The sequence below is a fragment of the Bacillus sp. EAC genome, from assembly GCF_002156875.1.
GTDB lineage: Bacteria > Bacillota > Bacilli > Bacillales > Bacillaceae_G > Gottfriedia.
Genome location: NZ_NCSY01000008.1, coordinates 1 through 85,000 on the forward strand (window position 1 = coordinate 1; position 85,000 = coordinate 85,000).

Consider the following 85,000-nt stretch of genomic DNA (forward strand, 5'->3'; position numbering starts at 1 on the left):
AATAGGAGCCGGAGCTAGACAGGAAGAAAAGCGGAATGAATTGGTTCAGCTCTGAGAGGAAAATCTCTATTAACCTGAAGGGGTGGTGATTTTCCACTCCAAAGGTTAATAGAATTTTACCGAAGCGCTAATTCATAAAGCTGGACAGGAAGAAAAGCGGAATGAATTGGTTCAGCTCTGAGAGGAAAATCTCTATTAACCTGAAGGGGTGGTGATTTTCCACTCCAAAGGTTAATAGAATTTTACCGAAGCGCTAATTCATAAAGCTGGACAGGAAGAAAAGCGGAAATCCACAATAAAACTATACATTTAAGATAGATTCAAAACATGCCGATCTCAAATTATTTGAGTCGGTTTTTTATTTTCTAATAAAAAAGTAATGATTTTTTTATCTAATTTTAATAGTATTTGTCGACATTTTGTGTATAAAGCCCTCTATAATTATTTTAATTTTTAGAATATTATTGAAATGTATCTTTAAATTTTAAGGGGGTTTTTTTTAGTGAACAAATTCATTTTGTCTAGTTTCACCTCGGTAGTCGTGGCTGGTGCGCTATTCTCTGGATTGCCGCTTAATCAAGCAAGCACTTCTGGTTTAAGCCGTGTACATAATGAGATTGCTAAAGCTACTAGTTCACATAGTACTTTAGACTTATCACTAGTAAACGATGAAAAATTACTAGATTCATTGGTTAAACGTGGTGTAATTCCTGCAAAAGCTACTCAATCAGAAAAACAAGCTGCTTTACAAAGTTATTTAGAGTTAAAAGGGAAACCAGATACAATTACAGAAAAAGATCCACTTGCTACGAAAGTAAAAAAAGCTGAATCTACAAAGCACAGTGAATTTAAGAAGTTTAATAATGGATTATTGCACGGAAATGGTAAGAAAAATGGTCACTTAAAAGGCACTCCTGATCCAGTTCAAGAATCTCCTTCACCTGGTGTTAAGAAACAAGGAAAACTCTTAACAATCATGGTAGAGTATTCTGATTTTGCTCATAATAATCTTACAAAAAATGATACAGATAATTATTATCCTGATTATAATACAGCTCATTATGAAGAGATGATTTTTGGTAAAAATGGTGTGAAAGGTCCAAACGGGGAAACCTTTCTTTCTCAAAAGCAATACTATGAACAACAGTCAGGTGGAACTTATACAATTGATGGTAAGGCATATGGCTGGTTAAAAGTACCAGGTACAGCAGCTTATTATGGAACAGATTCTGCAACTGGACATGATAATGTAACACCAGGTGGATCAAAACAGTTAGTAGTTGATACTTATAATGCTGCATTAGCTGCTGGAATTCCTTTACAAGATTATGATTTAGAGGATCCGCATGATTTAGATGGAGATGGAAACTTCTGGGAGCCAGATGGTTTAGTTGATCATCTTCAAATTATTCACTCAGGTATGGGACAAGATGCTGGCGGTGGAACACTTGGAGATAATGCAATTTGGTCACATCGTTCTGCTAAATTCTTTGATCCAGATGGACTTGGAAAAGGTAAACCTGGATTCTATGACTACACAATGATGGCAGAAGACGGTGCAACTGGTGTATTCGCTCATGAATACGGTCATGATTTAGGTTTACCAGATGAGTACGATACAATTTATTCTGGTGCTGGTGAAGCAGTTGAGTATTGGTCTATCATGTCAGCTGGATCTTGGGCTGGTAAAATCCCTGGAACAGAACCAACTGGATTCTCTCCATGGGCAAAATCTTATTTCCAAACAACTTTAGGTGGAAATTGGACAAATCCAACAGTTCTAAATTGGGAAGATGTATCAACTAAAGGAACTCAGTTCTTGTTAGATCAAGCAAACTCTCCAAATGGTCAAAACAACCAAGCTATCCAAGTAAATTTACCGAAAAAGGTAACATCTATTAATAAACCTGCTGCTGGCACTTATGAATATTGGGGTGGACAAGCAGACGAAATGGATAATAGCATGGTAACAAATGTAGATCTAACAGGAAAAGCTTCAGCAGCATTAACTTTTGATGCTTGGTATGACATGGAAGAACAATGGGATTTTGCGTTTGTACAAGTTTCAACTGACAATGGAGCAACTTGGAAATCATTAAGTAACACCCATACAAGAAGTGATGTAGTTGCTGAGGGATATCCAACAATCTTAGATTCAATGCCTGGTTTCACTGGCAAATCAAATGGATGGGAAGCACAATCTTTTGATTTATCAGCTTATAAAGGTCAAAAAATTCAGCTGCGTTTACGTTCAGCAACTGATTGGGGAACTTCAAATGTTGGTTTCTTTGCAGATAATATTAAAGTAGTTGCGGATGGCAATACTTTAGTGGATGATGGTGCAGAAAATTCAACATCACCATTTACATTAAAAGGATTTGCAAAATTTGATGGAAACAAATATTCAAATCATTACTATTTATTAGAATGGCGTAATCATAAAGGTGCAGATCAAGGACTTGCTCACATTCAACGTGGAAATTCTTTAATGAGCTATGATGGAGGCTTAGTAGTTTGGTATGTTGATGATAGCTTTACAGAAAACTGGACTGGTATTCATCCTGGTGACGGTTTCCTTGGTGTTGTAGATGCTCATGATGATACAAATTTAATGTGGAACATTGGAGCTGAAGCATCAAGTCGTTATCATGTAGCAGATGCTGCATTTGGTTTAAATCCTACATCTGGTTATAACCTTAATTACCCAGATATGTCATTAACTTCGCCTAGTCAAGCTGGTATTTCTCTATTTGATGATAAAAAAGATTATAACAATTCTTTCTTACCAGATGCAGGACGTAATATTGGACATTTTGGCTTAAAAGTACGAGTGAATGGTCAATCAACTGACAAGTCAGTTGGATCAATTGTCGTTTACAAATAATTATTTCATTATGTGAAAAAATAGGAAGGCAACTTTTTGTTGCCTTTCTTTATTTTGTTTTTTTATTGGAAAAATAAGGTGTTGGGTAAGACAAGGAAAGTTTACAAAATATATTGGATTTGCAACGTATAACAAGTAAAACCTGAATTATAAAGTGATTAAAATGTGAAAAAAATTCGGTCTATATTGAAATGAAATTTCATAAATAAATATTATAATATTGACATTTAATTTCAATTCATTAGAATGAAAGTGTGAAATAAAATTTCAGTTTTATGGAAGGTGATTTAATGCTAGAGAATTTATCAACAGAGTCCAGGAATACAAAAACATCTAATCTAGATGAAATGACTATAAATCAGATTCTTACTGCGATGAATGAAGAAGACTATAATGTACCAAAGGCTGTAGGAAGTGAAATAAATAACATTGAAAAACTTGTTTCTAATGTGGTCGAATCCTTTAAAAAAGGAGGAAGATTAATCTATATCGGAGCAGGTACAAGCGGTCGTTTAGGTATTCTTGATGCAGTGGAATGTCCTCCAACTTTTGGAACGGATAAAGAAATGGTTCAAGGTTTAATTGCAGGTGGATTGGAAGCGTTTACGGTTGCGGTAGAGGGTGCTGAAGATCGTGAAGACTTTGCTGTTCAAGATTTAAAACAAATCGCACTGAATGCAAACGATATTGTGATTGGAATTGCAGCTAGTGGAAGAACACCATATGTAATTGGTGGGCTAAAGTATGCAAAAGAAGTAGGTGCTAGCACAGGTAGCGTTGCTTGTAATCGTGATGCAGAAATAAGTAATTATGCTGAGGTTAGTATTGAAGTTGTTGCTGGACCAGAAATATTAACAGGATCAACGCGATTAAAAGCTGGAACTTCGCAAAAATTAGTCTTAAATATGATTTCGACAGCATCGATGATTGGAATCGGAAAAGTATATAAAAATCTTATGGTCGATATGCAATCAACAAACATAAAGCTTATTGAACGCTCGAAACGTATTATTATGGAAGCAACTGATGTGGATTATGATACGGCTTCGAAATACTTCGAACAAGCGAGTAAGAATGTAAAAGCTGCGATTGTTATGATTTTAGTTCAGTGTACTTATGATGAAGCACTTGTGAAACTAAAAGAAGCAGAAGGGTTTGTCCGAAAAACATTATAAGAAAAATTTTCTAACATAAAAAAAATATATCGGAGGGGAACATATGAAAAATGAACAACGCCTTGCTAAAGATATTGCCGAGCAAATAGGTGGAATTGAAAATATTAAAAGTATTGCTCATTGTATGACGAGATTAAGACTTTCTTTAAAAGATGATCGTAAAGTAAACATCCCAGTATTAAAAAAGGTATCAGGTGTAATGGGTGTCATTGAAGATGATACATTACAAATTGTTGTCGGACCGGGGACTGTTAACAAGGTTGCAGACGAAATGAGTAAAGAAACAGGTTTGAAAATTGGGGAAGTTGCAGAAGATAATAACTTTGATGGCTTAGCTGATCAAAAGAAAGCAGAAATTAAAAAGAAAAATAACACACCAATAAAAAACTTATTACGTAAAATCGGAAGTATTTTTATTCCACTAATTCCTGGTTTGATTGCATCTGGTATCATCAACGGGATCGCAAACTTTGCTAAAAATGCTGGTGCTGATCCGACTCAAGCATGGTTACAGATTCTCCTATTAATTGGAGGAGGGATTTTTGCTTATTTAGGTATTTTAGTAGGTTTAAATACTGCAAAAGAATTCGGTGGTACTCCGGTACTTGGTGCAATTGCTGGTATTTTAATTATAAACCCGGCTTTAGTTGATATTAAAATTTTTGGTGAAGCGTTAATCCCTGGCCGAGGTGGACTATTTGCAGTTATGTTTGCGGCTTGGTTAATGACTGTTATTGAAAAACGCGTTCGAAAAGTTGTTCCAAATGCAATTGATATTATCGTTACTCCTTTAATTACAGTTTTAATCGTAAGTCTTTTAACACTTTATGCTATTCAGCCTGTCGCTGGATTATTGTCAGATGGTATTACAAATGGTATTAACGCAATTTTAGATATCGGTGGTCCACTTGCTGGAGCGGTATTAGCTGGAACTTTCTTACCATTAGTTATGGTTGGATTACATCATGGTTTGACACCAATTCACATGGAGTTTATTAACACGATGGGTGTTACTCCAATTCTTCCAATCTTAGCTATGGCTGGTGCTGGTCAAGTAGGTGCTGCTATTGCCATCTTTGTAAAAACAAAAAATAAAAACTTAAGAAATGTTATAAAAGGGGCGCTACCTGTTGGATTTTTAGGAATTGGTGAACCACTACTTTATGGGGTAACATTACCATTAGGTAGACCATTTATTACAGCTTGCTTAGGTGCTGCGGTAGGTGGAGCATTCCAAGCAATGATGAAAACGGCTTCAGTTGGAATTGGAGTATCTGGATTATCATTAGTACCATTAATTGCGAATAATAAGTATATTCTTTACATTATCGGCTTATTAATTGCATACACTTTTGGATTCATTTTCACTTACTTATTCGGCTTTAAAGAAGAAATGGCAGAAAATATTTAACACAAAAAAGGAGGTTTAAGTAACCTCCTTTTGGTATGTGGATAAAGTCCCAAAAATCTGATATTCAGACTGATTGAAAACGTTTGTCTTTCGAGACGCGATGCTAGGATGAGGAGTGGATTTACCATTGACGGTAATGAGCACGGCAAGAAGGCGAAGCAACGAAGAAAGCGAGCGTTTGTCAACAGTCTGAAGGAGGTTTAAGTAAACCTCCTTTTCTTTATAAGGAGAGAGACTATGCTTGGTATTTCAATTTATTTATCTCAAGAAAATAAACTTAAAAATAAACAATTCATCGAATTAGCAAAAGCAAACGGCTTTCAGTCCATTTTTACTTCTCTTCATATTCCTGAGGATGATCCCTCTACGTATAAAGAACTACTCCAATTACTTGGACAACATGCGAAAGAAAATGAAATGGAACTGATGGCTGATATCTCTACAAAATCACTTTCCTACTTAGGTTTAGATTATACAAACATTACTGAACTTCTTAAATGGGGGGTGTCTGGCCTTCGGATTGATTATGGGATAAGCGAAATACAAATAGCTGAGCTTTCTCAAAAGATGAAAATTGCATTAAATGCTAGTACCCTTACTCCGACATTCTTGCAAACATTAGTTGCAAATGGATTATGTAGTGAAAATGTAGAAGCATGGCATAATTTTTATCCCCGACCGGAGACAGGTTTGGCAAAGAGCTATATCATCGAAAAAAATAAATGGTTAAAGCAGAATGGCATATCAACAATGGCATTTATTGCTGGAGATAATGAGAAACGTGGACCAATATATAGAGGATTACCAACTTTAGAGAAACATCGTGATAGTAATCCAATTCAGGCATATCTTGAATTAACAGATGAATGCTTTGTTGATAAGGTTCTTGTTGGTGACGTTAGCTTAACTGAGGATACAATGAAGAATCTGTCAAACACGATTGATTATATTTCTTTACAATATAAACCTATGATCCACGATGAAGACCTTCTAAATATTGTTGAACAGTTTCATACAAATCGAGAGGACCCTGCAAGAGATGTCATTCGTTCGATGGAATCTAGGCTAAATGGAAGTTTTGGAGATACGTTGATTCGTCCATTAAATACAATAGATCGATTTAAAGGATCGATTACAATTGATAATGAGTTGTATGGAAGATATGCAGGAGAAATGCAAATTACACTAACTGATTTGCCTACAGATGAGAAGGTAAATGTCATTGGGAGAATCATTGAAGAAGATTTGAAAATGTTGGATAAAATTAGTGCAGGTAGAAAGTTTAGGCTTAAGCGTGTTTAAATAACATGCTTATTTTTATACTAATTTTATGACAAAAATAGACAATCCAGTGATATGTTCTAATTTCGCAATATGGCTATGATAAAATTAAATAAAATATTTGTCACTGATTGGTCGTGAATGAATGAAAGAAAAGAATTATGATGAACTACTAAATATTAAAACAGAAGGGGAACAGATAGGTTTTAATAAATCATATCATTATCATCGTTACGAGCCTACACCTTATTCAGCTCTCGAGGTTTTATTTAACCAATACGAATTAAAATCAACTGATCGTGTTGTTGATTATGGTTGTGGAAAAGGCAGGTTAAATTTTTATATAAATTACTTATTTAATTCAACGGTTATAGGAATTGAAATGAATGAAACTTTTTATAAAGAAGCCATTGAAAATAAAAAAAATTATATAAAGCGAAATAAGAAAGAAAATGATAAAATTCACTTTTATTGTTGTTTGGCTGAAGAGTATCAAGTTAATCCTAGAGACAATCGCTTTTATTTTTTTAATCCATTTTCAATCCAAATTTTTATGAATATTGTTAACAGTATAATGATTTCAGTAGAAAAGTCACCTAGAGAAATAGAGATTATCCTTTACTATATTTCAGATGATTATATTTATTTTTTAGAGAATCAAACTGCATTTGTATTGAAAGAAGAAATTGTACTTCCAGCTTATAAACAAAATATGAATGAGCGATTTTTGATTTATCGTCTTTTAGATTAATGGATCTGATAATTTATATAGTTGTATTTAAATAAAGGCTTCTATTAAATGATTGTTTTTATAGTCAGAAAGATGTAAAGAAGACAATGGATACATAGAAGAAGTTGATTGAAGAGTTAGGTGCTCAACTCCAGTGGGAGTTTCGGGATAAGTGAGACTCACTTAAAACGCTAAGAACTCACTCAACAGAGCAGCCTGGAGCAGTAATCTACAAAACTACATGTTTTATAGTAACAAAGTTTACTAAAAGACTAAAATAAACTCATTTGGCAAGGAATTAATGCATTAGATGCAGAAATTGTATAGTGGACATTGATCAACTTGTTGATAACACTAGGGGGGGTAATTTGAACGTGAAAAATCCATTTATAGAAGCGTTTAAACAAACGAAGTATCAAATAGCAGGACACGGAGTAAGAGATATTGAAATATTAAAAGAATCATTGAATGAAATTGAGGGGCATCAGGAAAGCGATATTTACGGACAAGGTAATTTCATTAATGAATTTCAAGGAAAAATGGCTGAATATTTAGGTAAAGAATCAGCGGTATTTTTTCCAAGTGGTACAATGGCACAGCAAATTGCATTAAGAATATGGTGCGATAAAAAAGGAATTAAAAAGGTAGCTTATCATCCATTATGTCATTTAGAAATCCATGAAGAAGATGGTTTAAAAGAACTTCATCAAATCGAACCTATTTTATTGGCAGATAAAAACCGCATAATTGAGTTGGAAGATGTGATTGCAATGAGAGAAGATATTTCTTGCTTGTTGCTTGAATTACCTCAACGTGAAATAGGTGGTCAGCTTCCTGATTATGAAACACTTGAATTAATTTCTGAGTATTGTCATGAAAAAGGGATAAAATTACATTTAGACGGTGCGAGACTTTTTGAAATTCTGCCTTATTATAAAAAGACAGCTACTGAATTATGTAGTCTATTCGATAGTGTTTATGTTTCGTTTTACAAAGGAATTGGTGGAGTTGCAGGTGCAATTCTTGCTGGGGACAAAGATTTTACCGTGGAATCAGTTATATGGAAAAGACGTCATGGTGGGGATTTAATAAGTCTATATCCTTATGTTATTAGTGCGGACTATTATTTCGATAAAAGAATTAATAAAATGCAACAATATTTTGAAGAAGCAATTGAACTAGCTGAATATGTAAATGATTGTCATGCAATTACTACGATACCATTAAAGCCAGTTTCAAATATGTTCCATGTTCATTTTAATGCACCTCTAGAGAAAGTGAAATCTCTCCTAATCGATGTGTATAATGAAACTAAAATAGGATTCACTGGCAATTTGAGGGAACTTAACGAGGGTACATGTTACAGCGAAATAAGTATCGGAGACCAATATTCAAGCATTCCAAAGGAAGAAGTAAAAAAAATGTTCAAACTTATTGATGCCAAAATGCAAGAAGTAGTAAACGATTGAATTAATATTAGACATACATAAACAATTAATAAAATCAGCTCATAATATTAAATTTTAATTCGGGATAGGTGAGGCACCTTAGACGCATTTACGTCAAGGAGGTTGATAGTTCGCGCTCCATTAAAAAGTGAACATCCTGAGTAGAATGATATATTTCCATGTTTTATAGCAATAAAGTTTACGAAAATAACCAAAATCAAAAATAGTAGGGAGATTGATTTATTTGCAAAAAATTACAACGTTTTTAATGTTTGAAGGCCAAGCAGAGGAAGCAATGAATTATTATATTTCATTATTTAAAGATTCAGAGGTAGTCAATATTAAACGATATGAAGCAAATATGGGAGGAACTGAAGGCAAGGTGTTGCATGCTACATTCACTTTAAATGGTCAACAGTTTATGTGCATTGATAGTAATGTGAAACATAATTTTACGTTTACACCTTCTGTATCTCTTTATGTAAATTGTGAATCAGTAGAAGAAATTGATCACGCATTTGCAGAATTAAGTAAAGATGGACAAGTGTTAATGGGATTAGATGCATATCCATTTAGTGATAAGTTTGGTTGGGTAAATGATAAATTCGGAGTATCTTGGCAGTTAAGCCTTGGGCAAAAATAATTATAAGTTTTTAAATCAAAACACGTGCAGTAGATGACTGCACGTGTTTTATTATTTCTTAATTAGTGTAAAGTGAAAAAAAGTCCTATACAGTTTTCTATTTAAAAGAATTTAGTTAAAACAGACCAAGACTGTATGATATCAGTTTTGGTCTGTTTTCTGCGATACTTTACAGTTCAGAAAATTGGTTGCAGCTAATCCAATTGCGTCTCAACGAAGGCCGGTGTATTGCACTAAAATGAGGAGTTCGTCCAATTATGTGTAATTTAAATTTGACTTTATGTAAACTTTTGTTTACATCGTGCATATAATTCTTTACATGATGTAAAAGTGAACATACAGGGGGTGTAAATCATGACTTATCAAGAAAAGAAAAGCATCGTATCGTTGATCAGCGCTATACTCATTTTCGTATCTTATTGCTTGTACATGTACCCTCAGTACCCTAAAGGGGGTCTGGATTCGACCGAAACCTTTCACTACTGGGGTTCATTTGTCCTAATCTTGACTTTGGTATCAATCGTTTCGCACATCATTATTAGCATTATTTTTAACATCGTCTTTAGAATTACGACAAGAGAAAAGGAACCGAAATTTGCAGATGAACTAGATAAATTAATTGACTTAAAGGCGAACCGAAATTCTTTTTTTGTGTTTATCGTTGGCTTTCTTCTTGCAATGGGATCACTGATCATCTATCAGCCGTCACAGGTAATGTTCATTATCTTGATCACTTCTGGATTCATTTCCGATGTGACGGGCTCCGTTACGAAACTTTATCACTATAGGAGAGGAGTCTAAAATGGGCAAAAATCTTGTCGGCAATCACATTCGTAAATTGCGCTTCAACCATAATGAAATGACCCAGCAGCAATTGGCTGACAAGGTAGGGGTAACAAGACAAACCATTGTGGCTCTTGAAAAGGGGAACTACTCCCCATCTCTAGAACTGGCATTTCGCATTTCTCGCGGCTTTAACTTATCACTAGAAGAGGTTTTCTTTTATGGGGACAACACGCAACTATAAGAACATGTTTTTTTGCTTTACCGTTTATAAATTTATAAAAAGGTGGAGATAAAAAATGAATACAAACAAAAAAACTGCAAAAATTGTGGGAGTATTGTTTATACTTGCAACCGTTACAGCGATAATTGGCCTTAATTTATACAATCCCATCCTTGAAGGTCCCGATTACATGATTAAAGGGGCAGAACACTCCAACCAGGTGATACTAGGAGCACTTATGGAGTTAATTCTTGTCGTTTCAGCTGTAGGTACTGCAACCACAATGTTTCCAATTTTAAGAAGATATAATGAAACGATAGCTCTTTGGCATGTTTGCTTCAGATTTCTTGAGGCGATCATCATTACAATTGGTATAATAAGTGTTCTGTCGCTGTTGACTTTAAGCCGGGAGTTTGTAGCAACAGGTGCCCCGGAAATCGCATCTTTTCAAACATCCGGTATAATATTAAAAGCAATACATGACTGGACATTCATGCTTGGTCCCCTTTTCATGTTGGGTATAAATACGATGATGTACAGTTATATATTTTATAAATCTAAGCTAGTACCAAGATTTATATCAAGCTTGGGTATGACAGGAGCAGCAATTGTTTTTATTTACGCTTTATTAGTCATGTTCGATGTCATTCAACAAGTTTCTGCTTTGGGGGCTATTATGGCGCTACCAGTAGCAGCTAATGAAATAATATTGGCATTATGGCTCATCGTTAAAGGATTCAATGAATCCGCAATAATTTCCATGTCCGTAAAAAAGTAAATGACAAGAGATTAGTAGACTAATAAATAAGAAGGACATAAATGAGAGAATTATAGTGATTTTTTATAAATCATAAGAAATTGAACATTTTTTGCTTATTCAAATAATGCATGTGACACCGATAATATGAGTTGCTTAGGCGACTCATATTATTGGATTGTATTGAACGAATTCGATTAGAAATTTTAATGCAAATATCGCATACTTAACTTTAAAATAGCCATTTTTACTATTTAAAATAGGCGGATTATTAAGTTTAATTTAATCGGTAAAAAACGTCTCTATCGAACTACATCAGGAGTGCCGTTTCTATTTATTTTTTGCTTTTCCTCAACATCATACATAAGCTGCTCTGAAAGGGTAGGGTTGCCTCCTTGAATGAAGACATCAGTTCGATTAGGGTTTCCTTGAACTTCAAATTCAGAAATTGTGTAAAAATAGGCTCCGACAATATCTTGAAATAGATTAGGTTTGTGCCAATCAACATAGTAAAAAGAACTATTTATATTCGATTGAAAATAACCAAAAGGCTCTTCATTATTTGTTGGAGGAAAGGAATGATCACTTCGATACACTATTTTTCCTTGTTTTACTCTTGATGAATGAAAGCTAGATGCAGTCCAATAAACTTGTTTTGCACTTTTATTTAAGACAATATATTGATCACGATACTGCAGTTCGATGTGCATTGGATTAAGGTCGGAGGGACTATAATCAAAATGATGCTCAGTTAGAAAGATGAATTTTCCTTTCCCTTCATAAATAAGCTTTAATTGAATACGCTCTAGTTTAAGAGTTGAAAGATGAAAGCTTGAATATTTCTGCAAATAATCTTGATAATCTTTTTTTGAAAGATTTTTTTCATTTTGTTTTGTAATTTTTTTGTAGATTGTTATATTATCGACAACCTTGCCTTTTAGCTTTCCGTAATATTGAATTTCGTCATCGGACATATTGGAAATAGTAAACTTTGAAAAACTTAAATTTTCCAGATTATTTAATAAATCCTTATCTTTACTGATCTTTGGAGTTACTACTTTCATAGTAAAGTTTCTAGGATTTGTAAGTATGCTAGATTGATGAATTTGGTCAAAGTATGAAGATAAGAGAAAGAGAATAAATAGACCAGTTAATGAAATATACATTGTTATGATATTTTTATGAGATTTCAAAAGCATCCCTACTCTCATAGATTAGATATAGTATAATATTACCTATTATATTCGGAAAATTCGATATTTTATTAATGAAGGAGGATTTATGGGATTTACAACAATTATCTTTGCATTTATTTTTATTTATTTTGATTTTAATCTAAACAATTTAAATGTATTGCCAGATTTTATAGGCTATATCTTATTTTATTATGGTGTCGCTAGTATAATGAATAGACTCGGTAGTGAATACTTTTTAAAGGCAAAAGATGCTAGTAAAATATTAATTGTACTTGCAATTTTGGATACTATTATTAAACATTCAACAGTATTAAATAATGTAATAAATGATTTTCACACTATACAAGGAAAACTATTTACCTTTGTTTTTGTATTAACGGTTACTTCCTTATTAATCTATAGTATTTATAACCTATGTAAAGGTATTGAAGTCGAAGCAAATCAAATTAATGACATTCATCTTGTTGAAAAATCAAAAGAGGTATTTCGAATTACATTTATTTTCGAAACTGTTTCATGCGTTGTACTTCTAGTTAGTTCTTTACTAATGGGGCAGGATGAAGTCAAATTCAGTATGGATGGTACTGGTGCATTTTTTGTATTTGTCGTAATTGCATTCATAGTACTTTATGTATTTTTCAGGATGTTTTCCCTACTAAAAGCAGCAGAAAAAGCATTTAATAATGGACTTCGATAAAATAAGAAAGATGCGATCAACTAAAATCGCATCTTTTTTTTATGGAATATAATTTACTTGCCTTGTATTGGTATGACAGATTTTTTTTTAGTCATTTTAGTCGGTACGATTATACGTTCAGGTAGTTCAATTTCTTTCTTTATTTGTGAAAATAATAGATTTGTAGCAACTTCACCTAGTTTAATAATTGGTACTTCAATGCCTGTTAATGGAGGAGATAGTAATGGTGAAAATACGCCGTTATTATAACCGACAATTGACATATCATTTGGAATAGATATTCCTAATTTAACCGCAGTATTATACAAACCAATTATTTTTAAGTCATCAATTGCGAAAACGGCTGTTGGTAGATCATTCGACTGTAATAGTTCTTCTGATGCTTCATAAGCTCTTTCCATCGTATAGCCACTATCAATAATCCAGTCAGAACGAAGTGGAATGCCATTATCTAGTAAGCATTGTTTATATCCCTCTAGCCGATCAATCGAAACATGGTAATCCAGAGATGAGTGTAAACATGCTATTTTACGATGACCGTTATTAATAAGGTGCTGTACCAATTGATAGCTATCATTAAAATTATCCGTATCAACAGAGTATATGTTTTTAAATTTTCCTTCTAATTTACCAATTACAACGATTGGAATATCGTATTTGTCTAATTCTTTAAAGAATTCCTCATTTGCCGGTGAGCTTAGCATTAATATACCTTTAATCATTTTACCGCGAATTTTTGCTATACACTTTTCCAGCTCATCATGACTATTTTTGGAAGTTTGCATAATTAAATCAAAATTTTCTTCCTCTGCTCTCGTAGAAATAGAGTATATAATCTCAGAGAAAAAAGTATTGCCAGCTGTTGTTTTTGTTGAACGAGACATAACCATAATGGCATCGAACCCCGATGAAGTAAGTGCGCGAGCTAATTTACTTGGTTGGTAATTTAATTCATCTATCGCTTTCAATACTCGCAAACGACTTTCTTCTGAAATATTACTTTTATTATTTAGCACTCGAGATACAGTGGACTTAGAAACATTTGCTACTCGAGCAATATCATATATAGTTGGGCCCATTTGTATTCTCCTTATTGTTTATTTTTTCAAATTAATAAATTAATTCTACAATTAAACGCTTACAACATCGAAAAAAGAATAATTTTCACATTACTTATATTAAAAGTAGGACTGTAAAATTAAAATAAAAAGATATATTAATAAAATATTGTTTTTGTGCTTTCCTAAGGAGCGGAAATATAATTACATAACCGTTTTACGAGCGATTGTATCCTAATAATATTAATATCGGCAAGTGACCAGACTGTTAAACTAATGAATTGATTGAATGGATGTCACTATGTAACTAGGACTCATTATATGAACAAATAATAAAAGTAGCAATAAAAAAAATTCGCAATTTATTTCAAATAATTAAAAAGTTATATTATAAAAGTAAAATGTTAATTATAAAAATATGTGAAAAATGTTGTAAGTTTAAAATTGACAGTAAGCGCTTTCTATAATAGTATTTGGTTATGGGAGCGGTACCATAAGTATTTCACAACTCTGTGGGAGCGATACCACAAGGAGGGGTAATATGGATAAAATAAAACAAAGATTAGCGTTTATTTATGAGAATGAAAATATTGAAACAATTTATGATGCAATCGTAAAAAGGCTAAATGAAGCAAAAGCTAAAAATCTAAGAGAAAGAAAACAAAATTGGGATGAATCTGACGTTGTTTTAATAACGTATGGCGATCAATTTAGTGAAGAAGGTATTCCCACTTTAGATACATTTAAAAAAATGTTTGACGGATATTTAGCAAATAAATTTGAAATCGTTCATATTTTACCTTTTTATCCTTATTCTTCGGATGACGGATTTTCAGTTATTGATTATAAAAAAGTGAACCCAATCATAGGAGATTGGACAAATGTAGAAAACTTATCGAAATCAGCAAGAATAATGTTTGATTATGTTTGTAATCATATCTCTGCTAAAAGTGAATGGTTTCAAGAATACTTAAAAGGCAATCCAGAATATAGTAACTACTTTACCGAGATGGATCCTTCAATTGATTTAAGTTCTGTAACAAGACCAAGAGCACTTCCTTTATTATCAAAATTCAAATTAGCAAATGGCGAAGAAAAATATATTTGGACTACTTTTAGTGATGATCAAATTGATTTAAATTTTAAAAATCCACAAGTGTTATTGGATATGATTGATGTCTTACTGTTTTATCTAGAGCAAGGAGCGGAATATGTAAGACTTGATGCAGTAGGCTATATGTGGAAAGAAGTTGGTACTTCTTGTATTCATCTTGAAAAGACACATGAGATCGTTAAATTGTTCCGTGATTTGTTAGATGAAGCTGCTAAAGGTACTGTAATGATTACAGAAACAAATGTACCCCATTTAGATAATATTTCTTATTTCGGCAGCGGAAGTGATGAAGCTCATATGGTTTATCAATTTCCACTTCCACCTTTAGTTCTATACTCTCTTCATAATGAAAATGGGAATTATTTAACAAATTGGGCTAAACAACTTGATGGAGCTGGACAAGACTCAACGTTCTTCAACTTCCTTGCTTCTCATGATGGAATTGGCTTAAATCCTATTCGAGGAATTATTCCTGAAGAAGAGATCTTATCACTTGTTAATGATTTAAAAGAAGAAGGTGCACTTGTAAATTATAAAAAAAATTCAGATGGCAGTGAAAGCCCATATGAGATAAATGTAACTTACTTAGATGCATTAAATAAACAATCATATAGTGATGATTTACGTGTAAAAAGATTCGTCTTAGCACATTCCATTTTACTAACATTCCCAGGTGTCCCTGCAATCTATATTCAAAGCATGCTAGGCTCTAGAAATGACTATAAAGGTGTCGAACGAACTGGAATGAATCGGTCTATTAACCGCCAAAAATATATTCTTGAAGAAATAGAGAAAGAATTAAATAATCAGGAAACACTGAGACATAAAGTCTTCAAGGAGTTAACAAATATTATTCGAGTGCGTAAAGAGGAAGCGTTATTCCATCCAAATGCAAAAATGGAAGTGCTTGAATTGGGAGATAAAATATTTGCGTTAAAACGAGTGAAAGATAGTGAGAGTTTAGTCGTACTTCATAATTTATCAAATGATGAAGTTCAAGTGAATTTATTTGGAAAGTTTATCAATATTATTACTGGAGCAGTTGAAGAATTTAAAGAAGGAATATCTTTAAATCCGTATCAATTCCTTTGGTTAAAACCAACGAACTAGGAGGAAAATAAAATGAAAAAAGCCTTAAGTATGTTCTTAGTTTTAATGTTAGCTGTTGGATTAGCAGCTTGTAGTGGCGGTAAAAAGGAGAATGGAAAAGTAACGATTGAGTTCATGCATTCTTCTGTTGAACAAGAGAGACTAGCAGTCATTACTGACTTAATATCAAAATTTGAAAAAGCAAATCCAAATATAAAAGTAAAACAAGTACCAGTTGAAGAAGATGCTTATAATACGAAAGTTGTGACATTAGCAAGTTCGGGTAAACTACCTGCTGTAATCGAAGTTGGACAAGATTACGCAAAAGTAATGGATAAAGATCAATTAGTTGATAAAGATGCTGTTAAAAACATCATTTCAAAAGTTGGTGAAGATAAGTATTACGAAGGCGCGTTAAAACTTTTAAAAACAGAAGATGGCAAAGACTATACTGGAGTTCCAATCAGTGGTTGGGTACAAGGAATTTGGTATAACAAAAAAATGCTTGCTGATAAAGGTTTTACAGAACCGAAAAATTGGGATGACACTTTAAAGATTGCTAAAGCTTTCACTGATAAAGGAAGTAAGAAGTATGGTATCGCTATACCAACAGTTGAAGGTGGATTTTCAGAACAAGCATTTTCTCAGTTTGCTCTATCGAACAATGCAAACATCTTAAATAGTGACGGAAAATTAACTTTAGATACACCTGAAATGAAGCAAGCATTAAATTACTATAAAGAATTATCTGGTTACACAATGCCGGGTTCAAATGATGTAACTGAAGTGAAAGATGCTTTCATGAACGGTTCAACACCAATGGCTATTTACTCAACATATATTTTACCTTCAGTTTATGAAGAAGGCACAACAGATAACATTGGATTTGCCATTCCGACAGAAAAAGCAAAAGCTGTATATGGAACAGTATCTGCTTATACGATTTCTTCTGGATTAGATGATGATCAAAAAGCAGCTGCAGAGAAATTTTTAGAATTTATGGTAAAACCTGAAAACAATACGAAATTAGTTTTAATGTCACCAGGTGGTTCTCAACCAGTAAATAAAGATGTAACAGAAAGTAAAGAATATAAAGATAATAAAGTAGTGAATTCTTTCGGTGAGCTTTCGACTGAAATTGCGAGTGCATTTAATGATGTTCAAGTATTTGGTTTAGTTGATAACAAGAATTTCTTGAAAAGTGGAGATATCACTAGTTCAGGCGCGGTTGCCAAATTAATAAATGACATTACAGTTGGCGGAAAAAGTGTAGATGCTGCTGTGAAAGAAGCAAAAGCAAAACTAGAAGGTGTTCTAAAATAATTTAAGATTTTCATTTGTGTAGATAGAATACATTTGATAAAGAAATTCTGAGTTACAAAAGTTGTTTAAGAAGAACGAACGCTTGAAAAGCAAGCTTTGTTGCTTTTTAAACAACTTTTCTTTTATAACTTGTCTAGCAAATAACATGATAGATTGTGCTTTGAGGAGGTACTATGAAAACGATTGCTAAAAAAAAATCAGATATAAAGTTGGCGTTAGCACTGCTTTTACCAAGCATGTTGTTACTTATTCTATTAGTTGCCTATCCAATGTTATCTAATATAAAAATTAGTTTCTTTGATCAGCCGATTAATCCGAGATTACCAGCTGAGTTTGTAGGTTTAAAACATTATTCAGACATTATTAAAGATGTAGAGTTTTATAAATCACTAGGTATTACAATCCTTTATACATTATTAACTGTGACAGGAAGTACAGTTCTTGGATTAGCTATTGCGCTATTCTTTAATCGTCCGTTTAGGTTTCGTAAAACAGCTCGTTCATTAATTATCCTATCTTATGTAACTCCATCCATTTCATTAGTTTTTGCTTGGAAATATATGTTCAATAATTCATATGGAATTGTAAATTACTTAGGAACAGATGTACTGCATATTTTTAAAGAAGCTCCACTTTGGTTTGATAATCCTGTAAGTAGTTTTATTGTGGTCGTCATTTTTGCAATTTGGAAGTACTTCCCATATGCCTTTATTTCGTTTTTAGCAATTTTACAAACGATTGATAAGACATTATTTGAAGCAGCTGATATTGATGGAGCGACTTTATGGCAAAAGTTTAAAGTTGTTACACTACCAGCAATTATGCCGGTGTTATTAACAGTAGTTACTTTACGATTTATTTGGATGTTCTATATGTTTACAGACGTTTACTTATTAACAAATAAAGTAAATATACTTGGAATTTACTTATATCAAACTGCATTTGCTTTCAATGATTTAGGGAAAGCATCTTCAATTTCAGTAATCTTATTTATTATCCTATTTATTGTCATTATCATTTCTAGAAAGAGGGTGAACTTAAATGGCAGCAGCAAGTAGCAGAAAAAACAAGATACTAAAGAAAACTGGTTTTTATGTTGTTTTAATTTTACTTCTAGGATTTATGTTATTTCCATTCTTTATCATGTTGATGACGTCATTAAAGAGTTCAAAAGAGGCTATTTCTACTAGTCCATCAATACTGCCACATGAGTGGACATTTCAGCATTATATAGATATTTTTAATCCAACTATTTTCCCGTATTTAAACTACTTTAAAAATAGTTTAATTGTCGCATTAATTGCAGCATCATTGTCTGTTGCTCTTGGAATTTTAGGTGCATACGCTCTTTCTAAATTGAAATTTAAAGGAAGAGTTACGATCAATGCGAGTTTTTATACTGTTTATATGTTCTCAGGGATTTTATTAGTAGTACCTTTATTTAAAATTATTTCAGGTCTTAACTTATACGACACTAGGTTGGCACTAATTATCACGATGATTGTTCAAACTCTCCCAACCGCAATTTTTATGTTAAAGAGTTACTTCGATACAATTCCGGATGATCTTGAAGAAGCAGCGATGATCGATGGATTAAGTCGAATCAAAATCATTTTATATATTATTATTCCACTGTCAATTTCAGGTATCGTGTCCGTTTTTGTATATGCATTCATGATTGCATGGAATGACTATTTATTTGCATCAATTTTCTTATCAAGTTCAGAGAATTTCACATTACCAATTGGTTTAAATACATTATTTAGCACACCAGATTATGTATGGGGTCGTATGATGGCAGCTTCATTAGTTACTGCATTACCAGTTGTCGGAATGTATGCATTATCAGAGCATTTTATTAAAGGAAACTTAACAGAAGGCGGAGTTAAAGGATAATTCGCCACAAATTTTCTGAGGGGATGAAATAATAATGAAAAAATTAGTAGCAGTCGAACCAAGAGTTGCAGCATTAGTTGAATATCAGGATCGCCCAGTTCAACCAAATGAAGTGAAAATAAAAGTTGAGTTTGCATCACCTAAGCATGGTACGGAGGTTGTAGATTTTAGAGGACTTAGTCCATTTATAGATGAAGAATTCAACGAAGAGTGGAAAATGTTTATGCCTCGAGAAGAAGGAGCTGCACGAGGTATTGTATTTGGTGAATTCCAACTTGGAAACATGGTTGTTGGCAGTATTTCTGAAATTGGAGATGAAGTTACTGAGTATAAATTAGGTGAAAAAGTGTGTACGTATGGACCAATTATGGAAACCGTTATTGTAAATGCAGTAGATAATTACAAGCTTCGAAAAATGCCACCTGGTTCTTCTTGGAAAGATGCAGTTTATTACGATCCAGCACAATTTGCAATGAGCGGAGTTCGAGATGCAAATGTTCGTGCAGGGGATTATGTTGTTGTAGTTGGACTAGGTGCAATTGGACAAATTGCGATTCAATTAGCGAAAAGAGCAGGTGCAAGCATCGTAATTGGTGTAGACCCAATAAATCATAGATGCGATATCGCTCTAAAAAATGGTGCAGACTATTGCTTCGATCCAACATCATGTGATTTAGGTTATGAAATTAAAAAACTTACTGATAAATTAGGTGCAGATTCAATTATCGAGACAAGTGGAAATTCTGGTGCTTTACAGGCAGCTCTTAGAGGTATTGCATACGGAGGAACAATTTCTTATGTTGCTTTTGCTAAACCTTTCCCTGAAGGCTTTAATCTTGGCCGCGAAGCACATTTTAATAATGCGAAAATTGTATTTTCTCGTGGAAGTAGTGAACCAAATCCAGATTACCCACGTTGGTCACGTAAACGAATTGAAAATACTTGTTGGGAACTATTAATGAATGGTTATTTAAATTGTGAAGATTTAATTGAGCCAGTTGTCCCATTTAGCGAGTGTGCTGAATCATATATGGAATATGTTGATCAACGCCCGGAATTGAGTATTAAAATGGGTATTACATTTAATAAGTAAGTCATGTAATGTTGATCTATAAATCTGCAAAAGAGTTTACAAAACATCTAAAAAAAAATGAATTTATTAACTAGAATTATCTTTATATGTTAGAAAAAATGAGGGAGTGTTAATTCACTCCCCTTCGTGTAGGAGTGAAAATCAATGAAAATTGGAACACAAAATCAGGCTTTTTTCCCAGAAGATATTAAAGAGAAATTTCATTATTTAAAGAAAGCTGGATTTGAAGGTTTTGAAATCGATGGTAAGTTTTTAGTGGATCATTTAGATGAAATAAAAGAAGCGATTGCTGAAACCGGGTTACCAGTTAATACTGCTTGCGGTGGATATAGTGGATGGATTGGTGATTTTATTGAAGAACGTCGATTAAATGGTTTAGCAGATATTGAAAAGATATTAAAAGCTTTAAAGGAAGTTGGAGGAAAAGGAATTGTCGTACCAGCAGCGTGGGGTATGTTTACTTTCCGATTACCACCAATGTCTTCACCTAGAAGTATAGAAGGTGACAGAAAAGCAGTGACTGAGTCATTAAGGTTTTTAGATAAAGTAGCTGGTGAAACGGGAACTACTATTTTCTTAGAACCACTAAATAGATATCAAGATCATATGATTAATACTCTAGCTGATGCTCGTAAATATATAGAAGATAATCAGTTTGAAAATGTAAAAATCATTGCAGATTTTTATCATATGAATATTGAAGAAGATGGAATATCAGAAGCTCTTCATGAGAATAGCGACTTAGTAAAGCACATTCATATTGCAGACAATCATCGTTTTCAACCTGGAAGCGGCACACTAGATTTTAAAAAATACTTTGATCAATTAAAAGAAGATGGATACGAAGGCTATTTAACGTTTGAATGTCGTGTTCGTGGAACTGACTTAGAAGATGAATATTTAAAAGCTTTACATCATATAAAAGAAGCTTTATGTGAAAAAGGGGCAGCATTGTGATCAAAAAGAAGGTTGCTATTATTGGCGGGGGACAAATTGCTGAAAATGTACACGTTGCATATTACAAAACAAGAGAAGAGTTAGAAATTGTAGCTGTTGTTGGTGTAAATGAAGAGACGTTAAAGTTGTTTGCTGAACGCAATAATATTCCCAACTATTATACTGATGCAGCTGAAATGTATGAGGTAGAGAAACCAGACATTGTTAGTATTTGCACACCTAATTTATTCCATTTTGAAAATGTAATGCAAGCTTTAGAAAATAATTGTGATGTTTTTTGTGAAAAACCTCCAGCGATATTAGCTGAAGATGCAAGAAAGATGCATGAAAAGGCGATTGAAAAAGGACGTGTACTTGCTTACGATTTTCATCATCGTTACGCTGACGATGTAACTATTCTAAAAGAAAAAGTTGATCAAGGTGTACTTGGAGATATTTATTTTGTAAAAGTGAAGGCTTTACGTCGAAATGGAATACCTGGCTGGGGAAGCTTTACGAATAAAAAGATTCAGGGTGGTGGCCCATTAATTGACTTAGGAATCCATATGCTAGATGCGGCCCTCTATATACTGGACTACCCAAAAGTAAAAAAAGTAACGGCAAAAATGTTCCAAAAAATTGGTAATAATAAAAATGAAGGTTCGTTTGGTAAATGGGATCCAACAAAATTTGAAGTGGAAGATTCGTTATTTTCGCATATCGAGCTGGAAAATGGTAGTTTGCTACAGCTTGAAACGTCTTTTGCTTTAAATATTAAGGAAAAATCAGAAATGAATGTAGAGTTTTGTGGAGATCAGGCTGGCGCGACAATGTTTCCGGCAGAAATTTATACTGACGAAAAAGGAGAGCTTGTTACTTTATTAAAAAGAGAAACAGCAGATCCAGACCGTCATTCAAAAAGTATGGCTGCTTTTGTAGATCGATGTTTAGGTAAGGATGTCATGTTAGCTGATGGCAAGCAAGGATTTGCTATCCAGCAACTTATCGAAGCAATTTACAAATCAGCTGAAAAAGGTGAGAGTATATCGTTATGAACGAAGTACACGAGATTCAAGAAAAACAATTTGATTTACAATTGATAAATAAATATGCAAGCTTAATGGCATTAGGGAATGGATACTTAGGGCTACGTGCTAGCCACGAAGAGCACTATGCTGAACAAACGAGAGGAATGTATATAGCAGGTATATATAATAAATTCACCCCTAATGAAGCTACTGAACTTGTTAACTTACCGGACGTAATTGGCATGAAAATCGAAATAGATGGTGAAATATTTTCAGCTTTAACAGGTGAAATTCTTTACTATGATCGTACATTAAATATGCTTACTGGTGAGTTGAAAAGAGAAATCGTTTGGAAAAACAAAAATGAAGAACGTTTCAATCTAGTATTTCAGCGATTTGTTTCAAAAGATGATTTACATTTATTAGCTTCTAAAGTGACTGTTACATCTTTGGATCGAAATGCATCCATTAAAATAGTTACAGGAATTGATGGGCAATGCTCAAATTTTGGAAAGCAACATCTTCTCGAAGAAAATGTTCGAGTAATAGACAAAAGGGTAATGCACGCTTTATATCGTACGACAGAAAGCGACCATACAATAGCTTTATCCACATCATGTATTGTTCCACATGGCTGTGAAATTTCATTTGCAGCTAAAAATCGTCAGTTGATGGCAACAATCAAACAGGATCTGGTCGTCGAACAACCGTTTACAATTGAAAAAATAAGTTCAATTTATACTTCCAATGATATGATACGTGAAGATCCGGCAGCAGCAAGCGTAAATACTGTTCAAAAGTTCTTATCTGAAGGGTACAAAAATTTAATGGATAGTACAGCTATAAAATGGCAGGATTTTTGGAAACAAAAACGAGTATTTCTGTCATCTAAAGATGTCATGGATCAAAAAGCGCTTGATTTTTCACTTTATCATATTGAAGTAATGACACCTTCACATGATGAGAGATTTAGTGTTGGAGCGAAAGGACTTACTGGAGAAGGGTATAAAGGTCATGTTTTCTGGGATACAGAAATTTTCATCGCTCCTTTCCACTTATTTACAGATCCAGAAAATGCTAAAAAATTATTGAAATATCGTTATTTGCATATAAAGGAAGCGAAAGAAAAAGCTGAAAAAAACGGCTATCAAGGGGCAATGTTTCCTTGGGAAAGTGCTTTTACTGGAAATGAAGAAACACCAGAGTTTGCAGCGATTAATATTTTAACAGGAAAACGTCAAAAAGTAGCCTCAGCATTGGCAGAACATCATATCGTTGCTGATATTGCTTACGCTGTTGTCCAATATTATCAAAGTACTTTCGATGAAGGATTTATGGCAAATGAAGGACTCGAATTACTAAAAGAAACAGCTCGTTTTTGGATAAGTCGTACATCAGACGAAAACAATGTCTTATCAATAAAAGATGTGATTGGACCTGACGAATATACGGAGCATATAGATAATAATGCATATACAAATTATATGGCTTATTATAATGTTCAACACGCTATGGATTATATGGAAAAGTTTAATGATAATGATGAAGACTTAATACAGAAATGTAGTGACTTTTTAAATCGTTTATACTTGCCTCAGCCGAATGATGAGAATATTATTCCGCAAGATGATACTTTCTTAACTAAACCAGAAATTGATTTAACAATGTATAAAGAAAATCAAGGTAGTCAAGCCATCCTGTTAGATTACTCACGACAAGAAGTGAATGAGATGCAAATCTTAAAACAAGCGGATGTTGTCATGCTTTTATATCTTTTTCCAAATTTATTCGAGCCTGAAGTTGTAAAACAGAATATAAAATATTATGAAGAGCATACAATCCATGATTCTTCGCTAAGTAAAGCGATTCATTCAATTGTTGCAGCGAGATGTGGAGATAAAGAACAAGCGTATAAATTTTTCCAAGAAGCTTGCTTAATTGACTTAGGTCCAAATCCAAAATCATCTGATGAAGGACTTCATGCGGCATCACTTGGTGCAAATTGGCTGGCAACAATTTTTGGATTTGCAAATGTCACGATGGATATAAATCGTTTAAAGATTAGTCCGAAATTACCAGATAATTGGGATAAACTTATTTTTCCTTTCTCTTGGCAAGGTGCAAAGTTAGAAATAATAATTAGTAAAAGATCTATTACTGTTACTAAGCAATATGGTCCACCGGTATCGTTAGAAATTAATGGAGAAGTTTTTGAATTAAACGATAAAATAAAAACATCTCTTTAAGGGGAGGAATACATGAAAGTCGTAATATTACCCGATTCCTTTAAAGAAAGTCTAGATGCAGCACAAGTAGCTAGTGCGATTCATAAAGGCTTTGCTTCAGTTTTTCCAAAAGCAGAATATCATTTGTTACCTTTAGCAGATGGAGGAGAAGGTACAGTACAAGCTTTAATTGCTTCTAATGGTGGAATAGTTGAAAGTGTTTCAGTTACTGGACCACTAAATGAACCAGTTATGGCTAAAATTGCTTTCTCAATCGATGAAAAAACTGCATTTATTGAAATGGCTGAGGCATGTGGTCTACATCTTGTACCATTAGAGAAACGAAATCCTCTGCACACGACATCATATGGTGTTGGAGAGTTAATCTTATATGCGATTAATCGCGGAGTATCTGAGTTAATAATAGGTGTTGGTGGTAGTTCAACGAATGATGGCGGTATAGGAATGGCTTCTGCATTAGGATATGAATTTTATGACAAATTAGGAAATAAGCTTAGTGGAAATGGCCAGGCATTATTTAAGGTATCTTCAATGTCTGATACCAATCGAAGTTTAAAACTTAATGATGTAAAAATTACAATTGCAGCCGATGTTGTAAACCCATTAACTGGTGAAAATGGTGCAACATTTATCTTTGGTCCTCAAAAAGGATTAACAAAAAGCCAGTTACCAGAAATGGATATTGCGATGGGGAACTTCTTTCGTATAGCGGGACATGTTATTGGAAAAGAGGTCTCACAAATTCCGGGTAGCGGTGCAGGTGGTGGTATGGGAGCGGGGCTAATGTTATTTGCTAACGCTTCGATTAAAAAAGGTATCGAACTTGTACTTGAACAATTAAAAGTAAAAGAAATTTGTAAAGATGCTGATCTTGTTATTGTCGGAGAAGGTAGAATGGACGGACAGACGGCCTTTGGTAAAGCACCTGTTGGAGCAGCTTCATGCGCTCCGCCTACTGCAAAAGTTATTGCAATATGTGGAAGTATCGGTAACGGTAGTGAAGAACTTTACAAGCATGGAATCGATGCAATTTTTCCAACGATACCTGCAATCTTACCCATCGAAGAAATAATGAACAATGCGTTTGAAAATATTGAGCGTACTGCTAGAAATATTGCCGTATTACTAAAAGGTAACATAGGTTCATAATAATCATTTGAAAAATAGTAAAAACATTAGATTTAACATAATGTTTTTACTATTTTTTTATGAGAAACTGTTAAAATTTAAATTTGAAATTAAATCAAAAAGAGCTTTTGAAAGAATTTAAATTAGAATTTTATAGTCAAAATTTAATAAAATATTATTATTTTTAAAAAGTAATTATGTGTAATAAACTGCTATAAGACAAGGATTTATAAGGTTTTGGCTGGAATATTGGTGTAGTAAAATAATTAGTTTTTTAATATTTTGAATTTTAAAATAAAAAAGATTATTTCATTTATCCTGTATAATTAGTAGATTAATTGATTAATTATCTTGGAGGATTTATGAAAAAAGTATACTTAGCATTTTTGGTTTTAACAATCTTTATTTCTACCTCAATTCATTCATATGCTGCTGTAAATAAAGAAATCTATCTAACAAAGAGAAGTGGGATAACAAAAGATACTGTACTTAACGCAGACCGCATTATTAAAGGTGAACTATTTGTTTCTCCTAAATATCCATTTTATAAATTAAAAAAATCTATAACTTGGAAAGAGGATCCATATAGAAATACAACATGGCGTTTATATTATCAAAGTCTTGATACATTAAGTTATTTAACAAATGCCTACGAAGCAACAAAAGATACAAAATATTTATCGTATGGACTTAGCTTAATTCAATCGTTTTGGAAGGCTAACGGAAATCCAGCTAGACCAACAGACTCTTATACATACAATGCACATGCGCTCGCTAATCGAACTAGTAATCTATTATATTTTTATCATTATTATGCTAGTTCACCAATTGTCACGTATAAAAATAAGCAATATTTGAAAACAGTAATGAGAAAACATGGAACTTTTTTAAATAGCTCAAAATACTACAATACACGTACAAACTATGGTTATTTTCAAGATCGTTCATTATTCGAATTAGCTTCTTATTTCCCGGAAGAAACAACAAGTGCTCAATGGAAGAAAAATGCAGTATATCGCACTAAGTTACATATTAAGAGAGATTTTACGCCAGAAGGCCTACACAAAGAACACTCTCCTCAATATTTTTTAGTGGTATTAAATCTAGTACAAGATATGAACAGTATTGCTCAAGATCAAGAATTAACACAATTTTTATTAAAAGAACAAAATGCATTCTCAAAGTTAGTATTATCTGATTTTACTATTCCTAGATTAGGAGATTCTGATTATACTAAGTTACCAAAAACAACTTCATACTCAGTCTTGGATCCTGAATTCGAATATGTACTTACAAAAGGAAAATCAGGTAAGCAACCATCATTAGTAAGTAATGTTTCTAACTCAGTAGTTGTTATTCGTGATGCTTGGGGAAGTAAGTCTTCTTCATTATTATTTAACGCTAGTAATTTTAGTACGACTCACAAACATGCTGATGATTTATCATTTATTCTATCTCAAAGTGGTAAAGAAATTTTCATTGATAGTGGTAAATATAATTACGATACAAAAGATTCCTATCAAAAATATTTGAGAACAACATTTGCACATAATGTCGTTACAGTCGATGGGAAATCTTATCCAATATTATCAAGTAATATAGGTAAATCTAAGATGACTAATTTTATTGAAAACCCTGAAAGTGTAATTTTAACGGGTGAGCATACACTTTATAATGGTGTTCGAGTGTATCGTACAATGGTTTATTTAAAAGCTAATAAAGCAACATTAATTCAAGATGAAATCCTATCGGAAAAACTTCATAGGACTGATCAAGTGTTTAATATTGGACAAAATATTCCAACTCAGACAATAGATCAAAGTACAATCCAGCTTAACAACTCAGTAACATTGAAACAACATAATCCATCTTCTTTAATAGAATATTTTGGACAAAAAGCACCGATTCGAGGATATGCATCAACATTATTTAATAGTATTTATCCGATAAAACAATTAGATTTTCAATCTAGTGGAAAAAACATTCAATATTTTACGAGTATTAGTACAACTCCAATAACTGTTTCACAATTTTCATTATATGAAGATCAGTTTAATATAAGCATGTCTGATGGTGCGACATACACAGTGACTAAGCCACTTACTACGCCATTTGTAAATACAGTAACTGACTTGGATATTAAACTAAATGGATTTACACAAGGTGGAGCACAAATAAATGTATTTTCCGGTGCAACGATGGTAGCAAGTGGGATCGCGAGTGAATCAGGGGATTTCTCAATTGATTTGCCTTTACAACTTGCAGGTACTAATTTAACAGTTGTTTCTACAAGTAAAAATGGTCAATATAAAGCTTCGACTACTGTAACTGTAAAAGATGAAACAGCACCTGTTATTCCTTCAATTGATAAGGTTACACCAAAGACAACTATAATAAGCGGTAAAACAGAGAAAAACGTAATTGTTACTATTAAAATCGGAAGTAGAACTTATACGACTACTTCTGATAAATATGGGAAATACAAAATCAAGATTGCAACTCCCAAAAAGGGGTTAACAGTTTTCGTATATGCAAAAGATAAATCAGGAAATATGAGTAAATTTAATTCAGTAAAAGTTTTATAAAAAAAGTATAGTCATAATAAATTAAGAGATATTAGTAAAGGAGATAAATTCAAAAAAAAGAGTGGGTGCGATACCCACTTAATTTTGAGAATATTATCTTCTTTTCTTTTTAGGATCATTTGCTAAAAATTGCGGTTTTTTTATTACTTCTAGTTCGACGAGTACGTTAACATGTTTATCATTTATAGGAATAACACTTAATACTGTACCTTTTCGCCCTTTTATTACTACATTTTCACCTTCGGATGGGGCACGATCGAGCAGTTGGTTTAATAGTTCAGTGTTTTTATTAATAAAATGAACTACGATCATAAGAAGTCAACTCCTCTATTCATTTTTATCTTTATACAATATTTAAGTTCAATAAAAATAAGAACATTAATTTTTTGTTTCTATTTACGAGAAAAAATCATAAAAAGTCTAATTTTAAGATTAGATAAATATTTTAATTTTTATAAAAATTCTCATAAACAACTTTCTATTTACTGTTATTTTTAATACAATTTAATAAAATAAGCTAAGTATTGTGAGGAAATCCATGCAAAAGAAAATCTTATCAGTCATTGCATTAAGCCTACTATTAGTTGGATGTAAACATGATGATCGAACTGTTAAAACAACTAAAAATGAAGTGAGTCAAGAACCGAAAAAAGAACAAGTAGTCGAAAAAGAAGAAATCGATACAATTTTTGCACCGTTAAATGGACTACCAGTAAGTCAGGTTAGTGAACAAAGACCTGTAGCTGTTATGGTTAACAACTTTCATTTAGCAAGGCCTCAAAGCGGTCTTTATCATGCTGACATCGTTTATGAGATTTTAGCTGAAGGAGATATTACGAGATTTTTAGCAATTTTTCAAAGCAATATACCAGAAAAAATAGGCCCTGTTCGAAGTGCCCGAGACTATTACATTGATTTAGCAAATGGTTATCATGCTTTATTTATTTGTCACGGTAATAGCCCTAAGGCAAAGCAAATGATGGATGCTGGATTGATTGATTCATTAAATGGATTAATTTATGATGGAACCTTATTTAAAAGAGATAAGACTAGACGAGCTCCACATAATTCATATATTTTAAAAGAGGGAATTGAAAAAGGGGTAGAAAAAAGAAACTATTCCTTTACTGAAAAAGTCACACCATTAGCATTTACACAGGAAGCACCGAGCTTTGATAATTCATGGAAACAAATAAGTGATGCGTTTATTAAATACTCCTATAATGCAGATAATAATGTGACGTACAAATATTCTGAAGCAAATAAACATTTTCAACGTTTTCAAAATGGAGTTGTAGCGAAAGATGCTTTAAATGGTAAACAGCTGCAAATTAAAAATATTTTAATCGTTCAATCCACGCATAAAATTATCGATGATTATGGCCGTCGATCAGTTGACTTAAAAAGTGGAGGAAAAGGTTATTATTTAGTCGATGGCAGAATGAAAGATATAGAATGGAAAAATGTAAATGGTCGTATAATTCCGTTTAATCTTGATGGAACAGAAATTGACCTCGAACCAGGCCAAACGTGGATAAATTTCGTACCAGAATTAAGTAAGGTAACAATTAAATAATGTGCATAAAAGCAGGTCGATTACTTATCGGTCTGCTTTTTTTATTTCGCTCTGTTAATGTTTATTGTTGATATTAAACGATTTGAAGTGGATAAATAGATCTGATTAGAGTGGAAGTTGTGAGACTCCTATAGGAGTAGCGAGAAGGGTGAGAACCTACAGTGGTCTAAAAAGGTAGGCATGCTAATACCACGACGTCCTGTCGTAACACATGCATAACCCACATCGTGGTGGCCAAGTTGGATCAGCTCACGTCCCATAGAAAGGGAGCATCCTGTAAAGGAATCAACATTTTTTTTAACAGGGTCATCTATCTTAATATCTAAAAGGTTAATGTTTTTAAATATACATTAAAATTACATTTCAATCCTATTAATATTCATTAGTCGACTATATTCGTATGCTACAATAATGAAATATAGTAGATACATAGATTAATTGAATAGGAAGAGGCGATGTAAAAGTTGAAGAAATTATTTACTTTTTCACTAATTTTAGCAATTATTTTTTCTCAGTTCCCGCTAAAATCCCAGGTAAATGCTGAAGGGATAGAACCACTAATTTCAGTCAAATTAGTAAATTACTTAGGTAATAAGAGCGAAGTAACTGTTAAATCAGCAGAAGTTTATGCAGTAAAAAATTCAAGCATAAAGTTACAAGCCAATACAGAGTATAAAATTAAAGTTGCTGCGAGTAGTGTTTCACTTTATCTAGGTGATGTTCTACTAGGAACTTATCCAAGTATTGATCTAGTTCCTTTTAATTACAATGTTCCATTAATGATTAATGGTAGAAGTTATTTAGGGAATGTTTCATTTAAAAATGAAAATAATTACGTGCGCCCGATTAATACTCTACCAATAGAAGACTATCTTAAAGGTGTAGTTCCAAACGAAATGCCTGCTTCTTGGAATATTGAAGCATTAAAAGCACAAACAATCTCGGCTAGAACTTATGCAATGAGATATGCTAATACAAATAAAACGATCGACGATACGATTAGTTATCAAGTTTATGGTGGTTATACTTGGAATACAAATAGCACTAAAGCTGTAGATGATACGTTTAGTCGAGTACTAAAATACAATAATCAATTAATTGATGCTGTTTTTTCTGCTAGTAATGGCGGGAAAACGGAGTCAAATGCTAACGCATGGGGAAGCACTGCATTACCTTATTTACCAATTAAAAATGATCCATATGATATTGCTAAAGAATGGAATGTAACACTTCATAAAACGCAAATTGATTTGACAAAATTAGATTTAAAAAATGCCGATTCATGGTGGACTTCTACGAACGAAGTGGATCAAGAGATTAGTAGTAATATTAAAACATGGATGAAATCAAATGGTTATTCCGCTAAAGATATTAAAATAGTAAAAATTAATAAGTTGGATTTAACGACGCCTACTTCAGGTGGAAGAATGTCAAAAGGGAATCTAACTGTTGATTTTATTGTTAAAGGTGAGTTAGAGGCAGATGGAAGTTTAAAAGTGCAGCATTTAAACTTAACTGAAGTAGCTTCATCTAAAATTCGAGCTGCTATTGGACTAAGAAAGATTCAAAGTTATTTAGTTACTAATACTAATGCAACGACTACTTCCATTTCACTGAAAGGTAAAGGTGATGGGCATGGAGTAGGGTTGAGTCAATATGGTGCTAAAAAAATGGGCGAGTCAGATAAAAATTATCAAGATATCGTCTCATTCTATTATCCTGGTACAACACTTTCTGCACAATATAGTACAAAACAACCTCGTACAGGATATAAAATCTACACACCTAAAGTAAATAGTGTTAGTAATGTAGATAAACAGTTAACTGGTAAATCTGAACCAGACACAATGATTACATTAGTTGCAAATGGGAAAGTTTTAGCCAATGCAAAAACAGATTCAAAGGGAGTATTTGTCTTAAACATTCCAATACAAAAGGCTGGTACAAATTTAACTATAACTGCGAGCTTTGAAGGATTTGAAAGTGATCCAACTGTCATCAAGGTACTTGATAAAATGGCTCCAGTCAAACCTGTGATTAATAATGTAAACAATAATGCTGCCTACGTGACTGGAAAAAGTGAAGCATATTCTACTGTTACAGTGAAAATTGGTACTAAGACATATACGACTAAAGCATATTCAACTGGAAGCTTTAAAATAGTAATACCTGTTCAAAAAGCAGGAACACTAATTTCGGTTACAGCAAAAGATAGTTCAGGTAACATAAGTTCAGTTACTTCAGTAAATGTCGTTCGTGTTGGACCAAATATGCCGACATTAAATGCGGTTTATTCAGCTTCTACTTTAGTACAAGGAACAGCTGAAAAGTATTTAACAATTCAAGTAAAGATTGGTACGAAACTATATAAAGCTAAAGTGTACAGCACTGGAACTTATAAGTTAGCAATTCCTAAGCAAAAAGTAGGAACTAAAATTTCGGTAAACGCGATTGATTCAAAAGGAAATACAAGTGCAACAAAAGCGATTACTGTTGTTAAGTAAAGAAAAAGATGGATCAAGCAGAGGCATTCTGTTTGGTCCATCTTTTTTGAATAGGTGAGTTGAAATGAATCCATTCAGGAAAAATTGACTGAGTAATTATTCAGTGTTACGATAAAAATCGTAAATTATTGATCTAATAGGGACCATCATTTTTTTGTATAGATTAATAGATAATATAAACAATAGGAAGGAGTGCAGGAAATGGTTAAAAATCAAGATACAATAGAACAAATTAGTAGCCTTAAAGCTGACTGTGAGAACTGTTTTGGACTATGCTGTGTCGCTTTGCCATTTACAGAATCTGTGGACTTCGCTGTTGATAAAGATGCAGGAAAACCTTGTCATAACCTAAATTCAGATTTCAAATGTGGGGTACATACTAATCTTAGAGAACTAGGTTTTAAAGGTTGTACAGTATTTGATTGCTTCGGAGCTGGACAAAAAGTATCAAATATTACTTTCAATGAAAACGATTGGCGTAATTCTTCAGATTTAGCCAATCAAATGTTTGATGTGTTTCCAATTATGAAACAACTTCATGAAATGCTTTGGTATTTAACCGAAGCACTGAGCCTAAAGGAAGCAAGTATAATTCATAAAGACCTTAGAGAAATGCTTGATAAAACAGAAAAACTTACACTACTTAATCCAGAATCCATACTTGAGTTAGACGTTCAGACACATCGAACAGAGGTTAACATATTACTACTACGTACAAGTGAACTTGTTAGGAATGAAGCTCGTCAATATGTGGGGAATTCGAAAAAACGTCAAAAGATTGGACGTGGAATAGATCTGATGGGGGCTAATCTAAAAGGTGCTGACCTACGAGGGGCAAACTTACGAGGAGCATATTTAATAGCAGCTGATTTAAGAAAAGCTGATCTAAGAATGGCCGACCTTATTGGTGTTGATTTTAGGGATGCTGATTTAAGTGGAGCAGATCTAACTGGGAGCATATTTCTTACACAAGCGCAGATTAATTCAGCGAAGGGTGATGACCAAACAAAATTACCTTCAACTTTAACTGCCCCAGCACATTGGTAGTATTTTCAGTTAATAACTAAAAGCGATTTTCAAATAATTGAAAATCGCTTTTTTATGTTTCCTGTGTTATTTCAAAAAAAGAGCTGTAAAAAAAGTTCTTCGATTATAAAAGAATACTTCTGCTCTTATTTTTTCTGAATAGGAATCCAAATTTCACTTTTAAATGTAGTTGAGGTTATATCTTTACTTTCATTCCATAAAATCTCTGGACCTTTTATTTGTTCATAGTTTGAAGAGGGAAACCATTCGGAGTAAATACGTCCCCACACATTTTGTAATGTTTCAGGAAATGGGCCAATTGCTTCGAATACAGCCCATGTCGATGCTGGAACTTCAAGTTTCTTCAGATTTTTTGGGCATTCTTTTGATGTTGCTACACCTATATAGTGGTCAAGCTCACCTTTTTCCTCCATTCGATTTTCTGAAAAGTTAGTGGAAGCACTAATTATTCCGACGGGCTCTACATTCGAGAGTAATTTTAGTTGTTTAATTATTTCTTCGTCTAAACTTTTCCACATAGAAGCAATTTCAGGGTTAACTCCATTAAAAATAATAGGAACTCTTTTTTGAATGCCAACTATGCAAAACGACTCTTTTTCTTCAATACGATAGTTCATTTCACAACCTCCTTTAATTGATAACTGGAAGGTCATCTGTGGATAAACTTTAAGCGTTTGCCCATTACCCCTCGCTTCAGACGGTGTTATACCATGTAAAGCATGAAATGCTCTTGAAAATGAATCAGGTGAGTTATAACCGTACTTAACTGCAGTATCTATGACCTTAATACTGTTGTTTTTAAGGTCAAATGCAGCTAATGAAAGCCGTCTTCGGCGAATATATTCCGAAAGTGTAATCCCTGAAAGATAAGAAAACATTCGATTAAAATGATGTTCAGAACAACAAGCTATCCGTGCTACTTCTTTAAGATCAACCTCGTTTGTGAGGTTATTTTCTATATACTTTAACGCATCGTTCATGTTCTTAAGCAAATCCACTTCCTGACCTCCTTTATCAGTAGAATATCAGTTATTGAAAGTATGAGTCCGACAATTTCATATCAATTTATGTAGGATTTATTTAACAAGAAGAGGACCATTACTGGTCCTCTTTTCGTAACCTCTTTCCTAAAAGATTGGTGTTTTTAAAAGGTTCTTAATAGCAACAGAGTTTACGAAAACAGTATTTCGTTAAAATGAATTAATTATTTTGCAAAGCTTTTCTAAGCCAATTGATAAATCATTTTCACTTACTAAAGAGTAACTAATTCGAAATGATTGGGCACTTGTTTCCTTATTATAGCAAGCAATTCCCGGTAAGAAGGCAATATCCTCTTTATTAGCCTTTTCTAATAACTCAAAAATATCAAGCTGAGTTTCATGAACAGTTAGCCATAAATTAAATCCCCCTTCAGGAATGTGGAATGTAAGCTTATTTGTAAGATTTGAAAGAATGTTAACACTTGTATCCCGTCGGAGTTGTAATGCAATTCGTAGCTTTTCAACATGGCTTCTCATTCGGTCAGTACGCAAAAAAGGTAGTATTGCTTTTTGAGTTAGTAGGGGGCTACCCACATCCATCGAAGCTTTTACAGCGTGTAACCATTCAAATACTGGACCGTTAGCTAGCATAGCAGCAATTCGAATTCCTGGTGCCAGTGTTTTACTAAATCCTTTAATATAAATAACATGATCTGTTTTATCATAATATTTAATTGGTACTTGATTTATTGCCTTATCAAAGTAAATATCACTAAAGGAATCATCTTCTAAAATAAAGAAGTTATTTTGTTTTGCTAATTCAATTAGTTCCATTTTTCGATCATTGCTCATTGAGATACCAGTAGGGTTTTGAAAGGAAGGATTGACATAAAGTAATTTTGGATTGTACTTTTGACAAACTTCTTCAATTAAATCCGAGCGAATTCCTTCAAAGTCCATCTCAACTGGAATGATATGAATCCCTTTATTTATAAAAATATCAAGTGCTCCTCCATAACATGGGCTTTCAACAATGATAGAATCACCTGGTTTTAATACTGCCTGAGCTACTAGATCAATTCCTTGTTGAACTCCGCTCGTTATTAATAGATTGTCTGCATCTGATTTAATCTGTTGAAACTCTAATAAATGCTTTGAGATTTCAATGCGTAATTCTCTATCCCCTTGAACAGGTCCATAAGTGGTAAGAATAGAAGCATCTTTATTTAATAATTTTTGCATTTCTTCTGCCAAAAATTTATTTGGGAGAAGGCGCGGATAAACTACTGCTTTTGAAAAATCATATTTTACAGGTTCTCTATTCATTAAGTATTGTGAGCGAACTACATTGATACCTAAAGATTGTTGCCAACTAGAGCTTTGTTCAATTGGTACGACTTTGGATACCTTTTTATTAATGAATACCCCCTTACCTTGTATTACAGTGGCATATCCATTTACTTCTAGCCATTTATAAGCCTTTCTAATTGTTAATACGCTGATTGCTAATTCTTCCGCTAGTAGCCGCAAAGAAGGTAATTTCTCATTATGATTTAGTAAACCACTATGAATCCGTTGAACAATTTGATTACATATTTGTAAATAAAAAGGGACTATGGATTTCTTATGGATATGAATTTTCATTTAATCCGCCTTATTAGTTTTTGATTATACGTTAGAAAATAATAGGTAAATAGTCAATAAAAAAAATCTAACTGTTATACACGCAATTGTACTGTTATACACTGTATTTAATATAATACGTTTATCAAAGGGGTGATGAAATGGTCATTATTAATTATATTTTTGTTTGTATTATTTTTGGAACGACATTTCTTGCAATTAAATTTGGAATTGAATCTGGAGTATCTCCGTTATTTTCAGCTGGAATTCGATTTACAATCGCAGGAATAATCGTTATTTTATTTTTTCTTCTTAAAGGGAAGAAAATCAGATCATTTATATTCTCAAAAAGACTTATGTTTATGGGGTTTTGCCTAACGTTTATGACATTTTCATCATTATACTGGGCAGAACAGTACATTACTTCGGGCTTGGCTGCAGTTTTATCAGCTACAGGGCCGATGATGATTGTATTAATCCAATTAAGTCGTAAGCAAAAAAGAATCGAACGGAAGCAGTTAATTGCCCTTATAATGGCATTTACAGGTGTTATTTGCGTTTGTTTACCCGGTATGAGCCAGCACGTATCAAATTTATGGATCATAGCATGTATTGCTGTTTTAATAAGTGAAATATTTTATGCCATTGGATCCATCAATTCGAAAGAAATATTAACCGATTATGAAAAAGTATCGCCTTTCCTAATAAATGCAGTTCAAATGTTATATGGAGGAATCTTACTTTTATTATTTTCACTTTTAGTTGAAAAACCAAATTTAAGTAGTTTAACTACTTGGGATGCACAGTGGCCAATATTATATTTAGTATTTATTGGATCAATTGGAGGACATGGACTTTATAGTTGGTTAATATCTAAAACAAATCCTGTATTCCCATCAACATGGTTATACGTTTCACCTTTAATCGCAAGTGTACTAGGCTATTTTGTATTAGATGAACCAATAAAGGCTATTATGGCCTTTGGAGGAATTCTTATATTAACTGGCGTATTCATAGCTAACTGGTCGACATTTAATAGCTATAGAAAGCAAGGGAGTCTTCTAAAGAAAGAAATAAAATTATCGGAATAGTAGTTAACTATATAAAAAAAGGGAAATCTATCAACTAGATTCCTTTTTTTTATGTATTCATATAGTAATAATACTTATTAAACTAGGCGCATTACTAAAAGATTATTCCTTTATAAAAAGGTTAGTTAAATCAAACTGATATGAAAGAGATTAGTTGGAGTGTAAGATGCGAGGCTCCCGATAGGGTGGCGGAACAGGTGAGACTGCATAGGTACGATTGCACCGTGGTTTGAAAAAAGCTTTAAAATGAAACTAAAAATTACTATTTAAATGAAAATTTCTTTTTATGCACATAATATACTTTACTGAATTACTGTGCTCTTATAAAATAAATGAGTTATAGATGAAACATTAATATTTCAGTTAATAAAAAATTCTTTAATTGTTAAATAGTAACTCTAGTTAAGAAAATAGGAGGGGTGCTGCTTTACGAACTAGATTTGCTAGTGATAAAAAATAAACAAAAGGTAAAGCAACAATAATGAAGAATTCTAAAGTGAATTTTAGTAATATAATAATTTCGTTATTCTTTTTTGGGATACTATTTGGAAGTTTATTTTTAACAATGGTCTTACCAGATCGAAAAGTATCGGTAATCGAAAATAGAAGTTTAGCAACTAAACCAGTGCTGACAGCGGATGAATTTAAGAGTGGCGAGTATTTTAAAAAATATGAAACTTATCACAGTGATCAATATCCTTTAAGAAATAAAATGCTAGAGATAAATGGAACCTTTAAATATAAAGTGATTGATCAAAAAATTGCCGAAATTGGCCCGAAAAAATATTATCGTTCAAATAGTGGATTTATCATACAACAAAATTATAAACAAAATCCTACTACTTTAATTAATGAATTAAAAGGTTTTACAAAAGAAGTTACAAATGCAGGTATACCGGTGTTTTATAGTATTATTCCGCATAAGTCTGTATTCTTTGAAACAGAATTACCTACATATCTTCCAAGCTATGGAAAAGAAAGCGTCAAAGCATTAAAAACAGGTTTAAAGACAGTTCCCGCGCTTCACTTAATTGATATTGATAAGGAGCTTCGTAAACAGCCGAAAGAAAATATTTATTTTAAAACAGATCATCATTGGAATATGAATGGTGCGTTTATTGGGTATCAAAAAATCATTTCAGAAGTAAACAAAGAGATTCCAGAGATAGGACAACCTATTCCAAAGAAAACTTATAATTTTCAAAAGAAGGGTCTAGATTTTAACGGTTCATATGCACGTTCTACAACATTATCTTTTGTGACAGATTCGGATAAAATGATCGTTCCGACAAATGATATTATCTCTACAACTGTAAAAGCGTGTATTGATAAAGACAATAAATGTGATGATCCAGTATTTTTTCCTGAGAAGTTGACAGAGTTTAATCCGTATACAGATCGATATGTATTCTTTGGGTTAAATCAGGCATTGATTCGTTACAAAAATTCGAAACCGATCTCTCAAAAGAAAGCAGTAGTTATTAAAGATTCATATGCTAAACCTATTATTCCGTTATTAACAAAACATTTTAAAGAAGTAGATGTAATTGATACACGATATTTCGGAGTAGATTCGAGATTTAAAAATAGTTCAGCAGTTCAATTTATTAAATCTGAGAAGCCTGATGTTGTAATCTTTGTAACGAATACGACAGCGGTAGAAAAAAATATTACAGAGTACTTACAATAGATGATTCTGTTTTGGAAAGGATTAAAAGGGAATGGTTTTTAGTTCGACAGTTTTTATGTTTTGGTTTTTACCAATTGTACTTTTAGTATACTTTATTATTCCTCGTTCGATTAAGAACTTATGGTTGCTGATAGCTAGTTTGTTTTTTTACGCATGGGGAGAACCGACTTATGTATGGTTAATGATTTTCTCAATCGTAATGAACTATCTCTTTGGACTAGCAGTTGATAAAAATAGGGAGAAAAAGTCTAAGATAAAATGGATTATGATTGCGATGGTTTCATGCAATCTATTCATTCTAGGAATTTTTAAATATACCAATTTTATCGCTGACAATATAGAAAGTTTAACTGGATTATCGCTAAATGTTCCAGTTATACCATTACCTATAGGTATTTCATTTTTTACTTTCCATGCGCTCAGTTATGTAATAGATGTTTATCGAGGAGAAAGAAAAGTACAAAAGAATCCTTTAAATTTAGCACTTTATATTACAATGTTCCCTCAGTTAGTTGCAGGACCAATCGTTCGTTATCAAACGGTTGCAAATGAATTAAATAAGCGTACAGAAAGTTTAGAATTAATTTTTTATGGAATTAAACGCTTCATTATTGGATTAGCTAAAAAGATGCTTTTAGCAAATAATTTCGGATTAATCGCGGATCAAATTTTCGCTCAATCTCCAGATCAAATGACAACGGGCATGGCTTGGATTGGGATTCTTTCCTACTCATTACAAATTTTCTTTGATTTTGCAGGTTACTCAGATATGGCGATTGGTTTAGGGAAAATGTTTGGTTTCCATTTCTTAGAAAACTTTAATTATCCGTATATTTCTCGTTCTGTAGCAGAGTTTTGGAGAAGATGGCACATTTCATTAGGAACGTGGTTTAGAGATTATTTATATATCCCACTAGGCGGAAATAGAGGATCAAATTTAGAAACTTACAGAAATCTATTTATTGTATGGTTAGCAACAGGAATATGGCATGGTGCTAGTTGGACATTTATTGCTTGGGGATTATATTATGGTTTTTGGATAGCATTAGAGCGTGGAGGCTTCGGTAAGATAATCGCAGCATTACCAAGAGTTATTCAACATTTATATGCTTTAATTATTGTCGTAATCGGATGGGTATTTTTCCGTTCGGCTACATTCCCGTATGCTTTCGCTTATATAAAAACGATGTTTGGAATAAATGGAACGGGACTATGGGAAACTTCAAATAATTTCTATGTGTCTGAATATGGGATCTTATTCATCTTAGCTGTTCTAGCTGCTACTCCAATTGGTAAAATTGTTGCTCATAAAGTAAGTGACTATCTAATTTCAAAAAGTAAAATAACCTACTTTGGTTTTCAACTTGGAGAAGCTGGATGGTACTGCCTACTATTACTAGTGTCACTATCGTACGTTGTCGCAAGTACATTTAATCCATTTATTTATTTTAAATTTTAAGCGATTCTCGCATAAGAGTTATAAATTATAAAGCTTTAGATAATTAAAACCCCCAATGTAATCTTCTTAGTTGATTACATTGAGGGTTTTATATATATCAACAATTTTTTGAATTCTCAAGTATTAAAAGTAATAAAGTTTACAACAAAACGCTAAAATTACTTCTCAACGAAAGCCCAGATATAACCATCGGGGTCACGTAAGCAAAATTCTTTATATCCCCACGGTCTTAAGGTAGGTTCTTCTAAAACTTGAATACCATCTGAAAAATCTAATGGTGTCAGTTCCTTATCTATAATCTTTTTAAAAAGCGATGAAATATCATCCACAACAAATTGAAAAACAGCATCTGCATTTGAATTTTTTTCATCACTTGGATGAAGCATTAACTCGCCATGCCCAACTTTATACCAATACATATGATCGTGCCCGCGCAAAAATTCAAATCCAACTTTCTCATACCATTCCTTTGACAAGTTTGTATCAGCACAAAATAGAACAATATCCAAAATTCCATTCATCGCGTTCTCTCCTTTAACCAATGCTAAATAGTAGTTAATTCCTGAAAAGAATAATAATTTTACTTTTTACTATTATACTTTAAATTTATTTAGCACAAAATTCATAACGCATTTTAATCGGTAAATGCTGATTTTAGTTGATATTTTGTGACATTTGTCTTATTTGGTAAGAATTGTGATTTTCTAAACATAGTAATGAATTACTTATTTTGAATAATAATTTTTCGTTAAAATAGTAGGTTAATAGGCTATTTGTTACTTAATTGTAACATTATAAGTGCTATAATTGTATAGAGATCTCAAGAGTAAGGGGTTTAGTAATGAACAAAACATTAGGAAGAAAACTATCGAAATTTGTAATGATTCTATCACTTACGACTAGTAGTCTATTTATTTCATCTAATCAGATGAACAGAAGTTTGGCAGCAACCAATCAAGTAGGTCAAATCAATCCTTCGACCACATTACCCGTCTTGTCTACAGGAACAGTAACATCTATAAAAATAAATGTTAGAACTACACCTGTAAATACGAGTAAAATATTTGTGACCTTAAGTAAGGGCGCGAAAGTCTCAATTGTACAAAAGTATGGTCCTTGGTACAAAATTAAGACAAGCAAAGGTTATGGATGGGTAATGGCGAAATATGTGAATGAAACAGCTTCGCAAACTCTTCCAGTTATCGATACTGGTACAATTACAGCGACGAAATTAAATGTAAGACTGGAACCAGTAAATTCGAGTACAGTTTTTGTTACCCTTAGTAAGGGTGGAAAAGTATCAATCGTTGAAAAAAAAGATCTTTGGTACAAAATTAAGACAAGTAAGGGCTATGGTTGGGTAATGGCGAACTATATTAAAGTAGCGTCAAGCCCTACCACACCTCCACCTACTGACGGAGGTACGACAACTCCTACAACTCCTACAATTCCAATGAAGGATACGTATGGTAAGGTTACAGCAGCATCATTAAATGTAAGAAAAGGTCCAGGAACTTCATACGATACAATTAAAGCTTTAACAAGTGGAACAATTGTTTCAGTAACCGGTGAAAACAATGGATGGTACCAGATCACTTCTGGTACAACAAATGGCTGGGTAAGTAAAACGTATATCCAGTTGGTTGATAAAGAAGTTGCAGAGCTTGGGGATTTTACACTTGTAATTGATCCAGGGCATGGTGGAAGCGATCCAGGAACTTCTTTTAAAACAAGCAGTGGAGTTACTTTAAAAGAAAGCTTAATCGTTTTAAAGGTATCTCAGTATTTAAAAGGTTACTTAGCAAAACTACCAATTAAATCTTACTATACTCGTGAAACTGATGTGTATCCAACATTAACGCAACGTGTAGATTTCACTGAATCAAAAAAAGCGGATGCTTTTATTAGTATTCATATTAATTCAACTCCTTCTCATACTGGTGATGGAACAGAAACTTATTATTACGGAACTTCACAAACTAGCGCAAAATCAGCTATGTCTAGCAGCTCAGAATCTGCAGAAGGCATGAGTACAGCAGCTGCTCTAGCAGCACCAAGCTCGATGTCCATCGTAAGTACAAGTGCTGTTAGTCCGACTAAGTTGCAAGATAGTAAATTACTTGCAGGTTTTGTACAAAAGCGATTAGTTGAAAAGCTTAAGTTAAAAGACCGCGGAACGAAAAGTGGAAACTTCCATGTAATTCGTGAATCTTCGATGGCATCTATCCTAACAGAACTAGGATTTATTGATAATTCAAAGGATAATGTAAAGCTGAATAGTTCTTCATGGCAACAAGAAGCAGCAAAAGGCATTTATCTTGGAATACTAGATTACTTAAAAAATCAAGGTTATCAAGTAGATTCATACTATATTAATTAACTTCAAAACTCGTTCTTATTATAAGAACGAGTTTTTTTAGTTTCTTTACTAAAAGATTGTATTTTTTAGGTTTTGTTAAAGCAATCTGTAGATATAGAAATGATTGGAGCGGAAGATCCGAAACTACGTGGGGGCAACGGAACTGGTAAGATCCTGAAGTTGACAAAGAGGTGGGCATGCTAATACCACGACGTCTTGTTGAACGTATGCATGATCCACATCGTGTGGACCCAAGGATGCTCATCGAACGCGCCACGGAAAACGAGCATCCTGGCGTGGAAATCCAATACACATAAATTGAATATTAATATGTAATTACTGAAAAAAGGTAATTAATAATTTAATTTTAGATAATAATGTAATATAAGATTTTTTAAGTAGTTTTAGAAGCGATATGATAAAATGAAAAGGCTGTTTAAAAAATTGATCGATTGTTTTATGAATTGTTATTAATAGATGTAATAAATTAGAAAGTTAGGTAACGACTAAATGAATAAGTTTACGAAATTAGGTTTAAGTGAAGAATTAACTGAGTATTTAACTGAATTAGGTATTAACGAACCTACTCCAATACAAGAAAAAGCCATTCCGATTGTTTTCGAAGGTAAAGACTTAATTGGACAAGCACAAACGGGAACTGGTAAAACATTTGCATTCTTATTTCCAATCCTTGAAAAAATAAATTTAGAATTACCGCATACACAGGCGTTGATTGTAGCACCAACAAGGGAACTAGCAATTCAAATAACGGCTGAAGCAAGAAGGATTGTGAGTGAGGATTTTGGGGTATTGGCTGTTTATGGTGGTCAAGACGTAGATCAACAAGCTCGTAAGCTAAAAGGCGGCGCACATTTAATAATCGCAACACCTGGTAGGCTATTAGATCATTTGCGAAGAGGCACTATTAATCTAGAGAAAATAGATTTTCTAGTACTTGATGAAGCAGATCAAATGCTACACATCGGATTCCTTCATGAAGTGGAGGATATTATTAATCAAACACCACAATCAAGACAAACATTATTATTTTCAGCTACAATGCCTGAACAAATTCAGTCACTCGCTAAACGTTACATGAAAAAACCGGAGATTATTCGAATAAAAGCTAAGCGAATTACTTTAGATGAAATCGAGCAAGTTGTAATTGAAACAACAGATCGTGGAAAATTAAATGCATTGTTAAATCAATTTAAAGAAACCCAGCCATATCTTGCAATCATTTTCTGTCGAACGAAGAGAAGAGCGAATAAGTTAAATGAGCAATTAAAAGGGAAAGGTTTATTATCAGAAGAACTTCACGGAGATTTAACACAAGGTAAACGCGAAAAAGTTATGAAGCTATTTAGAGAAGCGAAAATCCAATACCTTGTTGCAACTGATGTTGCTGCTAGAGGAATTGATGTTGAAGGAGTTACGCACGTATTTAACTATGATATACCTCAAGATACTGAAAGTTATGTTCACCGTATCGGTAGAACGGGTCGTGCTGGAGAAACAGGTATTGCAATTACCTTCGTTACATCAAAGGATTTCCAAGAAATGAGAATGATTGAAAAAGAACTTAATCTTACCATTAAACGTATTAATTTAGTTGAAAAGGAAGATTCAAGGGAATCAAGAGATAGAGATTCAAAGGACTCAAGAGATTCAAGAGATTCAAGAGACTCAAAAGGTACTAGGGATTCAAGGGATTCAAGAGGTTCAAGAGAATCAAGAGATACAGGGGTTTCAAGGGATTCAAGAGATTCAAGAGGCTCAATACTGCGTTCAGATCGACCAAATCGTGATTTGAAAACTAGTAATGGTCCAAGATCACAGAGAGAATCTCATCAAGAGCAAAGAAGTCAATACGCTGATAAAAATAGACCAAGTTCAGGGGATTCTAAACAAAGGAATCGAAATGAATCATCTAAAAGACAAACCTTTTCTAAAACGGGTCCAAATAAGGATTGGAGAGGTCCACAAAAAGATCAAAGAAATTCGAGAAATAAAACAGCTAATACTAAACGAACACCTAGATAACTAGGTGTTTTTATCACTTTGACAAATTACATCTGTTGATATAATAAAATGATTATTAAATACGAATTTAGGTGATTAAAATGACTGAACATAAGTTTCGTGAAGAAAAGGAAGTACAAAAAATGGAGGAGTTACTTGACCTTATTGAAGAGGCAAAGGAATTCATTCAATATGGAAAAGTAGCTAATTATATTCCAGCACTTGCGAAAGCGAATAAAAAGGATTTGTCACTAGCAGTTTTTTTACCGGATGGACGACATTTTGAAGCAGGTAGTACAAAAACTCGCTTTACATTGCAAAGTATTTCTAAAGTGATTACTTTAGCATTGGTATTGATCGATCGTGGAGAAGACTATGTTTTTGAAAGAGTTGGGATGGAACCAACAGGTGATCCGTTTAATTCAATTGCCAAACTAGAAGTGCGTTCTGCTGGTAAACCGTTAAATCCAATGATTAATGCAGGAGCTCTAGCGGTGACAAGTATGATTAAAGGTCACAGTATTAATAATCGATTCAATCGCTTATTAGACTTTATGAAAGAATTAACTGGTAATTCTGCACTGTCATATTCGAAGGAAGTAGCTATATCAGAATATGAAACAGCACATTTAAATCGTTCACTCTGTTACTTCATGAAAGAACATGGAATTATTACTGAGGATGTCGAATTAATATTAGATTTGTATACGAGACAATGTGCGATCGAGATAAACTGTGTTGAAATGGCAAGAATTGGTCTAATCTTTTCTCTAGATGGATGGGACCCAATCTCAAAAGTGCAAATCATCCCTGAAAAAGTTGCAAAAATTTGTAATACATTTATGGTAACATGTGGAATGTATAATGCGTCAGGTGAGTTTGCGATAAAGGTCGGGATTCCAGCTAAAAGCGGTGTATCCGGAGGTGTAATGGGAGCTGTTCCACGTCGATTTGGAATTGGCGTATACGGACCTTCACTTGACGATAAAGGAAATAGTATAGCTGGTATAAAATTATTAGAACTCTTAGCACAACGATATAATTTAAGTATCTTTTAACTTAAAATCCTCATCAATTGCAGATGAGGATTTTATTTTCCGCTTTTTTCTAAAAATTTGTTGTTGTATAGTAGGTGTAGAGAGAAAAAAGGGAGAATGTATGATGGAATCATTATGGTTGCTTTTTATATTAGGAATTGGTGCAGCAATTGTTGGAACGTTAGCAGGAGGTGGAGGATTAATCACACTTCCGATGATGATTTTTCTAGGAATCCCTATTCAGACAGGAATCGCTACAAATAAGTTTGCTTCAGGTTTAGGATCTTTTAGTAGTATTCTTTACACTTTACGTAAAAAGGAATTTTCATTTTCATTAATTTTTCAATTTATTCTTGTCTCATTCATAGGTGGTGGGATAGGATCATTTATCACTAGTAGGTTAGATGAACACGTAATGAATATTGTCGCTTTAGTATTATTGGCAGGCTCACTATGGTTAACCTTCGCAAGTAAAAAATGGAACTATGAATCTTCTAATGTGAATACAATTGAACATCAGACACTGCTGGATAAAGGTATTTTAACAGGAATTGGGGTATATGATGGTGGATTTGGACCTGGATCATCGACCTTCGCTATACTTTATTTTATAAAAAAAGGTTTTACTTATGTTAATTCAGTTCAATTAGCAAGAGTACTAAATTTTGGTAGCTGCTTATCTGCATTCATTATCTTTTATATGACTGGCCATTTCCAATGGAAAATTGCGTTAACGATGGCAGCTGCATCAATAATTGGAAATCAGATAGGTCTAAGATTTGCAGAATACGTTCCAAATAAGCTAGCCCGTATTTTTTTAATATCAGTTTCAGTTTTACTAATCGTACAAGTAAGTTTAAAGCTATTTGTTTAAATGCTTTTAATCTGAACTTATTTTGGAGGGAAATGCTGTGAATCAAAACGAGTACAAATGGGTGAAACAAAATCGTATAACACTTCTCAACTTTTGTAGTGAGTTAAAACCTGATGATTTTAGCCATCAATTAGATGGTTTTGGATTCCAAAGTATTAAAGAAGCACTTGTGCATACTGCAGACTGTTATATTGCTTGGCTTGGTTCATATGTTTTATTAAAAACTAAGAGACCATTAACGCCTAAAGAGAATATTTCACAGATAAGTTTAGAAGATATAAAATTACGGTTTGATTTAGTTGATACATATGTAAATGAGGTAATCAATACTTTTTCAGAAGAAATGGATGTGCCCATTCAAAGACATATTCCTTGGAGAGAATCAGGAGATGAAATTTCTATTACGCCTATGAAACTATTAATACATACAATCACACATGAATATCATCATAAAGGTCAAATTGTATCAATGGCACGCCATATGGGCTATGTACCTCCAAATACAGATGTATTAGGAACAGATGATTAGAGCTCACTTGTGTAGTAGTAAACTAAAAAAAGAAGAATACTAGAGGATCTTAAATATAAGGTCCTTTTTATTTTGCAGGAAGCATCGTTGAATTTTTTGAATTTATATTTAATCGAATATAAATCAATATTATAAAAGAAAAGGAACGGTCAATTAGAAATAAGAATGGCAGAAATAAACGCTATAAATCTAATTTTTTTGTAAGATTGTTGATTTTTAAAGCATTCTGTTTAAAAGTAGTTGATTGGAGCGGAAGGTGCTCGACTCCTGTGGGAGCAGCGGGATAGGTGGGACTCACACAAGGCGCGTATGCGTCGAGGAGGCTCAGCCCCAGCCCCACGGAAAGTGAGCATCCTGGAGTGGAAATCAACTAAGATCTTCTTGAATAGCAGATTTTACTTTAGAAGATGATTTCACTTGGTAAATAAAATATACTAATTACAATCAATTTTTTAATGAATGTCATACATTCTTATTAAAATTTACAGTTTGAATAGGAGAAGAAAAAGAAAATGAATCAATTAGAAACGGCCTACATAAACACACCAGTAGGAATGATGAGAATCGTCGGAAATGAAGAAGGAGTAGCTTTTATTGATTTTCTTAAAGAGGGGCAAGAGGAAGTATCTGAGAATGTTCCTTCTTCCTTAAAAAAAGCTGCGAACGAAATGATCGAATATTTCAATGGAACTAGGAAAGAATTTACGTTACGTTCTATTGCGAAAGGAACTCCATTTCAAGAAAGCGTTTGGAAAGAGTTGGTCAAAATCAAATATGGTGAAACTGCTTCATATGCTGATTTAGCAATACGAATTGGAAATCCCAAAGCTGTAAGAGCAGTAGCAAATGCAAATGCACGTAACCCGTTAAGTATAATTGTTCCTTGCCATCGAATAATCGGTTCAAATGGTAAACTAACAGGATATGCAGGTGGATTGTGGAGAAAAGAATGGTTGTTGAATAGAGAGAAGTAATACAGCATAAAAAAAGTCGGAAACTTAGTTTCCGACTTTTACTATTTAGTTAGTCTTTTTTCTTTATATCGGTCTCATCAATAATATTTATTTCAATCTGAGTATCTATGTCATCATCTATTATTTTATCTGCAAATTTGGCTTTTTTTCTTAGATGAATGATTCTAGAAATATTCACAACAACAACTTTACAAATTGCATAAGTAGGAACGGCTAAAATCATCCCCATTACACCTGCAACGTTTCCAGCAAATAATAATAATAGAATGATTGTTAGAGGATGAATGTTTAACTTTTTACCCATGATGTAAGGTGATATTAAATTAGAATCAACTTGTTGAACAATTAAAATGATAAGTACAACGAACAAAGCCATTTTTGGTGAGATAAGTGCTGCAACAATAACGGCAGGAGCCCCACCGATAAATGGCCCAAAATAAGGAATAATATTTGTTATAGCTGAAACTAACGCTAATATTAATGCATTTGGAAGTCCAATAATGCTATAACCGATAAAAGTTCCAATCCCTACAAAAATACATACAAGTGTTTGTCCCTGGATATATGATGCTAGGGTTTCACTTGTTTCTTTTGCAATATGAATTGCTTCATTTCGTAAGCTTTCCGGTAAGAAGCGTGACATTGCTTTTGGGAATTTGTGTCCATCTTTAAACATATAAAATAAAATGAATGGAACTGTTAAGATGATTAATGTGACATTACTTAATATATTGAATATCGCACCAATTCCACCAGTAACCCCTCCGATAAATACAAGCGCATAATCTGAAACTTTTTGCTGTAAATCTTTAATTTCAACATAATTTTGATTTCCTAACCATTGCTCTAATAATCCGAATTTATTGGTTGCTTGGTTAACAATCATTGGCATATTATTTACTAAATCTTTAAATTGTTCCGTTAGAGTAGGGAATACATTAATAATAGATATGACAGCAACTAAAATAAGTACTAAATATAGAAGTAAAACGCCTATTGAACGAGGGACTTTTTTACGTTCTAAAAAATCGATAAGCGGTGCAAATAAAAAATAAAGGAAGACCGAAACTAGAATTGGAGCAAATAATGTACTAAATAGAATGCCAATTGGTTTAAATAAAAATGATATTTTTGTCCCTACGAATAAAACTAAAAAAAGTAAGAGAAATTCGACAGTCCAAAATAGTAATTTAGAGTTTTTAAACAAGTAATATCCTCCTTATTCTTTTTTTTGCTATTTTCAAAAAGATTGTTGATTTTAGGTTTAGTAACCCTTCAGACAGAAGTTGATTGGAACGGATATGCGAGACTCCTGTGGGAGTAGCGGGAAGGCTTGAGACCCCACAGGCTTGCCGAGGAGGCTCAAGCGCACGCCCCACGGAAAGGGAGCATCCTGGAGTTGTCATCAACTAACACATTCTAAAATAGCAACAATATATACGAAAACAGCCTTTTTCTAAAAAATATAAATGTATGTAATATTTTAAACCTTACGTATAAATACCATATTATAACAAAAAGAGATGCTTGTAAAAGCACCTCTTACTGATTTGGTTCAGTTATTGTTTTCATCGTTCCAGTTTTATACTTATTATTCGTATAGAATCGGAATAAGTCTCCATAAACAATGTTATCCGAAAGCGTAAGCTCTTTTTTCGCTTTATCGATTAAAAGCTTAGATTCTTGAGTATCAACATCTACCTTTTCACCTGTAAAGCGATCATAAAATGCATTCGATCCAGCTGCATAGTAATATTTACTCGTTACAAAACTACCATCACGGAAAACAGTAAATTCTGGATGATTTGGACTAAATAAATCTTTTCCAAATTCAATATCTGTTTTTGTATCAACACCTAATAGATGAAGTATCGTAGGCTTAACATCAATTTGACCAGCGACCTTTGAAATTGTTCGGCCAGCTTCTTGTTTTGGTAAATGAATAATTAATGGAGTTCGTTGTAAATCGATGTGATCATAAGCAGTAATTTCATCTTTACCAAGGAATTGCGCCATTGCTCGATTATGATTTTCAGAAATACCATAATGATCTCCGTACATAACAATAATCGTATTATCGTAAAGTCCTGATTGTTTTAAACCTTCAATGAAATGCTTAATTGATTCATCCATATAGCGAACTGTTGTTACATAACGGTCTAATGTTTCATCACCAGAATTGAATTGATCAATTAATTGATCTTCAGGATCTAATGTGAACGGGTAATGATTTGATAATGTTAAAAAGCGACTATAGAATGGTTGTTTTAATTGTGTTAAAAGAGGTAATGATTGTTGGAAGAAATCTTCATCCTTTAATCCCCAGTTAACTGAATTTTTGTCATTAATATCAAAATCTACTTCATTGAAATAACGATCATAACCTAAAGTAGGATACATTACATTTCGATTCCAGAAACTTTTATTATTTGCATGGAAAACAGCTGAATAATAGCCTTTATCTTTTAATAACTCAGGAGTTGCCATATACTCATTATTTGCGTGAGTGAAATAAACAGCACCACGATCTAAAGGATATAAAGAGTTATCAATGATAAATTCTGCATCAGATGTTTTACCTTGACCAGTTTGATGATAGAAGTGGTCGAAATAATAACTTTCTTTTATATATTGATTTAAGAATGGTGTAATTTCTTTCCCATTCACTTTTGCACCAATTGTAAAGGTTTGCATTGATTCGAGAGAAATAACAATTACGTTTTTACCTTTATATTTTCCAAATAGTTTTGCATTTGTTTTGACACCATTGCTATTTACATAGTTTTCAATTTCAGTTAATTTGCTGCTATCTGCAAATGCTTTTTGAGTTGATGTCTTCGTTTGAAGAGATAAATCATATCCTTGATATACATACAAACCAAGATTTTTAACTAACATTTCACGATCAAATGATCGAGTAAGTAATTCAGGGCGTTCCACTTCAGCAAGGCCTAAGTTTACAACTGCAATTGCAATTGTAATAAGATAATATGCTGATTTCATAAAAGCAGGTACTCTACCAGTATGTGAAAGCTTTGGAAATTTCTTTAGTAAAATATATAGTACAAGTATGTCAGCAAACATAAAGAGTACTTTAAAGCCTGCTAATTCTTTAACACTTGAACCTAAGTCTCCCATGTTACTTGTTTGGAATAGAACAGGTAAAGTAACAAAATCATTAAAGAAACCGTAAAAAAGTACGTTACCACATAAAATGATTGTTAAAATGAAATTGATTAAAAGGGCTATTGTATTTCGTTTATTCCCTTTAAAGAAAAGCGCAAATCCTATTAAAAACAGTGAAGAAGCTAAAGGGCTAATAAATAATATTACATTTTGAAAAAACGTATCAATTTTCAAATCAAATCCAAATAGAGTAACAAAATACGTCTTTAGCCAAACTACTAATGCAACTAGTAATACGAAGCGTACACGTGAAAATGTTGCCTTTAATGAAGTAGGCATCTTCTAATCCCCCTTAAATACAAAACAAACTAGTGGTCTTACACTAGCTTTTTTCAAAATATGTTTCTCTCTAAGTCGTCAAAATTTATCGTACTCTCTTTAAATTCAAAAATCAATAGGAAAGTACGTTTCAATATGTAAATCCGTTCGACAAACTCTATGAAAATTCTGAAAAAAATGAAGAAAATGAAAGAAATAGGCAATTCAATTACGTGGCCTATTTCTTCTTTCATTTTATGGACAACTTCTTTAATCTATGCTTCTTAATAATAATTTTTTTAACATTGGTTTTAATTGAAGTCTTAAATCTTCAGTTCCTGACGCAATTAAAAAGTGATGTTGATAAATATTTTTCATTAATTGAACTGTCTCCTCTTGATGTTCATCTTCTTCAATAAAAGTACCGATTACTTCAATTCCTATTTTTCTTGCTTGCTTTACTGCTTCATGGGTGTCAATTATTCCATCTTGAAAATAATCTAAAGCAGAGGGCTCGCCGTCTGTAAATACAAGTAAAAACTTATGTTTCTCTGCTCTTTTAGCAAGCTCTTCAGAAACGATTCGAATCATTAATCCATCACGATTATCTTCTTCTTCATGTAATTGCATAATATTTGGTCCACTTGAAGGGTGAAGTGACTGTGAAAATGGGATGACCTGATGTAATATGTTTGGTTTATTTTCTTTTGAAGCATTCGATGCATCTTCCCAAAAACCACTTATACTATGACTAATTTTTAGTTGTTTCAATGTTTCATGGAATAGAATAACACTTTTCTTAACCTCATCCATCTTATTAAACATAGATCCAGAGCAGTCAACTAATAAGTAAAAAACAGCATCTAGCTCCTTCGAATCAGATTGTTTCTTATAAAACATTTTTGGATTATCATCTGTAAATAGTCTTATCCATTTTTTATTTAGTCTTCCGTAATACTTATCTGTAGGTGCATTTTGTTTATTTTCTAACGATTTTTCGATCGTTTTCCTTAACTCTTTGACATCCTTTGATACTACGGCAGATAAAGTGGAATATTCTTTTTTATCGCTAGCAGATTGATTCACAGGAGAAAGATACTTAATGGAAACGTTACTATTATATTTCCCGTACGGATTTTGGTGAATGTTATTTGATGCATTGCTTGTTTCATGGGCATCAGTTTGCTTGGATTGTTTATTCTCACCTTGTTGTGAAGAACCGAATGCATTACCAATTGCCTGGTCTTGGCCCTCTTGTTCTCTAGCGAAATTCGCTTTAATTGCTGTTTTTGTCCCACTTTCTACTTCAAAGCGTAGAAAATTATCATCATTTTCATTATTTTTACTTTCTCTATGCCAAGTCGAAAATTTTTCATCCTCACTATTTCTTTCTTCAAGTCCTTCTTGTTCATCATCGTTTTGTAACTCTTTAGCACGGCTATTACACGATGAAGGCTCCTGAATTTTATTTAAAGGTAGAAAACCAAAATAAGTATGGATCATATCATCTTTAAAAAAAGAGAGTAATCTTCGTTGAACTGAAAAAATAATTGAAGTAATATCACTTGTTTTCTTTGCTTCAAAAGTTTGAAACAGAATAGGTAAGATGTCTTCTAAATAGTCATTTGTTTGATATGTTAGTTGTGTAGAAGTAAGAGAAAGATAGATTAAACAAAATAATTGATCGAGCTGAAAATTACGAATTTCATTGGCTTTAAATTGAGATTGAAAATAATGTCTGTAAATATTTTTGCGTGTTGAAAACAATTGTTTTGTACCAGGTCTATGTTTAACGATCATTTCTTCTAATCTTAAGTCTTCAAGAAAAACATAAAGCTGTGTGAAAAAACTCTTTAAATGAGTTTCTTGAAGCTCTTTTAAAATCTCTTTAAATTCTTTAAAATCTGTAAAATGTTTATTGCCTAATGCTTTTAAATACACATCCGATTTTAAGCCATTAAGTTGGGTGTTCAAGTCTTGGTTATCCCAAAAATGACTTACTGTGAACTTTTGTTCTTCATCATCGTAATAAGCTTGAAAGTCGAATTCTAAAAAAGCCTGTGGATCTTTTGAAAGAGAAATTGATAAATTCTCCATTTGAAGAAAGATAGAGGCATCGACTTTTTTATTATTGAACACAATTTGTTTCATATTTATATTCACTCATTTCAAGAAAGAAAATAGCTTTCTGCTAGTTCACGTACAGTTTCACGCTCAATATCATCACTTAGTTTTGCAATAATCGTACGTTCAATAGCTCTTAGTACTGGGATATGGACTGATAAATCACATGCATCAAGAATACCTCGTATACTGGCAGCGTCTTCACTTATTCTTCCTTCACTAGCAAGTGGGATTAAATCACTGGAAAAACTAGTGAACTTCTTTAGTAAATCTTCATCTTTTAGCTCAGATTCATCTTTTAATAGTTGGAAAAGTGCATCCCCATTAATATAAGGTACATCTATAATAATAAATCGATTTTTTAATGCTTCATTTAACTCACTAGTTCCTACGTATCCCTCGTTAATTGCTGCAATTACTCTAAAGTTTTCATCACCTTTAACTACCTCTTGAGTAAATGGATTCGTAATCATTTTTCGATAATCTAAAGCTCCATGGAGTAATGGCAATGTTTCAGGTTTAGCCATATTTATTTCATCTATATACAGCATATGCCCTTTTTTCATTGCTTTCATTAAAGGACCATCGATAAAGACTACTTCTGATCCATGTGCTGAAGAACTGATCGTATTATAACCTACGATTCCTTCTAAATCTAAATCAACCGAACAATTGATACTATGCATAGGTTGATGAAGTAATTTGGAAAGTGTTTCAGCTAAGACTGTTTTACCACTTCCAGTAGGCCCTTTTAAAAGAATATTTTTACCTAAAAGTAATGCTGTGATCGCATCCTCTAATATTGTTGTATCTTGGGATACATATTGTTTTGTTCCAATTAATAATTGATCTTCTTGTAAAACTTTTAAGATTTGATTTTTATATATAGTATTTAGTTTTTCACTAATTGAATTTGAAAGATTTATTTGTTTATTCATACTGACTCCTTTATTTGAAAATAATCTAAATTGATTATTCTAATATAATTACATTCTTTCTATAGTATTATCTCACATTCTGTTGGTGAATGTATGGTAGGTAATTATTTACCATTAAATAATACAGTTTCTATAAAATGAGTATAACAGTTTGGCGGTGAACTTGAAAGTTGTGAATCATAATTTATTAATTTATTAATACGAATTTGAGATAGGAAATGTGATAAGTGTATAAGTTAATAGGCTTTAAATAATTATGTTCACTTTTTCACAAAGTGTTCAAAAATGAAGAGAATGATGAGATAAAAGATATGATAAATTGGATTTGTAATCTGTTATATATCTAATTAACTTTCTGTACTATATACAGAAGAGGGGAAGTAATCTTATGGAACAATGGAGACAGTTTGAATCAGGAAGCTGGACAAAAACGATTGACGTGCGAGATTTTATTCAGAAAAACATGAAACCTTATATTGGAGATGAGTCATTTCTAGTTGGACCAACCGAAGCAACAAAGAAGCTTTGGGAAATCGTTCTTCAATTATCAAAAGAAGAACGTAAAAAAGGTGGGGTATTAAATATGGATACGAAAATAGTATCCACTATAACTTCACATCAACCTGGATACTTAATGAAGGAATTAGAACAAATTGTTGGTTTCCAAACAGATGAACCGTTTAAACGCTCTTTACAACCGTTTGGTGGGATTCGAATGGCTGAGGCTGCTTGTGAATCTTACGGATATAAGGTTGATGAAGAAGTTAGTAAAATATTTAATGATTATCGAAAAACACATAATCAAGGAGTCTTTGATGCTTATTCAAATGAAATGAAAGCAGCAAGACGCTCGGGTGTTATTACAGGATTACCTGATGCATATGGGCGTGGTCGTATAATAGGTGACTATCGAAGAGTAGCATTATATGGAGTAGATCGATTAATTAACGATAAAGTGGACGCCTTAAGCAAGATGAGTACGACTATGTCTGAAGAGATTATTCGGGATCGAGAAGAAATTAATGAACAGATCCGTTCTTTAAATGAATTAAAGCAAATGGCGGCAAGTTATGGATTCGATATTTCAAATGCTGCCAATGATGCAAAAGAAGCTTTTCAGTGGTTATATTTTGCATATTTAGCGGCAATAAAAGAACAAAATGGAGCTGCGATGAGTTTAGGTCGTGTTTCTACATTTTTAGATATTTATATAGAACGGGATATTGAGGAATGCATATTAACTGAGAAAGAGGCTCAAGAATTAGTAGATCATTTCGTTATGAAATTACGATTAGTTAAATTTGCTCGAACACCGGATTATAATGAATTATTTTCTGGAGATCCAACATGGGTTACTGAATCGATAGGTGGAGTTGGTGTAGATGGGCGTCCATTAGTCTCAAAAAATTCATTTCGCTTCTTAAATACATTGGATACTTTAGGGCCTGCGCCAGAACCAAATTTAACTGTACTTTGGTCACCAAACTTACCCATAGGATTTAAACAATATTGTGCAAAGATGTCTATAAAAACTAGCTCAATTCAATATGAAAATGATGATATTATGAGACCAGAATTTGGTGATGACTATGGAATCGCTTGTTGTGTGTCAGCGATGACGATTGGTAAACAAATGCAATTCTTCGGTGCCCGTGCAAATTTAGCAAAAGCCTTACTATATGCAATTAATGGCGGGATTGATGAAAAGCTAAAAATACAAGTTGGCCCTGCATATGCACCAATTACTTCAGAATATCTCGAGTATGAAGAAGTAAAATACAAATTTGAGATGTTATTAGATTGGTTAGCAGGACTTTATGTAAATACGTTAAACTGTATCCATTTCATGCATGATAAATATAGTTATGAACGTATTGAAATGGCATTACACGATGTTAAAATCAAACGAACAATGGCTACAGGGATTGCTGGATTATCAGTATGTGCCGATTCATTATCTGCTATCAAACATTCGAAGGTTAAAACTATTCGAGATGAAAATGGAGTTGTAGTAGATTTTGAAATTGAAGGAGACTATCCTAAGTATGGAAACAATGATGACCGTGTCGACGAGATTGCTGTTGAGCTAGTTGAAAACTTTATGTCGAAGGTTAGGAAACATAAAACATATCGAGATGCGATTCATACTACATCAGTACTTACTATTACTTCTAATGTTGTTTATGGTAAAAAGACAGGGAATACACCCGACGGTCGTAAAGCTGGAGAGCCATTTGCTCCCGGCGCAAATCCATTACATGGAAGAGATACAAATGGAGCATTAGCTTCACTAAGTTCGGTTGCTAAACTACCCTATGAAGATTCTCAAGATGGAATTTCAAATACATTCTCTGTAGTACCTAAAGCGTTAGGTAAAGAAGAGAATACACGAGTATTAAATCTTGTTGCAATGTTGGACGGATATACTGAAAAAGGCGGACACCACCTGAACGTAAATGTATTCAATCGAGAAACGCTATTGGATGCTATGGAACACCCTGAAGAATATCCTCAATTAACAATACGTGTATCTGGATATGCAGTAAACTTTATTAAATTAACGAGAGAACAACAAATCGATGTAATTAATCGAACGTTTCATGATAGCATGTAATTTTAGAATAATAGGGACTAGTATCGCTTAATTAAAACATATAGGGGTTATGACTTGAGCACACATAAAGAGTAGATAATAAAATCATCAAATAAGGTGGAGCGGATAATGATTTCAGGAAATATACATTCAATTGAAACATGCGGAACTGTTGATGGGCCTGGTATTAGGTATGTGATATTTACTCAAGGATGTTTATTAAGGTGCCAATATTGTCATAATGCAGATACATGGAAAATAGGTTCAGGTATAGATGTAACAGTAGATAAATTAATGCAAGACGTGAAATCGTATATACCATTTATGAAAGCATCTGGTGGTGGTATTACAATTAGTGGTGGGGAGCCTTTGTTACAATTAGACTTTCTATTAGAAATGTTTAGAGAATGTAAAAAGATAGGTATTCACACGACGATTGATACATCAGGTGGATGTTTTTCGTTTGATCCATCTTTTCTATTAAAATTAGAACAAGTTTTAGAATTTACAGATTTAGTTTTATTAGATTTAAAACATTTTGATTCTAAAAAGCATATTAAATTAACAGGTAATCCAAATGAGCATATTAAAAATTTTGCAATGTATTTAAAAGATATGAAAATCCCTGTTTGGATTAGACATGTCCTTGTGCCAGGAGTTACAGATTGTAAGAATGATTTAAAAAATCTAGGTGGATTTATCTCCTTACTGGATAATGTAGAAAAGGTTGAGGTACTACCTTATCACAAATTGGGTGTTTATAAGTGGGAAGCACTTGGATTGAAATATCCATTAGCAAATGTGAAACCTCCTTCTGATGATAGCGTAAATCTGGCTTTTGAATTATTAACTACACAATAGGATAAAGTGTATTAGCTAACCATTTATATGGTTAGCTTTTTATTTTTAAATAGACTTATGACTAATATAATTCATGGCTTCCTGAATATAATGGAGAATATTAATTTTCTTTAGTACAGTTCTTATTGATTATTTTTTAAATAAAAACTCTGTTAACGTTTCATGTTGTTATTTGAAGGAACGGTGCATAGTGATATAAATGGCGAGACTCTAACGGAAAAAGCAATTCGATCTTCATGTTGAATTATTAATAAAGTAGATCGTTGATTCGGCCATGTGGGGGAGCAGATAGTAAGTACATGAATATCTCGTAAAACAGAGCCTAAATTAAAAGGGTGAGAGATTTGAAAGAATATCGAATATCTTGGTATGTAAGTATTGACGAAAAATGTGGGGTAGAGGGAAGATCTTTATTAAAAGGAGAAAAAATTGATGAAGTAATTCTTCATATTAAAGAGAAATTAAGTAAGGAATATTTTGTTAGACCTTCCTCTGTCCATATAATTGATTCCAATGTATTAGGTGAATAAGAAATATAAATGGAAACTAATAAAATCTGAGTTTCTAAGAAAAAAAGTATTTAACTTTTTTTAAAGAGTACGATATAAAGGAAAAAGAAAAACAAAAAGGCTTCTACATAGAAGCCCCTTTTGAAATATTACTATTTGCCAACACCATTAAATTTATAACCTGCAGCACGGTCAGCTTGTTTAAATTCTTTTGCATATAAAACTTCTTGTGTAGAACTTAAATTACGTCTGGTTTTATCTTGCTTTCTCTTTTCCACAAAAACACCTCGCTAAGTTATAAAATCCTTAGTAAGTCTTACCATTTTTTGTGGTTAATATACTAGATTAAGCCTCTTTTAAATGTGTTACTTCATGCTGTTGATAATCTTCTCTTAATGTATGCAATAAATAATTGTCTTTTGTAATTTCAAATAAATCATAAATTTCTTCATTATTATTAATCTCATCATATAGGCATTTACGTGTCTCATTAGCTAATGTTGCATATGGAAGTTTGCTTGCAGCATAAAAAGAACGCTTATTTACCTTGCGAATACGCATAAAAATAGAGTTTATTCCTAATTCATGAAATAACTCGTGAAAGAAAGCATCCTTTGCTGGTTTGTTATAGCCCATTCCATGGTAGGGCTTGCCCAACCATGTGCCTAAAAAGCCATAGCCTTCTTCTATATCATGTAAAGAAATGTTTCCAATAGGGTTACCCCACTCATCTAAAATTGTTCTAGAGATCATTTTACCTTGTTCTTCTAATTCTATTGCTTGCCTTGTTATAAACAGGAATTCTTCGTAAGAAGTCGCTTTGTGGCGCACAAAGGGAAAGACATCAGGATGCGCCATAAGTTCAAAAAGTATAGAACAATCTTGTAAATCTCGCTGTTTTAGCATCTCTACTCCTCCTCATAATAAGGGTAGCGAAATAAGGTCACGCCACCCGCGAAATTTTTGTGAGGACAAAACTATGTAGTTAAGTCCTGTGAAGTGCATTAAGTATAAAATTGAATAATGTTTTAATGCACCCTAAAATTTCGGGGTGGGAATCGAACCCACTAGGACCAGCGAAAACTGGTGGCTCACCATTTGCCTTTCCCGTTAAAAATACTATATGAGAATAGTGTTAATACACTATCTATTTAATAACTCCATAAAAACTTACAATACTATGATAATACATTTTTTTCAATTTGCAAACAAATTTTATTCGAGGTTTTTATACACAATTCTACCATCTATGACAGTGATTAAAGGTTTAGCCATATAATGAAATGGATGGTGTGACCAAAGTACAACATCACCGTCTTTTCCTATTTCTAAGCTACCAATTCTATGCGATAAATTAAGGTTTTTTGCTGGATTAATTGTTATAGCTTTTAATGCCTCTAATTCAGACAAACCTTCCCGAACTGCTATTGCTGCACATACATTTAAATACTGAATTGGAGTATACGGATGATCCGTAGTTATTGAAACACTCACTCCATTATCAGAAAGTGCTTTGTATGTAGACCAGGATTTATTTTTTAATTCGATTTTTGAACGTCTAGTTAATGTAGGACCCACACACACTTGAAGATTTTTATCCTTCAGATGATCAACAATTAGATGACCTTCTGTACAGTGCTCGATTCGTATATCCAAATTAAATTCCTCACCAAAACGAATTGCGGATAGAATATCATCTGCACGGTGAGCGTGAATTCGAACAGGAATTTCTCTATTCAAAGCCTTTATGATTGGAACAATTCGGAAATCATCAGGATTATGCGAGTTTTGTGCTTCATAAAATGCTTCTCGAAGCATCCCCATTATACCCATTCTTGTGATTGACTCTTTATTACCATTACTATGTGTTCGTTTTGGGTTTTCACCAAAAGCAATTTTAAGACCAGATGGCTCTTGAATAATCATCTCATCAATACTGGTTCCATAGGTTTTTATTGTGCAGGTAGTACCTCCGATAACATTTCCACTACCTGGCATAATATGAGCAGTCGTTATACCATGCTGTCTTGCATCATTAAATGCAACATCTAGCGGTAAAATTCCATCTAAAGAACGTATATGTGGTGTTAACACTTCAATTGTTTCGTTTGCATCATTACCTGCCCATCCAGTTCCTTCGTCATAAAGTCCTAAATGGGTATGCACGTCAATAAAACCAGGGAAAATAGGTTTACCTGAACATTCAATTACAATTGTTTGATCTTCTAAAGAATAGATCTCAGGTGAGATTTCTTTTATTTTCCCATTTTCAATTAACAAATCATGATTATATAAAACGTGAGAAGTAATTGGGAAAATTGTTGCGTTCTTAAATAATAAATTCATGTTAAATCCTTTCAAAAATCTATTTTAAAGTAAAGTCTAAAGCTTCTTCCAAAGAAGGAAATTGAAAGTTATAATTAGTTTGTAAAGCTACGGAAGGTAGCACTTTTTGACCTTTTAAAATCAACATACTCATTTCACCTAGTAATATGTTGAGCATAAAACCAGGGACTTTTAAATAATTTGGGCGACCTAAAGAAGATGAAAGAAGTTTGCTAAACTCATTCATTGTAACTGGGTTAGGCGAGACTACATTGATTGGCCCCTTAATCTCGTTGTCGTTAATTATATGGAGAATGATTCCGACAACATCCTGCTGATGAATCCAAGAAATCCATTGTGTGCCACTTCCGATTGGTCCACCAATATAGTATTTATATGGAAGAATCATTTTTGGAAGCGCACCACCATTTAAATCTAAAACTAAGCCAAACCTAGCGAGAACAGTTCGAATTCCTAATCTCTCAGCCTTTTGGGCAGCTTGTTCCCAGTCGTAAACGGTTGTAGCTAAAAAATCTTTTGATATAGGCTTGTCATGTTCATTAAAAGTTAACGAAGTAGAAGTCCCGTAAAAGCCTATTGCACTTGCATTAATGAATAGGTTCGGACGATGGGCTTGTCTTTCAAGCCAAGTAATAAGATTGTTTGTTGATTCGATTCGACTTTGTAGAATTTTGTTTTTAATTTTATTTGTCCATCTGCCACTATTAATTGACTCTCCTGCTAAATTAATGATTACGTCTATTGTCTGTTGGAATGAATTCGATACTAAACTATCCCATTTAATATATGAAACTAATGGATGAGCTGACTCCATATTTGTTCTAGTTACTATAAAACAATGAAAATTATTTTTTGTTAGTTCATTAACTAATTGTGATCCTATAAACCCAGTGCCACCTGTAAGAAGAATCTTCATCCATCCATCTCCTCATTTCATAATATGATAATTTAATTTTTATGTGTATTATAAATTGAAAAATTTTTAGAGGTAATTTATGACTATTATAACGAAAATTCAAACTCAAAAGTTAAATAAAGAACGCTTCAATATATATACGGATAGCGGAAAGGGTGAAGAATACTCTTTTAGTGTAGATGCAGATACACTCGTTAAATTTAATTTGAAAAAAGGTATGTCGTTTGAACCCTTTGAACTAGAAGAAATAATATTAGCAGATCAAATTAGAAAAGCTTATCTATCCAGTATTGTTTATTTATCAAGGATGATGAGAACAAAAAAAGAAATTGAACAATATTTATTAAAACAAGAATTTACAGCTGAAACGATTCAAACAACTACCATTCGTTTAGAAAACGAAGGGTATATAAACGAAGAAAAGTACTCAGATAGTTATGTTCGCACATCAGTTAATACAACCTTAAAAGGACCTGTCATTATACGGAATGAGTTAATTACAAAAGGCATTAAGAATCCGGTAATCGAAAATAGTTTGAAGCATTATTCGTTTGAGAAACAAGTACAACACGCAGTGCAGCTTTGTCAAAAAAAGGTCAGTTCACTGAATCGATACTCATCATCTCAGAAGAAATTAAAACTTGAAGAATTATTGAGACGAAAAGGTTTTACTTCATCTATTATTACGATTGCAATAGAAGAAACCGAATACGAAAGCGAAGAAGATGAAGAACTGCAAGCATTACTCGTGCATGCTAGAAAGGCAAATAGAAAGTATGATAAATTAGACAACTGGGAACACAATCAAAAAATGAAGTCAGCGTTATTCCGAAAAGGATTTTCGATAGAATTAATCGAAAAAGCATTAGCTATTTTACAGGATGAAAATGAGGAATAAATAGTAATAGCGAATACAAAAAGGTCCTTTTTTTATAGGGTTGTTATTAATAAAAAGGTTTTAAAGCAACTTGTTTTACAAAATAGCCCACAATAAAGAGTGAACCTCTTTTTCTTTTTGCTTTTGAATGAGATTGGTATAATAAATTTAACTACATGTAATAGAGGAGAACTGAAATGCAAATTCCAAAACGTTATAGTGATCTAACTAAGGAAGAACTTATTCAAGAGGTAAATGAATTAACACTTCAAGCAAGAAAAGCTGAACAAATGGATATGATAAATGAACTTGAAGTAATTCTACGTAAAAAAACGATGGCGCAGTCTTATTTATTAGATCCAAATGATTTTTTACCTGGCGAACAGTACGAATTAATTGAGGAACCTGGAGTATTATTTGGAATTACTTATATGAATGGTATCTTTGCATGGGGATATAAAAGTACAAGTGAAGAAGAAATAGGAATACCAATTTCTTTATTGAAGAAACCAGGGAATTAATAACCCTGGTTTTCAATTTAAGTAATGAAAATTAGTCGTTACTTTGATCACTTTTAGCCATTCTACTCTGTGGGTTCGAGTTAATTGTCCCGTTTGGACGTTTAGAAGCATTTTTGGATTTATAATCTATCGAGCCATCTATTTTCATATCGTGCTTTTGGTTTGAAAAACGTTCACTTTTAGTAGTCAAAATAGTGTCCTCCTATTGATACAATAAAGATGAATTGAATCATCATCATTATGATGACCATTAAGCTCAGAGTTATAACGGAAGTAAATGATTAATAATTGGAAGGTGTAAATTTTGGAGAAATATATAGATCAACTAACAGACATGTTATTTAATGAAAATGAAAACTTAACTTACGCACAAGCAAGACAATGGGTTGAATTGCTTTGGGAGGATTTTGAATCCTCTTATGCAAAGGCAGGAGAATATCACGGTGGTTTTATGGCTAACAAAGTAGTCAAACAATTTATTAAACAGTATGGAAGATTCCTACATGATACTGAAACTAAACTTACGAAACATATAGGATTAAATCCTGATGCAAAAAATAATCGTTTACACTAAAATAATACCACCTTTTTGAAGTTCTATTGATTCTTCAGAAAAGGTGGTATTATTTTTTGAAAATACTTTATCTTAAATAATTAGAGAGCTCAGAATCTTTGAAGTGAAAAGAGTGCCACTTCTTCAGATAAATGGAGATTTTCCTCTCAGAGGTGAACAAGCTTATTCCACTTTTAGTTTCTCTAGTTCCATAAGCTACCTCTTCGGTAAAATTCCATCTATCTTTGAAGTGGAAAGAGCACCACTTCTTCAGATAAATGGAGATTTTCCTCTCAGAGGTGAACAAGCTTATTCCACTTTTAGTTTCTATAGTTCCATAAGCTACCTCTTCGGTAAAATTCCATCTATCTTTGAAGTGGAAAGAGCACCACTTCTTCAGATAAATGGAGATTTTCCTCTCAGAGGTGAACAAGCTTATTCCACTTTTAGTTTTTTCTGTAGTTTTTTTTCGCTGAAGATCCAGCCTGTGAATGAGCTGATAATGTTATGATCGTAATCAAATTTTACAACTGCAACGAATGGATAATAGGATTCGGTTCGATATCTTAAGTCGATTAGTCGTAGTTCTTTATGTTCGTCATAGCCAATTAATTCCCATATATAAACTGGTGAAAATGCTAAGAACGATTTAACATTTTCGTCTTTGTATGCAACTTTTACATCTTCAATAATCGGTAATGGTACCCGTTTGAACACATCATATATTGTTAAAATCCTTTTTTTAATTTTTCCTACATAATGATGTGTATCTGTACTTGCTACAATATGATAATGAGTGTATTTTATAGAAGGTGATACGTATACACGTTTCACATCAGGTAACTTTTGATGAACTTCTTTAATTACCATTTGTTTTTGCCTGTATCTGAATGAGTAATAAAAAATCATAATAATGTATAGAAGAACGCAAATAGGACCGGCTCTAAAATGAAAGATGACAAAAGGCACACCAATTAAATGGATAAGAAATATAAATGGATCAAATGTATTGATTATACCAAATGCAATCCAACGTTTTGAAAACGGTCGTAATGCTTGCGTTCCGTAAGCATTGAATAAATCGACAAATACGTGAACGCTTACGGAAAAAAATGCCCAAAATAAGTAATACCAAAAATGTTCATTATGATTAAATAATGTCATGATGATTGAAAGAGATAGTGTCCAAACGACCACCAAAGGTATAGAATGTGTAATTCCACGATGATGTTTTAAATATTTGGCATTATTTCTTAATTTTAGAATCGTGTCGCTATCAGGTAGTTGAGATCCAATAATGGTTGTTAATAAAAGTGAGTTTGTTAAATGTGGGTCATTTAGGACAATTGGACTTAGAGTTGCTAATCCTCCAAGTGTAAATCCCATTACAAGATGAGTGCCAGTATCCATTAAGTTCCTCCCTTTACTTACCTCTTTTAATTCTATAGACTAACTACTGATAAATAATTTAGAAGTTATAGAAAGGTATATTTTATGAGTGATGTTTTAAATACGACATTAGAAGTTTTCCCCAAAAATGACTTTAAAAATAATTTAGTTAATTGGTTTTTAGCTGAACAGAGAGATTTGCCATGGAGACAAAATAAAGATCCATATCGTGTATGGGTTTCTGAAATAATGCTACAACAAACAAGAGTAGATACAGTAATCCCTTTTTATAATAATTTTATGCAGAATTTCCCGACAATTGCTGATTTAGCGAATGCTGAAGAAGAAAAAGTATTAAAAGCATGGGAAGGGCTAGGATATTATTCGAGAGCTAGAAACTTGCAATCAGCAGTAAGAGAGGTTCATGAAACGTATGAGGGGGTAGTTCCGAACACCCCTGAATCGATTAGTAAATTAAAAGGAGTAGGTCCATATACTACAGGAGCAATTCTTAGTATTGCATACGGAATACCCGAGCCTGCTGTTGATGGAAATGTTATGAGGGTTCTATCAAGAATTTTAACTCTTTGGGATGATATTGGTGTTGCTAAAAATCGAAAAATATTTGAACAAGCAGTCAGAGCATTAATTAGTCATGAAGATCCATCATCTTTTAATCAAGGGTTAATGGAATTAGGTGCGCTAATTTGTACTCCAACAAATCCAGCATGTCTTCTTTGTCCTGTAAGAGAACAATGCTTAGCATTTGAAACTGGAGTAGTTGATGAATTGCCAATAAAGAGTAAGAAAAAAGCTCCAAAACCTGTTGAACTTGTTGTTGGTGTGATAAAAAATAAACATGGGCAATATTTAATTCAACAAAGACAGTCTTCAGGACTACTAGCAAATATGTGGGAGTTTCCAACAGCGGAATTAAAATCAACTATATTATCTAAAGGTGATACTTTAAATTTTTTCTTGAATCAAGAATCAAAATTAATGATTGAATCTTTAAATTATCATTTTAATATTGAGCATATTTTTTCGCATTTAGTTTGGAAAATGGATGTATATATTGGGGACGCAATAAACGAAGGAATTCTTTCAGAAAGTCAAAAATGGGTTACTTTAGATGAGTGTAAAGAATTACCATTTCCAGTAGTACATCAAAAAATTTATCAACAGATTGAAAAGCTACATTTTAGTAAATAAATTTCAGTTGAAGTCCGTAAATATAAAAAAACACCTTTTAATAGGTGCTTCATTATGTAATCAAAGTCCCAAAAATATGAAAATAAGACTGATTGAAAACGCAACGCTTGTCTTTCTAGGCGCAAGTGTGATGATGAGCGGAGTTACCATTAATGGTAATGAGCACCGTAAGAAAGCGAGCGTTTGTCAACAGTCTGAAGCACCTTTAAACGGGTGCTTTTTAATTTTTAGTTGTTAATCAAAGGTTTGGCGTGTCCCGTGATTCCAGTCGGCTTCGTTACGCTGCAAACCGCCCCGAGATTCAATCTCTTTAATAATTTCTTTTTGTATCATATTTCCTTCAACGTTTAAATATCCAGTTATTTGTTGAAATGAATGATGAAAGTACTCTAATTCACTATCTTTCCATTCTGTTTTTGAAGTCATTGAAAGTTCCGCAAGATCTCTTCCGACATACATATAGTTACCTCCTCTAGATTTTTGTTTAGTTTTCCAAAGTATCTTTTCATTAAACAAAAAAGTAACTAAATTTAATTACATATTTCATGGATGATTGGACATCATATTATTCGTGGAGGTGATAAACATGGCAAACAACAATCAAAACTACAACGCTGGAAAAACAACTGCGGCTGGAACAAACGCAGGTAAAGTAAAACAACAAAATCAAGCATTTGGACAAGAATTTGCTAGTGAAGCTACTGATGCACAAGCAGTAAGACAAGCTAATGCTCAATCAGCTCAAAAAGCAGCGTCTAAAAACTTTGGACAACAAAATCAACAATAATTAATGAATGAAATTGGAACTAGAGGTGCGCTGTTGATGAAAATCTGTAAGTGAGAGAATCTTACAATTTTTTGTCTTCCTGTCTGATGAGATATCATGCAGTCTAGTATTAAAAGTAGAACGTTCTTAAAAGAACACCCTTTGCTAAGGGTGTTCTTTTATATGGTAAATTCCTCTAAATTTCTCGTAAATAAAATCCACAGTTTTAATTTCTTCAATTAAGTCAAATATCGTCAAATGTAGTCAAAGGGATTATGTTAGTTTTCAAGAAATAGTGTAATAATGAAATAAGGATGGTGAATGGTATGCAAGTATTCGATGAATTGGTTAGTCGTCAACTTGAAACAATGGATCAATTAATAAAGATTCAAGAAGAAATTGAACGATGTCAAGAAATTGAAAACCAACTTTATGAACTAGAAGATATCTCTAAATTGTCTTCTATTCAAGATGAAATACATATAATGAGAACAGAATTAAAAGCTATCCAAAACACCTTTTTATTACAAACACAGCAAATTATTAAATCTTTTTCTGATGAAAGAAAGCTTACAATGAAATAAAAGTATGGGTCATATTACTAAAATGAACTCCCTTTTGTTTAAAAATGGATGAGAACTAGTTATAATAGAAATGTAAAGTATAAATAAAGTGTTGAAATGCGTCCACACTAGAAAGAAGGGAGAATATATGAACGTTCCCAAGCCGGGAGAAAAGATACAGATACATAGCTACAAACATAATGGACATATTCATCGTATATGGGAAGAGACAACCATTTTAAAGGGGACGCAGCAGTTAGTAATTGGCGCAAATGATCGCACACTTGTAACTGAATCGGACGGTAGAACTTGGGTTACACGAGAGCCAGCAATTTGTTACTTTGATATGGATTATTGGTTTAATGTCATTGGAATGATAAGAGAAGACGGAGTTTATTATTACTGTAATATAAGCTCGCCTTTTGTTTTTGAAGATGGTGCCATTAAATATATTGATTATGATCTAGATATTAAAGTTTTTCCAGACATGACTTACGTGCTGTTGGACGAAGATGAATATGAAAATCATCGACAATTAATGAACTATCCTCAAATAATCGATCCGATTTTAAAAAGGAATCTAGGTTATTTGAAGGAATTAATTCATCAACGTAAAGGACCGTTTGCTACTGATTTTATAGATAATTGGTATGAACGTTTCTTAATGTATCGAGATTGATGTAAACTGTTGAGCGGACTTTGACTTTCGGGATTGTTCAAATCTCAAAGTATGGTTTGATTGCTCAGCAGTTTCTTTTTGTATGATGTGAAAGGAGCATAAAATGGGTAGTATAAAACGTTATTTACAATTTGTTAAGCCATATCGTTTTCATATCTTTTTAACGATCGCAATCGGAATTGTAAAGTTTGGAATACCACTTACCTTACCTTTATTATTAAAGTATGTTGTAGATGGCATTATCAGTTCTTCTGATACACTTGCGACAAAGGGAAGTCATTTAGGATATGCAATGTTAATTGCATTTGGAATTTTTGTCGTACTTAGACCACCGATTGAATATTTAAGACAATATTATGCACAGTACATTGGGAGTCGTATTTTATTTGATATTAGGGGTCACTTATTTAATCATTTACAAAGGCTTAGTCTTAAATATTATGCCAATGCGAAAACAGGGGAAGTAATCTCTAGAGTAATAAATGATGTAGAATCAACAAAAGACTTTGTTATCACAGGGTTAATGAATGTATGGTTGGATTTAATCACTATTTTAATTACCGTTACGATTATGTTGACGATGGATGTGAAGTTAACACTTGTATCCCTAATTGTCTTACCTTTTTATACATTAGCTGTACGTTACTTTTTTGGGCGATTACGCTCACTAACTAGACAACGTTCACAAGCATTAGCTGTCGTTCAAGGCTTTTTAACTGAAAGAATTCAAGGCATGCAAGTAACAAGAAGCTTTGCGTTAGAGGAATACGAGAGTGACTTATTTAAAGAGAAAAACGGTGAATTTTTGGATCGAGCTTTAAAACACACTAGCTGGAATGCTCGTACGTTTACCATTATTAATACATTAACGGATATTGGTCCATTATTAATTATTGGATATTCTGCTTATCAAGTAATTCATGGTCAATTATCATTGGGAGAAATGGTCGCATTTATTGGTTATATCGATCGATTATATGATCCGCTTAGAAGGTTAGCAAATTCATCCACATCGTTAACACAATCATTTGCATCTATGGATCGAGTTTTTGAATTAATGGATGAAAAATATGATATAGTCAATCGTGAAAATCCGATTTATTCAAAGAAGTTAGATGGTGAAATTACGTTTAATCAAGTTTCATTTAGTTATAATTCCCTTGATGAAGAAGTTATTCATGATGTTTCATTTAAAATCAAGCCTGGTCAAAAAATAGCCCTCGTAGGATCTAGTGGTGGAGGAAAATCTTCTTTAGTCAGTTTAATTCCTCGATTTTATGATGTAACATCGGGTTCAATTGAAATTGATGGGATTGATATTAGAGACTATGAGTTAAAAAGTATTCGTGAAAAGATAGGTATCGTCCTTCAAGATAATTTCTTATTTAGTGATACGGTTAAGTCAAATATTCATTATGGTAATCCGAATGCCTCCGATGAGGAAGTTATCGCAGCAGCAAAAGCGGCAAATGCACATGATTTTATAATGAGTTTACCAAATGGTTATGACACACTTGTTGGGGAGAGGGGAGTAAAACTTTCTGGAGGACAGAAGCAACGTATAGCAATTGCTCGAGTTTTTTTAAGAAATCCTTCAATCCTAATATTTGATGAAGCAACTTCCGCACTTGATTTGGAAAATGAAAAGGTCATTCAAGATGCGATTCATGAACTTGCAAAAAATCGCACAACCATTTTTATTGCTCACAGATTATCCACAATTACTCATGTCGATCAAATAGTTTATATTGATCAGGGACAGGTGGTTGAAATTGGTACTCATGAAGAATTAATGGCTAAAAAATCTGCATATTACCATTTATTTGAGATTCAAAATCTAGAAATTAGCACAGTATAAGAAAAAGCCAACTAATTATAGGCTTTCTCAGGCTGAATCTCATATTTTTGGGACTTTTTCTACGTACTAAAATAAAAAGCCTCCATTTGGAGGCTTTATTTTTATGGTTTTTTACATTGTTTCTTGTTGCTCAACTTGCAGCTGATATTCCTTGTGATAAGTTTGATGACTATCAACGAGTGTATTTAAGTGTTCAACATTTTCGCTATATTCTAAGATAGCAGAAACGATTTGGAAAAGATGCAACCATGTTCTTTGTTTTTCTTCATCGTTTAAATCATGATGATCTAAAAAAGCCTTCATTAATTTATCTTTTAATATATTCTCTTCTCTATGAAGAGGAGAAGTTTGTTCTACATTAACTTTCCCAATTAGTTTCATCAAGGCATGCTCGTGATATTGCATTAAGCAAGTCAATTCATTTTTTAAAATCTCTTGGAATTCTTTTGGACTACTATTGATTTCATATTCTAATCGATTTAACGCTTTTAGCGTATCAAATGCGTTATCTGCAGTTAGAAGCATCTGTCTAAACAATACAATTTTTCTAGATTTTTCATGTTCTTTTTTCTTACGACCAATAATAATTCGATCTTCTTTATATAATCGATATATTTTCGTGACATTTCGCATGATTTCTTTTAATTGATAAATATCTTCTTTTAATCCAGTATGACTTACAGTTTTGTGTAAAGCCATCATCATTAACTTATTTGTTTGTTCAGTTATTGAAATCATACCGCGAGATAATTTTTTCTCGTAGTTTGGTGGCATTAAGAAGATATTTACAAACGAAGCTGCAAGTACACCAATCATTACTGCTGAAATTCTGTCAAAAGTAAATATGGCAAAGTTTTCGTTACTTGTACTAACTTCCATAATGACGACAACTGTTACAAGAGCTGTAGCAATTGTATTTTCTAGTTTAAGTTTTAGTGTAATAATAATAACGATAATACAGGTAAATCCAATAATAACTGGATTATTACCTAAAGTAATAACAGCAATAATCGCAAGTAATGCACCAATAAAGTTAGCTTGTAGTTGTTCAATCAGTGATTGATACGATTGGTTTACTGACGATTTCATTGCCGAAATAGCAGAGATACCTGCAATTGAAGCAGTTGATAAATCAAAAAATATCGCGCTATAAATGGCGAGCGTAATGGCTATACCAGTTTTTAAAACACGCGCTCCTAATCTCATTGTAGTTCTCCTTTTGTTTGTCTAGCTCAAGTGAACTTGTATTGAATAAAGAACATTCAACTATAATAATATGAATCTACTATTTGTTAAATGATGCTCCCAAAAATTAAAGTCCGTATATCTTTTTGGAAACTCTTGTTACTATACAATGAACTACACGCATTATCAATATATATTTTTAAGAAATTAAGTTAAATAATGGAAGGAATAAAAAGTTTAAATTATTTGTCAAATTAAGAAAGAAACCTTAATTAATTAGCGAGTTTCCTTTTAATGGAGAAATTTAAAATATTTCTCCTAAATCGCAGATACTTTAGTGGTACAATCGATCATTAAATAACAAAAAAAGCGGTCTTTTAAGTAAACTTTGTCTCTGTTAAAAAAGGCATTCGTCGATTTCCACTCCAGTATGCTCGCTTTTTAGTGAGGCGTGTGATGAGCCTCCTCGGCACGTCTGCGGGGTCTCACCTGTCCCGCCATTCCCACAGGAGTCTCGCACCTTCCTTTCTAATCATATTCTTTATTTACAGTTTGCTTTAAATAAACTTCCTAAATTTAATAAAACAGCTTGAAGATAGAAGCACCAAAAAAAAGAAACGACAATTTGATGACGTTTCTTTTTTTTGATTAATTTAAACTGTTTTTTGAATTATTCTGTTGAAACAGAAGGATCGGCCTGCTCTTTTTTAGGTCGGATTTGTAAAAAGTTTTCTTGAATATTTTCTATTAATTGTTGGATGAAATGAGCCTCTTCTTTTTGATTATGAAAAGATAAAAGTGATTTGTATTTTTCGAGTAATTCTTGGATGTCCCGTTTTCCAAGTTCATCAATTGGTAAAATACTCACACTTGCACCTTTAGCCATTCGATTTTGATAAGCTTCTTTTGTAAGACCTAATTCTGGAGAATTTCTGACATAAATAACTCCTCCGGTCATACCAGCACACATCCATGGACCTGGATCACCGAGAACAATTGCTCGACCACCAGTCATATATTCAAAGGCAAATCCGTTAATATTTGCTTGAGCTCCAAGTCTTATCTTCTTTGATGTTGATTGGGTTTCTGTATTGCGACCACCGATGACAACATCTGCTCCAGATAAACGTATTCCTGCGCGAGAATCTGCATTTCCTTGAATAAAAAATTGTCCTTTTTGGGCACCGTATGCAAAACATTTACCTACAGATCCACCGAAGTATTGACCATTAGCACCTTTGGCTTTACTAATAAAGATTGTTCCGCCAAGTGCAGTTTTACCAACACCATCCTGTGCACCGCCTTGAACATAAACAGAATAATCATCGACTGTATAAGTTCCTAATCCATTTCCTGGGATGGATTGGTCTTCAAAACTTAACTCTATTGGAGAAGCAGTACCACCCGTTTGCTTTTGAATGACTAAATCATGAATTAATAAACTTCCTGCATGGCGATATTCATTGTCAACTTTTGCATATGCACCAATACCATTCTTTTGAAGTGATTTTGCAGATTCACCATCTGAAAGAACATATTCTTTATCCTCAATTTGAACAGGGGATAGTAAATTACTAAGATTTAATGTATCTAAAAATCTCGTTTGTTTTAAGAATTCAGTTTTCCCTACAAGATCTTGTGCATTTCTTACACCAAGTAACCCAACGATCTCTTGTAATTCACCTTTAAATGCGTTAAAAAATTGTACTAAATTAGAAACTGCAGTCTCTAACTGTCTTGGTGTAAATTTGCGTAACCCATGTCGAACTGCTTCTACTTCTGTTTCAATTTGAGTTGCGATACCGACATGGCAAGTATCTAAATGACAACCACGACATGTAGTACAACCAATAGCAATCATAGATAATGTACCAAATCCGATGCGATTAGCTCCTAATATCATCATTTTTACAACGTCATTTACACTTTTCATTCCACCATCTGCCCAAATTTCAACTGAGTTACGCAAGCCAGATTCCAACAGGGCATTGTGTGATGCACGTACTCCGATTTCTACTGGAAGACCTACATTTTGTAGGGCGTGAACGCGAGCTGCTCCTGTACCACCGTCAAATCCACTGATATTAATAAAATTAGCACCAGCTTTAGCAATACCTACTGCAATCGTACCGATATTTGGTACAACTGGAACTTTAACTGCGACTTTTGCATTTGGATTAACTGCTTTAATTTCACTAATCATTTGAGCTAAATCTTCAATTGAGTATATATCATGGTTATTTGATGGAGATATTAAATCTGAACCAAGTGTTGCGTGTCTTGTTTCTGCAATCTTTTTTGTAACTTTTGAAGCAGGCAAATGTCCACCCTCACCAGGTTTTGCACCTTGACCGATTTTAATTTCAATTAAGTTAGATGAATGAAGTAAATGGGCATTTACACCAAATCGTCCAGAGGCAACTTGTTGTCCACGAGTAGTAGGGTATTTGCCAATCATATCTTGAATTTCTCCGCCTTCACCATTTAAGCTAATCATATTAAGACGATTTGCACCTTCCGCATAAGCACGGAATGCGACTTCATTTTGTGATCCAAATGACATCGAGCTAATAATAAATGGTAATGAATGAGTGCCAACTTCTAATGAAACGATATTTGAATCGATCGGAGAACTACTTTCGACAAACGAAAGTGCATGTCGTACTGCAGTTGGTCGCTCTTCTTCGATTTGATTTAGCTTTTGTCGATAAGTTTCATAGCTTCCTGTTTGAGCTGTTTCACCTATCGCTTTCCAAATCCTAGGGAAAACATGAAATGGCTTATGCATTTGAGAATTATTTGAGTTGTAATCGTCATAGCGCTTTTTAGCATCTTCTTCAAGTTTACTAAACCCAGTAGCCTCGTTCTCTCCAAAGAAATTAATTATTCCTAGAGCTGAAGCAACATTTTCGTGAAGCCCAATACTACTAAACATTTTTGCATAACCTCTTAGCTCATGCATCCCTATCGTAGAGATGACTTTTTCAATTCCCTTATTTAAAACATCATATAAGCTAATAATTTTTTCAGGTGCATCTATTTCAGAAATTGTACCGAATAGGAAGTACGGATTAATCGCATCTGCACCTAGGCCTTTCATTACCATTAAGTCATGCAGATTTCGAACCGCAGCTGTTTTTAGCACAATAGAACAATTTCTTCTTAGTTTTGCCTTCACTAAACCATTATGAATTGTACTAGTAATTAGAGCTGGATCAATCCAAAATTGATTGTCTTTATGTGCTTCTTCATCAGTAATTACAATACATTCAACACCATTCTTAACTGCTTCAATTACTTCGTACTTATATTGAGATAAAGTTTCTTCAATAGGCATTTTAGAAAAAGTGCTATTTATTTTAATAAGTTTATTTTCTAAGTTGTAAACATTTAATATCTCTTCATAAGAAATTTGCGATCGTTTCGATTTTAAAGTTCTCCCAATAAAACCATCACCTAAAATCGGAGAAGAGAGGGATAAAACGATACCAGAACCCTTTTCGACAATTGATGGTCTTTTTCCTAAAATGACTGAAGTAGAGAAATGTTCAGTCTCACGATCACGGTCGATAGCAGGATTTGTAACAACTGCCACTGTTTCTTTCATATAATCAGCTAAATTTCGTCTACCTTCATCTAAACATGCTAATGGTGCATCGTGACCTAATGAGCGAATAGGTTCTGCACCTTTTTCGGCCATTTGTTCAACTAACTGGATTTGCTCTTTATGCCAACCAAATGCTCCGTATTCAAATGGATGAATAGTAGGGGGGGCATGAACCTCTAAATTGTTTAAGTTTGCTAGATTAGTAGAAAGATTCATGCTTAATCTTTCATTCAGATTGCTAGTAACTTTTTCAACTAATTCACTATGATGCAATAACTGAGCTGAATGTTTAGATAAATTAATTCCAATTTTCTCTCCAGGTGATAATGCGTGAGGTTCAGCGATAAACGATTCCGGAGAAAGAATACCTTGTTCTGATGAAAATACATAATGTTTTTTGGTTTCTAATAACCAAACTGGACGTAGACCTAATGCATCAACACTTGCTACAAATTCATTTCCTTCTCGGGTTAAAACTCCAGCAGGTCCTTGACAGTAAGGACCGAATGCACTTCTGATTGTATGGAAAATGGAAGAGTACTTTTCGTCTGCTTCAAATTCCGCTGGTACAGGTGGGAATAATAATTCCATTGCTTCCATTAATGAATATCCGTGTTTGTGAATAAGTGTTTCTAAGGTAATGTTGACATCTTGTGAATCACTATTCCCGTATTGAATATTTGCACCTATTTGTCTAGCCTCAACTCGCAATTGCTCAATTGTATTTATTTCCCCATTATGAGCCAATATGCTAAATGGTTGAACTCTTGAAAATGATGATGTTGTATTTGTTGAGTAGCGGTTATGACCTACTACAACTGAAGATTGGAAATTAGGATGTTGTAAATCAGAATAATATGATAATAAAGTATCGATTGTTCCCATTACTTTATAAACAACTGTAGATTGACTGAGTGAGACAACAGTGACTTTTGTTAATTCACTTATAATATTTGCGAGATCGAAGAGAGATGTATTATTGCGATTTTTGATAGGTAGAAGGGCTACCTGTAAGAACTCAGGCTCAACTGATAATGCAATCGGGCCAAGTGCAGAAGAGTTTGTTTGATTAGTACTATGAAATAGAGTTTCATAACCATTTTCTTCAAATAGTTGAAGTAAAGATTGTTTCTGTTGATCTGGTTGATCATCTAAAAAGAAATGACCAACTGTAAACGATGGATGTGAAACAATTTCTGAGCTAATTCCAACACTTGCAAGTTTTTCTTCCCAAATGAGTGTAGGAATGTCAGTTTGTAGTCCAACTCCATCACCTTCACCGTTCGTAAAACCAGCTCTGTGATTCATTTTCCTTAGGCTTTCGGATGCTACATCTACTGTTTCTCTTGATTGAGATAAGGATCTGTTAATAAAAGCAACAATTCCACAAGCGTCATGTTCGTGATTAATATAATCTTTAAAAAGACTAGGTGACCATTGTGATTTAAATTGATTCATGTAATTACCTCCTATTTACAGTTGAGAATTTTGATTATTCTGAATTATATATGTAATAAATGAGGTCACTTCAAAAATTCGTAGTGACCCCATTTAGATCATAATTTAATCATAGCTAACTTTTGAAACGCATTTCCAACAGCTTCAATTGTTTTTTCGATATCTTGTTGAGTATGAGCGGTTGTTAAGAACCAAGCTTCATATTTCGAAGGTGCCAAATTAATACCTTCTTCTAATAGTAATTTAAAGAATCGACCAAATACTTCACCATCAGAAAGTTTAGCCTCTTCATAGTTTGTTACTTCGTCAACATTGAAGTAAACCGTAAGTGCACCCTTTAGACGATTAATTTTTATATGAATATTATGTTCATCTGCTTTTGCTTGAATGCCTTTTTCAAGAATAGTACCTAGTCGATCTAGTTCTTCATAAACACCTTCTTGTTTTAATACTTCAAGGCAGGCGATACCAGCCGCGATCGATGCAGGATTTCCAGCCATTGTACCAGCTTGGTATGCAGGCCCAAGTGGAGCGACCGTTTCCATAATTTCTTTTTTACCGCCATATGCTCCAATCGGTAGACCACCACCGATAATTTTTCCAAGAGCTGTTAGATCGGGTTCAACACCTAATAGATTTTGTGCTCCACCGTACATAAAACGGAATGCCGTAATAACTTCATCATAAATAACTAGTGCTCCGTGATTGTGGGTAATTTCGTTGACTGCCTCTAGGAATCCTTCTTTAGGCTCAACGATACCAAAATTTCCAACGATTGGTTCGACAAGTACTCCAGCAATTTCATGACCCCATTTTTCCATTGTTTCAGCATATGCTTCAACGTCATTAAATGGAACAGTAATCACTTCGTTTGCGATACTTTGCGGAACTCCTGCTGAATCAGGTGTTCCAAGTGTTGAAGGACCAGAACCAGCAGCTACAAGTACTAAATCTGAATGCCCATGATAGCAACCAGCAAACTTAACAATTTTTGTTCTGCCAGTATATGCTCTTGCAACTCGAATCGTAGTCATAACAGATTCTGTACCTGAATTCGTAAAACGGACTTTATCCATACTAGGAATAGCTTCTTTTAGCATTTTTGCGAATTGTAATTCAAGCTCATGTGGAGTTCCGTATAAAACACCGTTTTCAGCTGCTTTTGTAATTGCTTCTGTAATATGTGGGTGCGCATGCCCAGTGATAATTGGTCCATATGCAGCTAAATAATCAATATATTGATTACCGTCAATGTCCCAAAAGTATGCGCCTTTTGCACGCTTCATTGTGACTGGTGCACCGCCACCTACTGCTTTGAACGATCTCGATGGACTATTTACACCGCCGACAATATGTTCTAAAGCTTCATTATGTATTTCAATTGATTTTTGATAATTCATGGAGTACCTCCCATTGTTTATTAAAACGAAAGACTTTAACCGGCATCTTTACATTATTTATTTCGTTAAATTACATTCTAGCACGAATTTTTTATGTGTGGTAAATGTAAGCCTTTACAACTTTAAAAGAAATTTGAACATTTCGGACAATCTGTATTTTTTAAGGTGAATTGGCAAAAAAATTGGAAAATACTTCTCAGTACTTTTTTATTGTACTTAATCCACATTTCAAATACACTTAGCGACGGAATAAAAAATGGAGGAAATTTGATGGATAACATTATTGAAGTGCAAAATTTACACAAAGAATTCAAAACTTTCTTGAGTCGCTCAGGTGTAAAAGGTGCGTTTAGAGATCTATTTACAAGAAATTATAAGACTAAAACAGCGGTTAATAATATAAGCTTTTCTGTAAAGAAAGGCGAAATGATGGCCTATATTGGAGAAAATGGTGCAGGTAAGTCGACAACAATTAAAATGTTAACGGGCATTTTAACACCAACTTCTGGGAATGTAAAAGTTAATGGTTACCATCCTCAAAAAGAGAGAGAAAGATTTGTTAAATCAATTGGAGTTGTATTTGGTCAAAGGTCTCAGCTTTGGTGGGATATTGCTGTACAGGAATCTTTTCGACTACTGAAAAAAGTATATCAAATACCTGAAGAGCAATATGAAGAGCATATGGGATATATCATTAAAACATTAGATATCGAGCCGTTGTTAGATCAACCAGTAAGAAAATTATCTCTTGGTCAAAGAATGCGATGTGAATTAGCAGCGGCATTAATTCATAATCCACCTTTACTATTTTTAGATGAGCCAACAATTGGTTTGGATGTGTTAGTGAAATTAAAAATCAGAGAGTTTTTAAAGGAATTAAATCAAAAATACGGTACGACCATTTTATTAACTACACATGATATTTCAGATATCGAGGCGCTATGCGATCGAGTAGTGATGTTAGATGAAGGGAAAATCATTTATGATGGTAAGCTTGATGAATTAAAAGGGCAATGGGGAGAAGGAAAAGAAATCCAATTCCAATTTATTAAGAAAGTAAGTAATAACGATTTAAATGAATTAATTGGACAATCCGATGTGAAGTGGCGCGAGGAAGAAGGGGAAAATGTTTGGACAGTATCATTACCAAATGATGAAACATTGATTTCAATGATTATCGCAAAAGTAGTACAAGCTCATCCAGTTAAAGACATGAAGATATTAGAAACTTCAACAGAAGAAATTATTCGAAATATATATCAAGAGGGTATGGGTAATGAGTAAGTATTTAGAGATTATTCGTATTCGTTTCTTGATGATGTTAGCTTATCGGACTAATTATTATACAGGAATCATAATTTATACTATCAATATTGGTGCATATTTCTTCTTGTGGAAAGCTATTTATGGAAATCAAGGATCAATTCAAGGCGTTTCAGTTAATCAAATGACAACATATGTTGCGATTGCTTGGATGGCAAGAGCATTTTATTTTAATAATCTTGATCGAGAAATTGCTGAAGAAATTGTAGAAGGTAAAGTAGCAATTGAATTAATAAGACCTTACAATTACTTGCTAACAAAAGTAATGCAAGGATTAGGAGAAGGGATATTTAGATTCTTTTTCTTTTCCATTCCTGGTTTTATTATCGTGGCTTTAATTTTTCGATTGGATGTATCGTTTGATCTGACTACATTAGTTTTATTTTTGGTCGCGTCTGTTTTCAGTTTTGCAATCAATACTCAATTAAATTTATTAACAGGTCTTATGGCATTCTTTCTTCAAAATAACATGGGGTTTATTCAAGCAAAGCGTGTTATTATTGATTTGTTTTCAGGACTAACGATACCTATAACATTCTTTCCTTTATGGGCACAAGGTGTAATGAAGTATTTGCCATTTCAAGGGATTAGTTATATACCAAGTATGATTTTTGCTCAAGGGATTAAAGGTGATTTAATTGTAAAAGGACTATTATTTCAATTTGCTTGGGTACTTATTCTATGTATCCCTATCACCTTTATATGGTATAAAGCTAAAAAACATCTTGTTGTACAAGGAGGTTAAAGAATGTTTTATGTAAATATATTTTTCCAATATTCAGGTCAATATTTAAAAACAAAATTTCAATATAGAGCAAACTTCTTCTTGTCTTTTTTATCAGATTTAATGGCTCAAGCAGTAAATCTAATATTTATTTTACTAGTGTTTAATCATACATCACTTATCGAAGGATGGAATCGAGATGAGATTGTTTTCATTTATGGATTCTTCTTAGTACCTTTTGCGTTGTTTGCTTCATTTTTTAATATTTGGGATTTTAATGATCGATATATTGTAAAAGGTGAGTTTGATCGAATACTGACACGACCGATTCATAGTCTATTTCAAGTTGTATTAGAAAAAATGGAGTTAGAGTCACTGCTTGGAGCATTAACTGGTTTAATTATAATGTTGTATGCGGGAACGAATTTAGGACTATCATTTACCTGGTATGATCCAATCTTATTTGTAATTATGGCGATTGGTGGAATGCTTGTATATGCGGGAATTTTTATCTCTTTAGCGAGTATAGGATTTTGGTCAGATGCAAGAACCTCTATTATGCCATTAATGTACAACATAGGTAACTATGGTCGTTATCCAATTAATATTTATCATCCAATCATTCGTTTTGTATTAACGTGGATTTTGCCCTTTGCGTTTGTTGGTGTATATCCTGCAGCTTATTTTTTGCGTAGAAGCGAATGGTATGTCTATTCATTTTTAACACCAATTATGGGTTTAATCGTCTTTATTTTTTCTGTAATTCTTTGGAATCAAGGTGTCAAAAAATATAGAGGTGCAGGGAATTAAGCATGTATTCTATTTCAATAGCTTGTTTCATAAATTGAAATGAGGTGATTGAAATGGGAACTGCTTTTTTCTTTTTTATCGCTATATTTACGATTTTATATAGTCTATTTTATTTATGGACTACAACAACAACCAAAGTAAGTAAGGGACTTATTTCAATAAATAGCTATATATTATTATTTTTAATATATGGAACGGTATTAATTGGTTTTAGTGCCGTCTATTTTATTCTGGAAAGAGGACCTCATCCAATTTTAATTGAGCATACTATTCCTATTGATGGTACGAATTATCATATAATGGGCTTGTGTTTATATTTTAGTGCAATTACACTTTTATCAGTTGGGTATGGAGATATTGTACCGGTTGGAATTGGCAGATGGGTTGCTATGATTGAAGCGCTCATCGGTTACACAATGCCTGCTGCTTTTGTTTTACAGGTATTCCGGGAAGAGCGGTAAAAGTGTTTTTAAGAAGGAGAATAAAATGACAGTTGAAATTGGAATGAAAGCACCTGAGTTTACATTACCTGCAAATAATGGAGAAGAAATCTCATTGGCAGATTATAAAGGTAAGAAAATTGTTTTATATTTTTATCCAAAAGATATGACACCGGGATGTACAACCGAGGCATGTGACTTTAGAGATTCTTATGAAAAATTTAGCAACAGTGATACCGTTATTTTAGGAATTAGTCCGGATCCCATAAAAAAACACCAAAAGTTTATTGAGAAATACGAGTTACCATTTCTGTTATTATCAGATGAGTCTACAGATGTAGCGAAACTTTATGATGTATGGAAACTTAAAAATAACTTTGGAAAAGAATACATGGGCATCGAAAGAACAACCTTTTTAATTGATGAAAATGGAATTATTGAAAAAGTATGGCAGAAAGTAAGAGTTAAAAACCATGTTGAGGATGTTTATAGTCAAATTGTAAAGTAGTTAGAATTTGTACTAGTTATATTAGATAAAAGTATAGTGAGATATATTAATCGATGTTTATTAATGAAATATTAAATGTTTTATCTATTAAATCAAGCTTTTCGTCTATACCTTTAAAGTGTGGAGGAATATATTACTGTATAGGGCATACCTCCTCAGATGATAGCATATTGAAGTGCGAGAGAAATCTCGCACCTTTTTTATGTCTAAAAATAGATCGCATAAGAAATCACAGCATTTAAATGCAACACAGTTTCATAATCAGTCAAAATTTATTTTAGGATTTTCTTAAAAAGTTGACAAATATTCTCGCAGTTGAATAAACTATTAATAAGGTATTTAAAAATGAACTAATTTATTATAGAAATGGGGAGACGGCGTTGCATAAAGAGAATATTCAAGATGCAATTTCACATTTAAAGAATAGCGGCGTGCGTATTACACCTCAAAGACATGCAATTATAGAATATTTAATTGAAAGTGGAACTCATCCAACTGCTGATGAAATCTATAAAGCACTTGAGGGAAAATTTCCAAATATGAGTGTTGCAACTGTATACAATAATCTCAGAGTATTACGTGAAGTAGGAATGGTTAAAGAATTAAACTTCGGTGATTCTTCTAGTCGATTTGATTATATAACAACTGATCATTATCATATCATTTGTGAAAAGTGCGGAGAAATGAATGACTTTCATTATGATGGATTAGAGGGTATTAATTTCTTTGTTGAGAAGGTTACAGGATTTGAAGTAACAAATCATAGAATGGAAGTATACGGTATTTGTCCGACTTGTAAAGAGAAAAACTTATCATAAAAAAGCACATTACATAATGTAATGTGCTTTTTTATTCTATTATTGTTTAGCATTACGTTTGCTATTATATTTTTCATTGAATTCTTTTCCTTCTAATGAAGGATCTAATGTAAGTGGTTCATTACAATACATACAGATATCGACTTTGCCAAGCATTTTAGTCGTTTTGTTACATGTTGGACAGACAACTTGAATTGTCTTTGTAGACAACATCCCAATCCAAAAGTATACAACTGTACTTCCTATAATAGCTAAGAAACCGACAAGCATAAAAATAGTCATCACGATTTTATGCTCTCTAAAGAAAACCCCGCCGTACATAATGATGAATCCGATAAATAATAATGAAAGTGCAAACGTTCTTATATTGTTAATTTTACTACTTTTCTTTTTTGCCAATACTTCCACCCCATTCAATGTAAATATAGCATAAATGGGTTTTAAACTGTTAGTTCAAACTAAAATTAATTTTGAGTATTGATATCACAGCCTGTAAGGTATCAAACTTAATTAATCGATAGAAGTATCTTTCGAAGTATGATTAGATTTGTTTCTTATTAAATTAGAAATTTGATGTGGAAGATATAAAACTAAAAAGTAAGGGATTAATAAAATTCCTAAAACAATTAAGTAATATGGCCAAGGACCAAAAAAATCTAATAAGTTAGCCCCAGTTGGTTTATCTCTTAAGAATAAATAATTGCCTTTGATTACGTAATCAAGTAAGTAATTAGGAATTGCGATTAAAATTAAGCAAATATAGGATCTTACTAATGAACGAAATGTAGGGGAGAACTTAAAGACAAATGTCATGTAAGCGATAGATAGTATAATCCCACCGTGGGTAACGAAAAATTGGATATATTTAAAATGAGGAAAACCATATGTTATATCTGGAGTGAGTACAGCTTGTAGTGCACCTGCTAATCCCCAAAAATAGATGATTTCATATACTTTATAGTCTTTTGTGATAAGTGAATAACAACATAAATACATACAAATTCCACATAATTGTAAAGGTAAGGAATCTCCCCAGTCCCATTTATTCGTATTAATAAGCCAACCGTAAAGTAGAAATTCAACTGTTAGCATTGAAATGATTAAAATTGCGCGAATTGTAATATCTACTCTTTTCTTCTTATTAATAAACTCTCTAAAATAAAACAATACAAATATAAAAAGAATTATTAATAGTAAAGTAGTGATATGCTGTTTTGAAAACAATACAAAACCATTCATTCAAAACACCTCTAATCTATCTGATGTAGGTGAATGCGATAATCTGATTTGTTTTTTGTTTTTCTTATTTAATGTATTCATCTCAATTGATATAAATTATAGTAGTCCTAAATTAAATTGTTTAAAATATGTTGTTTGAAGAAGATGGGTGCAGCTTTGGATTCTAGTAAGATTATTTTTTTGAAAAAGTTTTAAATAAGTGTTGACGATAAAGTCTTACGATGTTATATTATTTTATGTCGCCAAGACGTGCGGCACTTGAAAGAATAAAAAACATTACTTAAATAATTGTTAATGAAAAGTTGACATACTTTTAAAATAATGTTAGTATAAAAAAGTCGCTTACGAGCGATGAGTGATCTTTGAAAACTAAACAAAACATGAAGTAAAACGTCAATTATTAGTTTTAGAGCAAAACAAGATTTAAACTTAACTATTATGGAGAGTTTGATCCTGGCTCAGGACGAACGCTGGCGGCGTGCCTAATACATGCAAGTCGAGCGGACTTGTAGGAGCTTGCTCCTGCAGGTTAGCGGCGGACGGGTGAGTAACACGTGGGCAACCTACCTATAAGACTGGGATAACTTCGGGAAACCGGAGCTAATACCGGATGACACAAAGGAACTCCTGTTCCTTTGTTGAAAGATGGCTTCGGCTATCACTTATAGATGGGCCCGCGGCGCATTAGCTAGTTGGTGAGGTAACGGCTCACCAAGGCGACGATGCGTAGCCGACCTGAGAGGGTGATCGGCCACACTGGGACTGAGACACGGCCCAGACTCCTACGGGAGGCAGCAGTAGGGAATCTTCCGCAATGGACGAAAGTCTGACGGAGCAACGCCGCGTGAAC

General features: G+C 33.1%; 71 protein-coding genes, 1 rRNA gene and 1 pseudogene (1 of these 73 cut by a window edge). 51 read left to right on the forward strand and 22 right to left on the reverse strand.

The window, feature by feature from the left end:
* Positions 1 to 502 precede the first annotated feature (502 nt).
* The 10 genes from B7R65_RS14155 to B7R65_RS14200 all read left to right on the forward strand — a co-directional run bounded on the left by B7R65_RS14155 (position 503) and on the right by B7R65_RS14200 (position 11,356).
* Positions 503 to 2,884 carry an immune inhibitor A domain-containing protein gene (locus B7R65_RS14155; protein WP_088043447.1) on the forward strand — a complete coding sequence of 794 codons (2,382 nt, stop codon included), beginning with the start codon at positions 503 to 505 and terminating at the stop codon, positions 2,882 to 2,884.
* 290 nt (positions 2,885 to 3,174) lie between these two features.
* Positions 3,175 to 4,059, forward strand: coding sequence for an N-acetylmuramic acid 6-phosphate etherase (murQ, locus tag B7R65_RS14160; RefSeq protein WP_088043448.1), 885 nt, complete (start codon positions 3,175 to 3,177; stop codon positions 4,057 to 4,059).
* A 43-nt stretch (positions 4,060 to 4,102) separates the two neighbouring features.
* Positions 4,103 to 5,470, forward strand: coding sequence for a PTS transporter subunit EIIC (locus B7R65_RS14165; RefSeq protein WP_088043449.1), 1,368 nt, complete (start codon positions 4,103 to 4,105; stop codon positions 5,468 to 5,470).
* A 237-nt stretch (positions 5,471 to 5,707) separates the two neighbouring features.
* Positions 5,708 to 6,772: a DUF871 domain-containing protein gene (locus B7R65_RS14170; protein ID WP_088043450.1), complete on the forward strand. Its 1,065-nt coding sequence runs from the start codon at positions 5,708 to 5,710 to the stop codon at positions 6,770 to 6,772.
* Positions 6,773 to 6,896: 124 nt separating this feature from the next.
* The gene (locus tag B7R65_RS14175; protein WP_088043451.1) at positions 6,897 to 7,502 is read left to right on the forward strand and encodes a methyltransferase domain-containing protein; all 606 of its coding nucleotides are present in this window, start codon (positions 6,897 to 6,899) and stop codon (positions 7,500 to 7,502) included.
* A 347-nt stretch (positions 7,503 to 7,849) separates the two neighbouring features.
* Positions 7,850 to 8,950 (forward strand): threonine aldolase family protein, encoded by a 1,101-nt coding sequence (locus B7R65_RS14180; protein ID WP_088043452.1) that lies wholly within the window; start codon positions 7,850 to 7,852, stop codon positions 8,948 to 8,950.
* 223 nt (positions 8,951 to 9,173) lie between these two features.
* The gene (locus B7R65_RS14185) at positions 9,174 to 9,572 is read left to right on the forward strand and encodes a VOC family protein (protein WP_256941322.1); all 399 of its coding nucleotides are present in this window, start codon (positions 9,174 to 9,176) and stop codon (positions 9,570 to 9,572) included.
* 504 nt (positions 9,573 to 10,076) lie between these two features.
* Entirely contained in the window at positions 10,077 to 10,373 is a 297-nt protein-coding gene (locus tag B7R65_RS14190; protein WP_256941323.1) for a hypothetical protein, read from the forward strand.
* A gap of 1 nt (position 10,374) precedes the next feature.
* Positions 10,375 to 10,599 (forward strand): helix-turn-helix transcriptional regulator, encoded by a 225-nt coding sequence (locus tag B7R65_RS14195; protein WP_088043454.1) that lies wholly within the window; start codon positions 10,375 to 10,377, stop codon positions 10,597 to 10,599.
* Positions 10,600 to 10,654: 55 nt separating this feature from the next.
* Positions 10,655 to 11,356 (forward strand): DUF4386 domain-containing protein, encoded by a 702-nt coding sequence (locus tag B7R65_RS14200; RefSeq protein WP_088043455.1) that lies wholly within the window; start codon positions 10,655 to 10,657, stop codon positions 11,354 to 11,356.
* Between the two features lie 281 nt (positions 11,357 to 11,637).
* Here B7R65_RS14200 and B7R65_RS14205 read toward each other — a convergent pair whose 3' ends face one another.
* Positions 11,638 to 12,528 carry a hypothetical protein gene (locus tag B7R65_RS14205; protein WP_142288257.1) on the reverse strand — a complete coding sequence of 297 codons (891 nt, stop codon included), beginning with the start codon at positions 12,526 to 12,528 and terminating at the stop codon, positions 11,638 to 11,640.
* A gap of 88 nt (positions 12,529 to 12,616) precedes the next feature.
* On the opposite strand from B7R65_RS14205, the gene B7R65_RS14210 reads away from it, so the two are divergent.
* On the forward strand, positions 12,617 to 13,228 hold the full coding sequence (locus tag B7R65_RS14210) for a hypothetical protein (RefSeq protein WP_088043457.1): 612 nt from the start codon (positions 12,617 to 12,619) through the stop codon (positions 13,226 to 13,228).
* Positions 13,229 to 13,281: 53 nt separating this feature from the next.
* Here B7R65_RS14210 and B7R65_RS14215 read toward each other — a convergent pair whose 3' ends face one another.
* On the reverse strand, positions 13,282 to 14,307 hold the full coding sequence (locus B7R65_RS14215) for a LacI family DNA-binding transcriptional regulator (RefSeq protein ID WP_088043458.1): 1,026 nt from the start codon (positions 14,305 to 14,307) through the stop codon (positions 13,282 to 13,284).
* Positions 14,308 to 14,827: 520 nt separating this feature from the next.
* On the opposite strand from B7R65_RS14215, the gene B7R65_RS14220 reads away from it, so the two are divergent.
* The 10 genes from B7R65_RS14220 (at position 14,828) to B7R65_RS14265 (ending at position 28,724) form a co-directional block, all read left to right on the forward strand.
* Complete coding sequence (locus B7R65_RS14220; protein WP_088043459.1) at positions 14,828 to 16,510, forward strand: alpha-amylase family glycosyl hydrolase; 1,683 nt, start codon at positions 14,828 to 14,830, stop codon at positions 16,508 to 16,510.
* Between the two features lie 12 nt (positions 16,511 to 16,522).
* Complete coding sequence (locus B7R65_RS14225; protein ID WP_088043460.1) at positions 16,523 to 17,812, forward strand: ABC transporter substrate-binding protein; 1,290 nt, start codon at positions 16,523 to 16,525, stop codon at positions 17,810 to 17,812.
* 173 nt (positions 17,813 to 17,985) lie between these two features.
* Positions 17,986 to 18,870 (forward strand): carbohydrate ABC transporter permease, encoded by an 885-nt coding sequence (locus B7R65_RS14230; protein ID WP_088043461.1) that lies wholly within the window; start codon positions 17,986 to 17,988, stop codon positions 18,868 to 18,870.
* Complete coding sequence (locus tag B7R65_RS14235; RefSeq protein WP_088043462.1) at positions 18,854 to 19,708, forward strand: carbohydrate ABC transporter permease; 855 nt, start codon at positions 18,854 to 18,856, stop codon at positions 19,706 to 19,708. The genes B7R65_RS14230 and B7R65_RS14235 overlap by 17 nt, the downstream gene beginning before the upstream one ends.
* Positions 19,709 to 19,742: 34 nt before the next feature.
* Positions 19,743 to 20,801: a zinc-dependent alcohol dehydrogenase gene (locus B7R65_RS14240; RefSeq protein ID WP_088043463.1), complete on the forward strand. Its 1,059-nt coding sequence runs from the start codon at positions 19,743 to 19,745 to the stop codon at positions 20,799 to 20,801.
* 144 nt (positions 20,802 to 20,945) lie between these two features.
* Entirely contained in the window at positions 20,946 to 21,758 is an 813-nt protein-coding gene (locus B7R65_RS14245; RefSeq protein WP_088043464.1) for a sugar phosphate isomerase/epimerase family protein, read from the forward strand.
* A complete protein-coding gene (locus B7R65_RS14250; protein WP_088043568.1) occupies positions 21,758 to 22,792 on the forward strand; it encodes a Gfo/Idh/MocA family protein in 1,035 nt (344 codons plus the stop codon). Before B7R65_RS14245 ends, B7R65_RS14250 begins: the two co-directional genes overlap by 1 nt.
* Positions 22,789 to 25,011: a glycoside hydrolase family 65 protein gene (locus B7R65_RS14255; RefSeq protein ID WP_088043465.1), complete on the forward strand. Its 2,223-nt coding sequence runs from the start codon at positions 22,789 to 22,791 to the stop codon at positions 25,009 to 25,011. The genes B7R65_RS14250 and B7R65_RS14255 overlap by 4 nt, the downstream gene beginning before the upstream one ends.
* Positions 25,012 to 25,023: 12 nt before the next feature.
* Complete coding sequence (locus B7R65_RS14260) at positions 25,024 to 26,160, forward strand: glycerate kinase (RefSeq protein WP_088043466.1); 1,137 nt, start codon at positions 25,024 to 25,026, stop codon at positions 26,158 to 26,160.
* A 341-nt stretch (positions 26,161 to 26,501) separates the two neighbouring features.
* Positions 26,502 to 28,724 (forward strand): heparinase II/III family protein, encoded by a 2,223-nt coding sequence (locus B7R65_RS14265; RefSeq protein ID WP_088043467.1) that lies wholly within the window; start codon positions 26,502 to 26,504, stop codon positions 28,722 to 28,724.
* A gap of 93 nt (positions 28,725 to 28,817) precedes the next feature.
* Here the strand turns inward: B7R65_RS14265 and B7R65_RS14270 are convergent, their stop codons facing one another.
* On the reverse strand, positions 28,818 to 29,036 hold the full coding sequence (locus B7R65_RS14270) for a hypothetical protein (protein ID WP_088043468.1): 219 nt from the start codon (positions 29,034 to 29,036) through the stop codon (positions 28,818 to 28,820).
* A gap of 226 nt (positions 29,037 to 29,262) precedes the next feature.
* On the opposite strand from B7R65_RS14270, the gene B7R65_RS14275 reads away from it, so the two are divergent.
* The 3 genes from B7R65_RS14275 to B7R65_RS14285 all read left to right on the forward strand — a co-directional run bounded on the left by B7R65_RS14275 (position 29,263) and on the right by B7R65_RS14285 (position 33,851).
* Positions 29,263 to 30,300 carry a DUF3048 domain-containing protein gene (locus B7R65_RS14275; RefSeq protein ID WP_088043469.1) on the forward strand — a complete coding sequence of 346 codons (1,038 nt, stop codon included), beginning with the start codon at positions 29,263 to 29,265 and terminating at the stop codon, positions 30,298 to 30,300.
* Between the two features lie 464 nt (positions 30,301 to 30,764).
* Complete coding sequence (locus B7R65_RS14280; protein ID WP_088043470.1) at positions 30,765 to 32,804, forward strand: SpoIID/LytB domain-containing protein; 2,040 nt, start codon at positions 30,765 to 30,767, stop codon at positions 32,802 to 32,804.
* Between the two features lie 201 nt (positions 32,805 to 33,005).
* On the forward strand, positions 33,006 to 33,851 hold the full coding sequence (locus B7R65_RS14285; protein WP_088043471.1) for a pentapeptide repeat-containing protein: 846 nt from the start codon (positions 33,006 to 33,008) through the stop codon (positions 33,849 to 33,851).
* A gap of 125 nt (positions 33,852 to 33,976) precedes the next feature.
* Here B7R65_RS14285 and B7R65_RS14290 read toward each other — a convergent pair whose 3' ends face one another.
* Both B7R65_RS14290 and pdxR read right to left on the reverse strand, forming a co-directional pair.
* Positions 33,977 to 34,849, reverse strand: a complete 873-nt coding sequence (locus B7R65_RS14290; RefSeq protein ID WP_088043472.1) for an AraC family transcriptional regulator — start codon at positions 34,847 to 34,849, stop codon at positions 33,977 to 33,979.
* A 192-nt stretch (positions 34,850 to 35,041) separates the two neighbouring features.
* A complete protein-coding gene (gene pdxR / locus B7R65_RS14295) occupies positions 35,042 to 36,475 on the reverse strand; it encodes a MocR-like pyridoxine biosynthesis transcription factor PdxR (protein ID WP_088043473.1) in 1,434 nt (477 codons plus the stop codon).
* A gap of 140 nt (positions 36,476 to 36,615) precedes the next feature.
* Here pdxR and B7R65_RS14300 point away from each other — a divergent pair, with 140 nt between their 5' ends.
* From B7R65_RS14300 to B7R65_RS14310, 3 genes are all read left to right on the forward strand, one after another.
* Complete coding sequence (locus B7R65_RS14300) at positions 36,616 to 37,545, forward strand: DMT family transporter (RefSeq protein WP_088043474.1); 930 nt, start codon at positions 36,616 to 36,618, stop codon at positions 37,543 to 37,545.
* A 481-nt stretch (positions 37,546 to 38,026) separates the two neighbouring features.
* Positions 38,027 to 39,235 carry a DHHW family protein gene (locus B7R65_RS14305; protein ID WP_088043475.1) on the forward strand — a complete coding sequence of 403 codons (1,209 nt, stop codon included), beginning with the start codon at positions 38,027 to 38,029 and terminating at the stop codon, positions 39,233 to 39,235.
* A 31-nt stretch (positions 39,236 to 39,266) separates the two neighbouring features.
* Entirely contained in the window at positions 39,267 to 40,694 is a 1,428-nt protein-coding gene (locus B7R65_RS14310) for an MBOAT family O-acyltransferase (RefSeq protein WP_088043476.1), read from the forward strand.
* A 158-nt stretch (positions 40,695 to 40,852) separates the two neighbouring features.
* On the opposite strand, the gene B7R65_RS14315 is transcribed toward B7R65_RS14310, so the two are convergent.
* Positions 40,853 to 41,215 (reverse strand): VOC family protein, encoded by a 363-nt coding sequence (locus tag B7R65_RS14315; protein ID WP_088043477.1) that lies wholly within the window; start codon positions 41,213 to 41,215, stop codon positions 40,853 to 40,855.
* A 320-nt stretch (positions 41,216 to 41,535) separates the two neighbouring features.
* Between B7R65_RS14315 and B7R65_RS14320 the strand changes: the two genes are divergently transcribed.
* The 6 genes from B7R65_RS14320 (at position 41,536) to B7R65_RS14345 (ending at position 48,489) form a co-directional block, all read left to right on the forward strand.
* On the forward strand, positions 41,536 to 43,074 hold the full coding sequence (locus tag B7R65_RS14320; protein ID WP_088043478.1) for an N-acetylmuramoyl-L-alanine amidase family protein: 1,539 nt from the start codon (positions 41,536 to 41,538) through the stop codon (positions 43,072 to 43,074).
* A gap of 489 nt (positions 43,075 to 43,563) precedes the next feature.
* Positions 43,564 to 45,096, forward strand: coding sequence for a DEAD/DEAH box helicase (locus tag B7R65_RS14325; protein WP_088043479.1), 1,533 nt, complete (start codon positions 43,564 to 43,566; stop codon positions 45,094 to 45,096).
* A gap of 80 nt (positions 45,097 to 45,176) precedes the next feature.
* Positions 45,177 to 46,133, forward strand: a complete 957-nt coding sequence (gene glsA, locus B7R65_RS14330) for a glutaminase A (RefSeq protein WP_373419587.1) — start codon at positions 45,177 to 45,179, stop codon at positions 46,131 to 46,133.
* Between the two features lie 103 nt (positions 46,134 to 46,236).
* Positions 46,237 to 46,986, forward strand: a complete 750-nt coding sequence (locus B7R65_RS14335) for a sulfite exporter TauE/SafE family protein (RefSeq protein ID WP_179194885.1) — start codon at positions 46,237 to 46,239, stop codon at positions 46,984 to 46,986.
* A 37-nt stretch (positions 46,987 to 47,023) separates the two neighbouring features.
* Positions 47,024 to 47,515: a DinB family protein gene (locus tag B7R65_RS14340; RefSeq protein WP_088043481.1), complete on the forward strand. Its 492-nt coding sequence runs from the start codon at positions 47,024 to 47,026 to the stop codon at positions 47,513 to 47,515.
* A 512-nt stretch (positions 47,516 to 48,027) separates the two neighbouring features.
* Entirely contained in the window at positions 48,028 to 48,489 is a 462-nt protein-coding gene (locus B7R65_RS14345; RefSeq protein WP_088043482.1) for a methylated-DNA--[protein]-cysteine S-methyltransferase, read from the forward strand.
* 145 nt (positions 48,490 to 48,634) lie between these two features.
* Here the strand turns inward: B7R65_RS14345 and B7R65_RS14350 are convergent.
* The 4 genes and pseudogenes from B7R65_RS14350 to B7R65_RS14365 all read right to left on the reverse strand — a co-directional run.
* Positions 48,635 to 49,696, reverse strand: a pseudogene (locus B7R65_RS14350) (AI-2E family transporter); the annotation flags it as partial.
* 335 nt (positions 49,697 to 50,031) lie between these two features.
* On the reverse strand, positions 50,032 to 51,954 hold the full coding sequence (locus tag B7R65_RS14355; RefSeq protein WP_088043484.1) for an LTA synthase family protein: 1,923 nt from the start codon (positions 51,952 to 51,954) through the stop codon (positions 50,032 to 50,034).
* A 249-nt stretch (positions 51,955 to 52,203) separates the two neighbouring features.
* Positions 52,204 to 54,084 carry a vWA domain-containing protein gene (locus B7R65_RS14360; RefSeq protein WP_088043485.1) on the reverse strand — a complete coding sequence of 627 codons (1,881 nt, stop codon included), beginning with the start codon at positions 54,082 to 54,084 and terminating at the stop codon, positions 52,204 to 52,206.
* A gap of 17 nt (positions 54,085 to 54,101) precedes the next feature.
* Complete coding sequence (locus B7R65_RS14365) at positions 54,102 to 54,995, reverse strand: ATP-binding protein (protein WP_088043486.1); 894 nt, start codon at positions 54,993 to 54,995, stop codon at positions 54,102 to 54,104.
* 388 nt (positions 54,996 to 55,383) lie between these two features.
* On the opposite strand from B7R65_RS14365, the gene pflB reads away from it, so the two are divergent.
* From pflB to B7R65_RS14380, 3 genes are all read left to right on the forward strand, one after another.
* The gene (gene pflB, locus B7R65_RS14370; protein ID WP_088043487.1) at positions 55,384 to 57,609 is read left to right on the forward strand and encodes a formate C-acetyltransferase; all 2,226 of its coding nucleotides are present in this window, start codon (positions 55,384 to 55,386) and stop codon (positions 57,607 to 57,609) included.
* A gap of 108 nt (positions 57,610 to 57,717) precedes the next feature.
* Positions 57,718 to 58,449, forward strand: a complete 732-nt coding sequence (pflA, locus tag B7R65_RS14375) for a pyruvate formate-lyase-activating protein (protein ID WP_088043488.1) — start codon at positions 57,718 to 57,720, stop codon at positions 58,447 to 58,449.
* 344 nt (positions 58,450 to 58,793) lie between these two features.
* Complete coding sequence (locus B7R65_RS14380; RefSeq protein ID WP_088043489.1) at positions 58,794 to 58,979, forward strand: hypothetical protein; 186 nt, start codon at positions 58,794 to 58,796, stop codon at positions 58,977 to 58,979.
* A 131-nt stretch (positions 58,980 to 59,110) separates the two neighbouring features.
* On the opposite strand, the gene B7R65_RS14385 is transcribed toward B7R65_RS14380, so the two are convergent.
* From B7R65_RS14385 to B7R65_RS14400, 4 genes are all read right to left on the reverse strand, one after another.
* Positions 59,111 to 59,236, reverse strand: a complete 126-nt coding sequence (locus tag B7R65_RS14385; RefSeq protein ID WP_088043490.1) for a YfhE family protein — start codon at positions 59,234 to 59,236, stop codon at positions 59,111 to 59,113.
* A 67-nt stretch (positions 59,237 to 59,303) separates the two neighbouring features.
* The gene (locus tag B7R65_RS14390; RefSeq protein WP_088043491.1) at positions 59,304 to 59,864 is read right to left on the reverse strand and encodes a GNAT family N-acetyltransferase; all 561 of its coding nucleotides are present in this window, start codon (positions 59,862 to 59,864) and stop codon (positions 59,304 to 59,306) included.
* Positions 59,865 to 60,173: 309 nt separating this feature from the next.
* Entirely contained in the window at positions 60,174 to 61,304 is a 1,131-nt protein-coding gene (locus tag B7R65_RS14395; RefSeq protein WP_088043492.1) for an amidohydrolase, read from the reverse strand.
* A 19-nt stretch (positions 61,305 to 61,323) separates the two neighbouring features.
* Positions 61,324 to 62,220, reverse strand: coding sequence for a TIGR01777 family oxidoreductase (locus tag B7R65_RS14400; RefSeq protein ID WP_088043493.1), 897 nt, complete (start codon positions 62,218 to 62,220; stop codon positions 61,324 to 61,326).
* A gap of 79 nt (positions 62,221 to 62,299) precedes the next feature.
* On the opposite strand from B7R65_RS14400, the gene recX reads away from it, so the two are divergent.
* Both recX and B7R65_RS14410 read left to right on the forward strand, forming a co-directional pair.
* Positions 62,300 to 63,118: a recombination regulator RecX gene (gene recX / locus B7R65_RS14405; RefSeq protein ID WP_088043494.1), complete on the forward strand. Its 819-nt coding sequence runs from the start codon at positions 62,300 to 62,302 to the stop codon at positions 63,116 to 63,118.
* Positions 63,119 to 63,294: 176 nt separating this feature from the next.
* The gene (locus B7R65_RS14410; protein WP_088043495.1) at positions 63,295 to 63,618 is read left to right on the forward strand and encodes a YfhH family protein; all 324 of its coding nucleotides are present in this window, start codon (positions 63,295 to 63,297) and stop codon (positions 63,616 to 63,618) included.
* A gap of 31 nt (positions 63,619 to 63,649) precedes the next feature.
* Here B7R65_RS14410 and sspK read toward each other — a convergent pair whose 3' ends face one another.
* Positions 63,650 to 63,808 (reverse strand): small acid-soluble spore protein K, encoded by a 159-nt coding sequence (gene sspK, locus B7R65_RS14415; RefSeq protein ID WP_088043496.1) that lies wholly within the window; start codon positions 63,806 to 63,808, stop codon positions 63,650 to 63,652.
* A 114-nt stretch (positions 63,809 to 63,922) separates the two neighbouring features.
* Between sspK and B7R65_RS14420 the strand changes: the two genes are divergently transcribed.
* Entirely contained in the window at positions 63,923 to 64,192 is a 270-nt protein-coding gene (locus B7R65_RS14420; RefSeq protein WP_256941328.1) for a YfhJ family protein, read from the forward strand.
* Positions 64,193 to 64,606: 414 nt separating this feature from the next.
* On the opposite strand, the gene B7R65_RS14425 is transcribed toward B7R65_RS14420, so the two are convergent.
* A complete protein-coding gene (locus B7R65_RS14425) occupies positions 64,607 to 65,581 on the reverse strand; it encodes a metal-dependent hydrolase (protein ID WP_088043497.1) in 975 nt (324 codons plus the stop codon).
* Between the two features lie 84 nt (positions 65,582 to 65,665).
* Here B7R65_RS14425 and mutY point away from each other — a divergent pair, with 84 nt between their 5' ends.
* A complete protein-coding gene (gene mutY, locus B7R65_RS14430; protein ID WP_088043498.1) occupies positions 65,666 to 66,772 on the forward strand; it encodes an A/G-specific adenine glycosylase in 1,107 nt (368 codons plus the stop codon).
* Between the two features lie 234 nt (positions 66,773 to 67,006).
* Here mutY and B7R65_RS14440 read toward each other — a convergent pair whose 3' ends face one another.
* The gene (locus B7R65_RS14440; protein WP_088043500.1) at positions 67,007 to 67,231 is read right to left on the reverse strand and encodes a hypothetical protein; all 225 of its coding nucleotides are present in this window, start codon (positions 67,229 to 67,231) and stop codon (positions 67,007 to 67,009) included.
* Positions 67,232 to 67,358: 127 nt separating this feature from the next.
* Between B7R65_RS14440 and B7R65_RS14445 the strand changes: the two genes are divergently transcribed.
* The 4 genes from B7R65_RS14445 to B7R65_RS14460 all read left to right on the forward strand — a co-directional run bounded on the left by B7R65_RS14445 (position 67,359) and on the right by B7R65_RS14460 (position 70,638).
* Entirely contained in the window at positions 67,359 to 67,559 is a 201-nt protein-coding gene (locus B7R65_RS14445) for a gamma-type small acid-soluble spore protein (RefSeq protein ID WP_088043501.1), read from the forward strand.
* Positions 67,560 to 67,864: 305 nt separating this feature from the next.
* Positions 67,865 to 68,122: a YgaB family protein gene (locus tag B7R65_RS14450; RefSeq protein WP_088043502.1), complete on the forward strand. Its 258-nt coding sequence runs from the start codon at positions 67,865 to 67,867 to the stop codon at positions 68,120 to 68,122.
* A 127-nt stretch (positions 68,123 to 68,249) separates the two neighbouring features.
* Positions 68,250 to 68,780 carry a nucleoside tri-diphosphate phosphatase gene (ntdP, locus tag B7R65_RS14455; protein WP_088043503.1) on the forward strand — a complete coding sequence of 177 codons (531 nt, stop codon included), beginning with the start codon at positions 68,250 to 68,252 and terminating at the stop codon, positions 68,778 to 68,780.
* A 103-nt stretch (positions 68,781 to 68,883) separates the two neighbouring features.
* Positions 68,884 to 70,638: an ABC transporter ATP-binding protein gene (locus tag B7R65_RS14460; protein ID WP_088043504.1), complete on the forward strand. Its 1,755-nt coding sequence runs from the start codon at positions 68,884 to 68,886 to the stop codon at positions 70,636 to 70,638.
* A gap of 111 nt (positions 70,639 to 70,749) precedes the next feature.
* Here B7R65_RS14460 and B7R65_RS14465 read toward each other — a convergent pair whose 3' ends face one another.
* The 3 genes from B7R65_RS14465 to B7R65_RS14475 all read right to left on the reverse strand — a co-directional run bounded on the left by B7R65_RS14465 (position 70,750) and on the right by B7R65_RS14475 (position 78,288).
* Complete coding sequence (locus tag B7R65_RS14465; RefSeq protein WP_088043505.1) at positions 70,750 to 71,844, reverse strand: FUSC family protein; 1,095 nt, start codon at positions 71,842 to 71,844, stop codon at positions 70,750 to 70,752.
* Positions 71,845 to 72,493: 649 nt separating this feature from the next.
* Entirely contained in the window at positions 72,494 to 76,888 is a 4,395-nt protein-coding gene (locus B7R65_RS14470) for a glutamate synthase-related protein (RefSeq protein WP_088043506.1), read from the reverse strand.
* Positions 76,889 to 76,986: 98 nt separating this feature from the next.
* On the reverse strand, positions 76,987 to 78,288 hold the full coding sequence (locus B7R65_RS14475; protein WP_088043507.1) for a glutamate-1-semialdehyde 2,1-aminomutase: 1,302 nt from the start codon (positions 78,286 to 78,288) through the stop codon (positions 76,987 to 76,989).
* A gap of 270 nt (positions 78,289 to 78,558) precedes the next feature.
* Here B7R65_RS14475 and B7R65_RS14480 point away from each other — a divergent pair, with 270 nt between their 5' ends.
* The 6 genes from B7R65_RS14480 to B7R65_RS14505 all read left to right on the forward strand — a co-directional run bounded on the left by B7R65_RS14480 (position 78,559) and on the right by B7R65_RS14505 (position 82,911).
* The gene (locus B7R65_RS14480) at positions 78,559 to 79,572 is read left to right on the forward strand and encodes an ABC transporter ATP-binding protein (RefSeq protein WP_088043508.1); all 1,014 of its coding nucleotides are present in this window, start codon (positions 78,559 to 78,561) and stop codon (positions 79,570 to 79,572) included.
* A complete protein-coding gene (locus B7R65_RS14485) occupies positions 79,565 to 80,356 on the forward strand; it encodes an ABC transporter permease (protein ID WP_088043509.1) in 792 nt (263 codons plus the stop codon). The genes B7R65_RS14480 and B7R65_RS14485 overlap by 8 nt, the downstream gene beginning before the upstream one ends.
* Before the next feature lie 3 nt (positions 80,357 to 80,359).
* Positions 80,360 to 81,145: an ABC transporter permease gene (locus tag B7R65_RS14490; RefSeq protein ID WP_088043510.1), complete on the forward strand. Its 786-nt coding sequence runs from the start codon at positions 80,360 to 80,362 to the stop codon at positions 81,143 to 81,145.
* A gap of 53 nt (positions 81,146 to 81,198) precedes the next feature.
* Entirely contained in the window at positions 81,199 to 81,606 is a 408-nt protein-coding gene (locus tag B7R65_RS14495) for a potassium channel family protein (RefSeq protein WP_088043511.1), read from the forward strand.
* Positions 81,607 to 81,631: 25 nt separating this feature from the next.
* Entirely contained in the window at positions 81,632 to 82,093 is a 462-nt protein-coding gene (gene bcp, locus B7R65_RS14500) for a thioredoxin-dependent thiol peroxidase (RefSeq protein ID WP_088043512.1), read from the forward strand.
* Between the two features lie 380 nt (positions 82,094 to 82,473).
* Positions 82,474 to 82,911 (forward strand): Fur family transcriptional regulator, encoded by a 438-nt coding sequence (locus B7R65_RS14505; protein ID WP_088043513.1) that lies wholly within the window; start codon positions 82,474 to 82,476, stop codon positions 82,909 to 82,911.
* A gap of 39 nt (positions 82,912 to 82,950) precedes the next feature.
* Here B7R65_RS14505 and B7R65_RS14510 read toward each other — a convergent pair whose 3' ends face one another.
* Positions 82,951 to 83,310 carry a YgzB family protein gene (locus B7R65_RS14510; RefSeq protein ID WP_088043514.1) on the reverse strand — a complete coding sequence of 120 codons (360 nt, stop codon included), beginning with the start codon at positions 83,308 to 83,310 and terminating at the stop codon, positions 82,951 to 82,953.
* A gap of 111 nt (positions 83,311 to 83,421) precedes the next feature.
* Positions 83,422 to 84,150, reverse strand: a complete 729-nt coding sequence (locus tag B7R65_RS14515) for a YwaF family protein (protein WP_088043515.1) — start codon at positions 84,148 to 84,150, stop codon at positions 83,422 to 83,424.
* 435 nt (positions 84,151 to 84,585) lie between these two features.
* On the opposite strand from B7R65_RS14515, the gene B7R65_RS14520 reads away from it, so the two are divergent.
* Positions 84,586 to 85,000, forward strand: a 16S ribosomal RNA gene (locus B7R65_RS14520); it runs 1,135 nt beyond the window's last position.

Bases quoted from the DNA above. Each gene is read 5' to 3' on its own strand.
- murQ (WP_088043448.1), top strand. From the start codon at position 3,175: ATGCTAGAGAATTTATCAACAGAGTCCAGGAATACAAAAACATCTAAT.
- B7R65_RS14165 (WP_088043449.1), top strand. From the start codon at position 4,103: ATGAAAAATGAACAACGCCTTGCTAAAGATATTGCCGAGCAAATAGGT.
- B7R65_RS14170 (WP_088043450.1), top strand. From the start codon at position 5,708: ATGCTTGGTATTTCAATTTATTTATCTCAAGAAAATAAACTTAAAAAT.
- B7R65_RS14175 (WP_088043451.1), top strand. From the start codon at position 6,897: ATGAAAGAAAAGAATTATGATGAACTACTAAATATTAAAACAGAAGGG.
- B7R65_RS14195 (WP_088043454.1), top strand. From the start codon at position 10,375: ATGGGCAAAAATCTTGTCGGCAATCACATTCGTAAATTGCGCTTCAAC.
- B7R65_RS14200 (WP_088043455.1), top strand. From the start codon at position 10,655: ATGAATACAAACAAAAAAACTGCAAAAATTGTGGGAGTATTGTTTATA.
- B7R65_RS14210 (WP_088043457.1), top strand. From the start codon at position 12,617: ATGGGATTTACAACAATTATCTTTGCATTTATTTTTATTTATTTTGAT.
- B7R65_RS14215 (WP_088043458.1), bottom strand. From the start codon at position 14,307: ATGGGCCCAACTATATATGATATTGCTCGAGTAGCAAATGTTTCTAAG.
- B7R65_RS14220 (WP_088043459.1), top strand. From the start codon at position 14,828: ATGGATAAAATAAAACAAAGATTAGCGTTTATTTATGAGAATGAAAAT.
- B7R65_RS14225 (WP_088043460.1), top strand. From the start codon at position 16,523: ATGAAAAAAGCCTTAAGTATGTTCTTAGTTTTAATGTTAGCTGTTGGA.
- B7R65_RS14230 (WP_088043461.1), top strand. From the start codon at position 17,986: ATGAAAACGATTGCTAAAAAAAAATCAGATATAAAGTTGGCGTTAGCA.
- B7R65_RS14235 (WP_088043462.1), top strand. From the start codon at position 18,854: ATGGCAGCAGCAAGTAGCAGAAAAAACAAGATACTAAAGAAAACTGGT.
- B7R65_RS14240 (WP_088043463.1), top strand. From the start codon at position 19,743: ATGAAAAAATTAGTAGCAGTCGAACCAAGAGTTGCAGCATTAGTTGAA.
- B7R65_RS14245 (WP_088043464.1), top strand. From the start codon at position 20,946: ATGAAAATTGGAACACAAAATCAGGCTTTTTTCCCAGAAGATATTAAA.
- B7R65_RS14255 (WP_088043465.1), top strand. From the start codon at position 22,789: ATGAACGAAGTACACGAGATTCAAGAAAAACAATTTGATTTACAATTG.
- B7R65_RS14260 (WP_088043466.1), top strand. From the start codon at position 25,024: ATGAAAGTCGTAATATTACCCGATTCCTTTAAAGAAAGTCTAGATGCA.
- B7R65_RS14265 (WP_088043467.1), top strand. From the start codon at position 26,502: ATGAAAAAAGTATACTTAGCATTTTTGGTTTTAACAATCTTTATTTCT.
- B7R65_RS14270 (WP_088043468.1), bottom strand. From the start codon at position 29,036: ATGATCGTAGTTCATTTTATTAATAAAAACACTGAACTATTAAACCAA.
- B7R65_RS14275 (WP_088043469.1), top strand. From the start codon at position 29,263: ATGCAAAAGAAAATCTTATCAGTCATTGCATTAAGCCTACTATTAGTT.
- B7R65_RS14285 (WP_088043471.1), top strand. From the start codon at position 33,006: ATGGTTAAAAATCAAGATACAATAGAACAAATTAGTAGCCTTAAAGCT.
- pdxR (WP_088043473.1), bottom strand. From the start codon at position 36,475: ATGAAAATTCATATCCATAAGAAATCCATAGTCCCTTTTTATTTACAA.
- B7R65_RS14300 (WP_088043474.1), top strand. From the start codon at position 36,616: ATGGTCATTATTAATTATATTTTTGTTTGTATTATTTTTGGAACGACA.
- B7R65_RS14305 (WP_088043475.1), top strand. From the start codon at position 38,027: ATGAAGAATTCTAAAGTGAATTTTAGTAATATAATAATTTCGTTATTC.
- B7R65_RS14310 (WP_088043476.1), top strand. From the start codon at position 39,267: ATGGTTTTTAGTTCGACAGTTTTTATGTTTTGGTTTTTACCAATTGTA.
- B7R65_RS14315 (WP_088043477.1), bottom strand. From the start codon at position 41,215: ATGAATGGAATTTTGGATATTGTTCTATTTTGTGCTGATACAAACTTG.
- B7R65_RS14320 (WP_088043478.1), top strand. From the start codon at position 41,536: ATGAACAAAACATTAGGAAGAAAACTATCGAAATTTGTAATGATTCTA.
- B7R65_RS14325 (WP_088043479.1), top strand. From the start codon at position 43,564: ATGAATAAGTTTACGAAATTAGGTTTAAGTGAAGAATTAACTGAGTAT.
- glsA (WP_373419587.1), top strand. From the start codon at position 45,177: ATGACTGAACATAAGTTTCGTGAAGAAAAGGAAGTACAAAAAATGGAG.
- B7R65_RS14335 (WP_179194885.1), top strand. From the start codon at position 46,237: ATGGAATCATTATGGTTGCTTTTTATATTAGGAATTGGTGCAGCAATT.
- B7R65_RS14345 (WP_088043482.1), top strand. From the start codon at position 48,028: ATGAATCAATTAGAAACGGCCTACATAAACACACCAGTAGGAATGATG.
- B7R65_RS14355 (WP_088043484.1), bottom strand. From the start codon at position 51,954: ATGCCTACTTCATTAAAGGCAACATTTTCACGTGTACGCTTCGTATTA.
- B7R65_RS14360 (WP_088043485.1), bottom strand. From the start codon at position 54,084: ATGAAACAAATTGTGTTCAATAATAAAAAAGTCGATGCCTCTATCTTT.
- B7R65_RS14365 (WP_088043486.1), bottom strand. From the start codon at position 54,995: ATGAATAAACAAATAAATCTTTCAAATTCAATTAGTGAAAAACTAAAT.
- pflB (WP_088043487.1), top strand. From the start codon at position 55,384: ATGGAACAATGGAGACAGTTTGAATCAGGAAGCTGGACAAAAACGATT.
- pflA (WP_088043488.1), top strand. From the start codon at position 57,718: ATGATTTCAGGAAATATACATTCAATTGAAACATGCGGAACTGTTGAT.
- B7R65_RS14390 (WP_088043491.1), bottom strand. From the start codon at position 59,864: ATGCTAAAACAGCGAGATTTACAAGATTGTTCTATACTTTTTGAACTT.
- B7R65_RS14395 (WP_088043492.1), bottom strand. From the start codon at position 61,304: ATGAATTTATTATTTAAGAACGCAACAATTTTCCCAATTACTTCTCAC.
- B7R65_RS14400 (WP_088043493.1), bottom strand. From the start codon at position 62,220: ATGAAGATTCTTCTTACAGGTGGCACTGGGTTTATAGGATCACAATTA.
- recX (WP_088043494.1), top strand. From the start codon at position 62,300: ATGACTATTATAACGAAAATTCAAACTCAAAAGTTAAATAAAGAACGC.
- B7R65_RS14410 (WP_088043495.1), top strand. From the start codon at position 63,295: ATGCAAATTCCAAAACGTTATAGTGATCTAACTAAGGAAGAACTTATT.
- B7R65_RS14425 (WP_088043497.1), bottom strand. From the start codon at position 65,581: ATGGATACTGGCACTCATCTTGTAATGGGATTTACACTTGGAGGATTA.
- mutY (WP_088043498.1), top strand. From the start codon at position 65,666: ATGAGTGATGTTTTAAATACGACATTAGAAGTTTTCCCCAAAAATGAC.
- B7R65_RS14440 (WP_088043500.1), bottom strand. From the start codon at position 67,231: ATGTATGTCGGAAGAGATCTTGCGGAACTTTCAATGACTTCAAAAACA.
- B7R65_RS14445 (WP_088043501.1), top strand. From the start codon at position 67,359: ATGGCAAACAACAATCAAAACTACAACGCTGGAAAAACAACTGCGGCT.
- B7R65_RS14450 (WP_088043502.1), top strand. From the start codon at position 67,865: ATGCAAGTATTCGATGAATTGGTTAGTCGTCAACTTGAAACAATGGAT.
- ntdP (WP_088043503.1), top strand. From the start codon at position 68,250: ATGAACGTTCCCAAGCCGGGAGAAAAGATACAGATACATAGCTACAAA.
- B7R65_RS14460 (WP_088043504.1), top strand. From the start codon at position 68,884: ATGGGTAGTATAAAACGTTATTTACAATTTGTTAAGCCATATCGTTTT.
- B7R65_RS14465 (WP_088043505.1), bottom strand. From the start codon at position 71,844: ATGAGATTAGGAGCGCGTGTTTTAAAAACTGGTATAGCCATTACGCTC.
- B7R65_RS14470 (WP_088043506.1), bottom strand. From the start codon at position 76,888: ATGAATCAATTTAAATCACAATGGTCACCTAGTCTTTTTAAAGATTAT.
- B7R65_RS14475 (WP_088043507.1), bottom strand. From the start codon at position 78,288: ATGAATTATCAAAAATCAATTGAAATACATAATGAAGCTTTAGAACAT.
- B7R65_RS14480 (WP_088043508.1), top strand. From the start codon at position 78,559: ATGGATAACATTATTGAAGTGCAAAATTTACACAAAGAATTCAAAACT.
- B7R65_RS14485 (WP_088043509.1), top strand. From the start codon at position 79,565: ATGAGTAAGTATTTAGAGATTATTCGTATTCGTTTCTTGATGATGTTA.
- B7R65_RS14490 (WP_088043510.1), top strand. From the start codon at position 80,360: ATGTTTTATGTAAATATATTTTTCCAATATTCAGGTCAATATTTAAAA.
- B7R65_RS14495 (WP_088043511.1), top strand. From the start codon at position 81,199: ATGGGAACTGCTTTTTTCTTTTTTATCGCTATATTTACGATTTTATAT.
- bcp (WP_088043512.1), top strand. From the start codon at position 81,632: ATGACAGTTGAAATTGGAATGAAAGCACCTGAGTTTACATTACCTGCA.
- B7R65_RS14515 (WP_088043515.1), bottom strand. From the start codon at position 84,150: ATGAATGGTTTTGTATTGTTTTCAAAACAGCATATCACTACTTTACTA.